We start from the raw sequence: 115,343 nt of genomic DNA, 5'->3' as shown, positions 1-115,343 counted from the left end.
GCCTACAAGGAACGGTTGCCTCCTTGGTGACATTTGGTAGTAAGCGTCGCATCGAGGTCAAGTCGGTTAAGAAGTGGCTCAGTGTCGATCTTATTTGGAATAAGGTCGCACCGATAATCGCTTGGCGCAGTGGCTACCTGCCTGCCGATAAATTGAAAATAGGCATGGATAATGAGTCACGGGCATCATTACGCCAGAGTATCGATTGGGTACGAGGTAAGTGGATCGACAGTGATGACGGCTTCGATTATCAACAGGCGGCAAGTCGTGCCAATTGGCCTAAATCTTGGTTCATCGCGGCGAAAGGCGATACTGTGTTAGGTAATCCAAGTGATGTAAAGCGGATGATTGCTGAGTGTCAAATTAAGCAGGTTGATTATACCTTGTTGTCAAAAAAGCAGGGCTTTAAGCACGACTATGATCATGGCGGGATGCTCACCCACAAAGATGCGGTGAACGACCATTTCCCCCGAGTTAGAGACTGGTACCACAACTTTAATGGCTAGCCATTACCTTCGATAAACCTATTCAGACTTATGAGTGAGTAGTGGGGCAAGTTTGACGAGTTCAGCTAAGTTATTCACTCCTAGTTTCGTCATTAGTTTTGAGCGGTGAACTTCGATGGTTCTAATTGCCACGCACAGCTCATTTGCCATCTGTTTATTGGTGTTGCCTGCAATCACTAGCTGGAAAATCTGAGCTTCCCGTTCAGACAGGGTATCAATTAAGTCTTGGTTAGTGCGTTTTTGGTGTTGCTCAGTACTGTAAGCTAGCCCTTTGGCGATTGATTGCGATAGTAAGCTACCCTGAACCGGTTTTTGGAAGAAGTCAAAGGCGCCATTTTTAAAGGCATCCACAGCCATAGGCACATCGCCATGCCCGGTCAAGAAGATTACGGCCAGTGGGCTCTTAGCATCACTGAGTAGTTGCTGTACCTGAGGCCCGGTTAGCCCGGGCATACGCGCATCTAAAATCACGCATCCAGCCTGGCTTAAGTCGACCTCGGCCAAAAAGCGATCGCCACAGTTAAAGCTACTGAGCTTATAGCCATAGCCTTCCATCAGAAAGCCGATCGAGTCGATAATCGCCTCATCGTCATCAACGAGATAGACTGGCCCATTGAGCTGCTGTTGCACGAAGACCCCTTATGTTTATTGGTGTTTAGATGATAGATATCCCAGTTCGCCGCTTTAATCCAACAATAATCTATAAAGCATGAATTGCATCACGCTCTTAAATTCCAAGGCTAGCGTAAGCTATTGCTAAATAACATGACTCCACTTTTACCTGAGTGAGCGCTTAAAACTGATGTGTGATGGCTTTATTGGTAAATAACGAGTGGCGTTGATTTTTAAGGAACTTTAATTGTCTCGACTGTTGCTTTGTATATGTGTGCTTTTATTCTCATCGGTGGCTTGGTCTAAGCCACAGCAGTTCTACGTGGGCGTGTTAGCAAACTGGGGGCATCAGCAGGCCGTGGAGCGTTGGACGCCCATGATGGAGTATCTTAATGAGCAGGTGCCCAATGCCGAGTTTCATGTGTATCCGGGAAACTTTAAGGCGCTAAACCTAGCGATGGAGTTAGGGCAAATTCAGTTTATCATTACTAACCCAGGACAATATCTATACCTCTCTAATCAATATCCTCTGTCTTGGTTAGCGACGATGCGCTCTAAGCGCCATAACGGTACCACCTCGGCTATTGGCTCGGCGATAATTGTTAAGGCTGATAGTAACTATCGCACCCTGTATGACTTAAAAGGCAAGGTGGTAGCGGCGAGTGATCCTCATGCGCTGGGGGGCTATCAAGCAACCGTAGGCTTGATGCATGGTTTAGGTATGGATCCTGATACCTTTTTTGGTGAGACTAAGTTTTTAGGCTTCCCACTCGACCCTTTGCTCTATCAAGTGCGCGACGGCAATGTGGACGCGGCCATCACCCCCTTGTGTACCTTAGAGGATATGGTGGCGCGTGGGGTGCTTAAAAGTAGCGATTTTCGAGTGTTGAACCCGAGTCGCCCCGATGGGGTTGAGTGCCAATGCAGTACCACCCTGTATCCGAACTGGTCATTTGCTGCGACAGAGAGCGTTAGCACTGAACTGAGCAAGGAGATCACCCAAGCTTTACTCGATCTGCATTCGGATTCACCAGCGGCGATCGAGGCGCAACTTAAGGGCTGGACCTCTCCTATTAGTCAGCTTGCCGTGATCAAGTTATTTAAGGAGTTGCATGTTAAGTCTCCCGACAGTAGTCGCTGGGAGGCGGTGAAGAAATGGCTAGAGGAGAATCGTCACTGGGGGATCCTGTCTGTTTTAGTATTTATTGTCGCCACGCTTTATCACCTATGGATCGAGTATCGCTTCCACCAAAAGAGTAGCTCATTAATCGAGTCTGAGCGCCAACTGAAACAGCAAGCCGTGGCGCTTGAGCGTTTACAGAGTGCCTCTATTGTGGGAGAGATTGGTGCAGGCTTGGCCCATGAGATCAATCAGCCAATTGCAGCGATTACCAGTTATAGCGAAGGCGGTATCATGCGCTTGCAAGGAAAGCAGCAAGCCGATGTGGAGTCTTGCATCGAACTCTTAGAAAAAATCCATAAGCAATCGACTCGTGCAGGTGAGGTGGTACATCGTATTCGAGGCCTACTTAAGCGTCGTGAGGCGGTGATGGTCGATGTGAATATTCTTACCTTAGTCGAGGAGAGTATTTCACTATTAAGGCTTGAGTTAGCCAGACGAGAGATTCAGATTAATACCCAGATAAAAGGCGAGCCCTTCTTTATCACCGCTGACCGTGTTGGCCTACTGCAGGTACTAATAAACCTTATCAAGAATAGTTTAGATGCGATTGCCGACAGCGAGAATTCCCGCTCGGGGAAAATCCACATTGAGCTGGACTTTAAAGAGTCTCAGGTCAATGTGCGTATTAGCGATAATGGCCAAGGTTTAGCGATGGACTCCGATACGCTTATGGCGACCTTCTATACCACAAAGGTGGACGGTTTAGGTCTAGGACTCGCTATTTGTAAAGAGGTGATTAACGACCATGGTGGTCACTTCATGCTAAGCAACCGTGACGATGGCGTATCGGGCAGCGTAGCAATGCTGAGCTTGAAAAAGCGCGGCAGCGAGGCGCCAATCGAGGTGTAATTTAAGCATGATTACACTGTTTTTCTGACGAGGATGTGCGGCTATTTCGGCGCACATTTTGTATCGAAAACATGCTGCAGCCAGCAAAATGTTAACCTTTTTGTCTTTATGTGGTTTACCACAATTTACACCTTCACTTCGCTGTGTTGGTGCAAATTTGAACTGTGAATTGCTTCACAAACGCCGCGTTCTCACATCCGGTATGTGGTTTACCACAATATCCAATATCACTCTCCTCAATAACAATGATGAAAACCTTAGGAAATAAGTTGATTGTGTTCAGCAGTTAACTCAGGGCTTCATCTATAGCTCTCCTAAGGACAACTGTCATTGGGAGATTTATCATGAAACTAGATCGGCGAACCTTTATCAAAGGGGCCGGAGCCGGCACAGCGACTTGCGCATTAGCAACGCTGCCAGGCTCTTTAGCAGCCTTTGGGGATTCACAACTGCAAGGTAGCGCAGAGTCTGTCGCAAGTATTTGTGAGATGTGTTCGACTCGCTGCCCGATATCGGCACGTGTCGTCAACGGCAAGAACGTATCGATTCTCGGTAACAAAAATGCTAAGTCATTTGGTGGCGCCGTTTGTGCTCGTGGTGGTGCGGGTCATAGCCAGCTATATGATAAACAGCGAATCGTTAAGCCATTGAAGCGTGTTGGTGAGCGCGGTGAAGGCAACTGGCAAGAGATTGAGTGGGATGAAGCCTATGAGCTGATTGCGCAGAATCTTAATAAGATTAAAGCTGAGCATGGCGCAGAGACTGTCGCTTTCTCATCTAAATCAGGCTCACTATCGGGGCACCTTTTCCATTTAGCCAAGGCCTTTGGCAGTCCAAACACCTTTACTCACGCGTCGACCTGCCCAGGCAGTTATGTTATCGCTGCGAAAGCGATGTTTGGTGGCAAGATTAAGCGTGACTTAAGCAACTCTAAGTACATCATCAACTTCGGTCATAACCTCTATGAAGGCATTAATATGTCGGAAACCAGAGGCATGATGAATGCACAGATGGAGAAGGGCGCAAAGCTGGTGGTGTTCGAACCACGCTTCTCGATTGTGGCGGATAAGGCCGATGAGTGGTACGCGATTAAGCCGGGTACCGATGTTGCTGTCGCATTGGCGATATGTCATGTTTTGATTGAAGACGATTTATACGATAAAGCGTTCGTTGCCCAGTATGTTTCGGGATTCGAAGAGTTCGCTAAAGAAGTTAAAGTCTACACACCTGAGTGGGCCGAGTCTATCAGTGACGTGCCTGCCGAAGATATTCGCCGCATTACCCATGAATACGCTGCGGCGGCGCCACATGCCATGGTGGATTTTGGTCACCGTTCATCGTTTACCACCGAAGAGTTTGAGATGCGCCGTGCGCTATACGCTGCCAACGTATTGATTGGTAACATCGAGCGTAAAGGCGGCTTGTACTTTGGTAAGAAAGCCTCGAGCTATAACAAGTTTGCCGGTGAGCCAGTTGCGCCGACCCTCGCTAAGCCGGGTGTCGATGGCATGCCAAAAATTGATGCTAAGCGTATCGATATGGTGGATGAGCAGTATGCGTTAACTTGGTCTTCGGGGGGCATTTACCAGACGATTCTTGACTCTACACTGGACGCGACTCCTTATCAGCTACGTGCGTGGGTGATGAGCCGTACTAACCCTATGCAAACCATGACAGATAGAGCGCGTATCGTTAAAACCATGCAAAAGCTTGATTTTGTGGTGGCGTGTGACATCTATATCAGTGAGAGCGCGGCCTATGCCGACGTCTTCCTCCCTGAGTCTACCTACCTTGAGCGCGATGAAGAGATTGCCGATAAGTCGGGTAAGAATCCTGCCTACTATGTGCGTCAACGTGTGGTTGAAACCATTGGTGACACTAAGCCGAGCTGGTTAATTTGGAAAGAGCTTGCTGACAGACTCGGTCAAGGCCAGTACTTCCCTTGGGAGAACATGGAAACCTTGCAACTGTTCCAAGTACAGCGTGACTTTGACTTATTGAGAAAAATAAAAGAAGACGGCTATGTGAGCTTTGGTAAGCCGCTAATGCTGCGTGAGCGCGGCATGGTGAGAGACTTTGTGAATACTTACCCCAATGCTAAGGCTGTCGATGAAGATGGTACTTACGCCAGCCAGCTCAGCTTCAAAACCCCGACAGGCAAGATTGAGTTGAGTTCTGCCAAGGTCGAGAAAATGGCGCCGGGTCGTGGGGTCATTCGCTACCGCGAAGTGACGATGAAAAAGGCCGATGAGCTGTTTTTCATTCAGGGTAAGGTCGCCGTTCATACCAATGCTGGCACCCAGAACGTACCTATGTTGGCAAACCTGATGTCAGATAATGCGGTTTGGATCCACCCCATCACGGCGGGGCTATTGAAGATCGCCAATGGTGACAAGATCCGTGTCTATAACGATACCGGCAGTGAAGAAGGTCATGCCTTAGTGACCCCAGGTATTCGACCCGACACAGTATTTGCCTATATGGGCTGTGGTTCAAAGAACAAGGAACTCGCTCGTGCAACCGGTAAAGGTGTGCATTGCGGTAACTTACTTCCACATGTGACCTCTCCGGTAACGGGTATGAACTTGCATACCACCGGTGTCAAGATTGCCAAGATTTAATCGGAGTTAATTATGACTAAGCGTTATGTTCTCGTGCACGATGAAAATAAGTGCATTGGCTGCCAAGCGTGTAATGTGGCTTGCCGCAGTGAAAACAATGTGCCTGAGTCGGTGACTCGCATTCAGGTTAGAATCGAGGGGCCTTATGGCAACTTTCCGCACCTACATTTTAAGTATAACCGTGTCTCTTGTGAGCAGTGTGAGAACGCTCCTTGTGTCAAGGTTTGCCCTACGGGGGCGGCTTACGTTAATGATGATGGCATCGTCTCTATTAACGAGAAGAAGTGTGTAGGCTGCCTCTACTGTGTTGCGGCTTGCCCTTACAAGGTTCGATTCATTAACCCAGAAACACGGGTGCCAGATAAGTGTGACTTCTGTAAAGAAACGCGCCTAGCGCGCGGCGAAGAGCCTGCTTGTGTGACGGTTTGCCCAACTCAAGCACTGGTGTTTGGTGATGCCAATGATATGAGCTCCGAAGTGCGCAGAGTGTTAGATACAAAACCTAACTACCAACAGAAGGTAAACCTTGGCACCGAGCCTCGTGTCTACCGTATTCCTAGCCGTAAAGGAGGGATCAAAGCATGAATAATATCTGGGGCTCGATGGAGCAATACGATCCGGTAGTGTGGAACTGGATCATCGCGGTGTACTTGTTTATGGCGGGTCTGTCAGCAGGCTCTATGCTGGTGGCCATAGGCCTTAAATGGTACAAGCAGAGTCGTGGTCAGCCGACAGAAGGTTTGCCTGTCATTAAAGCTGCTGCGGTGATAGGCCCTGTGGCTATCTGTTTGGGGATGGCGCTGCTGGTGCTGGACTTGACGAAGCCATTTGAGTTTTATCATATCCTGCTCAACTACAACCTAACGTCAGTGATGGCATGGGGGGTAATTGCACTGCTGGTTTATATTCCGCTAGTGTTTGTGTTTGCGGCGTTGGTATTTGAAAAACAGGTTCTGCAATATGCCCCTTGGCTTGCGGGAACGCTGAAAGTCTGTCGTCAGCTAGAGAATAGCCTGAATAAGCTGATTTTTGGCTTAGGTCTGGGGGTTGGCGTATATACAGGTTTTCTGTTGTCGGCGATGATCAGTTACCCAATCCTGAACACTGCGGTATTACCAGCGCTGTTCTTGGCCTCTGCCTTGTCTGTGGGCTCTGCGGGTAACATCTTGGTGGCAACGCTGTTCTTCAGTAAGAAAGAGTCAGATTGTATCGAGCAGGTGCACCGTATCGAATATCCAGTGGCCTTTAACGAAGCACTCTGTCTCGTTCTGTTATTTGTCGGTCTTAATTTCTCGGGCCCTGCAGCTCAGGCGGCAACCGCTGCAATCACGACCGGCACTTGGGCCAGTGTATTTTGGCTTGGCGTGGTGGGCTTAGGCCTTGTGGTGCCAGTCCTTGCCAGTACATTAGCACCTAAAGCTTGGCGTCACACAAAGGGCTTTTTAATCACGGTTTCTTGTAGCACGATTCTCGGCGTACTCGCACTGAGGCACTTCGTGGTTTACGCAGGCCAGAGCTATATCAGTTAAGAGCTAAATACCTCGAGACTCTATTAAAGCCCGAACTTAAGTTTGGGCTTTTTTTTGCTCGCGATTCATGACTGATACTCAGTCGTTCAATCCTCAGTCATCTCTCTATTGTCATGTTCATTCGAGCTTGACTGAAATTGAAGCGGAAATTACAGAGATAGGATTATAGGATTATTGAGGTAGGGGGGATTGAGATAGGACTCATTGATAAAAGGGGAGAGCTTCGAGACGATGTTCTAGAGCCATGGTCAGCTTATTCACTCCACCAGCTGCCAGGCTCCCGTTTTACTACCGTAGGAAATGTCATCTAAAGTCGTTCTGTGTAGCGGTTGTGGGGGATTTGTCAGGTTAAACCTAAGGCATTAGAGCCTATGGACTAAGCTCAGGCCTGTGAAGCGGCTATCCAAGTCATCGTATTAAATTAGTCATCAATGCAAGATGCGTTGATGACTGAGTGGATTATTCAGGAGTTAAAGTCACGTTGGCGTATTTACCTAACCTGCCTGAGCGAAGCATAAGGATCGGTTTCGCTTTCCGGCAAAACAAAAGCCACCTTTATGAGGTGGCTTTTGGATGATAGAAATTTAACTAGGGTAGCGAGACTATTTTATGGTTTTCTTCATTATAGGTTGCGCCTTGGGCAGCACCGCCTCTTGAATGATCTCACTGACAATCGGTTTTCTTGCGCGTCTCTTCTTAATGATGAAGCTACTTAACAGACTAACAATGGCAATCGCCAGTGTTAAGAATGGTGCGATAATGAGTACCATGGTGACGACACGAGCAATGCTCTCTGGCAGGTAGGATAGGGCGTAACCAAAGCCAAGTAATAATGCGCACCAACTTACAGCACTTAACCAAGCAAAGTAGTGGAAGTTTGAGACTTTCTTGATATGTAGCCCCATCATTAATGGCAATAGAGGGCGTACAACAGGAATGAAGCGCGCGGTAAATAGAGCCAGCAGTCCATGTTTATTAAGTAGAGTATCAACCGTCTTCATACGGTTTTCGGGTACCGCATCGATCCAGCGCTGGATTTTAGGTAGCCTATGTAGCCATCGACCTTGAATGAATGCCACCCAGCTGCCAGTCGCGCCGGCAATGACTAAAGCGGCAAATACTGTTGGGAAGCTGATTATTCCTGCTGCGGCTAGGCTGCCTGAGAGGATAACAACGCTATCACAGGGCATGGGGGCCGCGGGAAGAAATGCACTTTCTAGCCAAATTAAGGTGAAAACGCAGACGTATATCATGGTTGCGCTACCAGGGCTCTGCAATGAAGCGAAGTCTTGTTGCCATAGGGCTGTAATGACTGAGACGAATGAATCTAGCATTGTTGGTGTTCCTAAAGGGGCATAGTTATCAAGGCGATGACTTAGTCCTGCTAAGCGTTGAAATCGTTGCTAGTCGTAGTGTTTATCCTACCTAGAGCATCTCCGATTTACGGACATAAATCGCCTTAGTTAGCACTATACCTCAGGAGTTATCGGCGCTAATTAACTATTCGCCTTCATTAATAAAAATACATCTTCAGTTCATCGTTAATTAATGAGTGGTTAAATATAAGCCAGCGGTCAAGGGGTTTGGCCGCACAAATGTGTCAAAACTCACTCCACCATTAAAGCTAGTTAATACCGCACTTATATATTGTAAAATGGCGTAAAATAGGCAAATAGCGCTATTTGCAATCATTGATAGCTATAGAGTCTCTCTTTAGCCTTAAAGGATCCCATGTCATCAGTTAAGAAAGGCTTAAAAGCCATAGCACTTCTTGAGGCCACTAAAGGCCTAATATCGGTATTAGTTGTTTTTGGGCTGCACAAACTAGCTGGGCAAGATATTCAGTTGGTGGTGGAAGAGTTACTGCGGCACTCTCATTTAAACCCTGCAAATCACTTAGTACAAGAGGTGATTACCGAGGCTGGGAAGGTGACGAAGGAAAATATTATGTTTGTGATAGCTGGAGCCTTGTTGTATGCCGCTATACGTTTTATCGAAGCCTATGGTCTGTGGCATAGCCTAGTGTGGACCGAATGGTTTGCATTACTCAGTGGCGGCATTTACCTCCCTTTTGAAGCCTATGAATTATTGACTAAGCCTAATCTGCTCACGGCTGCAGTGCTACTGATTAACCTAGCGGTTGTCGGCTATATGTATCGAGTGATAAAGCATCCGCCAGCGCCTCAGGTCTAGCTATATCAGGTTAAGCTACTCGACTTTAACTATCTCAGCTTTAGCCTGCTCAAGTGCAGGCTTCTTAAGCCTCGGGTGCGGGTGGTGCCCAAGTCACCGTTATTATCAGGGTACAGCAACTTTTCTGAGAGCGAGCGCTGCGTTAATCGTTAAGCTCAGGAAAGCGTAATAGCACCTCATGAGTGACATCCAGTAGCTCGCCAACGCCAATTATATTCCAAAGCTGTTCCTCTAGCTTCTTGGCTTTATGGGAGGAGTGGATCTGGATGTAGTCTCGTTCTTTGCGAATATAGTTTAAGTCGGGTTTGCCAGTCGCGCCGCGATAGACTCTCAGCGCCATGAATTCACCAAGGTTCTGGCTACGCTGGATAAAGCTCAATTGCTGCGAGCGTTCAGGTAGATCTTGCTCACCGATACAGCGTACTTTTATCTGTCCTTGGGACATACGTGAGATCTGCACATAGACTTCAAAATGGGATAAACCATGTTGTGGTTTCATTGTGCGAATTGGCGTGATGAAGTCACGCTTTAGTCTATCGTTATTTAACAGCGGCGCGAGATCATACTCAGTAGTGCTATCACGCTGAGATGCAAAAATATTGGCGATATGGTTTTGCTCGGTGCCTATGCCTAGGGTTGAGATATAGGCTGATTTTTCCGTGCGCTCTAGATAGTAAGGTAAAGAGGCGAGCTTACGCATAACGATGTTTTTCATGCCATCGGCTAGTTCTTTAACGTCTTGATTATTTTCGCTGAGTTTTTCTAGTTTTTCGCGGTTATGTTCAATTAACTGATTTAAGAACTCGACTCCCACATGAGGCGTATGACCTATTTGCGCCGCAAAGTGCAAGGTCACGCCATCTTTACGGGTGCGGATCAAGCGATAGGGCAGGGACTGCAGCGTACGCTTGCCTGCGATAGCTTGCAGCTTAGGGAAGCTAGTTAAAATTGGCTCAGCTTGATTGAACTTGACGGGACTTGAGAGGGTGAGCTTCATGCCGCGGCTGGAGATATCGTCTGTACTCGCTATGGTATGGATCTCGCCCTGGCTTAGCATCACGGCAGTTTTAAAGGCGAAGCGTGATTCGTTGCGTCGTTCGCTAAATTGCAGTGAAATCGGTTTTATGGCGTGTTGAGTTATTTTCTGTTGACCAAAAATTTTTAGTTCATTCACTCCAGCTTGAGACTCGCTAGCTAAATGAACCGCGCTCCAACTCTTATACTGCTCTGCAGCTTTCTCAGGGGTGATATCACTAAGCTGCAGCACATGACTAAATGCGCCAAGTTGTGCTTCAGTGAGCGCTGAGTAGCGCGCTTCATCCCCGGGTAGGATACTGGCCTTGTAGGATTGCTGATGGTCGATCACTTGCTTGGTGACTTTAAAAATGCGAAAGCTAGCCTTGCTAGAGGCAAAGTTGAGCAAAAGTGCCAGCAGGTTACGAGCCTTGAGCTCGGCTAAGCTAGCCGAGTAAAAGTAGAGCGCCCCTTGAGCTCTAAAAGTAAAGCTGAAGAACTGAGTGTGGGGACTATTGTCCTCAGAGTCGATGATGCACTTGATTCTAGCAGGAGTAAGAAAGGCACCTAGCTGACTAATATTATCTTCATCTTTAAAGTATTCACTGACACTTTGGTTATCACGACTCAGTAGCATATGACTCAGTGATAGTCTTACCTCGTCGGTATCACTCTCGCGGCCTGCGCCACTAACAAACAGTGGTAGGTGTGGCAAGTGCGGCAGGTAATGGCGCTCAAACCCCAGCCCTTTTGTCGTCACTAAGACATCATTGACATCGACCTTGTAGCGAAACTTATAACCGCGGATCAGTTTTTCTAGCATTTGAGCTAATGCTTCGCTGCCGGAAACTCGCTTTAACCTTAACCAACAGTATTCATGATTCTCTTCAGCATCGACAATTTGATAGTCGATACCCTGTTGCAGATCCTCATGGTAGTACCCCTCTCCAAGTTCCAATAGCTTGATACGAACGGGTATATGAGCCTGTAACCCCTGCTTTGTTGGAATACGGATCCTAGCGCCGCCAACGGAGAGATCGACCGTGATCCCCTTTAAGCTAAGATGCCCCTGAATCACACTGATCCGCATGCTGTAGTTCATACGCTCTTCGCTACGGGCAAAGTAACTGCCTAATACTACGGCCTTAGCAACAAACGGTGAGGCGTCAACGGCGACTTCATTCTGGCTAGATTGCCGTTGTTTTAGAATTCGACGTTTGTGAGCCTCAATTACCTGCTCGTATACACCTAAGGTATATTCATCGCGATAGAGGGCGAGAGCCTCTAAAAACCTTTCTTTAGCAGGAGCGTCTAGATAATGTTGCTGGCCTGCAAAAGTAAACTCCTCACAGTCGAGTTCGGTTTTATTGCGTAGATCGATCAGTCTTGTGCAGGCCGAAGCCAGTCTATTGAGCTCCATCTTGAGTAAAAAACGAGTTGAATTGGTTTCATCGGCAGTAAGTTGTTCGAATAGCTCCGAAAACTCAGGCTCCATTAATAGGGGTTTTAACTGTTCAATAAGAGCTTTATGCAATTCTAAAGTCATTAATCACTTCTTTTTGGGTGCTAAATAGAGCGACGGCTGATAGGATTTTATACCAATCAGTATAAAGATCTGAACGCTCAGCGAGAGTTTAGCGGTTCTGAGGCAAGGTCATTAAATGCTCCTGCTTGAATGACATTCACCACATCCATGTGGTTTGCAACGAGTGAAGAGCATAGTTATTCTACGGTTAAGCTCGTTAACACTGCATCAGAGGCGCTAAAACTCGCCATTTTGGAGCGTTTTTGGCTGCCTACTTCTGCGTTGAACAGCTTCACAAGGGAGTAACCATTCTTTCAGCTATTCGCTTTGAATTAGTTTGCCAAAAAGCGCTCTGAATAGATCAGCTTCTTATATTGATTGGTATTAGACATTTTTTAAGGGAGTATTCGCTTATTATCCCTACTTTAATTAGTATCGGCCAATATTGGCATTACTTTACCGATTTTATGTGATTTAGAAAGGGCTATGGCAAAGAACAAAACAGCTTACGTATGTAATGAATGCGGTCAGGATTTTCCTCGCTGGCAGGGGCAATGTAGTGCCTGTCAGGAGTGGAACACCATTAGTGAACTGAAGATCTCGACGGTTAAACCCGCTCGTGCTTCGGTTTCTGGTTACGCGGGCTCTGTGGGCGGCGGCTCAAAAAAACTAAACGAGATTGAAGAGTTTGAAGCTCAAAAGATGCTCACGGGGATTGGCGAGCTTGACCGCGTCCTGTGTGGCGGATTGACCACGGGATCGGTGAATATTATTTCAGGGGATCCAGGGGCGGGTAAAACCACGATTCTATCTGATCTCGTCTCTCGCATGTCGCAGTTGATGCCATCACTTTATTGTACTGCCGAAGAGTCGCTGTCTCAGTTTAAAAACCGAGTCAATCGCCTTAAGTTAGATTGTAATGAAGACAACCTCTACTTGATGGCTGAAACCAGTGTTGAAGCCATTATCGCCGAGCTAGAAGAGAAGAAGATTAAGTTTGCGGTAATCGATTCGATTCAGGCGGTAGTGACCGATTTAGCTAACGGTAGCCCAGGCTCGCCATCACAGGTTAAAGGCAGTGCTCAGGCATTAACTCAGTATTGTAAGCAAAACAATGTGACCATGTTTTTAGTGGCTCACGTTAATAAGAATAATGAAACTGCCGGGCCACAAACGCTTATTCATATTGTCGACTGTTTAACCCACATTGAGTGTAACGATGGTCAGGTGCGTACCCTTAGGGCGAATAAGAACCGTTTTGGCGATGTCGATACCGTGGGTATATTTAAGATGACAGAGCGCGGCATGATAAGTGTCGATAATCCGAGTGAAATCTTTCTGTCGGGCTCAACTACCGAGTCACCGGGAGCCGCAATCACCTGTATCCGTAAGGGCAATCGTAATCTACTGCTTGAGATCCAGTGTTTAACCACTGAAACCGAAGCGGAGTTTCCTCAGCGTGTTTGTGTGGGCTTAAATATGAACCGGATCAAGATGCTGACCGGTATCTTGCGTAAGCACACTAAGACCAAAATCTTCCACGATACCTACTTTAACTTGGTGGGTGGCCTTAAGATTGATGAGTCTGAAACTTGTATCGATCTAGCCTTGGTGACGGCGCTGCTCAGTAGCTTGAATGACTTTGTGGTACCGAGAACCACCTGCATCATGGGCGAGCTGAGTTTAAACGGTGACGTTCGCCCAATCGACAGTGGCGTGCCGCGAGTCAGGGAGGCGATTCAGCATGGCTTCACCGAGATTTTTATTCCCTATCGAAATTATCATAAGTCGATGGAAGGCTCAGGCGCGAAGATTATTCCGGTGAAGACGATTCATGAGTTGTTAGAGTTAATCAACTAGCGATTCATCAGCAACAAAAGCGCCGCAAAAATTGCGGCGCTTTTATCTGACGCTACCCGTTATCGCAGTAGAGTTGTCTGCTATTGGGAGTTGGAATTTAAGTTAGAGTCTGAGCTAGCGCAGCTATCGGGCTTGAATAACCGCTCTAACTCTCTATCGAGTAGGGTGGCATCGCCTAAGTTAAGTTCCAGTAGTCTGCGAAGGTGACTAATACTCTCAACATCGATGTGCTGGCAAGCTAGGCCCAGCTGTTGATTTTCCCTGTGTACTAACTTTGTTAGCATCGAGACCTTAAATTCAGGCTCCTGAAGGCTGAACTCTAGTGTCAGTTCGCTGCCACAAAAGCTAAAGTCTTGAGGGAGTTCGACTAAGGCGCCATTAAGGCTAATATCCAATAGCTTGGTTGCCCAGCAGCTATCGTGGCTGATTAACTGGGCATCCGTTGCAAATATTATCCGCGAAAATAATCGTCTGTCATCCATATCTAACCGTGATCCCTACAGCGTGTGACTGCTATGCTTGTATCATTATCTTATGGCAATCATAGCTAAGTGACTATGTTTGTACAAATTTCCAGCGGATAAATTGGCCTTAGATAGTAAGTTGGAACAGTTAAGCGGTCTGCTCATCAAAGCGCTGAGCCCGTTTATGAGGTATTAGGCTGCGGGTTAATATCAGCAGTGTGACAACTTGATATACGATCCCTGACCAAGAGCTTAGGTAGACGGAAAGCGTTAAGTTAAGTAGGTTGCTTATCATTATCGCCGAGCGCAACTTCGCACCACTTGAGTAGAAGAGGGCAAAGCTCATCAGCACGGCGCTTGCCACAGCGCACCATTCGCTCCAATGCTCGGCAAATATCCATCCCTGTAGAAGGGCAATACTCGAAAATAGAGCAGGCAAGCCCCTTTGATGGCTGCGGGTTCGACATGTCGCGAAACGTAAAAGATTAAGCAGCTGATTAAACATGCCTAAGCTGCTGCCAAGCAGACCTAAGTGAACGGCAGTCAGGCTTGAAGCAATCAGGTTACCAGAGAGTAATTGTCGATCATTCTTCTGAGAGTTGGCCCACCAACCGACAGCCATCGAGATAAAGCCTAAGGCTTGCGCCCATAATAACGCGTGATGTGATAATTCAAACACTAAACTGCAAAACCTAAAAACAGGAAAAAACGGCTTGGTATTGTCGTTTTTTTGAACGGGAAAGCTGTGATCGTAAGCGTTTTACCCGGTTTTAATTATTCACATTTTGCTGGAGTTGTGAGCCAGCTCTCGCTATATCAGGGTTGTCTAAATTAATTTGCTTAGTGAGAGGCGAGTCGACAGTCACAGCCATCCCTTTAAAACCCGCTGCCAACATTGATATACAAAGCGGTGTCTTCTGGACCGCGAGCAACATCGACTCCCATATGTAAGCCGTAACGCCGTGCTATGGTGTACCTAAAGCCCGCACCATAAGCATTTTGCATCTCGCTGTCCCACATATCGCTGCTACTCTTGCCTGTGACTCCAGTTCCTGCAAAAGAGAGTAACATCCAGCGAGGGGTTAGCTTCCACATGATTTGAACTTCGCCTGAGCCGACGTTTTGACCCTGATAGCGATTTTTGGGGATGCCACGTAGATGGATAAAAGGATAGGTGAAAATCGGCAGGCGGCCGTTGCTGTCTATGGTTTGATAATGCAGCTTCAAGCCTAGTGTAAGGCTGTTTGATAGTGGCCAATAGTTCAGCCCCTTAACATTAAGTGTTTGGTAGTTGTAATCACTGCCGAGATCTTTACTAAACCAATCGTATTCGAGCAGGTAATTGTAGCCGCTGGTGGGCATGAAGAAGTTGTTTAAGCTATCGTATTCGGCAATGGCGCCAATCGAGGAGATCTTAGGGGTTCTGTTGATAATATCTGCGAGCCTATCTGCAAGTTCAGGTGGGATATTTTCAAATTCACGGCGACTGCTTAAGTCTAGGCTGACATATTTTTGTGATACCCCAAGAAACAGAGGGCTTTCATCGATACGAAATTGCAGCTTCTGAATAACACCCAAGCCCTGCATATTCATGTCTAACGACAAGTCTTGGGCAAAGTCTCTCTGGCTGTAAAAGCTCATGTTGATATCGCCATAACCGCCACCGACAAGGTAGCGAATGCTGTCTTCTGCCCAGGTTTGCCTGTGACCTGCAAATGCCATCTTAGTGCCGTTATCTGTTGCGCCAAGGCCAACGACTGAGATCCCCGGCGTTAATAGCTGTGCGCCGCCATCGATTGAGTGAGTGGCAAGCTCTTTACGTGCCTGTTGCTGCTGGGCACTTTCATGTAAAAACATTCCCATAACGGCAATGCCGTTACCCACCGCAGGTTCGGTGATAATCGTTGGGACGGGTAAAAAACCATAGGCGTTTTCTGCAAGGTATTGCCCAGCATCAAAGTAGCCATCGATAGGATCRAAAAATTCAACCGCCGCGAAAGCATCAAATGCTAGAGAGCCTATGATAGCGGCAAGGCTAATGTTGGCTATTTTGTTGATGAGCATATTGTTTTTCTTATTATCGATGTTTTGCGTATAGTATAAGTTAAAGTATAAAAAGAACAATAAAGCAACAAGTCGATAACCAAATCATCAGTGCAGATGGCGATACCCTATGAAATGCGTTTGCCACCTTTGCGGATGAGCCTGAATAACGGTTTCAATTTGTAGACGATTCGGCCATCATAGCCACATATCAAGGTGTACCAAGCGTTGGTGGTAGGAATATCAGATGGTTAGCAGAAGTAAGCCTCTTAAGCTATTTTCAGCAATAGTGTTCACTATAGCGAGCTGGCAATTATTAGCTAAGGATGCCACAGCACAAGGTCGCGAAGCGACACCCATCTTGGGGAGTACGGGAGTTGTTAAAGGGCCCCTAGGGCAAACAGTATCGAGTTCTGATTTACCTATATCGCCCCAAGTGGTGAAGTATTACCAGCAGGACTCCCGCTTCAACTACCGTATTGCACTGCTTAACTTAGTGTTAGAGAAAACCGCTGCGAAGTATGGCCTCGCCAAACTGGAGCCTCTAGAGCAGGTGGTCAGCCAGAGTCGCGGTTTGGTGATGTTGCAAGATAACCAGATAGATGTGGTTTTTCTCGCGACAACCAAGCAGCGGGAGCAAAGCTTCTTACCAGTAAAAATTCCAATTATGCGTGGGATCTTAGGCTTACGAATACTGCTTATCCATAGAGATAACATTGAGCGTTTCGCCGCTGTGGCGAACTCTGCAACAGATAGTTTCGGGCAATTTAAGCAGCTTGAGGCTGGCTTTGTATTTCATTGGGCGGATTTGGCTATCTTAGAAAGTAATCATATTCCAGTGCAGAAGCAGCCTAACTATGAAAACTTATTTGCTATGCTCAATGCCAAACGCTTTGATTACTTTCCCCGTGGTGTTAATGAAGCCTGGCGGGAACTTGCCGAACATTCAAAAGCCTTTCCAGATCTGGTTATCGATAAACATATCGCGCTGCAATATGAATACCCTGTGTATTTTTTCGTGAATAACAACAACGGCGCACTGGCAAAGCGTATTGAGGAGGGGCTACATATGGCACTAGCAGATGGCTCTTTTAAGCGGTTATTCTTAAAGCACCATAAAGCGCAGATAAAGCAAGCACAATTGCCCCAACGCAAACTCTTCTACTTAGATAACCCAACGCTGCCGGCAGGTACTCCAGCGATAGATAAAAGCTGGTGGCTGCAGTAGATGTTTGCTCATTTGAGTCGTTAACTTCATGGGGATGTTTAAATGTTAGCGCTTATTCACCTTGAGTTCTGTTAAACTCTACGGCTGTTTAGATTGTGATTTATGTATCAAGTTAAGGAATGCCAGCGTGTCATTTTCATCACTCCCCTTAGGTGACAAACTTCAACGCGTGATTGCACAAAAGGGCTACCAGCAGCCGACAGCGATTCAAGCTGAGGCTATCCCGGCTATTTTAGCTGGCCAAGATATTATGGCTAGCGCACAAACCGGAACCGGTAAAACCGCGGCGTTTACCTTGCCATTATTGCAACGCTTGCTCGATAAGGCGGTTGATACCTCTTTACCCAATAAGCAGCCCTCGGCACTGATCTTAGCCCCAACGCGAGAATTGGCTGTACAGGTTAATGCCAACGTCGGTCAATATGCGGCGAATAGCGATATTTCGAGTGTGGTGATCTATGGTGGCGTGAGTATCGATGCCCAGGCGACAAAGCTTAAGGCTGGTTGTGACATAGTGGTGGCGACACCGGGTCGCTTATTGGATCACCTTCGTCGCGGCTCATTGAACCTATCGAGCATCGACTACTTAGTCTTCGATGAAGCAGACCGCATGCTAGACATGGGCTTTATGGATGAAATTAGTGCGATCTTAAAACAGCTGCCAGCTAAGCGGCAGACTTTGCTGTTCTCGGCGACTTTTAGCTCAGCGATTTACGATTTAAGTAAGAAACTTCTGCATAAGCCTGCACGCATAGAAGTCGATAAGGCCAATAGTGCGGCAGAGAGTGTCGAACAGATAGTCTATGCGGTTGATAGCGATCGTAAGACCGAGCTACTCTGTCATTTAATTAACAAGCATGACTGGCATCAAGTGCTTATCTTTAGCCGCAAAAAACAGACCGCAGACAGTATCGCGCAGAAGATGTTAGCAGCAGGGATTGAGACTAAGGCGTTTCATGGTGACTTAGGCCAAGGTGCCCGCGAGCAGGTACTAAACGACTTTAAGCTGGGCAAGATCAAAGCGCTGGTGGCGACCGATGTCGCGGCCAGAGGGCTGGATATTGTTGAGCTTAAATATGTGGTCAACTACGAGATCCCTTTTGTTGCCGAAGACTACATTCATCGTATCGGCCGTACGGGAAGAGCAGGCAGTGTCGGTAAGGCGGTAACCCTCTATAGTGAAGATGATGCCTTGCTGCTGGAAGAAGTTGAGACGGTACTGGATAAGCGCTTAGCGCCGCAGTGGCTTGCAGGCTTTGAACCCGATCTGACTAAAATGGAGCCCGTTAGCCGCAAAAATAGCAAATCAGCTCAGCGTCAAAGAGCAAAGAAACGCGCCTTGGGGGGCGGTAAACGTCGCCGTTAAGTAATAGGTATTAGTAAATAAAGCAGTGCTTAGGCACTGCTTTTTGCGTTTTATAGCGACCAAGGAGAGTTATTGCCAAGTTAATGGACATTTTTATTGATACTAATCAAAAATATTCTTGGTTAACTATTTCCGCCGTCTCGATTGCTGTAAACTCCGCGCCAACAAAGGCTGTGTTGGTAAGAGTAAATTTTACCAGGCATATTGCTCGCAGGTCACCTGTGTCGTTTTTTGGCATAAGTGGATCTCTCACCCGATATTTTAGTCGGGGCTCTACCTGCCATAGCCTAGTCGCCAACTGAACCCAGTTGGTTTGCCTAATATTTAAGAGATCAAAAGGTTAAAACTATGAAGTCTGAACAGACTCTGCCAAACTCTGCAACTCCTAGCGATTCTATTCTGGATCGTTACTTCAATATTTCAGCCCGTGGAAGTACCTTAAGACGTGAAGTTATTGCGGGCTTTACGACGTTCCTAGCCATGGTGTATTCGGTGATTGTTGTGCCAAATATGTTGGGCGCTGCCGGATTTGATACTGGCGCAGTATTTATTGCGACCTGTTTAATCGCGGCCTTTGGTTCGCTACTGATGGGCTTGTGGGCTAACTTGCCAATGGCAATAGGCTGCGCGATTTCACTTACGGCATTCACCGCATTTAGTATGGTGCTTGGGCAGGGGATCTCTATTCCGGTGACCTTGGGCGCTATTTTCTTAATGGGCGTAGTGTTCACGCTTGTGAGCGTTACTGGCGTTCGTCAGTGGGTACTAACCAACTTACCAAAGGGTATTGCTCACGGTACAGGTATTGGTATCGGTCTATTCCTATTACTGATCGCGACTAACAGCGTGCAGTTAATTGTGGCCAATGACACCGGCCTGCCTGTGGCCCTCGGTGATATTCATAGCCTACCTGTGATTGCGACTATCATTGGCCTTGCGGCGACTATCGGACTTGAACGTCGCGGCATGCCTGGTGGCATCTTATTGGTCATCATCGCGCTATCTGTATTCGGGTTAGTATTCGACCCTGCGGTTAAGTTCCAAGGCTTTTTTGCTCTGCCTGATCTAATGTCTGATAAGTCACTTATCGGTCAGCTCGATATCATGGGCGCATTGAACCCTGTGGTACTGCCTATCGTATTGGCATTGGTGATGACGGCTATCTTCGATGCAACCGGCACGATCCGCGCGGTAGCGGGCCAAGCCGACCTGCTTGATAAGAATGACAACATTATCGACGGTGGTAAGGCTTTAACCTCAGACTCTGTGAGTAGCATCTTTGCTGGCGCGGTAGGTGGTGCTCCGGCCGCCGTTTATATCGAGTCTGCGGCAGGTACGGCAGCGGGTGGTAAGACGGGTCTAACGGCAACGATAGTCGGTGTGTTATTCCTGCTAATGATGTTCTTAGCGCCACTTAGCTACCTAGTTCCAGCTTACGCAACTGCGCCTGCATTGATGTATGTGGGTCTACTGATGCTAAGCAATGTCACTAAGCTTGATTTTGACGATAAAGTCGATGCGATGGCGGGCTTGACCTGTGCGGTATTTATCATTCTAAGCTGTAATATCGTGACGGGTATTATGTTGGGCTTTGTGACCTTAGTGATTGGTCGTCTATGCAGCGGCGAATGGCGTAAGCTTAAGCCTGGTGTGCTGGCCATTACCATAGGTTTAGTGGTGTTCTACATGGGCGGCTGGGCAATTTAATCACCATCGCCTTAGCGTTAGCCATACGATATAAAAGCCAGTCCTCAGTGACTGGCTTTTTTGTCTGCGTTTATTAACCATTAGTCTTGAGTCGATTTGTGAGGTATTCACCGGTTGCACGCTTATCACTGAGGCTTGGATTGCGGTGCTTTAGTTACTCTTTTGGTGAAGCGAGTTAGGGCGGTCTGTTGGTTTCGACTGCTAGAACAATACGGCCTAGGGATAACGCGTACTAGGGGATTAAACGTCGAGTTTGTAGGGCGCCGTGAAAGAAGCTATGAAACTGGAAATAGAGAAGGGATGTGCACTGTCACGCTAGCCTAGACGCAAAGCGGCTAGACTCAAGCTGACTAAACTCAAAGCTGGCTTGGCAATGTTGCTGAGCATGAGTCGAGAGTAGCCTGAACGAGGCATAGGTGAAAAGGTTAATGCGATGGATTTAAAAGATAAAAAAAGCCAGTCACAATAGCGACTGGCTTAGTTAAAACCGTGACCCGATTTGAGGCGGTTTAGAAGATTAGATGCGCAACACCTGCGATAACTGGAAGCGTTACGAGTGTTCTTAGGATGAAGATAACGAACAGCTCAAGGAAGTTAACCGGGATCTTACTACCAATCAGTAGTGCGCCCACTTCGCTCATATAGATAAGCTGAGTCACAGACAAGGTCGCGATGATAAAGCGAGTCATATCTGATTCGATAGAGCTTGCTAGGATTGCCGGAATAAACATATCCGCATAGCCAACCATAATTGTCTTAGAGGCCGCAGCAGCTTCCGGAACTTGTAATAGCTCTAGTAGCGGGATAAAAGGCATGCCTAAGTATTCAAAGATTGGAGTGAACTCGGCAATCATTAGCGCGATAGTACCGATACCCATTACTACAGGGATCACGCCAAAAATCATATCGACCACGTTCTTCATGCCATCAACGAGGGTGTGCTTAACACCGCCTGCTTGCGAAGCCTTGGCTAGCGCCTGATGTAGACCCCATGAGAATACACCGTGACCCGCTGGAATGGTTTCATCGTCAGCGTGGCGAGGCGTTTCATCGACATAAAGATCTTTCTTCCAAGACAGAGGTGGCAGTTTAGGAACGACGATCGCCGCAACTAAACCGGCAAGGCACACGGTCAAGTAGAAAGGCACGAAAAGATGCTCTAGTTGAACCTGAGAAATCACCACTAGCGAGAAGGTAATCGATACCGCAGAGAAGGTGGTACCGATAACGGCTGCTTCTCTTTGAGTGTAGAAGCGAGCCTCGTACTGCTTGCTGGTCATCAAAATACCGACACTACCGTCACCTAACCATGAGGCCATACAGTCGATTGCGCTACGACCCGGTAGGTTAAAGATAGGGCGCATCACTTTAGTCAGCATGGTACCTAGCAGTTCAAGTAGACCGAAGTTCAGCAGTAGCGGCAGTAACATACCCGCGAATAAAAAGACTGAAAATAGTACAGGTAGTAGATCGTTGAGTACTAATGCGCCTGTGCTACCTGAACGGATAGCTTCAGGGCCAACATCGAAGAATGTCAAAGCGATAAAAATTGCACCCAATATACGCACGACTAGCCAGATAGGGCTTACGTTAAAGAGGGAGTTAAAAAAACGATTCTCAACAATCAATTTTGGCTGTAATAGCTTTGTCACTAGCGAAGCGAAAGCGGTGAAGATAACAATCGCTGTTACGATACCGACGAGTACGCCGCTTAAAAGGTTTTGTAAGCCTTTGGAGATGATTGCGATAGGGATCGTCAGTGCATCTTGATAGCTGATTGGCATCATAAACAGCAGCAGACCAATCAAAGATGGCACGATGAACGTGAGTATTGTTTTTATATTATGGGTTTGTTTTTCTGACACTTTCTCTACACCCTAAATAGCGAGTTTTTGCTTAATGTGACGATAAATAGACGTCTATGCATCAACAGAAATATTATTGAATATCCATTCAACTGTTAGTCGGCGAGGTCGTCGCCTTAAAACATCGAAACAAAACGATTCAGCAATTCAATAGTGATATTCACTACTGCCGAATAGTTATTAGCTCAATATGATTATTTATATTGTATCGGAAGTTTGCAAAAAAGCACAAAACTTTTTTCGGTTAAATCTTTTTTAAAACAGATGTTTATTAATGTTGCGTGTGAGTTGTTTAACTGTGTGGTTTTTTAGCCGTCAACTTTATATCGTGACGGCTAAATGGGGTTTTAAAGAGGAATTAACTAAATGTTTTTCTCAAAGATTTTGCTTTTTCAGCATTACGCTTTAACTCTTTCACCGAGTCCTCTACCAAGTTTACTGCGCATAGATTTTCACTTGAGGCTTGGCTAATTTTGTTGATATTTTGATTAATTTCGGTCACCACTAAGGTTTGTTGCTCTGCCGCAACCGCGTTTTGAATAGCTAATTCTTGAATGTTTTTCATCGATTGGTAGATGGTATCTACTTTTTTAACGGAGATTTCGGCATCTTCACTGCATAATAATGCTTGAGACTTACTCTGCTCCATCTGCTTTGACCATAGGGTCAGCATAGAGAACATTTTATCGACACTCTTAGATATGCTGGTGGTCGATTGTTGTGTGCGACTCGACAGGGCACGGACTTCATCGGCGACTACGGCAAACCCCCGCCCTTGTTCACCTGCTCGGGCGGCTTCGATGGCGGCATTAAGCGCAAGTAAGTTGGTTTGCTCGGCAATAGAGTCTATTTCAGACATTGCACTTGCGACCCGTTCAGCCTCTTTATTGAGCAGCTGCGCATTAGCTGCCGCCTGAGTAACAGAATCAGATAGTTGGTGGATGTCGATGGCATTTTGTTGCATCTTTTCGCGGCTGTCGTGGCAAAACTGATAGTTGTCTTGAATGCTGTCAGAGGTGGATTGAGTGTTCTTCGCGACTTCGCAGATGGTGCTCCCCATCTCTTCGGTAGCACTCGCTATCTGTTCTATCTGTTGTTTCTCTATCTCTAAGCCCACATGAGTTTGCTCTGTCGCCGCAATTAACTGGCTGGCAATATCTTCGATATGTTGGGCATTATCTTGAGAGCGTCCGAGTACCCCTTGAAGTTTGGCGTCCTTCATCATCAATTGAAAATCCAACAGTGATGAGGTGTCGCGACCACAATAGATAAAGCGGCTAATAGAGTCATATTCTAACTTCATCTTCATCAGTTTTGCTGGTACACGAAAGGCTTCATCGTAGAAGATGGCAAGGTTGGCTCCCATTAGAATGATACCCGCAATAATAATCCCCCAGCCCCAGATTGTCCCAGCGATCAACAATCCAGTGCTAGCACAGACTGCCGAGAGCAGTCGCTTATTGGTTAGACTTATGGGGTCGTTAATCGACTTTCCTTGGCTGAGTCGCTGATAGATTTGGGCTGCTTTGCTGGTCAGTCGCTCACTGGCTGCGACTCGAACCGATTGATAACCGATGAGTTCGCCTTTCTCAAACAGTGGCGACACAAAGGCATCGACCCAATAGTATTTGCCATCTTTACGGCGGTTTTTCACCACGCCACGCCAAGAAAGCCCCTGCTGCAATTTGCCCCACATCTCTTCGAAGACCGCCTTAGGCATGTCGGGATGGCGCACAAGGTTGTGGTTATGGCCGATCAGCTCTGCCTGTTCAAAGCCAGAGATCTCAATAAACCTTTGGTTAACGTAGGTGATTACCCCGCGTTTGTCTGTGGTGGATATGAGTTGGTCGTTAGGGTTTAACTTAACTTCTTGGTTAATCACGTTTGTTATTTTGTTTGTCATAATTATTCCATGTGACCGCAAAAGCATAGCGCAAGTATCGCAATGTATTAACACGGCGGTATAGGATATAACATTAATACGAGTGTTTAAATTGTGAAGGAGGATTTTTAATGTCTGTTTATCATGAGGAATTTTGTTGACTGAATTTAGTTAAGGTTTTGGGTTTATTCTCTTTTTCTTCTATGTTTTTTAGATTGTTTTTAGCAAAAAACTTGAATTTCTATGGCGCAGATTATAAAAATAACAGTTAGATTACATACTCCTGTTGTAACTGTTTGTTAAAACTCTGAGCTATGCCTCTTTACCATTAGCCGATTCGATATACATTAATATACGTTAATAAAGTGATTTAATAGGGAACTATGCTCGTCAAGAAATACAGTAAAGTTTCAAGGTTAGCATTCAGATTTGGCATGCTTGGTATTTTTGGACAAGTACTGGGGCTGGTGTTATCGGTGCTAATGTTTGAACAGTTTGATGGTAAAAACTTTAGTTTTTTGAGCAATACGCTGAGCGAGTTGGGAAGCTATGGTCACTCCTATTTTGCGGTGATCGTTAATGGTGGGCTGTTTTTCGGTGGGCTTTGTGTGGTGCTGTTTTGCTTACTTAGTCTCCAGCTTAATGCCTCTCCTTGGAGCTATGCTTTTTATGTGAGCCTAGGATTAACCTATCTTGCTTTTGCCGCAACGGGACTGTTTCCTATTAATGTGTATCACCTGCATATTATCGCGATTAAATACTTCTTTATTTTTGGTTGCGTCAGTTTACTACTTTATGGCTTGCAGCAGCTGACTGTCACTGAGGCGCGAGGGACAACCTTGACCTATATTTTTGCCTTGTTTGCCTTCGTTTTTATGACCTCTTTTCTATTACTGCCTTTACTTGAATTGGGCTTTACTGTGGGGGACAGCGCTTTTTACGATGAGATGTTAGCGCAGCCGTCTAGAGCGGAGATCTGGTGGCCAGCCATCATTCAATGGGCTAGCCTAGTCACGTTTCTATTTTGGACGGCTTTAGTGATAAAAACTAAAGCCGTTGACCTTAGTTAGTGAAAAGGTAAGAAATATACAAACGCTCTTAAACACAATAAGCGCCAGAGCGCTTATTGTGTTATCGATTATCTACTTATCAAAGTGAAGCACGGTGCGGATACTCTTACCCGCGTGCAAGAGATCGAATGCGTCGTTAACTTGATCGAGTCCCATAGTGTGGGTGATAAAGTCATTTAATTTGAACTCACCCGCCATGTAACGTTCAACGTATTGCGGTAATTCAGAGCGGCCCTTGACGCCACCGAATGCACTACCTTTCCATACTCGACCCGTTACCAGCTGGAATGGACGAGTTGAGATCTCTTGTCCTGCTCCTGCAACGCCTATGATGACCGACTCCCCCCAACCTTTATGACAGCACTCAAGTGCGCTACGCATGACGTGTACGTTACCGATACACTCGAACGAGTAATCCACGCCACCATCTGTGAGTTCAACAATGACTTCTTGAATGGGCTTATCGTAGTCTTTTGGGTTGATACAATCAGTCGCACCTAACTTACGAGCTAGTTCAAACTTGCTTTCATTGATATCGATAGCAATGATGCGTGAGGCTTTAGCCATCACTGCACCAATAATGGCGGATAAACCTATGCCGCCCATACCGAATATCGCAACAGTTGAGCCTTCCTCAACTTTAGCGGTATTCATTACAGCCCCCATACCGGTTGTTACACCGCAGCCTAATAAACAGACTTCTTCAAGCGGGGCTGCAGGGTTCACTTTCGCTAATGAGATCTCTGGTAGTACGGTGTACTCAGAGAAAGTCGAGGTGCCCATGTAATGGAAGATAGGTTGACCATCTTTAGAGAAGCGTGTAGTGCCGTCAGGCATTAAACCTTTACCTTGAGTTTCACGGATTTTCTGACAAAGGTTAGTCTTACCAGACTTGCAGTACTTACATTCACCGCACTCAGGTGTATAAAGTGGGATCACATGATCACCCACTTTAACGCTAGTTACCCCTTCACCGATAGATTCAACTATCCCGCCGCCTTCGTGGCCAAGAATACAAGGGAAAATACCTTCTGGATCATCACCTGAAAGGGTGAAGGCATCGGTGTGGCAAACACCTGTCGCTATCATTTTTATACGTACTTCGCCCTTTTGAGGCGGCATAACATCTACGATCTCCATAGAGAGTGGTTCGCCAACAGCCCAAGCAACTGCGGCTTTTGATTTGATAGTTTTTGCTGTCATCTTATATTCCTACTTTAAATGAATTTAGCAGTACGGCTTACCACCGTATTTAGTGTGAAAGATTATAACTAATTCCTCAGTGTCGATAATCTCCGTGAAATGCAAATAACTTTTACCTCACGGTAATAATGAGGCGTTTATTTGAGCTGAGGACAAGTCGACGGCTAAAGCCTCTACTATGCATAGTCCACAATAAGCAGAGTGGCTAATATTTGTTCTTTTTGAGCAGTGGTTCTTGGCTCTTATCTCTTCGCTTTTATCAAAGATGGTCAGCTCGCTAAGTGACTAAAGCCATATGTCTAAAGCTGCCAATAACAGCGCTTAAACGGGCTTAATATAGTGCCCATTTTGGCGTACAGCTTAAGCGTTTGATCGACAGTCAATATGAAAGGGGCGTTAAAATCCTTTAAATTCAGTTTGATAACGCTTTTTCACCCGCATGACTATTACTGTCTAGTAAAGGTGATTTGCTTTTTAGCCTAATTGTTCCTGACGTGATGATAACTATAATGAGCGCCATCTAAAGCCTGGCACTGGATCATACCGAACGTATTTCCCTTGAGTCCTAAGGCGATTGTTAAATTATGTCTGCATCTATCGATGCGCAGAGGAAGTTATTATGTCTCGTATTGTTATTGTTGGTGGCGGCGCTGCAGGGCTTGAAATCGCAAGTCTTCTAGGTCGTAGTGTGAACAGCCAAGATGAAGTGATTTTAGTTGAGGGGGAAACCCACCACTATTGGAAGCCTCGTTTCCATGAGATCGCGGCGGGAACCTTTGACAGTGATCTCGATAGCCTGTGCTATTTCACTCACGGCGCAAAAAATGGCTATATGCATTATCAGGCATGGATGATGGATATCAACCGCGCAACCAAGAAGCTTTCGGTCCGTAAACCAAACGGTGACATGGATACACTGGAATACGACTACTTAATTATTGCCATCGGTGCCATTAGCAACGACTTTGCTACCCAAGGTGCAAAGGAGCACTGCTTGTTCCTAGACACCCCAGAGCAAGCTCGGGATAGCTGGCATCAAATCAGTAGCCTGTTACGCTCAGGCCTGAGCCGTACTATCAATATCGTCGGCGCAGGCGCGACGGGTCTAGAGCTTGCGGCAGAGCTTGCCAAAGTTAGCGAGGAGTTAAGCCGCAACCCTTATGCCGCAAAACTTAATATCAACCTGATTGAAGCGGCCGATAGAGTATTACCAAACGGTCCGGTGAAGATGTCAGAGCAAGCATTACTCAGGCTGGAAAAGTATCAGGTTAATGTAATGCTCAACACCCGCATTGCAAGTGTTGAAGCTGATCGCATGACAACCAGTGACGGCCAAGTGTTAAATGCCGATGTGCAGTTTTGGGCGGCAGGGATCAAAGCGCCGGATTGGCTGAGAGAGATTGGCGGGCTACAGAGTAATTCACTTAACCAACTGGTTGTGGAACAAACGCTGGTTACTACGTTCGATTCATCGATTTTTGCACTGGGGGATTGCGCTGCGATTCCACAAGCTGACGGTAGTCAGGTGCCGCCTAAAGCTCAGGCTGCTAACCGAGCGGCGGTACATTTAGCTAAGAGTCTGGTGGCCCATCTAAATGGTAAAGAGTTGAAGCCTTTCGTCTACAACGATGGTGGCATGGTGGTCGCTATTGGACATAACTTTGCCATTAGTACCATGATGAACGACAGATTGATCTTGAAGGGGCGACTCGTGCGTCGTCTCTACGATACGATTTTTCGTCTGCATCAAAAAACCGTGAGCGGTTATCTAGCCATGTCGCGTTTGATTATTTTTAAGCGATTAAAATGTTTATTTAAACCAGCTTAATCATCGAGTAACACCCAACAAAAAAGCCCGCTTACCTATTGATAAGCGAGCTTTTCTTATAAAGCGGGTTATTGGGTAAGCTGGCTAAGGAGTGCTACATAGTTTAATGGCACGGGATGTTTAGCTACAAGCTACTTGGTTAAATCCGGCTGTCTGGTGCCAATAACCGTTACAAGATTGGGTTTTATCGCTGCTTGGTTGCTGAAGAATGTGTTCAGCAATCTCTATACTCTGCAGGCTATTTGGTGACACTCTAAAGTAGTCGACTCCCATCAGCTTCATCTGCTCAACTTCATTGGAGAGATCAATTAAGCTTGCCGATTGGGTTTGAATACCGTTTAGTCTGAGCAGAGGTTGATCATCCATGGTTTGGGCGAGCAATCCTTTAGAATGGGATAAGCACACGATCTGGCAATCGTCTTTTTGCAGTCCCTGTTGCCTAGCGGTAAAGCAGCGTGCAGAGTGAGCCAGTGGCAAGTAGCCATGACCAAAGACTTCCACTTCAAAAGGGATAGGCTGTTCTGTTTCAATAACGCTGGTTAACCACTCTTTAGAAAGCTCGACTGGCATAACGAAGCGCTGCATACCCCATTGGTGCAGTTTCTTTAGTGTGGCGAAGTTATAGTTATTCACAGTTGGGCCGCAGACAAAGGGTAGGTTACGCTCTTTTGCCGCTTGCACCGCGCCCATGTCATTGGCTTCAATCATAAACTCGCCATTATCGACATGCTTTTTCAACTCATTATATTCAGATGGCGCTTCTAGCAGCGCAAGAGTGGAAAGCACGACATTTTTTCCAGACTCTCTTAGCATCTGGGCGAGGGCAAAATAATCTGAAAACTTAAGCTGGCGTCGACGACTACATACGGTTTCGCCTAAGTAAATCAAAGGAATATTGCTCTGGGCAGCCTGCTTATAAAAAGCGTTAACTTTTTCTTTTTCCCAGCAATACTGCAGTGGTCCGAGTGACGTTTTCATTATTATTCCTTATTGCCAGTTACGCTCATAAGCGCCAAGAGTCGTAGTTTGTCCCTCTGAGACCTTTGCTAGTGCCTGATCCCAAGCCTGCTGCGTTTGATATTTTTCTGGTGCAGACATGTAGCTGTCGATAGCAGCGCGCCACACTTTAGTGACCTGCTCAACATAAGCAGGGCTTCGTTGGCGCCCCTCAATTTTAAGCGATACCACATTGGCCTTGGCAAGCTCGGGTAGCAAGCTCAAGGTATTGAGGCTGGTTGGTGATTCGAGAATATGACTTGGACTCGTGTTCTCATCTGTGGTGTAACGACCCTTACATACCACTGGGTAGCCCATCTGCTCATCTAAGCCAGATTTATCGATCAACACATCGTTTAGCAGCGTTAGACGGTCACTGCCGACCTCTTGCCAACGTACGTGTTTAGCTGGCGAGCATGACCCCCCCGTGTTAGGCGATTGTCCGGTGACATAAGAAGAGAGATGGCAACGGCCTTCGGCCATAATACATAGGCTACCAAAGGCGAAAACTTCCAAATCGACAGGGGTGACCTTGGCAAGATCGCGCACTTGCTTCATCGATAGCACACGCGGTAGTACTGCGCGCTCAATATTAAACTCCTCCTTATACAGCGTCAGCGCACCTAAGTTAGTGGCACTGGCCTGTACCGATAGGTGTAAGGGGAGGTGAGGATAACGACTGTGAGCGTAATCAAGTAATGACAGGTCGGCCATGATTAACGCATCGACACCGGTATCGGCTGCAAGATCGATCGCCTGATACCAGCGACTCTCTTCGCCTGGTTTGGGGAAGGTATTGATGGTTAGAAAGACTTTTTTGCCGCATTTTTTTGTGTATTCAGCAGCTTGTTGTAACTTTTTAGGGGTAAAGTTTAACCCTGCAAATGAGCGCGCATTGGTATCGTCTTTTAGACCCAAGTAGACCGCATCGGCTCCTGCATTGAGAGCGGTTTTCAAAGAAGCGAGATTTCCCGCGGGGCACAGCAGTTCCATATGGATGCTCCAAAAAGAATGAAACAGGAGTTTAAAAGGGAATGAAGATCAAATTTTTGATGTAAAACAGGTTTGTGATCATAAAATCTAGGTAATATTCCTTTCTTTGCCACATTTTGGACACATTTCTACATGCAAGGTTTTCCTCCTCATAAGTTAGCGCAACAAATACTCGAAATAGGACCTAAAGTCCTTGCTCGCCCATTAGCCATTGTGCCTTTCGCGATGAAGGCGGAGCTGCTAAAGCGCATCTTAGGCTTGTTACTTGCGGAGCAAGCAGAAGACGATGAGTTGAGTTTTTTAGAAGGCCGCTGGGTTGCGATTAACATTGAAGACTTAGGGTTAACCTTCGAAGTTACTTTTGATGAGTGCTGGCATGTACGACCGCTGCATGGTGCAGAGGTGACCTTTACCGCTCAGTCTAAAGAGTTGTTATTAATCGCAGCGGCGAAAGAAGATCCGGATACACTGTTTTTCCAGCGTAAGCTTTGCATCGAAGGCGACACTGAGCTTGGGCTTGAGGTCAAAAACTTGCTGTTAAGTGTCGAGTTTGATGCCATGCCTGCTGCCATTAGAGTGACAATTGAAAAGTTGGCAGAGACGCTACAAACCTTGCAAGCGAAAGCTCAGCCGAGTTTTGCGTAACTCATTGTCTAAGCATAGCAATTAGGAAGACGGTTTAACCATTTAGGTTAAACCGTATCTCCCAAGTTAAAGGCTAAGGCTCTAGGTTAAAGTCGGCATCGACCTCAAAGGTTAAACGTTCATTGGTCACAGGGTGATTGAGTACCAACCTTTGAGCATGAAGGTGTAATCGATTGGCCTTACTTCCATAGAGATCATCGCCAATAATCGGTAGATGTAAGCCATCATGATGAGCACAATGCACTCGCAGTTGATGGGTTCTTCCTGTGTGGGGATAGAGATACAGCATGGTGTGTTTCTCGCTGCGAGATTTTACCTGCCACACAGTATGGGCATGCTTACCATGCTCATAACACACTAACTGCCGCGGCCTGTCGTCTAAGTCGACTCTAAGCGGTAAGCTAATTTCCCCTTGTTCTCCTTGTACCACACCTGCAACTTGCGCCAGATAACGCTTTTCCACTGTCCGCGCGATAAACTGCTGTGCCAGTGACTTATTGGCATCGCGAGTTAGCGCAATCACCATTAAGCCCGAGGTCGACATATCCAATCTGTGAACGATGAGTGGGCCGGTCGCCTGAGGAAACATCGATTTCATTCGAGCATAAACTGAATCTGTCACACTCTTACCCGGTACAGAGAGAAACTCGGCAGGTTTATTGATCACCGCCATCACCTCATCTTGATATAAAATCTCGATAGATTTGCCTTCGGCGGGATTGCTCAGCAATGGGTTCGGATCCATCTCAACACCTTCGAGCATGTGGCTCAAAATAGGTTGGCATTTACCCTGACATGAACCGTAGAAGTTCTTATGTTGCTTGATTTCAGACTTAGGCGACGCGCCCCACCAAAACTCAGCCATTGCCAAGGGGGTAAAGCCTTGGCTAAATGCAAATTGCAGCAGTTTAGGCGCAGCGCACTCTCCAGCCCCCGCAGGCGGCTGTTGGTTTGGGGCAGAGTTAAAGATCTCGTTGAGATCTTTAAACTCACCAGCAGGGTTTAAGAATCGATACTGGGCAAACAATTTTTTTTGCAATTGATTAGAGAGTTGAGCTCGCTTAGCCTTAATTTCTGCAATTTCACTGAGTAGGTGTTCTAGCTGTAGCGACACCTCGGCACATCGATTATCCCACTCTTGCTTTGCCGCTTTTAGCTGAAATTTCTCAGCCACACTCTCTTTACCTAGTGCAATATTCAGCTCGCTAAGCAATGCAGGGTTTTGTTCTGCTTCTGCAAGAGCTCGGCGCGATTTGCGAGCCTTACGGTTTTCAATAATTTGCGCACGAATCGCCTCTAGTTCGCTATCGGCTTGACTGCGTAACTCGGTGAGCATTACTGTTAAGGCCTCAATTTCAGGCCGTTGTTCCAAGGCTTGGAGTTGCTCTGTCAATTGATTGAGCGTTAACGTCCCCGCTTGAAAGAAACTTCCCTGAGTGAGCATATCGAATACCGGCGGCACAAAACCATTGATTAGGTTTTGCTCGGCGAGTTTGCCGGAAAACGCCGCCAAATAGCCAAGTTCACCGTTTGAACTTCGAACCAGCAATACCCCAAACATCTTGCCAATGGCACCGCTTTTATTGTCGACAGTATTGTCTAAACCAAAGTTATGCTGCCAGTCATTCTGGGTGCTCAAATAGCTTTGCAGCTCTTTGGCGGCCAACAAACATAGCGGGTGTGGCTCGTAATAAAAGGGAAAGGTAAAGCGCTTTGGCAGCTCATAACTATCGATAGCAGACTTGAAACGGGTAAAGCAGTGCTGAGCAGAGTACATGGGCATCTAACATCTATTTGGGAAGGATAAACGAGCGCTAAACAAAACTGGATTAACGGAAATCAACCTAATTAAATTAAGTTCGCACGGCGATAATGCGCGCAATTTTACGTTGTCACGTCGACGAAGTCATTAGTCGGAGAGCGTAAAATAGCGCTATCGTTTTATGGCTTGGCACAAAACAAAAATGGAGCCATCTGGCTCCATTTTTATCATCTAGGCGCCGATTAAACTGGTTTACCTGTGATGATATGATATTTAACTAACAGCTCGTCTTCAGACTCTTTGTGGTCAGGGTCAACTGCGATGCAATCGATAGGGCATACTGAGATACAGGTAGGCTTGTCATAATGACCAACGCATTCTGTGCATAGTACTGGATCGATCTCATAGATCTCTTCCCCCATAGTAATGGCCTGATTAGGGCACTCGGGTTCACACATGTCGCAGTTGATACAGCTGTCGTCGATTAATAATGCCATTGAATTAGCGTGCCTATTAAATGTACTAGAACCCCGTTTCACGGAGTCATCAGAAAGTGATACAGGCTAATTATACCATACAAAGGGCTGCAGACTAGGCTAGTGGCCAGATGAAGCCAGACTATTATCATGCAGCGAGTATGCTTTTAGTCGCGGTTTGGAGCTTAGCAGGATGAAGCGCGGCTTAGCTGATGATATAGACAGGCATTCTATATTGATTTATAACTAAAAAATAATCATTAAGGGGAAGCTATGTCGCCTGATTCTCGCTCGGATCCTAATCATGAAGCAATACCGCTTATTCAGCGACAAGATGTGGTATTTTTTGCGAGTTTGCTCAGAGGGTTAGACGGCAGTATTTATCCTATGTTGCAGCAGGCAAAAGTCCCCGTTGATCTCTATTCTAATGAGAGTGGCTATGACTATCTTCCTGAGAATACGGTTAAAAATCTTATTCAAACTCTGGGCGAAAAGCTCGAACCTCAAGAATTTATTCAACTGATCCAAAGTGCATGTAAAAATATCTATATTCCCCAATTTATTAGGCGATTGACTCAAAAGGACTCATTGAAAGCGGCTTTAGATGAGTTTACTGAGCAATTAAAGATTAATATGACCCACACTCAGGTCTATACCCAATTCACTGGTGGTAGGTGGTGGTTGGTGCGGGAAAAAGAGGGGGTGGATAAAGCTTGGTTCTCCCATGCAGAGTTATTCTCTGCGATATTTATTTGTGAGTTGTTATCAGCGCTAACAAACAATAAGTGGCGACCTGAGCAAGTGGGGGTTCAATCCGCCAATGACGCAGTGTTTTCTCGATTACCCCAGCTGAGTCGAGCGCAGTTTTTCAGCAATAGGCCAGTAACGGCTTTTTCTATTGCAGAAAGTCTAATGAAGGCGCCCGTTACTCATCCCTATATTTCAACAGCAGATCAGGTCGCAGCAGAGCCGAGACAGAGTTGCTTTCTCGGTACTTTTAAGTTGGCTATCCAACCTTACTTGTCGATGGGCAAATTGCCGATTAAGACCGCTGCGCAAATTTTAAATTTAAATGTGAGAACCTTGCAGCGTCGCTTAGCAAAAGAGCAAGTTCAATATGGCGCTGTGATAGAAGAAATGGTGCTTGAGCAAACCTTAGACTTATTAAAGTGCCCCTCACTAAAGATCACCTCAATCGCGATTAGAATGGGTTACTCGGACGCGGCTCATTTTACCCGGGCTTTCAAACGGCAAATGAACATGACCCCCAGTCAGTTTCGGCAGCAGTTCAACTAGCATTAATCACTGTGCAACAACTTAGCTACCCTATATTCACCCGATGTCATCAAGTGGCTATAATATCAACTTGAATTGGGTCACAATTTCATCTAGATTACGCAGTGTTAGCGGTAAGTTGTTGATATGTAATATCTGTAACTGCTAATGCTGTAACGCTTTTCAAAGTATGGAATGTTACGCGAGGTGAAAACTCACCAAGCATGGATAACTTGAGGTGCCCGAATGAAATACCGAACGTTGAAGATGTCTGTTGTTGCTGTTTCTTGCTCACTAGCTTTTTCTGTTAGCGCAGAGTCGACTCTGTTTACCAATGTAAACGTGTTTGACGGTAAAAAAGATGAGCTACTAAAAAACTATCAAGTATTAGTGGTAGATAACAAGATCAGTAAAGTATCTAGCGAAGCGATTTCTGTGCAAGATGCAACAGTGATTGATGGCAAAGGTATGACATTAATGCCTGGGTTGATTGAAGGCCATGGTCACTTACAAATGAATGGCACCTCTTTACCGGATATTGAAAATAACCGTAACTGGGAAGAGTTGGCCGCACGTTCTGCGGCGCGGGCAAAGTCGGCATTGATGTCAGGCTTTACCACTTGGCGTGATGCGGGTGGTATGGGCGCAGGCCTTAAGAAAACCATAGATAGCGGCGAGCTAGTGGGTCCGCGAATTTATCCGTCTGGCGCATTTATTGGCCCAACGGGCTCCCATGCGGATTTTCGCAATTTTACGACGCCTAATGAGACTTTTTATGGCCACAACTCTTCTGGCGGCCGCCTTGGTATGAGCTGCACTGCAGACAGTATTGGCGATATTAAAGCCTGTGCTCGTCAAAACTACATGCAAGGTGCAACACAGATTAAGTTAATGTCCAGTGGTGGCGTGGCGTCATCATTTGACCCTTGGCAGCTCAATGCCTATTCGCTTGAGGAGCTGCAAGCTGCGGTCGAAGTGGCCAATGCCTACGGCTCTTATGCCATGTCACATGCTTACAGTAAGGTCTCGCTGCTGCGCAACTTAGAGGCAGGTGTGAAAACTCTTGAGCACGCCTTTATGTTCGATAAAGACGTTTATAGAGCAATGAAGAAAAATGATGCCTATATGACCACCAATATGACCGCGTTTTCGCCTTACTTAGGTGAAATCGAAGCGATTAACTCCAACCCCGCTTCTGCGCGAAAAGCTAAAACAGCGCAAGCTGCTTTTGGTGACTACATAGACAATGTCAATAAGTATCAGCCTAAGCTAGGCTTCCACGTAGATTGTGTCGGCGGCGTTGCCGCTTGTGAGCAGCAAGCTGACCACTCTATTTACCTCAGTGGCAAGTTCTTCGGTAACCACTACACCTTGATTTCGATGACATCGGTCAATGGTGAAATCGTTAAGTTGGCAGGCGAAGTGTTAGACCCTTACTTTGAGGGTAAGCTTGGGGTTGTCGAAGAGGGCGCATATGCGGATCTGTTGCTTGTTGATGGTAACCCACTAGAAGATCTCACGGTAATTGGTGCTAACGAGAAATGGTTTGATGCCCCTAAGCGTGATGGAATAGAGCCGATGAAGATCATCATGAAAGACGGTGTGATTTATAAAAATACTTTGTAAGTTGACGGGGTTGTCTTAAGGATAAAGGCAAGCCATCTAGCTTGCCTTTTTATCAACAGCCTTTTACTTACAAGCTATTACCTACGGCTGTTATCACTATGCGGGCTCTACAAGCGGGTTTGAACAACCTGTGTGAAGGGCTAATGCTAAAGCCGCTATCACTCTTATCTGTAAAAGCTTATGTGAGAAATCAATTGTTTTAGAGGGCGCGATGAAGAAAGTATTATTAATGTTGTTGAGCTTATCTTTTGCGGTTCATGCTGACTCTGAAATGGCTAATGGACAGCCGTTAGATAGACAAGCACTCGATCTGCAAACAATAGAGGTGCAAGCATTAGATTGGCAGGTGCTGGCGCCAACTATTAATGAGCAAGATGTTAGCTTGCCTGAAGTGACGGAAAGTCAAAAAAGATTACTTGCTACTGTTATTCAACTGCAAGATAGCGCAAAAGCAGTTGATATAGAAAACGCCGTTAAAGCACGCCAACGTTTACTAGATGAAGGTGTCGATGTAGATGCTGCGCTCGATGCTAGAGCACGCTATATGTCGCTGGCTCAGCGAAGAGCCGAGAGCTTGAATAGCGAGGTTAATGGTAAGCATGTCAGCATGTCAGGCTTTGTGGTGCCGACAAAGTTTAACGGCGTCAAAGCGACAGAGTTTCTGTTACTGCCTTATGCGGGGGCTTGTATTCATATGCCGCCTCCAGCGGCAAACCAAATTGTGAAATTGAGCTATCCTCCGGGGTTTGAAGTTGAGAATGTGCAGTTTCCAGTGACAGTGCGCGGCACGATTAACGCAGGTAAGCAAACTGAGCTAGTGCAATTGGTTGACGGCAAAATGAATGTCACTATGGGTTACGCCATGGATGCACTAACGATTGAGAAATATTACACAGATACGATGGAAGCGACACAGCAGCGAGATCACAAAGAGCATCATAAAGGGCATGCTCACTAACTAATTGATACACATGGAATGAAGGCGTGTTAACAAGGAAATCTTTATGAATACAATGCGTTTAGCTGTTTTAATCGGAGCAAGTCTTGCTGGTGGTAGTTTGTTTAGCTTTACTAGTTATGCCAGTACTAGCTTTGGTAGCCCTAATACCGTTGATAACACCATCAAAGATAACACGCGTAAGAAAGAGTCTTGGCGTGAAAACCTAGCAAGTGAACATAACCTGACTTTGGGATTGGATTATCAAGCGCTTGGCTTGTCGGCAAGTTCTCCTACTGAAGGTGGGGATGATAACTCGGCTGCTGGAGTGGCTCGATTTTATGGTTCTTGGAACCTGACTGGATTAGAGAGTGGCAATGTGGGGGGATTAGTGTGGAAAGTTGAGCATAGACATGCTTATAGCGATACCGCGCCTAAAGCCTATTCATTTATTGAGCCTGGGCTTGGGTACATCGGCATGATTGGGCCTGCATATAGCGACCAAGGTGGGCGACTCACCAACCTTTATTGGAAGCAGCAATTTAATCAAGGTAAAACCGCGTTAATGGCGGGTTACTTAGATACCTCAGATTATGTCGATACTTACGCGTTAGCGAGTCCTTGGACAGGGTTTACCAATCTGGCTTTTAGCACTGGTGCGGGCGCAATAGGTTTACCCGACGACGGAGTTTTAGGTTTGGCTGTTGGCCATATGCTTGATGACAATTTTTATATTATTGCCGGGGCTGCCGACGCGAAAGGGCGCTCAGATAAACCAAGTGACGGCTTTGAGACCTTGTTTAACGATCATAAGCTGTTTACCACGTTTGAGTTTGGCTGGACGGCATCTCAAGAGCATATCTATACCGACAATATCCACCTTACCTTGTGGCATATGGACGGTGGTACTCAACATAATCTCACTCAGCCAAGTGAAAGTGGTCAAGGGGTTAACTTCTCCGCCAGCTTCTTTATTACGCCGCAAATGATGCCTTTTATTCGCGGAGGGTTTTCTGAAGGTGATGTGGCGCTATACGATAAATCGTTAACATTGGGTGTGGGTTACTTTGGTTTAGGTCGCGAGAAAAATAACTTAGGTTTTGCGATTAACTTCAGTGAGGTTAATGAGAACTTAGGCAAGGCCTATGGCGTTACTGACGACAAGCAATTTACCTCAGAGCTTTATTACAACATGAGTCTGGGTGAGTTTGTGCAGTTAACCCCTAATATTCAATATATTGATAACCCCGCTATCTCAACAGAAAAAAATACCTGGGTGCTTGGGTTAAGGGCGAGAGTGACTTTCTAACAAGCTTATAGTTAACCAGCTTAAACTGATTCAACCTAAACTAAAAAGGCCTCTAGAATAGAGGCCTTTGTTAATTTGTAACCTTTGTTTTTAGAACGTTTGAATCGCTCTAAAATACAATTTAACTCACTTAAGCTGTAGGCTGATGTGGATTACGGGTATCTTGGCCTTGTGGCAAGTTACGCAATAACACGGCTTTGTCTAGCTCAACACCTGCAGGGACGTCTAGGAATACAAAGTGTCCTGAACCTAGACCAGCCTCAACACTTTCACCTTTGCGGTTAATTAGGCTATCAACTTTGATTGTTAGGTTACCTTGAGGTGTCATCACCTCAACGCTGTCGCCAACAAGGAACTTGTTCTTCACATCAACTTCAGCAAAACCTGCTTCATTACGAACGCCAGTGAACTCGCCCACAAACTGTTGCGTATCGCTGATTGAGTAACCGTAATCGTAATTTTGGTATTCATCATGTACGTGACGACGTAGGAAGCCTTCGGTGTAGCCCCTGTGTGCTAGACCTTCTAGGTTATGCATCAAGGTACGGTCAAAGTCTTTACCCGCGACTGCATCTTCAATCGCTTGGCGATAAAGCTGCGCGGTACGTGCAACATAATAGAAAGACTTAGTACGACCTTCAATTTTAAGTGAGTCGACGCCCATCTTGGTTAAGCGCTCTACGTGTTGAATCGCACGTAGGTCTTTTGAGTTCATGATGTAAGTACCATGCTCATCTTCAAACGCTGGCATATATTCGCCTGGACGTCCCGCTTCTTGAAGCAGTACGATTTGGTCTGAAGGTTGACCCGCGCCTAATGTTGGTGTCTCAATCTGTACTTCAGGGTTAACGGCAACCACATCGCCGCTCTCTGTTTGCTTGGCTTCATGGACATCGTACTTCCAGCGGCAAGCATTGGTACAAGTACCTTGGTTAGGATCACGCTTGTTGATATAACCAGATAATAAGCAGCGACCAGAATAGGCCATACAAAGTGCCCCGTGAACAAATACTTCTAGCTCGATATCTGGGCAGCGCTGACGTATTTCTTCGATTTCATCAAGAGATAGCTCGCGAGAAAGAATGACGCGTTTGATACCTTGAGATTCCCAAAACTTAACCGACGCCCAGTTGATGGCGTTTGCTTGAACCGACAAGTGCACCACTTGATCGGGAAACGCTTCACGTACCATCATGATAAGACCAGGGTCTGACATGATTAACGCGTCAGGCTGCATAGCAACCACAGGCTCCATATCTTTGATATAGGTTTTCAGTTTCGCGTTGTGCGGTGCAATATTGCTGACCACATAGAGCTTTTTATTCAGGCTGTGGGCTTCTTTAATACCAGCAGCCAGATTCTCCATTTTAAAGTCGTTATTACGTACGCGAAGACTATATCTTGGCTGGCCGGCATAAACTGCATCGGCGCCATAGGCAAAGGCGTAACGCATATTTTTTAACGTACCGGCGGGGGATAATAGCTCTGGTTTAAACATAATAGCTTCTCTGTTAACGGATAAGGGCTCGACAATCGGCCGCGCATTTTACTGAATGCGGGTGTGCTAATGCAAGAAAGTCAGCCGTATATAATAAGTGGATTCAGGTCGATCTGAGTCGTTTATTATAAAGTCTTGTGATCTCGTTATCAATTTTTAAGCGATTTGACGCTAATCGTGGCACTTGGTTAAGTATTAGCCCTTTAATAACATTTTGAACACACGCTTAAAGCGTTCTGCTGATATACTCAATTCGCTGCAAATTAATACGAATAGTAAGGGAGTCGGGATGTCTACAGAGCATCAAGTATTAGTTGGTTTGTTGAAAAAGTTAAAATCAGACGCCTTAGTCTTACCTACCTTGCCAGAGGTAGCGATGCGGGTGCAGGAGGTGGTTGGCCGAGACGATGCCAGCCTCAAAGATGTGGCGATGATCATTGGTCAAGACGCGGCAATTTCAGCTCGGGTGATCCGCATCGCTAATAGTGCCCTATACAGCCGCGGGATCCCAGCCGATAACCTTAACGCTGCAATTAACCGTATCGGTTTGATGCAGATAAAGTCGATTGCGACCTCGATAGCGATGGAGCAACTCTTCATCTCGACCAATCAGATGGTGTGGCAGGTGATGGATGAGGTGTGGAACTCTTCAATCGATGTCACCTCGGCTGCATGTGCCATGTTACAGCTATATAATGAGACCCACCCGGGAAGTAACCTTAATTATGACACCATGACACTTGCTGGCCTTGTGCATAATATCGGGGCATTACCAGTGTTGACCGAGGCTGAGGCGCAGCCGGAATTATTCGATAGCATAGAGTTATTGCGTAGTTTGGTTAAAAAGTTGCAGGGGCCGCTAGGCCGTGCAGTATTGAGCAGCTGGGAGTTTTCGCCAGATGTGATGGAAGTGGTCGAACGCTGGGCCGATCTTACTTATAGTGCGGAGCGAGTTACATACTTGGATTTCATTCGAGCTGCGGCTTTTTATACGGGCGAGCTGAAAGCGGGTGCAGATTTAGAGCAAAGAATGGCGGTATTTATTGAGCGCGGCTTACCTGTATCGACCGAAGAGTTAACCAGCGAGAAATTTTTAGAGAACTATCAATCTATTAAGGCTAGTTACGAATAAGTGAGCCCACTAATATAGTGCTAGTGAGCAAAGGTAAACTATAGTGTGTGGTGGCGCTGATGCAGCTAGGCGCTATAGTTTATAACAGAATAAGTTGAGTTTTTAGAACGGATAAAGTACTCATATATGGACAGTTTTAGGATGATTTCCGCTGTGTGTTTATTACTGCTCATTTTGTTAGTATGGGTACTGTGGCAACACCATAGACTGCGTAATCAAGTTAATAAGCTGTTTGACAACCTCTCCCTTAAAGATATCAAACTCTCCTCTAGTCAGGCCTCTTTAGCCGCTAAATTGGCTGGTTTACATGAGTTAATCACAGGGCTCTATACCCAGAGTCGACAAACTGAACGCGATAAACTCACCGAGCTTGATAATCGTTTAAGTATGAAGCGTAAGATGGCAGCCATGATGCCGTTAGATAAAGGGAGTTTGGTGCTACTCGACATTTATCGTTTTCGCTACGTGAATGACCTATTTGGTTTTAACTTTGGTGATGAGTTGCTTAAGCAGATAGCCGCCAGAGTGAGAAGCCTTGCTCCCGAAAGTTCGCTGATTGCCAGGATGAATGAAGATGAGTTTCTTATCTATTTCACCAGTGCAATGACGGAGTCGCAACTAAAGTTGCTTATCGATAAATTACAGCTTCCCTATGACATTTTTGGGAGTATCATCACCACAAGAGTGCAGATGGGACACCTGGCGTTAGAGCCGTTTCATAGTGATATTAGTACCATGCTACGTAGGCTCGACTTAGCGCTAAAAAAAGCCAAGACCCACGACGTGGCACTGTCTGAATACTTGTTGGGTGATGATGCTGTGCAGTTAAGAGAAGTGTCGATTATCAATAGTCTTGCTAAGGCGCTACGTGACGGTGAGCTTTATATGGTGTATCAACCCAAACAAAGCCTTCCCAAAGGAGGCTGCCATCAAGTAGAGGCGCTAATGCGCTGGCAGCACCCATTACTGGGTAATATCTCTCCCGCGGAGTTTATTCCATTAGCCGAATATTCCGGCATGATAGATATCGTTAGCCAATGGGTTTTGGACGAGGTTTTTGCTCAGCAGGCTCTATGGCTGCAAAGGGGTATAAAGCTTCAGGTAGCGGTTAACCTATCGACTCAAGATCTGGGTAACGTCTCTTTGATCAGTGGCATAGAAGCAAGGCTAGAACAGTACCAGTTCAACGCGGATGTGATTTCGATAGAGATCACCGAAAGCAAGCTGATGCAAGATCTTAAGGGGGCGGTTGCCACCATTAAACGTTTACGTCAAATTGGCATCGATGTGGCTATCGATGACTTTGGTACTGGCCACTCCTCGTTGGCTTACCTTAAGTACTTACCTGTTGATGAAGTGAAGATAGATAAGGCATTTTTGGATGATTTAGAAGTTGACGAAAGAGCTCGTCATATTATGGATACCAGTATCCGCCTAGCCAAAGGCCTTGGCTTTAGGGTGACTGTCGAAGGGGTGGAAACCGAAGATGTATTACAGTTACTGCTCGGTATGGGCATCGATAAAGTTCAAGGTGATATTTTTTCGAAGCCTTTAACGGCGAAAGAGTTGGAGTCCCGCTGGTCAAAAATAAGTGAGGCGTAACACTTCCAAAATAAGCAGGTAAGTCGCAGGCTAAATTGCGGACTTACCTTTGTCGTTTGGGCTGTGTTTAAAAAATAACAGCTTCAGAGAAGGCTTCACCTAGGCGATCAATTAATTGTGCAGGCATTGGACTTAGCTGACGTTTCTTATTCATGCAGATCATCTCAATCTGGGCTGTGACGGCAGGCTTTTTGCCATTGGGGCGCCAGATCTCCTGTAACCAAACCGTACGGTATTTACTCTCAAAGTAGAACTTGGTTCTAATATCGATAATATCGGCAAACTCCACACCATCGTGGCAAAGCATATCACTACGGTATACGGCGAACCCTAAATCATGTTCATCCCATAACTTAGCTAACTCGTTTGCTCCTATAACATGCTCGCGGGCACGTTCAAAATACTTTAGAAAATTAGGGTGGTACACCACACCCGAAAAATCGGTATCTTCATAGTAGATTTGAACGGGGAAGTGGTAAGTCTTGCTGTACTGAACGGGTTTAGATTCAGAGGTATTTGACTGCAGAGATTGAGTTTGCGACATAGTGAATTAGCTTTAGTTTTGTCTGTGTAGGATGTTTAGGGGCAGTTTATCACAGTAAGTGACCTGTATATCGACTTACTGAAAAATTGGAGAAAGCGTGAACTGTGCTTGAGTTTTTGTCAGAATAACCATTAGAATAACCTCATTGAAATAAATCTAATGGAGTGATTTGAGATGGCGGAAAAATGCGTTGAAGTTAAAACACATATGGGCGAAGGCTGGAAGGTTACCGCGCAGGTAAGAGAGCACCAGTTAGTCATCGACCAACCAACAGCGGGTAATGAGGGGGCAAATCCATTAGAGACATTTATATTCTCTCTTGCTGGCTGTATCTCTACCATAGCTCGAATGGTCGCCAGAGAGCAAAAAGTCACACTTAACCATTTTGATGTCTCCATCAAGGCACAGCTAAATACCTTAGGTCTGCTGGGTAAGGCTACCGACGATCCGGTTGGATTTAAACATATCGATATCACAGTCGAGATGGATGCCGCAGTTAATAATGAGCCGTTAAACGAAGAGCAAAAGCAGACGTTTATCGATACTGTCTGTCATCGTTGCCCTGTTCATGACAACTTACTTAAGCCGACCTTAGTGACCCATCAAGCGGGTTAACAGTCAATATTTGGCAATATTTCATCATAACTCACCTGTGGTGAAATATTGCTCGATTGTTTAAGCGGCTTATACCTAAAGATTGACTCACTCCTCTATCATTTATTTCCAGACTCCCGATGTGGTTAGGCCCTACAAAGGAACCTTCTATCGCACTTAGTGGTTCTCTGCTCTACCATAATTTTTACCTCAGCTGATGATTAATTAGTATAATATTTCGTCTAAGTTCTTTGAAATTTAGCTATTTAGTGTTTATCTTTGTAAGAGGCTTATAAAGCAGTTGAGTCCAATATGGGACAATATTGGCAAACATTAGATTCTTTTTAAGTTTGCTAGGGGTTATTGGTTTAATCGCTCACAAGCAAGGCTGAATGGTCGCCTTCTAGAATAGGTTATGCACTATAAAAATAACTTTTAAAAGAATTTATCAAGGATGAATAGCTTCTTATGGAACAAGGCTTAATTCTCTCACTCATACAAAATGCCGCCTTATTACTTGCCATAGTACTCGTCTATGACGCCTTTCCGCGGACTCAAAAACGTTCATTAGCTATCTTATGGCGTATCGGCAGCGGCTTTCTCGTCGCCATTATCACCATCTCCATTATGTTAATGCCTTGGCAGTACAGTGATGGGGTTTTCTTAGATTCAAGAACCATAATTCTAAGTATTTGCGGCCTATTTTTTGGCGGTATACCCACTCTAGTCGCGGTGGTCCTAAGTTGCCTATACCGATTGAATGAAGGTGGGATCGCCGCATGGTCGGGCGTAGGTACCATAGTGACATCAGGCCTCATTGGTTACCTTTGGGGAAAGTATCGTAAAGGTGATATAGAGGATATTCGCATCAGTGAGTTATGGGCCTTTGGCTTCATGACTAATAGTGTGGCATTACTCTGGGGCCTGACTATGCCTATTGAAATGGCCATCGCTCTACTAAAACAGGTCACTATTCCTCTGTTGCTTATCTTTCCTATCACGACCGTTTTATTGGGGTTGCTATTATCTCGGCGCATCGAAATTGAAAGAGAGCAAAAACTCAAGTTACAGGATCACCTGTTGTTTAAGTCGCATTTTCATAGCGGAAATATGGCCATCGCAATAACCGATGTCGATCATGGCTGGATTAAAGTTAATCCTAACTTGTGTCAGATGCTTAAGTATACCGAGGAGGAACTGTTGGGTTTCTCATGGGAGGAGTTGGTATCTCCCGGTGATTTCCATTTGTATAAGCATCACTTTGCTCAGATGATCGAGGGGGAGGTCGATGAATTTGAGCTCGATGTTGCTCTTATCGCAAAAGATGAGTCGATGGTGTACACCCACATGACAGTGGCCTGTCAAAGAGTGCACTCAAAAGTCGAGTTAATCATTACAGGATTGTTGAATCGTACCTCTCAAAAGCAAGCTGAGAAAGACAAAGCCGCGAGCCAGGAGCAATTGGGGTTAGTGCTTGGCAGTAGTGCGCTGGGGTTTTGGGATTGGGATATTCGTAGTGATGTTATTGAACGTAATGAGCACAGCGCTGCCATATTGGGCTGTGATGTCGAAACCCTCAATCGGTCGCCTGAATTGTGGATTAATGCGATTCACCCCGAGGATAGAGTTGCAGTACTTAAGTCGATAGAGGCTCATCTAAACGGTGAAAGCGAACAGCATAAAATAGAGTACCGTATCCGCAATCAAGCCGCAGAAACATTGTGGATTTTAGATTCAGGCAAAGTGATGAGCCGCGATCGAAGCGGGTGCCCCATAAGGATGTGCGGTATCCATACAGATATCACCGAAAGAAAGCGGGTTGAGGAGTCATTAAAGCTGGCAGCCTCTGTGTATAACAATAGCTGTGAAGCCATGAGCGTGCAGGACGAGCAAGGGCTTATTATTAATATCAATGCGGCGTTTTCAGATATTACTGGCTACAGTGAAGCCGAAGTTAAGCATCAAAATATTAGGATATTGCAGTGTAGCCGTAACAATCGCAGCGCCTATGAACAGATGAATCTGGCTCTCGAAGAGGAAGGGCGTTGGCGGGGGGAAGTATGGCTAAGGCGCAAAAATGGTGAGGAGTTCGTGGTTTGGCTTACGCTAAATACGTTATTCGATGCCGAAGCCCAGAGTCAGCTGCGTGTGGCACTGTTTTCCGATATAACCGAAAAGAAGCAAGCCGAGCAGATTATATGGAAGCAGGCGAACTACGACCCGTTAACAGGTTTACCTAATAGACGCATGTTGCTTGACTACCTTAATGCGGAGATCTTGAAGTCAGATACTCGAGAGCTGCATTTTGCCCTGATGTTTTTAGACTTAGATTATTTTAAAGAGGTGAACGACACACTTGGTCATGACATGGGCGATATGTTGCTAACAGAAACCGCCAAACGTCTGAAAGGCTGTATTCGGGAAACGGATGTAGTCGCAAGGCTGGGAGGCGATGAGTTTACCATTGTCTTATCGGGGATCACCGATATCAAAGGTGTAGATAAGGTGGCGAAGCATATCTTAACTCGTATTGCGGAGCCCTATAACTTGGGCGAGGAAACGGCCTATATTAGTGGGAGCATAGGCATTACGCTTTATCCCGATGATGCCTCGACTATTGAAGGGCTATTAAAGCATGCCGATCAGGCGATGTATGCCGCCAAAGATGAAGGCCGAAATCGCTTTCATTATTTCACCCCCTCGATGCAGCGATACGCTAAGTATAGGATGCGATTGATTCAAGATTTACGTCAGGCCATTGCTAATCAAGAATTTGAACTCTATTACCAGCCTATCGTCTGTATGCAGGGGGAGCAGAGACTTAAGGCTGAGGCATTGATCCGCTGGCGCCACCCTAAACGTGGTCTGGTTTCGCCAATAGAGTTTATTGCGGTTGCAGAGGAAACTGGGCTGATCATTGAAATCGGTAACTGGGTTTTTCAGCAAGCGGCTCGGCAAAGTGCGCTATGGCGTGATCGTTTCGGAGTCGAAGTACAGATAAGCATTAACAAGTCTCCCGTTCAGTTTAGAGATGATGGTGAGAGCTTTGATTCTTGGATATCTTTGTTAAAGACACTGAACTTAACCAATAACAACATCTGTATCGAGATCACCGAGGGCTTATTGCTCGATGGCAATAGTGCTATCTCTTCTAGGTTGAAGCAATATCGTGACTCCGGCATACAGATCTCGCTGGATGATTTCGGTACGGGTTACTCCTCATTGGCCTACCTTAAGAAGTTTGAGATTGATTTTCTAAAGATTGATCAGTCTTTTACTCGAAACCTAGACAGTAATAGTGATGATTTTACCCTGTGTGAAGCGATTATCGTCATGGCCCATAAATTGGGCATGAAGGTGATAGCTGAAGGGGTCGAGACCGATTACCAACGTAAGGTATTAGCTGGTGCGGGCTGTGATTATGGCCAAGGTTATCTATTTTCAAGACCCGTCCCGGTTGAAAAGTTTGAGCAGGCTTACCTTGAGACCCCTCATATAGAAAGAGCTTAGTACAAAAGAATCGGCTTGATCTTGGCTATTATCTGGCGCGGTATTTTGCTAGACTCCGCGCTCACTTTTGTTCCTTATACTCTTATTAACTCTATTGAGCCGACCATGAACTTTGATGCATTCGATTTACATTCCAAAATATTAGATGCAGTTTCTGCGCGCGGATACCAGCAATTGACCCAAGTTCAATCGCAGGTTTTACCCGTTGCCATGGAAGGTAAAGACATTATGGCATGTGCGCAAACCGGTACTGGTAAAACAGCCGCATTTGCCCTGCCGCTGCTAAACAGGTTAGTTAAGGTATATAACTTCTCAGCACCAGATGAGGCGGAACTTGAGTATCAACCTAAGCTGAGGGTATTGGTGTTGACGCCAACCCGCGAGCTTGCCATTCAAGTTGCCGATAATATTACCGCCTACGCGCAGTTCTTACCCTTTAAGACCACGGCGGTCTATGGTGGCTCGAACATGAATCCACAGCGTAAAGCATTGCAAGCAGGGGTTGATATTCTGGTCGCTACCCCGGGTCGCTTGTTCGATCATATTGGTCAATTCGGTCTGGATCTTTCGAATGTGACTCATTTAGTCGTGGATGAAGCCGACCGCATGCTGGATATGGGGTTTGTTCGCGATATCGAAAAGGTTAAAAAGTTGGTCGCTGCTAGCCATCAAACGCTTTTCTTCTCAGCGACCTATAGTGAAGAGGTGAAAAAGCTAGCCGAGAAGATGTTGATTGCGCCTGAATGGATCAATGTCGCGACATCGACGACGGCAAGCCTTATCACTCAGGAAGTTTATCTAGTCGATACTCGCCGTAAGGCCGAGTTGCTGTCAGAACTGATTGGTCGTAATAATTGGCAGCAAGTATTAGTATTTGTTAGCACGCGAGAGAGTGCCGAGCATCTGCATACCGAGTTAAAACTTGATGGTGTGAAAAATGCCGTCTTTCATGGTGAAAAGACTCAAGGGGCAAGAAATCGTGCACTCGAAGAGTTTAAGTCTGGCAAATTAAGGGTCATGGTGGCGACCGATGTGGCTGCTCGTGGTCTAGATATCGAGGCACTGCCTTTGGTGATTAACCTTGAGCTGCCATTTGCCGCCGAGGACTATGTACATCGTGTTGGCCGCACAGGACGCGCAGGCCTTGCAGGCCACGCAATCTCGTTTGTATCACCGCAAGACAAGAGCATGTTGCAGGAGATTGAACTGTTAATCGGCCAGAGCTTACCGTGCATTACCATGTCAGGCTATGAAGAGGGCGCGCCTCTACCCGCACGTTATCGTGATGTGGTAGCTAAGCCTGTTAAAGAGAAGAGTCATAATAAACGAAAGTATCAGGATAAAAACCGCACCGCTAAAAATGCAGTGGGAAAGAGCAGCTTCCGTGGCGCAACATCGGGTAAGAGCACCTATGGTCGCTCGAAAGACAAAGCTAAAAAATAGCCCCCATATTCGTTAATTCAGCTTCAGAAAGTGAACACATCGATTAATCGTGTGTTCACTTTTTTTATGGGGTAAGGTAAGTCTTTTAAACTAAAAAATATAAAGGATAATCCCCGCGCTATTAATGAAGAAGCTTGGACCGAGTTTAGTGTGGCTTTCTAACCGAGATAGAAGCAGATTATTTAACGGGGATAAGAGGAGGCAATGATGAGTAAGTTAGTGAACTTAGGCGTGGTTGTAACTGTGGCAAGTTTGCTACTGGGCTGCGCCGTTAATGATGAACAAGCCAGTTCAGAACAATCGATAGTGCAGCAAACCGAAGTTAAGAGTGCATCGGCACCAGAGTCTAACCCAAATGGCTGTAATTTAGACTGGTTTAAGAAAGTCGAAAAACAAGTCTCCACAGGTGATGGTCAAGGGCATGGACCCGATCTTGGCTCAATGGAGTGGCGCAGTGTGGTTGAGTTTAAGCTAGGGATCCGAGGAGACGAGGCAAATCCAAAGTTAGACTCAGAACTGTGGTGTGATTATATCGATAAGCATTATATTGATTAAGTAGCATCATTAGCTGGCCTAAGCCCTTATCGCTACCCCTAGTTAAGGCTATGGGGTGACATCAAAGCCTCTTAGGGATTAGAATCACTGGCTATTCGATAGAATGAGCTAGCACTATGATCCAGAGCATTATCCCAACCAATGTGATTACCGGCTTTTTAGGCGTCGGTAAAACCTCTTTGATTAAAGCCCTATTGCAGCATAAGCCAGAGGCAGAGGTATGGGCCGTTTTGGTCAATGAGTTTGGTGAGATAGGCATAGATGCTGGGTTACTCAATAGCAACAAACAGCAGGTACAGATCAAGGAAGTCGCGGGTGGTTGCATGTGTTGCGCTGCAGGCTTACCTATGCAAGTGGCGATTAATCAGCTTATCGCCAAAGCTAAGCCTGACAGATTACTGATTGAGCCAACGGGCTTAGGTCATCCTGAAGAGGTGCTTAAGGTATTGACTCAACCTCACTATCGACAAGTATTAGCGATGAAAGCCTGTGTCACCTTAGTGGATGCGAGAAAGCTCGATGATAGTCGCTATACTGAGCATGAGATCTTTAATCAGCAGTTACGCGTTGCCGATCTGGTACTAGCGAGTAAGGCCGATAGCTACCAAGGAGCACTCATGACGCGATTAACTGATTACCTTGAATTAGTTAAAGGCGCCGATAGGCAAGTCATTACTGTCAAGCCATGGAGCCTTAAACAAGCGGACGAGCTCAGTTCATCAATTTTTGCCTTGTTAGACCTTCCCCATAAAGGCGTGACCTCTACTTTTGCGACTAGTGCAGCAGACTCTGTTTCTGGCGTTGAGCCTAAAATAATGGCAGCGAGTACAAGAAGTATTCAGCAGCCGCGTCTGATTGATCTAAATTATAGCCCGCTCTTTTCAGAGCAAGATACCGACTCCGCTGCGAGTCAATACATTCAATTTGATGAACGCGGGTTGCAGCGAAAGACCAATCAAGGTGATGGTTTTTATAGTTGTGGTTGGGTGTTTGAGCCAAGCTATGAGTTCGACTTTGAACAGTTAGTATCTTTAATCAAAGAGTTAGATGTTGTGAGGCTAAAAGCCGTAATGATCACCGAAGAGGGGATTGCAGGTTTTAACCGTGTTGACTCAGAGCTATCCATCGTAGAGATCGATGATGCCATGGACTCACGTATCGAGATGCTTTCGATGTCAAAAATCGATATCCAAGCTGTAGAGGCGGCTTTGCTAGCGCTATCTTCGCGACTTGGGGTCTAGCTATCCATTTTTAAGATCAATTTTACTTAATTGCATGTTAACTCATGAGTATTTTAAGTATCTTAGTCGCTCTGTAAGCTACAGAGCTGTATCTCTGCGAAAATAATAACAATAATTAGAGAATGACCATGACCCACCCTATGCCGCCAGCTGAAACCAATCGAGTCGCAGTCGACTCGCCGATGATCACAGAGCCAATAGGCAAGCTATTTTGGCGTTATAGCATACCGACAATTCTATCAATGCTGGTGACGGGGATTTACGTCACCATCGATGGCATGTTTATCGGCCATTATTTGGGTGAGGTTGGCCTTGCGGGTATGATCTTGGCCTATCCCATCGCGGCGATCCTCTATGCAATAGGTGCTACCTTAGGCATGGGCGGCGCGGCCCTAGTGTCAATTCACCAGGGACAAGGTGAGACGCATATTGCGCGGCGCATATTGGGCAACACCTTTAGTCTGTGTTTGCTCTCTGGTTTAATCACCACGCTATTTGGCTGTTATTTCTCAAGAGATATCTTGATACTGCTTGGTGCTGAAGGGGAGGTACTCAATAGCGCCGATGACTATCTATTTTGGTATTTTGCTTTAGGTACCTTTCCGATTGTATCGATGGCATTTACCGCGCTACTTAGGAACGATGGTCGCCCAGGATTTGTGACCTTTGTTTTAATCTTAGGTGGCGTACTCAATACTGTCCTCGACTGGCTGTTAATTGTGGTCTTTCCCTATGGATTGATGGGGGCGGCAATTGCGACCATGATCTCCCAAGCCGTCACGGGGGCACTGTGTTTACAGCATTTCTTTGGCAGTAAAACCGAAATCGGTATCAACCTTGAGCAGATGAAACTTAAATGGGATCACTGTGTCAATATTATCCGCGTCGGTATCCCCAGCTTCCTAATGAATATGTATCTAACCGTGGTGCTAACGCTGCACAATGTGGCGTTTCTTACCGTGGGTACGCCGCTGCATGTCGCTGCATATGGTGTCGTGAGTTACACAGAGGCCTTCTTCTATCTCTTATTTGAAGGTATTGCCTTCGGCGTACAGCCGATCTTAAGTTTTAACGCTGGAGCCAAGCGATTCGACAGGGTTAAGCAGGCGTTGAAAATGGCCTTCTCTGTGACCTTAGTTTGTGCGGGGCTTGGCTTAGTCTTTATCTATGCAGTGCCTGAGCTGTTTGTGTATATATTTGCGGGGGATAATACCTTGCTTACACCTATTGCCACAGAAGGCATGCGCTGGTATTTCTGGGGCTTGCCGATGGAAGGCCTGCTGTTAGTTGGGGCATCATTCTTCCAAGCGATTAACTATTCCAAAGAGGCCTCTATTTTAACAGGAGCTAAGTTGATCCTATTTAGCGCAATTCTGTGGGTGTTTGCTTGGGCGTTTGGCGTACCGGGCGTATGGATTTCACTGGCGACCTGCAGCACAATTTTAGTGATCTGGATGGGTTGGATTATGAAGCGTACCCATAACAAATTACTGGCTTAATGCTGGGTATTTATGGCGTTAAACCTAGAATTTATAACCGTGGAATAATGGTAAAGGTATTCCCAATAATGGGGCTGTGCTGTTGAATCGTTGAGGGGGTATTGATATGTTAATTGGGCTGTAGATGTAACACCTAATAAATAGCTGACTTAGTACATCAAATTGTATGTTTAGTGCTTTCGCTTTTTATAAGTCACATATCAAAAATACAATGAAATAAGGACTTTTCATGTTCCCCACCCCTAGTGATAATCATCGAAATATTGTACTAGCTGCTGTCTTTATGACAGTGGTTAGCTTTTCTTCATCTACTTTTGCCTCAGAGTTTAGCGAAGCCTATTCAGCCTATAAAACCGCGGTAAGTGCCGACAATCAATCTGACGCAGAGCTTTATGCTTTACAGTCTTATGAACTCGGTAAGTTAAAGTTTGGTGCCGATAATATTAATACTGCGATGTTGGCATTAAATGCAGCAAATGCATTAATTGCGAATATGCCTAAAAATACCTTTGAGCAAGAGGTAAAGGTTAAAGCGAAAATAATACAGCCAAAAGCGTATGAGCTATCTCAAGTGGCATTACAAATCTACAGTAAGCATTATGGTGAAGAAGCTGTCGAGCTTATTGACCCGCTTTTAGGTCTAAGCGATGCCAGCAGTAAAAAATATGCGCGCGAGTTTTTGGATGATGCCCTCGATATTGCTGAAGATTCCGATAATCCGATGTTAATAGCAGATACCAAAATGGCTTATTTTGAACGTTTAGTTAATTCTCGTTATTACACCCGTAAAGTGCGTAATTATGCTTTCGATGCACAAGAAGCTTACAGTGAATTACTGCCAGAAGATGCCATGAAGCGAGTGCTCACGAGCTTTAGGGTGGGCAATGTGCGCTTTGCAGAAAAAGATTATGATGAGGCCGAAGAGCTGTTTTTAGGTGTCATCACTCAATTTCAAAAGCTTGATTACAATCATCCCTATGAGCTGGCTGCTCATGCTAAATTAGTGCAGATTTATGAGTTAGAAGGTGAGAGTGACAAGTCCACCCAGCACTGTATTGCCATTGGCAATATGAAGCCATGGAAGGAAGATATAGAGCCTACACCATTGTTTCGTAAGCACCCTGATTACCCGATTTCTTATTTGAAATCAGGAAAAAGTGGCAGTACGCAGATGAGCTTTACCATAGATAAAATGGGCTTTGTTAAAGATGTTGTGGTGATAGAGTCTAACGGTGGCAGCAAGTTCGAAGCAGAATCACTGATAGCATTAAAGCAATGGCGTTATGCCCCCAAATTTATTGATGGCGAAGCGGTTGAGGCAAAAGGGCTTAAGGTTAATTTAGAATACTATGTCGAGAAAAGGTAAGTCTCATTTTATTCAGAGCGTATATTGCGTTCTGAAATAGGTGAAAAGCCCTAATATGAATTAGGGCTTTTTTGATCTTGTATAGCTGCTATTGGAAGGTTTAAACCAAATACACGTTTAAGCTACACGCGCCGTGGGCACCAACAACTAATGCTTGCTCGATATCGGCAGTCTTTGATGGACCTGCGATAAAGGTACCGAACTCACCCGAGTCTAAGGTTAGCTTACCTGCGGCTTGATGCATGTTAGCCACTATCGTGTTTGAATCTAATACTAAGAATAGATTTTCACAGATAAACGGCGTCACGCGGTGACCAAGGTTTTTGTTGTTGACCCAGATAGCGCCATTTTCGGCGACACCTAAGTCTCCAGGGATCACTGCGTAATCGATATCTCTTAGCAGGTGGGCGGTATCGGTCACCTCACGGTTGCCTTTAATACCTTCAACCATAGAGATTATCTGCATGCCCTGAGCAATAAGCTCATCAACTTGTGCCTGTAATTTAGTTAAGCCACCTTCACGGTGCAAGGTGCCTGCAACGGTATTGAGGCTGGTTTCAAACTGACCGACTAAATCATCAATGCGCGGTTCAACCTTGATAACTGGCATGGCTTGAGGCGCAATTGCGGCGCTCTTTAGCGCGTTAAGAATGTCGTGTTTACTAGACATGTTTCTACCCTCTATTTTTCTTAAACCAAGCTTCGAAGCTTGAGTTGGGGGCCACAGGTAATTCGCGATATTTCCCCCAAGCGCCTGAGAATGGTTTCAATAGGCTGCCTGGTAGGATCTTCAGTGCCGTACGGGCAATACTCATCGAGCAGTTTAGCGCCGTTTCACTGGCCATGAACTTGCCGACTAGCGGCATATAGCCTGACTTGCCGTAAGGCAGTTTCCCAGCTTCGGCTTTTAGGCGACGATGGTGATGGATGATCTTATCCAGAGGCACTTTCGTTGGGCATACATAAGAGCAGCTGCCACATAAGGTACAGGCCCAAGGAATAGAGTTAGTATCATCGGTTTTAGCCCCAACAGCGATGCCGATTGGACCGGGAATGGTGTAGTTATAGCTGTAGCCACCAGAGCGGCGATAAACAGGGCAGGTATTGAGACAGCCACCACAGCGAATACACTTAAGTGATTCGGCTAAGATTTTGTCTTTCAGCATATCAGTACGGCCGTTATCGACAATAATGACATGCATCTCACCACCCTCTTGTGGGCCGCGATAGAAAGAGCTGTAAGTGGTGATCGGCTGGCCAGTCGCATTTCTGGCGAGTGTACGTAGCAGTACCGCTGCACTGTCGATGTTAGGCACGATTTTGTCGATACCCATTGAGTGCAGTTGCAACTTAGGTAAGTTGGCGCCCATATCGGCGTTGCCTTCGTTGGTACACACTACCACCGCACCAGTGTCCGCAACCGCCATGTTAACCCCTGTCATCGCCGCATCGGCAGACAGGAACTGTTCACGCAGGTGAGCACGGGCGGCGCGGGTTAAGTAAAGCGGATCTGAGGCACCAGCATCTGTGCCGAGTTTGTCATGAAACAGATCGCCCACTTCCTCTTTTTTCAGGTGAATCGCTGGCACTACAATGTGTGATGGTGGCTGCCCTGCAAGCTGGATAATACGCTCACCTAAGTCGGTATCTATCACCTCGATGCCACGTTGCTGCAAAAATGGATTCATATGGCACTCTTCGGTGAGCATAGATTTAGACTTAACCAGCTTTTTGACCTGATGTTTGGCTAAGATTTCATGCACGATACGGTTATGCTCTGCGCCATCTTTAGCCCAGTGCACCTTGATATTGTTTTTGAGGCAGTTTTGCTCAAACTCTTCGAGATACTGCGCTAAATGGGTTAGCGTGTGCAGCTTCATCTCAGAGCCGATTTGGCGTAGCTGTTCCCATTCTGGCAAGCTGCCTGCCGCACGATCACGCTTTTCTCGAAGTACCCAAAGGGCTTTAGAGTGCCAATCGACGCGAGACTCATCTTTACAGAAGATCTCCGCTTTATGGGCATGTACCGCTGATTTAGAGCTAGACATATCTTCTCCTAAAGCGCTGCGTTGATGATTTGAGCGATATGGCGAGTCTCAATTGGCAGTTTCTGCCGTCTGACCATACCATCGATATGCAGTAAGCAAGAGGGATCGAAGCCAACGGCATAGACTGCGCCAGTTTCGGCGTGAGCCTGGGCTTTATCTTTGCCCATCTTGGCGGATACCGCGCCTTCATCTAGGGCGAAGGTGCCACCGAAGCCGCAGCACTCATCGCGGCGATCTGGATAGACAATTTCAATCTCAGGGATCGCAGCAAGTACAGCTTCGAACTTATTCATTCTTGGCCCCATCTGCTCACTCGGGGTGGCTAAGTCGAGCATGCGAATGCCATGGCAGCTCATCTGTAGGCTGATCTTGTGTGGGAAAGGCTTATTAAAGGCTGGAATAGGAGAGATGTCGTGAAGAAACTCGGTTAACTCATACAGTTTATCAATGACAGCCTGAGCTTCTGGGCTGCTATCGAACTCATGAAAGTTCTCTTTAGCGGCAACGAGGCAGGAAGCGGCAGGGCAGACGATAGCATCACATTCAACGCCCTTGAAGGCATTGAGCAGTTTCATGGTGGTCTTCTTGGCTTCGTTATAACAACCTGAGTTTGTCATGGGCTGGCCGCAGCATGTTTGGCCTTTTGGCAGTATGACTTGGTGTCCGAGTTTTTCTAATAATTCTAAGGTGGCTATTCCCACTTCTGGGACCATCTGATTCACTAGACACGGAATGAAAAGTGCGATCTTCATTGTGTTTTCTCTTCTATTTTGCAGACATTGTTAGCGACTTTCTAACTGTAAAAGTAGCCGCAAAAAGCCTGCTCAAAAAGCCGACTTTTTAGTAAGCGGACATTCGCCTATATTTATTCACACATTAAATATAGGCCGATAACCTTGTAAAAAGTAGTGCTAATTTAGCAAATAACAAGAGTCATTTTTGCAAAAATGAAAACAAGCTATCTGTTTGTTTAATATGTTAATTATTGAGTTTATACTCTAGGTGGGTAATCTGAATGACTAAAAATGGTTTGTTTGGTTGAGGCTGGAGTTATCTTGATGATAAATGAAAAGAATTAGGGGCAGTCGCTGCCCCTAATGAGAGGGTTATTGCTGAAATTTAGGCTTAACTTTGAAAGGCTTTAGCGAGTGCACTCCTCTAGTAGATAAGCCAGATGACGATAAGAGATCCCACTATGCTGAGTTAGACCTACTTCGCACATGCGGTTAGCGTAGTAGCCTTCACTCACATCGACAGGAATGAGCTTTTTAATATTACGCAGTGCACTGGCGTTGATTTCTGGTTTATACAAGCCTTTTTCACCGGCATAGCCACAGCAGTCGATTCCAGCTGGACGAACAACCTGTTTGCTGCAGGCCTCAACAATCGCTTCCATCTTTGGCTCAACTTTCATCTTGCGTGCGCTACAACCTAAGTGTAGTGCTACTGCAGGTTTCTGACGCGTAATAGTAAGCTTACCGAGCAGTTTGTCATGGATGAAGTCAACCATATCGACAATCTCGACTCTGTCGGTCAGTGACTTATCATCTGCAAGAGTGCGGTAAGTACACGAGAGCGCATCGATGATAACCGGTAGTTTGCCGCCTTGGGTCATGGCAGCAACAGTCTCAATTAGCTCTTTGCGTTTAGCATCGGCGTTTTTAAAGTCTCCCTTGGACTCCCACATCTGACCGCAACACAGTTCACGGGTCTTCTCCGGTGTGATGACGTTATAACCAGAACGCTCAAGCAAAGTCACGATGACCTCAGGCAAGGTTCGGTTATCGGGATCTTTGGGTGTAGGACCAAAGGTGCGGCCGCCACAAGCAGGGAAGTAAACTACGGTTTCCTGCCCCGGAATTGCTGCGGTCAGTTTCGGCAACTTGCCTCCCTTTGGAAAATCAGGGTTCCAATAGGGCACTTCTTTGCTGACTACGCGTCCGGCTTTCATTATCGCGCCAGTTATCGCACTGCCGGTTATCTTGTGGATGGTACCGAGCACATCGAAACCTGTGCTGATCACCTGGTTTACAGCGCCAAAGTGCTTAGCTTGGAAGTCGAGCACTTTCTGCTCTGTGCTAGTGATATAAGGGGTTCTGAGCTTACGTACTAGCTCACCCATGCTGTTATCAACCGGACAGGCTATAGTACAAAGTTGACAGGCGGCGCAGGTATCGACCACATCATACTTGGCGGCGGCGCGCATCTCTCTAGCGGCTTGCTTGTCACCAGATTGCTCTAGACGCTCGATCTCTCTTAAGGTCGCAATGCGTTGACGTGGCGACATATTTAGCGCTGACGTTGGGCAGGTTTTCTCGCAGAAGCCGCATTCGATACACTTATCGACTAAGTCATCGACCACAGGACATGGCTTGATATTTTTAACGTGAATTTGGTTATCATCGTTAAGAATAACTCCTGGGTTTAATAGGCCTTCAGGATCAAAAATTTGCTTAATGCGCTTCATCAAGGTGTAAGCGTCACTACCCCATTCCATTTCAACAAAAGGTGCAACCGCACGGCCTGTGCCGTGTTCGGCCTTCATCGAACCATCGTATTTGTTGATCACCATCTCGGCGACATCTTGCATAAAGGCGTGGAAGCGCTCAATATCGGCTTGAGAGTTAAAGGTTGGCGTTATGATAAAGTGGAAGTTACCCGCAAGCGCATGTCCATAGATAACACCTTCAGGGTAGTTATGCTTATGGAATAGCTCGGTCAAATCATTTGCTGCTGCGGCTAAATGTTCAAGTTCAAAGGCAACATCTTCGATGATTACAGAGGTGCCTTTAGGGCGCTCGCCACCAATAATTGGGAACAGACCCGAGCGCATTGCCCAATATTGACCAAATACCGCGGGGTCATCACTGAATGTGATCGGGCGTTCAGTCTCGATATGGGAAAGCTTGGCGATGACATCTTGGGTATAGCGATCTAAAGTTTGCTTATCATTCGCGCGTGATTCAATCAGTAGAATCGAGGCTCCCTCAGGCAGTTCTGATAGCCATAGTGGCATTCCTGCCTTACCTGTTACCGCCTTGATAGAGGCCCAGTCCAATAGTTCTGCTGCTGCAACACTGTCGCCAACCAGTGGCGGAATCGCGCGAGCGGCATCTTCCATATTGAAAAATACCGCCATGGCTGAGGCTTTAAAGCGTGCTTCATCGACCGTGTGATAGGTAACCTCTTCAACGAACGCCAGTGTACCCTCGGCACCTACAATCAGGTGATTAATGAGTTCAAATGGATCGACAAAGTCTACCAGTGCATTCAGGCTATAGCCCGTGGTATTTTTGATGGAGAACTTTTTACGAATGCGTTGAGCGAGCACAGTGTTGTTAACAGTTAGCTCTGCCAGATCAGTAAGTTCTTTTAAAAGTTGTGGATGAGACTGAGTGAAGGCATCTTTTGACGCTTGACAACCTGTGTCGAGCTCAGCGCCATCGGCAAATAGTAGTTTGGCCGAAGCAATCGTTTGGTAGCTATTTTGCGCTGTACCACAGCACATACCCGAGGCGTTGTTGGAGACGATGCCACCAATCTTGGCTGAAGCAAGTGTGGCGGGATCGGGGCCAATTTTCTTATTTAGAGGCTTGAGTACTGCGTTCGCATCGCCACCGATAACGGCTGTGCCTAAGGTGATCTTCGATGCATCTTCATTCACGCTGAGGGTTCTAAAGCCGTCATGGCCGAGGATAAGCAAAATGCCTTCGCCAATGGCTTGGCCTGAAAGGCTAGTACCTGCAGCTCTAAATGTGACTGGCGCGCCATAGGTGCGAGCAATGGCGAGTGTGCGTTTGGCTTGCTCTAAGGTATCGGCATGAACCACAATCTCAGGTACGATGCGGAAATAACTAGCATCGGTAGACCAAGCAAAACGGCGGACCGGATCGTTGGTGGCGGCGTGTTCACCCACCTGTCTACGTAAATCTCTTAATACTGCTTCATAATTAATCGACATGAACTTTATCTCACACACATATTTTGAGTGAATAAAGCCGCTGTTTGTGCGGCTTTCTCGATATTATTATTTCTGTTTATCGTCTTGCCAGAGTGGGAAGGGCTAGAAGCCACCCCAAACCGCTGCGATAGTACCTGCGACTAAAGCATAGCCTAGTGCTACAGGCATTGTTTTACGGATGATCTCGGACTCGCGTCCTGCCATGCCAACAACCGTAGCCGCCGCGACCACGTTCATCACACACATCATATTACCGGCGTTAGCACCAATGCCTTGCATCGCCAAAATCAGTGCGTGGTTAGCGCCAATATTATCGGCAACACTGTATTGCAGGCCGGAGAACATCATGTTTGAGAAGGTGGCTGAGCCAGATAGGAAGGCACCGAAAATACCCACAATCGGTGACACCCAAGCCCAAACTGCGCCCATGGTGTTAGCTAGAGTATCTGCAAGCGCAACTGGCATAGAGGCAAGGCCGGATGCATTTTCACCAGAGTTAAGGAAGATCTTCACCATAGGAACAGATGCACCTAGAGAGATAATGGTGGGAACCATAGACTTACAAGAGACAGAGATAGACTCTTTTATCGCAGGTGATTTCATTTTAAAGAGGAAGAAACCAAGGATGCAGACTAAGACAAAGAAAGCGCCAGGGGCATACAGTGTCGCAAATCCTGCTTTTAATTCCGTACCTAATAATCCAGTCCAGCTGATGTTAAAGCTAGATAACCAAGCTTTTAGTGGGGCTACAGTACGTGACAGTACTAACAACGCAGCCATGATAAGGTAGGGTGACCACGCCGCAATTTGTGAGAACTTAACCTCAGTATCTAACTCTTTACGTTCTTGTCCGTCATTTTCAGCAAAATCATTCCATTGCTCTTTTGGCAGTAGATAGCCTTTCTTAGCGACTGGAATGACAAGCGCCATACCGACAAGTGCACCGATAACCGATGGGAACTCAGGGCCTGCAAAATAGTTGATTAACCATGCAGGAACCGTGAAGGCAAGGCCTGCAAACAGGGCAAACTTCCAAATGGCTAAGCCTTCTTTGAACGACTTATTACGGCCGAAGAAGCCAGTCAGAATCGCAACCATAGTTAATGGGATCAGTGTGCCCGTCACTAGGTCGATAGTGATCATGTGCATCGCAATAAACTGTGCGTAATCGGCGAAGCTGCCACCATGCTGGGCAATCTGCTCAGCAGCCATATTGCTACCGCCCTGTGTCAGTCCTTGCTCCATACCAAACAGAACGGGAAGACCGATAGCACCGAACGAAACTGAAGTTGAGTCGGCAATCAGCGCCACTACCGCAGCTGCGATGGGGGGAATGCCAAGTAACACCAGCAGTGGCGCACCAATTGCGGCAGGGGTACCGAAGCCTGCAGAGCCCTCAATAAATGAGCCAAACAGCCAACAGATGATAATCACCTGTACGCGAGCATCACCACTAATATTGGTGAAACCCGCGCGAATGGTATCCATTGCGCCAGAATACTTAAGCGTATTAAGCAGAAACACAGCACCAAAAATAATGGTCAATGGCGTTAATGCTGAAAGTAAGCCCTCAACCACTGAAGCGGCAAGGAAGGTGGTGTCCATTTGCCAGATAAATACGGCTGCAAGCCCCGTGAATACCATCGAAATTGGCATGGCTCTCGATGCTGGCATCCGGAGCAGGACTAAAAACAGCATTACGCTGATAATCGGCGTTAAGCTTGCGAGTAGTTGAATAAAGGTCATGCTTGCCTCGTTTGATTTATATTGCTGTAACTAGCTTCAATTTCTAATTCAAATGACTAGATTTGAATGGCTAAATTTGAGCGACTCACTTCAATTGTTGCTACCCGAGTCTCTGTTTATCTTTAGTTGTGACGGGTAGGGTGTGTACTAAACGTGAATTAGCAATTAACAAAGATGATCTAGATCATGCTCTGCCCTAATTGTGGTTGATAATACTGTTAGTGAGATCGCTCACAGTTTTTGAGTTTTACATAAGGTGATCGCGATCACGCTAAATATGGTCGTTGATGATAGATTGTCATGCGGAGTGTAATTTTTGCAACATTTTTAGCGGTAAAGGTATCGATATGTAACTTTTGGCGATAAATTTATGCTGAATTTGATCGTTAAATTTCTTATTTGGTGCTTACTAAGAGCTTTGATTTACACTCTGGTCGTGACCATCGTCACACTTTGCGTATTGTTCTTTTACGCTTAATTATCATTATTAATCTAAGTTAATGTTTTTGGCTGGCTTAGTTATTTAACTAACATAGCGTTAGTTTCTACCGCCTAAAATACGGTGCAATAAATACTGTAGCTTACTAACGGTGGAAGTTATGAAATTTACGAGTTTACAGGAAGGGCAAGGGCAGACGTGATGCCGATAGCCTAAGTCGGCATATCGGCAGTATTGAATCATTAGAACAGTTTGCTACCCCAGCCTAGTTTGCTACGCAGCACGTGGAAGTAGTTATGTCCTTTCGGATGAATAAGCCTTAGGGTTTCCTCGCTGCGCTTGATAATTATCTCATCACCAGGCAGAACGGACAGATGAACGTGACCATCACAGCTAACCTCTAAATTATCACCGTTGTGTGGGGATACGACTAGCTTGATGATACTGGCTGCATCGACGACGATTGGCCTGCAGGAAAGCGTATGTGGAAACATGGGCACCAAGATCATCGCCGCGAGATTTGGCGTTAAAATAGCGCCACCTGCCGACAGAGAGTAGGCCGTTGAGCCAGTAGGGGTTGAGACAATCATGCCATCGGCTCGTTGGCTATACATGAATTTGTCGTCAATATAGACTTCAAATTCGATCATATGAGCAATCTTACCTGGATGCAGTACCGCTTCGTTGACTGCGGTATTACTCGATTTTAACTCGCCGTGACGATGTACCTCGGCTTCGAGTAGGAATCGCTGCTCAATTTCAAACTCGCCCTCGAGTACTTTAGATAAGGCTTCTTCGAAGGAGTCGGGGGGCAGATCGGTTAAGAAGCCTAAGTTACCTCGGTTAACGCCGATGACGCCGATATTAAATCTTGCAAGCACACGAGCCGCACCTAGCATATTGCCATCACCACCGACAACGATGGCTAAATCACATTGCTTGCCAATTTCTAACAGGTCGACAGATTGGATTTGAGGCCCAAGTTCACCAGCGACTCGCTCTTCGACCAACACTTTGTAGCCTTGCATGCTAAGCCAATGATGCAACCTTTTTAAGGTCTGTGTGGTTCCTTTATGGTTAGGTTTACCGATTAGACCAATTGTGTGAAACGTATTGCTCATAATTTATGTTAGATCCAGCTTTAGGCCTTGAAACCTTAAATTTGATCCCCATAATATGCCCAGAGCATGCAGAAACAAAGCATTTTTAGCTGGAGCAAAAATGAGCAACCAAACAAATAAAGCACAAGATAACCAAGTTGAAGAGATCGTAGAGGGTGAATTGCTAAATGAAAATGGCACAGAAACCACAGACGAAGCCTCTTTGATGGATGAGCTTACTCAGGCTAACTTCCGTGTTGAAGAGTTAGAAAAAGCTTTGCAAGAAGCAGAAGCAAAAGTTGAAGCGCAAAAAGACTCAGTGATCCGCGCCGCAGCAGAAGTGGACAATATTCGTCGCCGCGCGGCCATCGATGTCGAGAAGGCACATAAGTTCGCTTTAGAAAAGTTTATTAATGAGTTGCTGCCTGTATTGGATAATATGGAACGTGCTCTTCAGGGCACAGACGCTGAAGCTGAAGCGACTAAGGCCATTTACGAAGGCGTAGAGTTAACTGCTAAGAGCTTCGTGAGCACAGTTGAGAAATTTGGTTTAGTCCAGGTTGACCCACAAGGCGATGCGTTTAACCCAGAACTTCACCAAGCTATTGGCATGCAGCCAAGTGCAGACTTCCCTGCAAACACCGTTATGATGGTGATGCAGAAGGGTTACACCTTGAACGAGCGTCTACTTCGCCCTGCGATGGTGATGGTTTCTCAAGGTTAATGAGCCATTGATGCTAAGCCATGGCTTAGCATCAAGATATAAAAAAGGACTGCCATGGCAGTCCTTTTTATTTAGCTGGTTTTAATCAAAGCCTCTACCTAGATAAGATTAAGCAAGAAACTCTTCGATCTGTCTCTGAATTCCCGCAGCATCTAATCCTAGCTCGCTGATGATCTCTTCAGGTGCGCCGTGCTTAATAAACTCATCAGGTAAGCCGATGAGTAATACTGGTTTAGGCATCTTCAGTGTCTGTAATAGTTCGAGTACACCTGAGCCCGCGCCGCCCATAATGGCGTTCTCTTCAACTGTCACGAGCACATCATGGTTTGCAGCTAGTTCTTTAACTAGCTCAACATCAAGCGGCTTCACGAAGCGCATATCGGCAACGGTAGCATCAAGTGCCTCTGCAGCGACTAAGCTGCTGGCTAATGTCGTACCAAAGTTAAGGATGGCGACCTTTTTACCTTGGCGCTTAATCAAGCCTTTACCAATTGGCAGAGCCGTCATGGTTTCTACTTGTTTAGCCCCTGTCGCACTGCCACGTGGGTAGCGCACAGCCGTTGGGCCGTCGTTATAGCAATAACCGGTATACAGCATCTGACGACATTCGTTTTCATCAGACGGTGCCATGATCACCATGTTGGGGACGGTGCGCATAAAGCTTAAATCGAATGCCCCTTGGTGAGTTGGGCCATCGGCACCAACGATACCGCCGCGGTCGATAGCGAACAGTACAGGCAGTCTCTGCAGTGCTACATCGTGGATCATTTGATCGTAACCACGTTGTAGGAAGGTTGAATAAATCGCCACCACAGGCTTGTAGCCTTCGCAGGCGAAACCCGCACCTAAGGTCACGGCATGTTGCTCGGCGATTGCGGCGTCGAAGTACTGCTTAGGGAAACGCTGAGAAAACTCAACCATACCAGAGCCTTCGCGCATCGCAGGGGTGATCCCCAAGACCTTTTCGTCTTTTTCAGCAATGTCACATAACCACTTACCAAACACTTCAGAGAAGGTTGGGTCTGATGGCATAGTGGCAGGCTTCTCAAAGGTTGACGGATCAAACTTAGGCACGGCGTGCCAGCCGATCGGATCTTTCTCTGCCGGTTCATAACCACGACCCTTCTTGGTCATGATATGTAGAATCTGTGGGCCGCTTAGATTGCGCATATTGCGCATGGTTTCGACGAGGGCGTCCACATCGTGGCCATCGATTGGTCCGATGTAGTTGAAGCCTAGCTCCTCGAACATGGTGCCCGGCACGACCATACCTTTAAGGTGTTCTTCGGTGCGCTTAGCCATCTCTTTGATAACTGGCATACCTTGAAGCACTTTCTTGCTACTTTCACGAATCGTGGTGTAGAAACGACCTGACATCAGCTGGGCAAGATGATTGTTTAGCGCGCCAACGTTTTCAGAGATAGACATCTCGTTATCGTTTAGTACCACTAGCATGTCGTTGTGCAAGTCACCTGCGTGGTTCATCGCCTCAAATACCATGCCGCCAGTCATCGCGCCATCGCCGATAACCGCAACAACCTTACGGCCAGCTTGCTCTTTTTCGGCGGCAACAGCCATAGCTAATGCTGCACTGATTGAGGTGCCAGAGTGACCGACGCTAAAGGTGTCGTATTCACTTTCTTCACGCCACGGGAATGGATGCACGCCACCTTTCTGACGAATGGTGTGCATTTTTTCGCGACGACCTGTCAGGATTTTATGTGGATAGGCTTGATGGCCTACGTCCCAAACAAGTCTATCGAATGGCGTGTTGTACACGTAATGAAGTGCTACGGTGAGTTCCACCGTACCAAGGCCCGAAGCGAAATGACCGCTTGATTTACCAACAGACTTCAATAGGAAACCTCTAAGCTCATCTGCCAATTGTGGCAGTACGGCTTGAGGGAGCTGTCTTAGCTCATCTGGGGTATTAGCCTGTGCAAGCACAGGGAATTGAGAAATATCAAAACTCATATCGAGATTCTTTGTCTCTTTATTATACTCTTCGCTCAACGATGTAACGGGCGAATTCTGCAATTAGCTGGCTATTGTATGGTAATTTGGCCAGCGCTGATAGTGCGTCCTCAATCAAACTGCTCGCAGTTTTTTGGGCGCCCTCTAATCCAAGCAACTTTGGATAGGTGCTTTTGTTTGAATCTGTATCTGAACCTTGCGGTTTTCCAAGCTCTTCGGTGCTAGCGATAATATCGAGGACATCGTCTTGTACTTGGAAGGCGAGGCCGATAGCGTCGGCAAAGTCGAGTAGGGCTTGACGCTCTTGTCCCTCTACTTTAGCGGCAATAATGGCAAACTCTACCGCACAGCGAATAAGCGCACCGGTTTTTAATTTGTGTAGCTGTATTAAGGTGGCGAGTTCGATCTGCTTATTGGTGGCACTTAAGTCCATCGCCTGACCACCACACATACCACTATACCCAGAGGCGCTAGCTAAGGCTTTAACCATAGCTAAATTCTGTGATGGAGTAATGTTTTCAATCGGATCGCTGATAATTTCGAAGGCAAGTGCCTGCAGTGCGTCACCGGCTAATATTGCGGTTGCTTCGTTAAAAGCGATATGCACAGTTGGTTGGCCGCGGCGCAGCGCATCATCATCCATGGCGGGTAGATCATCATGAATAAGCGAGTAAGCATGAACACATTCAACGGCTGCTGCACAAGCGTCTAAGGTCGCAAGCTTAACACCTAACATGTCGCCGACAGCATAAACCAGAAAGGGTCTAATTCGTTTTCCGCCAATTAAGGCACCATGCTTCATGGCCGCTTTAAGCTGCGGATCGATATCGGCTAGCGAGTCGATGCGAAATTCAAGCTGTTGATTGATACGCTCTTGGTACTGTTTCAGTGACGCTACTAACAATTACTCACCCTCGACATCATAAGGTTTAAGGGTGTCGACACCCTTTTCTTGCATTAGCACCGCGACTTTTTGTTGGGCATTTTCTAACTTGCTCTGGCTGTTGCGCACAAGTTTAATTCCGCGCTCGAATTGCTTTAATGCATCATCGAGAGCGATGTCGCCATGCTCTAAATCGGTTACGATTTTTTCTAGCTCGGAAAGTGAATCTTCAAATGAGAGATTTTCTGGTTTTTTTGCCACGATGATCATTCCTAGAAATAAGCGGTACACAAAGTATATCAGCAGGGCACATGGGTCAAATTGAGCCGTTGACTATTTGCGCAAAAGCACGCTTTCAATTGCAAACATGCTTTTAAAGTAAGTAAAACATCCGTGAGTTAACAGCGCTACCCTACGGCCAAACGGTTAGGGGATTGGCGATTTCCTGCAAGCGAAGGCGTATTTTAGCGGAAAATGAACACGAATTGCTGGAAATATCACTCAAGAGATTATCATTTTGGTCGTTATATAAGTTGGAATACCAAAAAAGTAGCGGCTAATGGCATGTTTAGCCTCTTGGTACTTGCCGTAGCATCTAAGGCGTAATATTGTCGCTACTTATTTTATTCTCAGCATTTTATGTAGCACTTGGTATTCGAGACAGTCGAAAAACAGTGTATTGATTGGTATTTGAGGAGCGGTTTTGGACTTAGCAACCCTAATTGGACTTATTGGCGCATTTGTCTTCATTATCATGGCAATGGTCAGTAGTGGTGGCATTGGCATTTTTATCAACGTGCCCTCGATTCTCATCGTTCTAATCGGCTCATTATTTGTGGTTATGATGAAATATAACCTCAAGCAGTTTTTAGGTTCCGCTAAGATTGCAGCTAAAGCTTTTATTTTTAAGCTAGATAAACCAGAAGAGCTTATCGAACAGTCAATCTCTATGGCAGATGCCGCACGCAAGGGTGGTTTCTTGGCGTTGGAAGAGGCTGAGATCAGTAACAGCTTTATGCAAAAAGCAGTCGACATGTTGGTGGATGGCCACGATGGGGATGTGGTGCGCGATGCATTAGAAAAAGATATCGCCCTGACTGAGGAGCGTCATAAAACGGGGATCGGTATTTTTAAGTCTATTGGTGATGTGGCGCCAGCGATGGGCATGATTGGTACCCTAATCGGTCTTGTTGGCATGCTATCAAATATGGATGATCCTAAGTCTATTGGCCCCGCGATGGCGGTTGCACTGCTAACTACCTTATATGGGGCAGTGGTTGCCAATATGGTCGCACTACCAATTGCCGATAAGCTATCCCTTCGAATGAGTGAAGAGATGTTAAACCGTAATCTTATTATGGATGCGGTGTTGGCGATTCAAGATGGCCAGAACCCAAGAGTCATTGAGGGTTTTTTGAAGAATTACCTATCCGAAAAATCAAGAAAAATAGACACATTGGACGGGGCGTAAACAGATGGCTAAAAAAGCCAAATGTGATTGTCCGCCACCCGGTGCGCCGCTCTGGTTGGCAACTTTCGCCGACTTGATGTCGTTGCTGATGTGTTTCTTCGTACTGCTGCTCGCGTTTTCAGAAATGGATGTGATGAAGTTTAAGCAGATTGCAGGTTCGATGAAGTACGCCTTCGGTGTGCAGAATAAAGTCGAAGTCAAAGATATTCCTAAAGGCACCTCGGTGATTGCCCTTGAATTTAGGCCGGGGCGTCCCGAGCCTACGCCGATTGAGATCATCAACCAGCAAACTAACGAGATGACAGAGCCAATGCTTGAGTTTCAAGAGGGCGAAGATGATAGTGCTGGCGGCATTCAGCAGCAGCGCGGCGAACAGCGCGGTGGTCAAGCATCGGCAACGGCGCAGGAGCAGAGTGAGGCCGAAGCCAAGGCTGAAAATGCCGCTCAATCGGATACGCAATCGACGAAAACTCAAGCATCGGCTCAAGATAAGATTAATGAGCAGGTGAAGAAGATGGCCCAGGAGCTCAATAAAGAGATTGTCGATGGTGCCATCGAGATCGAGTCACTTGGGCAACAGATCATTATTCGCATTCGAGAAAAAGGATCCTTCGCCTCAGGCTCGGGCTTCTTGCAACCTAGGTTTAAACCTGTGATCCGCCGTGTGGGTGAATTGCTTAAGGATGTGCCTGGCATCGTTACCGTATCGGGGCATACCGATGACTGGAATATCTCTAACGAACTCTATAGCTCTAATTGGGATCTGTCGAGTAAACGTGCCGTAGCCGTGGGGCATGAGCTGATTAAGGTTAAGGGGTTTGATCCGAAGCGGATGAAGGTGGTGGGAATGGCGTCATCGGATCCGCTAGTAGAGAACAACTCTAGCGCTAATCGCGCACGAAATCGCCGAGTCGAGATTGCGATAGAGCAGGGCAAAGCCAAAGAGTCTCAAGAGATCCAAGTGAGTCAGTAGCTGTCATTAGTCAGCGATAGAGGCGCGCAACCTAGGAGACTGGGTTGCGCGCCTTTTTCATTTTAGCGATTCCAGGTTATTGATAGGGGAATAATTGATTTTTGTGGTGACAAACTGACATTGGATATACGCAATTGCCCCGCGTTCTTGTTATAATCGGAAAATTGCTGTTTAAACTACCCCCTCGCGGAAGACCAATGAAATTTATCGTAAAACTGTTTCCTGAAATCATGATGAAGAGCAAGCCGGTAAGAATGCGTTTTACCAAGATGCTCGAGACCAATATTCGTAATGTACTTAGAAAGGTGGATGAGTCCGCTAAAGTACAGCGTCAGTGGGACAAGATCATGGTGATGGTACCAGATGATAGGCCAGATCTGGTTGAAGCCTTTGGTGAGCGTTTAGCCTGTATTCCTGGTATCGCTCATGTACTGCAAGTAAACGTGAGTACCTTCACTTCAGTCGACGATATCTACCAGCAGACGTTAGCTGTTTATAAAGAGCAGCTTGTTGGCAAGACCTTCTGTGTACGCGTTAAGCGCGCGGGTAAGCATGACTTCAACTCTATTGAAGTTGAGCGCTATGTGGGTGGTGGATTGAATCAATTTACCGAAGCAGCGGGTGTTCGCTTAAAAGATCCTGATATGACAGTGCATCTAGAGATTGATAATGAACACCTATATCTCATCGATAAGCGTATTGAAGGCCTTGGCGGCTTCCCGATGGCGACTCAGGAAGATGTGTTGTCACTGATCTCTGGTGGTTTCGACTCAGGCGTATCGAGTTACCAGTTCATTAAGCGTGGTTCTCGTACTCACTATTGTTTCTTTAACTTAGGTGGCGACCAGCACGAAATCGGTGTTAAGCAGGTGGCTTACCACTTGTGGCAGAAGTATGGCGAATCACATAAGGTTAAGTTTATCTCTGTGCCGTTTGACCCTGTGGTACAAGAAATTCTAGAGCGCGTCGATAACGGCCAGATGGGCGTGGTGTTAAAGCGTATGATGATGCGTGCTGCAGCAAAAGTGGCGCATAAGATGGGCATTCAAGCCTTGGTTACGGGTGAGGCGATGGGGCAGGTTTCTAGCCAAACCTTGACTAACTTAAATGTCATCGACCGCTGTACAGAGCAATTGATTTTGCGTCCTCTTATTGCAATGGATAAGCAAGACATCATCAATATTAGCCGTGAAATCGGTACCGAAGACTTTGCTAAATCAATTCCTGAGTATTGTGGCGTTATTTCTCAAAAGCCAACGGTAAAAGCGGTGTTGTCAAAAGTTGAAGCTGAAGAAGCTAAGTTTTCTGAAGATCTGCTCGAGCGCGTGATTGCAGATGCAGAAGTTATCGATATTAGGGAGATTGCAACTCAGATGGATACCAAAATTACCGCAACAGAAACTGTCGATGCGATTAGTGCTGGTGAGATCATTATCGACGTCCGTGCACCAGAAGAGGAGGAGAAGGCTCCCCTTGAAGTCGCTGGTGTCGAAGTGAAGGCGATTCCTTTCTATAAGCTAGCGACGCTGTTTGGTGATCTCGATAAAGAGAAGAATTACCTGTTATATTGCGACCGTGGCGTGATGAGCAAGCTACAGGCGCTTTATCTGCAAGAGCAAGGTTACACCAATGTTAAGGTTTACCGTCCTTAAACGGCGTTTGTGAGCGCTAGAGTGAGCTTAAACGAAAAGGCAACCAATATTGGTTGCCTTTTTTGTAGCTATTAACCGCTAGCTAGCGGTTAATAGATACAAAAAAACCACCTCTATTAGGTGGTTTTAAAGTTGAAGTACTAGCGCTTTATTAGTCGGCTAATAATACTTGAGCCGTAGCTTCTTCGTTCTTCTTTAGTTCATCAGTTGCTAACATGGTATCTAGCTCAGCAGTCAGTTGAGCCTGCATTAACTCCATGCTTTCTGTTAAGTTAGCTGTTAATGTCGCTTCGATATCTTTGGTGTTGATAGAGATTTCGTCGGCACTAACACTGGCTGAGGCGCCGAGGATAGCGATAACAAATACTGATTTTAGGTTTAACATACGCGGTAGCCTCCGGGCTAGTATTTGGGTTGTTAGACACTCCCCAATTACGTCGTAGAGGCTGTCCAACTAGTATCATTTCGTTGGGGCAAATTCTGAACGAAAGTACTGGCCTTAACAAACGATAAAATGTAACAATAGACATTAGAAAAACTAATTAAAAACCGGGATCTGGATCACTATGGCAAGACGATTACCTCCCCTGAATGCGGTGAAGGCATTTGAGGCAGCAGCTAGGCATTTGAGCTTCACTCGAGCGGCAGAAGAGTTGTTTGTTACCCAGGCTGCCGTGAGTCATCAAATCAAGGCATTAGAAGAGTATCTTGGATTAAAATTATTTAGACGTAAGAACCGTTCATTACTGCTAACAGAGGAGGGGCAAAGCTACTTTCTCGACATCAAAGATATTTTCACCCAACTTGCCGATGCCACCGATAGATTATTAGCCCGAAGTGCTATCGGTTCCCTTACTGTAGCCACTTCGCCGAGCTTTGCGATTCAATGGTTAGTGCCACGATTGGCCAAGTTTAGTGAGAAAAATCCAGAGATCGATGTGCGAATTAAGGCTGTGGATGATGAAGATGGCTCGCTGACCGATGACGTTGATGTGGCCATCTATTATGGTATGGGGAACTGGTCTGGAATGCGAGCCGATAAGCTCAGGAATGAGGTGTTAATTCCGGTCTGTTCACCGCTATTATTAAGCGGTCCCAAGCCATTAGAAAAACCTAGCGATTTGAAAAATCATACCCTATTGCACGACTCTAGTCGCCAAGATTGGCAGGCTTGGTTTAGACAATGTGGAATTACTGATATTAATGTGAACCAAGGTCCAATATTTAGTCATTCTTCATTGGTGCTACAAGCTGCCGCTCACGGCCAGGGTGTGGCGCTAGGCTACAGTGTACTTGCAAGGCCCGATATTAAAGCGGGTCGTCTTATCTGTCCTTTTCCTGAAGTTTTAGTCAGTAAAAATGCATATTACTTAGTGTGCCAACAAAGCCATGCCGATATTGGTAAGGTCGCAGCTTTTAGAGAGTGGATGCTCGATATGTTCGAAGAGGAGACGCGCAGTGAGCTGCTTACAGGATAAGTTAAAACAAGCCTACCTTGAGGGTGAGTTAGCCGCGGCCGTTGCTGAATTAACTCCCGAGGAGCTAGCTTTCGATGCGCAGCACTATCTCGTAGACTGTGCCGAAAAAGATAGCGCCGAAAAAGACTGCGACAGCTTGATTATCTTGGCCCATGGTGCAGGCGCGAATATGCACCATGAATTTATGACTCAGATGGCCAAGGGGCTGAGCGTAGGCGCAACAGTCGTGCGTTTTAACTTTCCCTATATGCGTGCCAATGCCATCGATGGTAAGCGTCGTCCGCCAGACAGGGCGCCGAAGTTGATTGCCGACTACGCGCTGCAGCTTAGTATTCTTAAACAACAGTTTAAGCCTAAGAAAGTCTACTTAGTGGGCAAGTCTATGGGGGGGCGGATGTCGACAATTTTAGCCGAGAGCCTAAAGGTTGATGGTGTTGCCTGTCTTGGCTATCCCTTTATTCCACTCAGTGGTGGCGAGCCGCGTTTAGAACCGATCGAGGGGGGGTTAGCGCCACTGATGGTGATCCAAGGTGAGCGAGATAAGTTTGGTCATAAGGGATTAGTTGACACTTGGCCAGAAATGAAAAAAGTACAACTGCATTGGTTAACCGATGGCGATCATAGTTTTAAGCCAAGGAAGTCGTCAGGAACTACGTTAGAGGCTAACCTAGCTCAGGCGGTATCGCTAATAAAAGGCTTTATCTCGCAGTTATCATAACGAGTGATAATACAGTTATTTGGAATGCAAATTTTCTATCTGTCGGCAGCGGAGTCGATGGCTAGCTGGAGGTTTAATGCGTAATGGATTTTTGCTGCTAGCAGCATTGAGTGGTTTTATTGCCGTAGCATTGGGCGCATTTGGTGCCCATGGATTGAAGAATGTGGCGCCGCCAGATCTCATTGCCATCTTTAATTTAGGCGTTGAGTATCAGTTCTACCATACGTTCGCGCTGATTGCGGTGGCGTTCTCTGGTCATTGGCTAAAGTCGCGATTATTGGACTGGGCCGGCTACCTCTTTATCGCGGGTATGGTGCTGTTTTCGGGATCTTTGTACCTCTATGCGTTAATCGGCGCTAAATGGACTGGTCCTGTTACCCCAATGGGTGGTGTCTGCTTCCTGTTAGGTTGGCTATTTATCGCCGTCGCAGTTTGGCGTAATCGCGTTAAAGAGCTGGATTAAGCTTTTAGTGGTGACTTAGTCTATCTATAGGTTAAGGCTGCGCGGTGAATATTAAATTTTAGACAGTACACAGCAAAGCTTGAACAGTGTAAAATAGCGGGCAACAACTTTGTTGGCCGCTTTTTTATATCAATACTTCAATAACGCAGACCGTTTTTAGCGTTATGCTTTGAAGCCTAGGTAACGCTTTTACTAAGTGCTATTTTGATTGATATTATTTTTATCTTCAGGAAATTCAATGATAAACCTATTTTTATTTTGCCGTGCTGGCTATGAGAAAGATTGTGCAGCAGAGATCCAAGTGCGCGCAGCTGAGCTCGATATTGGTGGATTTGTAAAAACCAACACCAACGATGCTTATGTGATTTTTCAGTGCTTCCAAGCCGGTGATGCTGAAGTTTTAGCTAAAAATATCAGTCTAGACTCGCTTATTTTTACCAGACAGATGTTTGCGGCCAAGGAGTTGCTTAAAGGCTTACCGGAGCAAGATAGAATTAGCCCGATAGTTGAAGCGCTGACTCAAGTGCATAAAGCGGGTGAATTACGTGTTGAAACGCCAGATACTAACGAAGCAAAAGAGCTATCTAATTTCTGTCGCAAGTTTACAGTGCCCCTAAGACAGGCACTGAAGAAGTCAGGTACCTTACTCGAAAAAGAAAACAGCAAGCGTCCGATTATTCACGTTTGTTTTGTCGCTTCGGGTCAAGCTTATGTGGGTTACTCGTTAAGTAACAATAGCTCGCCATATTTCATGGGGATCCCAAGACTTAAGATCGCAGCGGACGCACCGAGTCGCTCGACATTAAAACTTGATGAAGCCTTTATTCACTTTATCCCTAAAGAAGAGCAAGAGACTCGCCTCAGTAGTGGTATGAAGGCTGTGGATCTTGGCGCATGCCCAGGTGGCTGGACCTATCAGCTTGTGAGACGCGGTATGTTTGTTGCCGCTGTCGATAATGGGCCGATGGATCAAGGTCTAATGGATACCGGACAGGTTAAACATTATCAGGCTGACGGCTTTAGATTCGAGCCACCTAGAAAGAATATCACCTGGCTTGTGTGTGACATGATTGAAAAGCCATCTCGCGTGGCCGAGCTGATTGAGGCATGGGCGATTAACGGTTGGTTTAAAGAAGCGATTTTTAACTTAAAGCTACCGATGAAGGCACGCTATAAAGAGGTGTCGACCATTTTGGCGACCATGGAAGAGATCTTAAAAGAGAACGGCGTAGATGATTTTACTATCGCAGCTAAGCATCTTTACCATGACCGTGATGAAGTGACCGTTCACCTTTGCTTGAGACCTACTCAGCCTTGGTAAATATTGACTAAAGTGCCGACTCAACTCGGGTCGGGACAAAGCATTAAAAAAGGCCCCATGTGAAAACATGGGGCCTTTTTATTGAATCATAACTTGATTATTAAGATAAACGCTCAATCACGGCCTGAGTGAAGTCGGTTGTACCGTGAGTACCACCTAGGTCACGTGTGGTGCGGTCGCCTTCTTCAATCACAGCGGTAATCGCGTTGCGAATAAGCTCGGCTTTATCTGACATACCTAAATACTCAAGCATCTGAATCGATGCCAGTACAACAGAAGTTGGGTTTGCTAGGTTTTTGCCAGCGATATCTGGCGCACTACCGTGCACCGCTTCAAAAATTGCCGCATCGCTACCAATGTTAGCACCAGGTGCCATACCTAGGCCGCCAACAAGGCCAGCACAAAGATCTGATAAGATGTCACCGAATAGGTTTGTGGTGACAATCACATCGAAGTTTTCAGGATTCATCACCAGCTTCATACAGGTTGCGTCAACAATCATCTCTTCGGTCGTGATATCTGGGTAACGCTGGCTCACTTCACGAGCGACTTTCAAGAATAGTCCAGAGGTAGACTTCATGATGTTAGCTTTATGGACGATAGTGACTTTTTTACGGCCTTCCTTACGGGCAAGCTCATAAGCAAATGTGGTGATCTGCTCTGCACCTTGGCGAGTAATGATACTGGTTGCTTCAGCGGTTGCACCGTCATCAGAGACGGTTTGCCCTAGGCCTGAATACATGCCTTCGGTATTTTCACGTACTGTGATGATATCGATATTGTCATAACGGGCCTGTGTGCCTTTAAAAGACAGTACTGGACGTACGTTTGCGTAAAGGCTGAATTGCTTACGTAGGCTCACGTTAATAGAGGTAAAGCCTTCGCCAACAGGTGTTGTTAGTGGGCCTTTTAGTGTAATGCGATTTTTTTCAATAAGCTCTAATGTGCGCTGAGGTAATAGTTCACCGTGCTTTTCTAGCGCAGCGAGACCGGCATCTGCAAACTCATATTCAAAGTCACAACCAGCTTTATCAAGAATTTTAAGTGCTGAGTCAATAATGCTTGGGCCAATCCCATCACCAGGGATAACGGTTATCGTTCTTTTTGTCATGGATAGTCCTACCACGGTTAGGCGTTACTGCAATTGTCTGACCATGTCTTGGGACACGGCAAGTGAGTTGGAATTATTTTCTTTTTGCTCGATGTATTTTAAACACTTTTACACAACTTTCACAGGAAATAGTGAGCAATCTCACGTTTTTTTCTGTAGGGTAACTTGCATAAATAACTGCTTATGACGATGATTGATCGTTAGAAGGTTAAAAAGTCTACTTTAGTCTAATAATAAATAATGAGGAAGACCTTGAAGTCATTACCTATTACATCTCTATTGCTATTCTCGACGAGTTTGCTGTCAGCAAACTTGATAGCGGCCAACAATAGCATCACTCCCGACGATATTATGCGATTCGAATCGCTTAAAAAGCCTGTTATTTCAGATACTGGCAATATGCTGGCCGTTGAGGTGACTCCGGATCGTGGCGATAGTCACGGCCTTGTAAGGAACCTCGTAGCTAATAAGCAGTTTAGTGTAAAAGGCGCGAGTAAGCCAAAAGTTAGCCATGACGGCCGTTTTGTGGCGTTTGTCGATGAAGTATCGCTTTTGGAATCAGAAACAGCCAGCAAGAAAGCCAAGAAGAAACTCAAGCCCGGCTTGGTTTTGTTAGATACCTCAACGGGTGAAGAGATCCGCTATGAGCGTGTAAAATCCTTTGAGTTCAATGATAAGGGAACTCATCTAGCTATCTGGTTTGAAGCCGAAGAGTCAAAAAAAGATGAAAAATCGGCTGATAATGGGCAAAGCGCTAAAAGTGATATAGAAGTCGATAAAGAGGATAAGGGCACGACAGTCGAGCTGCTTTCTCTTAACGATTTGAAATCAATAACCTTTAAAGACGTTACGGCGCTTAGTTTTGATCAGTCAGGGTTAAATTTTGCATTGGCGATAAATAATATCGAAACCAATAAGCATGAGTTAAACCTGGTTAAGCTGGCCGATAATAGCACTTCGACTGTCCATAGTTTAAAACAGCAGCAATTTGGTGCTATCGCTTTATCAAATGATGGTAAGTATTTAGCTTTTACCCATGGTGATGCCAAGGTTGCACCTTTTGGTCGCGAATATGAATTGGCACTTTTGAGCCTTGAAAATAACCAGCTTGTTAAAACGCCTAAGTCAGCAGATTGGACGCTTAATCGTTACGCTGAGCTACGCTTTTCCGATGACAGTCAACGCTTGTTCTTTGGCCGTGTGCCTCAGGTGGCTCAGCAATTAGAGTTGGCTAAATATGAGCAGCAGTCCGATCTATTTGATAAAGATATTATTACCTCAAATCGTGCGCTTAGAGTATGGCATGGTGAGGATCCTCGTATTAAGCCTCATGAAGTTCAGCAATATAAGAAGGAGGTTAAGCGAACCTATTTAGCTGTACTGCATGTCAAGGGCAATAACTTAGTGCAGCTTGCTGATCTCGATGTGCCAGATATAGAGGTGCAGCAACAGCAGCGCTATGTACTGGCCAGTTCTGATCTGCCATACCGTAAGATGATCACTTGGGCTGGATTTTATCGTGATTTTTATCTGGTTGATCTCAATACAGGACGGAAGATCCCGCTGCTTACTCAACAGAGCAGTTCAGAAGAGCCGAATTTGTCCCCGGGTGAAAAGTTTGTGTCCTATTACTTGCACGGGAACGTGTTCCTGTATGAGATAGCTCAAGATAGACGCATCAACATTACCAAAGATTTAGGTGTTTCTTTTGCCAATGAAGATCATGACTACCCATCAAACGCGCCAAGTTATGGTTTTGGTCCTTGGATTGGTGATGATGCAGGTTTGTTGATTTACGACAAGTTTGATATTTGGCAGGTCAATACGCTATCGAATGATACATTTAAACTGACAGCAGGTCAGGGACGTGAGCAACAGATCCAATATCGAGTAACTGGCTTGGTTCAAGATAAAGAGTATCCAAGTGTGTTAGCTAATGGTGATAAAGTTTTGCTTCATGGCTATAACGATATCACCAAGGGCGATGGTTTTTACCGTGCGCAGATAGGAGTCGCAGGGGTGAAGCCTTTAATGGATGGCGACTATAAGCTTAAGTTGCTGGCGCGCAGTAAAGATGCACAGACAATCGTGTACTCTAAAGAGCAGTACGATCAGTTTCCCGATCTTTACACCGCCTCTGTCGATGCACCGCAAAATGCGGTACGTCAAACTAACTTAGATAAGCAGCGTGATGCCTTTAACTGGGGACAGTCAGAGTTAGTTCAGTGGACCAATGGCGACGGCAAACCGCTCGATGGCGTTTTGATCAAACCAACCAATTATGTTGAAGGTCAGCGTTATCCTGTACTTGTCTACTTTTACCGATTTATGAGCGACAGGTTGCACGCCTTCCCACAGATGAAGATTAATCATAGGCCGAACTTTGCATGGTATGCCGATAATGGCTACGCCATTTTCTTGCCCGATATTCGTTTCGAGGTGGGTTACCCAGGAGAAACCTCTGTACAGGCATTAACCTCTGGCGTACAGCACCTGATCGACATCGGGGTTGCCGATCCACAAGCGGTGGGTATTCAGGGCCATTCATGGGGCGGGTATCAAACGGCTTTTGCGGTAACAAAAACCAATATCTTTAAAGCTGCAGTGACCGGCGCCCCTGTGTCTAATATGACCAGCGCCTATAGTGGCATTCGTCATGGAAGTGGTCTTGCGAGACAGTTCCAATATGAAACAGGCCAGAGCCGCATTGGTGAAAGCCTGTTTAAATCACCACAGAAATATATTGAAAATTCACCGGTATTTTACGCTGAGCGTATTAAGACACCTATGATGATCATGTTTGGTGATAAAGATGATGCGGTGCCTTGGGAGCAAGGGGTTGAGCTGTACCTTGCCATGCGCCGTGCGGGTAAGGATGTGGTGTTCTTGCAATATCAGGATGAGCCACATCATCTTAAGAAGTATCCTAATAAGCTCGATTACAGTATTCGTATGATGGAATACTTCGATCACTACCTCAAAGGCATGCCTGCGCCTAAATGGTTGAGTGAGGGCGAAGCCTATACTGAGTATAAAAAAGCCGATTAAATAAGATTGTTTACTTTTAAAATGCCGAGGTCCTTCACCTCGGCATTTTTTTGTCTAAGAAAGTAGCGCGCAGCAAATAAACAGGGGGTAATTGCATCAAATTGTTGCATAATGAGCAGCATAAATTGAGTGTATAAGGTGTAGAGTAAATGGATGGGATTTGGATGCACGTAGGGGCTGTGTTTATGGGCTTTTTTGCCATAATGAATCCGATAGCTAATGTCCCCATCTTTCTTGGGCTTACAGCCGATGACGATGAGAAGACAACCCGATTAATCGCTTTTAGAGCCTTAATTATCGCATTTGTCATTGTGAGCTTATTCGCCGTATCGGGTCAGTTTATCTTTCACTTATTTGGGATCTCACTGCCCGCCTTCCGCATCACGGGAGGCTTGTTGGTATTTTTGATAGGTTTTCATATGCTGCAGGGCAATCAGTCTGCGGTGCACCATGATAAGGACAAGCCCGTTGAGGAGTCGCTAGAGTCTAAACTCAGTATTGCGATATCCCCCTTAGCACTGCCTATCTTGGCAGGCCCCGGCACGATTACTACTGCAATGAACTTTACCGCCGGTGGCGGAATCGCAGAGCTTATTAGCACCATTGCTTCGTTTGGTGTTTTATGTGTTATAACCTACGTGTTCTTTATTTTTGGGGGGCGCTTAGTCAGTTATTTAGGCTCTGCTGCATTAGGGGCTATCACCCGAATGATGGGGCTTATTTTGGCCGTTATCGGTACTCAGATGGCGGTAGAGGGATTACAGGGCGCCTTTAAGGTGCTTGCCTAAGTAAGGGGGCGCCTTGATAGCACATTCGATGCAACGGATGTCGAATATTAGGCATAAGGGATAAGAGTGTTCTAATATTAAGCGGCTATGGTAATTGGCGTGTCTCGAGATAGGCCGACAGGTGCCGCTTTATGTCGTCTGACGGCCCTACTACAGAGAGCTCAATTGATAATATAGCGCATTCGTTTTTGATTCATACACAAGGAAGGTAAATGAATAAATTCAAGATGATAACCTTAGTTAGTGTGATGCTGCTAGGCTTACCCGCAACTGCCATTGCAAAAGCTCCGCTTGAAGGTGAGCCTGATTGGGAAGCGAGAAAAAGAGGGGGGGATAAAGGCGAGGTGCAACAAACTGAGGAGCAGCGTTTGTTAGCCGAGCTAGCTAAGCGAGAGCAGGCCGAAAAAGAGCTTCAAAAGCAGCTACAGGATAACTAATTGAGCTAAAATAAAAAGCTCAAAGAGCGAAAGTTATCCATTCTTAATTGCAAAAGCAGCACCGAGGTGCTGCTTTTTGTTTTCTACTACATCAGGCTTGCTTGGGTTGTTGCTAAATCTTGATGCTAACTTAGCTATCGATCTGGCTGGCTAGATACTGATTATACGTATCTTCCCCCCAAGCGATGAGTACTCCTTGCTTAAACAGTAGTGGAGTGCACTCCTCCTTAGAGGTTTCACCATCTGAAGTGACATGGTGGGTTCGGTAGAAGAGTACTTGTAAGTGTTGTTCGTTTGAGATTTTTGCTTCTGTAAAATCGGCTTTGCCAAAAAGGGATTTTATCTCGGCGATGCTTTGGCCTATGCTGATTTCGGCCATCATAGCTTTGTTATAGGCTTGCCTATCTTCCCATCTCATCTCATCGGGGCTGGGATCGTAAGTGAGCATAATCACGGCGACAAAAGCAACGTAAGTGACGAAAATACTGATGATAATGACGGGAAGTTTAGATTTCATCCTAGCAACGAATCCTTCATGCGGCTCTTTCAATAAGCCTAAGATACTATGTGATCGCATTAGGGTAAACGCTAGGATGACAACTTTATGTTAACAAATGTAAGTTTAAGCGGGATCCGGCTTTTCAATTCTAAATTGTTTCAGGTTTACGCTTAAAGGCATATCGGTTCTGAGTTGCACCAATTTATAACTGAGGCGCGCCATCTGTTTCCCCTCTTGAAGTTTTTTGGCTTGTTTAGAGCCTACCTTGTCGATGGAGTTATAGATGTTTGCTAGTGAGCGATAAATTCTGAGTAACTCTACTGCAGATTTAGGGCCGATACCGGGGACTCCTGGGATTTTATTACCGCTATCACCTGCTAATGCTAAGTAGTCAATTAACTGAGAATGTTCAACCCCTAGTTTTTGTTCCATATCTTCAACAGTTAGATAGGTCTGATTAAAGTGATCCCATTGCTTTATATGCGGATGATTTAATTGGCTAAATCCTTTGTCTGTAGAGACGATAATCGCTTCGCCATCTGTGTTGGCAAGTTTAGTGGCTAAGGTCGCTATCACATCGTCGGCTTCAGATTCTGCATCGATAGAGTGAATTTGGTGCTCTGCTAAATAAGTTTTGATGTCATTAAGGCCATCGGCTAATGCTTGAGGCATAGGCTTACGGCCTTTTTTGTAATCTTCATAGAGGGCTTTACGCCACGAGATTGCATCGCCGTCCCAGACGATAGTTACATGTGTCGGTGCATGGAACTTAAGCAACTTGCGGCAGGCGCCATTAACACGCTCTTTCAGCCCTGAGACATCAGACTCGTTGGGTTGTGCGGCGTGGATCCGCCGCACCAAGTTCATACCATCGATAATAAGCAGTTTATTCAACTTTTTCTCTCTGTACTTTATGACTTTGTAGCTGGGAATACATTCACTTATCTGTAACTTCAGATTAGTTTTACTGTGCGGCGTGGATCCGCCGCACTAAGTTCATAGCATAGATAATAAGCAGTTTATTCAACTTTCTCTCTGTATTCTCTGTACGCTATGACTTTCTATTTTATGACTTTGTAGCAGGGAATGTATTCACTTCCCGGCAATTTCATTCGCTGTTGGGAAACAAATGCACCTAATAGGTCGTCCATCAGCGTCATAAGCTCGGGATCGCCTTTAAGCTCAAACGGTCCATTGAGCTCAATTGCTTTAATGGTATCCATCTTGACATTACCAGCGACGATACCTGAAAACGCTTTACGCAAGTTTGCCGCGAGCTCAGCCTTATTAGCTTGAGAGTATAGGTCTAAGTTACTCATCACCTCGTGAGTAGGCTCAAAAGGGAGCTGGAACTCAGGCTCAATTTTTAACGACCACTGGTATTGGTAAGAGTCGCCATTCTCCCTGCGGAAGGTTTTGATCTCCTCCATAGCCTGTTTCTGTATTCGAGCGACCTTCACTGGATCGTCGATCACGATTTGATACTTGCTCTGTGCTTCCTCACCAAGAGTTGCGCCAATAAATTCATCGATGCGCAAGAAATACTCTTCACTCTCTTTCGGCCCCGTAAGTATTAATGGGAAAGGGATATTGCGGTTATCTTTATTGAGTAGAATGCCCAGTAGATAAAGTAGCTCTTCGGCGGTGCCCGCACCGCCTGGGAAGATAACAATGCCGTGCCCTAATCTTACAAAGGCCTCCAAGCGCTTTTCAATATCGGGCAGAATAACCAACTCGTTGACAATTTGATTCGGTGGCTCAGCGGCAATAATACTTGGTTCAGTTAGACCTATGTAGCGGGCGTGATTCACCCGTTGCTTTGCGTGACCAATGGCGGCACCTTTCATCGGCCCTTCCATCGCACCGGGTCCACAACCTGTACAGATATCGAGTGCGCGTAGCCCTAATTCGTAACCCACTTCACGGGTATATTGGTACTCTACGGGGTTGATACTGTGTCCGCCCCAGCAAACGACGATATTGGGATCGAGCATTGGCATTGAGCGCGCGTTGCGTAAGATATCGAATACGACGTTAGTGATGTGACTCGCATTCGTGAGGTTGATATGCTTAAGGTTGTCGTACTTATCGTTGATGTAGACGATATCCCTTAATACCGCAAAGAGGTGCTCTTGGATCCCGGCGATGATTTCACCGTCGACGAAAGCTTCTTCTGGTGGGTTGGTCAACTCGATTTTAATGCCGCGCTCACGGCGTAAGACATTGACATTAAAGTCACTAAACTGAGTGAAAAGCCCCTCTGCATTATCGCTTTTAAGGCCAGATGCGAGTACGGCAAGTGAGCAGTTGCGGTAGAGCTGGTAAAGCTCACTTTTGGCATTCTGTTTTAATCTATCAACTTCCAGTTGTGAAAGTTGATCTAGGCTTCCTCTAGGACTTATTTTTACTATCATAGCAACTCCTTAAGCAGTGATGAGTAAGCTATCCCAAAAAAGAGAGGTGTAACGGGTGTTAACACAAGGGGAGAAGCTTAGAAGTCTATGATGACTCTATCTCTGCTTTCGTTTTTGGCTTTATATAGTGCAGCGTCGGCTCGATCGAAAGTTTCTGTGATGAGCTCATTTTCAATTATTTGCGCAGCACCTATAGACACTGTAACTGTAATTCGCTGATCTTTAAACTTAAAAGGTATACTTTTTACCTTTTCTCTCACACGGTTAAGCAGAGGAAGGATATCGCTCTCGGCAATATCTGGTAGCAATAGAACGAACTCTTCGCCGCCGTAACGGGCGACAAACTCCGATTCGCGTAATGAATTTTTTAGAGCCATAGCAATGACTTGCAGTGTTTTGTCACCGGTGCTGTGACCGAAGCTATCATTAATAGTTTTGAAGTGATCGATATCGGCAACGGCGACCCATAATGGCTGCTTAGTACGCTTGTGGTTACGATACTCAATATCCATTCGCTCTTCTAATGCACTGCGATTTGGCAGTTGAGTGAGTGAGTCGAGTAGATTGAGCTTTTGCTGCTCAAATAGGCGCTCCTTGTAGGACTCTGTTTCTTTTGCAAGCTCTTTAAGCTCTCGACGCAGAGTCTCTACAGACTTCTTTAGCTGAGTCTGTTCTCTATTTTCTAGTAGCTCTTTACGACTAAGAGATTTACGTAATGAGGCTAGGTGTGTCGTGATCTGGTTTTTTAGCTCGTTGATATCATCAACTTCTATCACGGTTTCTCCGACGTTATCGACTTGGTAGTTGATATCGCGGTTTAGTTGTTTAGCAACCTGATAGTTTTTGATTGAGTGGCTATATGAATCTGCTACGACCTCTTGTACGTTACTCAAGGCATTATTGAGTACGTATAAAAACTCTTGCGATGCCGTTTTCTCTCGGGCGATATTATCTAGCAGTAAACTTAGTACGACCTGATAGGCGTTGAGTAGAGTGTTAAGTTCAAACTCTTGGGTGAGTTGCTGTTTGATTTCGGAAACCTGAGCTCGCTGCTCCTTTCTAAATTCAATCTCAGACAGTAACTGTGCTAATTCATGAGCCGCCTGACGGTGGCGAGGCAATACCTCAAACTGATCACCTAAATTCAGTTTTTCTTGTAAGATAGCATCATAGAAGTGGATGATCTTCTCTACTTTAGGGATGTAATCCCAGTAGCTATGAAACGGCTTAAGCAGGTCTTTTTTGAAGTAAGAGATCTCAAGTTTTAACTTGCTAGGTAGAGACTCAACCCTTTGAATCTGACCGACTATATTCGACAGTGATTTGCGGCAATCTTCAAGTTGTAACATGACATGGGCATATTGCTGCTTTAATGTCACTTCGGCTTCATAGAGGGTCGGCAATGCTTCTTCAACTTGGCTAAAATTTGCTAATTTATGGCGTAACTTTGCCAGTTTATTATCAAGCTCTAGATTTTGTCCTTTACAGGCAAGACTTAATTGGGCAATAAATTGCATTAGGATGCGCAGCTTTGCATTTTGCTCTTCGTTCATCTCTTCTAAAGCCTGCTTTGCAGAGTAAAGCTTTTGCTGCAGTACATTGACTTGAGACGTACCTATGGCGGCATCCTTCATATTTATTATTTTTCCTATCAATTACCTAGTATCGAGAGCGGGATTCTTTTCAGAGCTTATCTTACCAGTTGTCCTAAAAAAGAGATATTAACATCGTTATCCTCTTATCTTCAAAGAGTTATATGGCTAATTTATCTTCATTAATGTCTATATTTTGATGGTTCTTCCATCTCGGCCAGATAATATCTTCCTTATTGCCATTAGTGTCGACTTTAATGATCCCACGTACGATACTTTTCTCGATATTAAGGTAGAGAGGATCGTTAAATATACCGGCCGATGCAAAATTAAGCATCTTCATGGTTGCAAAGTAATCTTTATCGCTGCCGAGCGTTCTGGCGGCATGGAGCATCATCTGTAGGCTACCAAAGTGCTGTGCCGCAGTGAGTTTTATGGCTGGGTCTGCCAGTAATGGTAGCTGCAATATCCCCATATGAAGGCTTGTTTGCCCATCGTGGTTCGAGATGATATCTCTCAGGAGACTGAGCAAGTGATTAGGTTCTATCGACTCGTTGAAGCAGAGTAAAAACACTCCTGGACGAATAACATAGGTGTGACAGTTTAAGCTGTTTTTAATGGCTAATACCTGTCGCTTATTCATCTTGGCATTACACTCATAACCTTGAGAAAGATCGGCGTCGAGTTGATCAGACAGGGAGATAAGCGCCATGGTTTTTATTGGGTGACTGTTTGAGTTTATATAGTCTCGTTTAAAAGCTAAGTAACCATGAAGTCGAGTAAAAGGTTCCAATAGTTGAGTCTGTTGTAGTGTTTTAGTTTCGCAGCTGAGCTTGTTTTTAAGTCGCCATAATTTGAGTAATATTAGCAAGGTTAGGCAAAGCACAAATACACAAAGTATGGTTACTAATCGAGTGTTATTAAGCTGTTCGGTCTTAGCTAGTAACTGGTTTTGAGCTTGGCTTAGGCTAAGCTCGAGCTTTTGTGCGGCAATAATTGACTTTTGCTCATCAAATCCAGATGGTTGTGGTTGAGTCAATTCGTTTAGGGTGTTTAACTTTCTAACGCTGTTAAAGGCTTCTTCATATAAGCCAAGCGCTTCTAAGGCGTCAGTTTGTCTCGATAAGGCTTCTTTTAACTCTGTGTTCAGTTGTTTAGACTCGGCAATGGCTATCGCCTTAGAGGCATAATCTAGTGACATCTTCCAATTAGCGTCATTGGCTGCGACCTCAGAGATAAGTAGGTCGTTATATACGAGGTAGTGATTACTCTTCTTCGAGGTGAAGATCTCGTTTGCTCGCTTAAGGTTTTCAAGTGAGGTTCGGGTATCGCCTATTTTATAATAGGCTTCACCTAGGTTATGCAGATTGAGTCCTAGGCCGATGTAGTTCCCGAGTTTCGACTCGATATGTTGAGCATTGAGGTGGTAATCAATTGCCTGATACCACTGCCCTTGATTGGCATAAATCATGGCGATAACCGTCATCGATGAAGAGACGTAGTTTTCGTTACCGAGTAGGCTAAATGCTTCTGCCGCATTATTAGCGGCGCTAAGAGCTTCATCCCAAGATTCTAAATCACGATAGATCCTCGCTAGTTGCAGCTCGATATGAGCATTTTGAGACGAATTATTACCATCTTGGGAGTATTTGGTGGCTTCGGTGTAATGAGCCAAAGATTTTCCAAGCTGGTTCTGCTTATAAAAATACTTACCTAATACGGATTCTGCGTGCGCAATCAGGTAGTTATTCTCAAGCTGCTTAGATAACCGAGATAGCTCTTTTAGGTGTAATAGTGCCGTCGACTCTTCGCGCAGAATCATATGCATCACCCCAAGGTGTTCTTGTAAGGTGTAACGCAGGACTAAACTGGTCTCATCTGTAGAGTGCTCCATGAGCGCGACAGCTTGTTGATACAAAGAGATTGCGGTTGTGTAATCTTGTTGGCTCCTTCCGGCGAACCGTCCTTTTAGCATTAATACATAGCTGCTATCGAAGGTGCTATTGCTCAGTAGTTCAAGTTGCTCGGTGAGCCTTTTGGCGATCGCATAGCGGTCTTTGTCTTTGTTATAAAGCTCCATCTTCAAACGAGTGAATAGCTGAATGTCACGCTTTAACTCTGCCTTTGAGAGACGATGGTCATCGGCAAAGCGGCTAAACTCTGCTGCTGAGGTAAAGTTTGGTAGGGTCGGCAGTGTTTTTGATAGAGATTGTTCGAGTGTTTTGGGAGCTTCTCGTATTTGGAGTTCTGTAAGCAGTTCGTCTCTTACACTGGAATAAGCTTGAGCGCTGAAAAACGATAACAGTAAGATTGAGAGTAGGGGGATGAAAGTACGCATTAAAATGCCATTCCTTATGCTTAATCGTTAAATTAAGTGCCTATTTTTTGTAATTCTATTGGCTTAACTAAGTCTAATGTTATATTTTTCTGACTCAGCAAAAAACAATAATAACAGAAGGACGCAAGAGTGAAACCTGTAGTTCCCCTTATCTTAACTTTTAGTAGCTTAGCCTGTGCTAACGCCGTTGCCGATGTCGATTACAAGATCGATTTAACCAGTCCCGAACATCATTTAGCAAAAGTTGAGGTTAATTTTCCCGTAACGGACTCAAACTCTCTGGTGGTGAACCTACCTGTATGGCGTACAGGTAAGTATCAAGTCTTGCCCTTAGCCGATGCGGTGAGAAAATTTACGGCGACCGATAACAACGGAGCGCTATTACCTTGGACACGGACAGCGAGTGGAGAATGGACTGTCACCTTGTCGGAGCCTACAAGCGTCACCGTGAACTATCAGTTATATGCCAATAAGTTGGGGCAAAGAGTTAACCATATCGATGCCTCCCATGCGTTTTTAGATGCTAGTGGCACTTTTGTGTATAGCCCAGATTTTAGAGATGAACCTGTCAGGGTGTCTCTCAAGGTGCCTAATAGCTGGAACAGCTACTCGGGCATGGATAGAGGGGAAAACGCCCACTCATTTACCGCTGACAATTACGATATCTTAGTCGATTCACCGATTGAAACGGGGATCAGCGAACATCGTGAATTTAGCGCCGATGGTAGACAATATGAGTTAGTGGTTTGGGGAGAGGGTAACTACGATATCGACAAGATGGTCACCGACCTGACTAAGCTCAGCGGTCAAGCCGACGTGATTTGGGACGATTATCCATTTGAGCGTTATGTCTATATGGTTCATGCCACGAGTGGTGCGCGAGGCGCAACAGAGCACCTGAACTCTACTATTATTCAGCGTCCACGTTTTAGTTATAGAGAGCGTAAAGATTACCTAGGCTTTATTAAAACCGCCTCTCATGAGTTCATCCATACCTGGAACGTTAAGGCCTATCGACCCGATGGTTTAGTGCCTTACAACTATCAAGATGAAGAGATAACCGAACTACTTTGGATTGCTGAAGGCTCTACCAGTTATTTCCAAAGCCAGTTGCTGTTACGTGCAGGGGTGATGACACCAAAGGAGTTTTTGGAAGACTTGGCAAAGCGAGTGGCGCAAAGTGAACAGACTCCGGGTAGAGAAGTGCAGTCCATTGCCGAGGCAAGTGCCAACCAGTGGGCTAGCAGTGGCGGAGATTATGCGGTCAATCACAGCACTAATATCTATTCAGAAGGCTATCTAACCTCTTTGGCATTAGATTTTTCACTGCTTGAAGAGACTAAGCTTAAGCGTTCATATCGTGATGTGCACCGTAAACTCTATAACGACTATCGTATTCCAATGGGCTACACCATTGCCGATGTGAAAGGGATCTTAGATGAGGTCTCAGGAACGAGTTACGAGGCCTGGTGGCAGCAATATGTTAACTCGCCCGTTAGCCTAGATTTTAACACGCTTTTAGCACAAGCAGGCCTGAAAACCACCTATGGTAAAGACGCCAAGATAGAGCCATTCACTGGTGTCACTTTAAAATCCGGTTCATTAGTGTTGTCGCAGGTACTGCGCAATGGACCGGCTTGGAATGCTGGAATTGTCAATGGTGATGAAATCGTTGCGATTAATGGCCTTAAGGTCACGGCGAGTGGCTTTACGTCACGCATTAAAGACTTTAAGGCGGGTGACACCATTAAAGTGACGCTGTTTAGTAACGATAGATTGAAAGAGCTGACGCTTAAGCTGGGAGAGAAGCAAAGTGGCAAGTTGGCAATCACTAGTGTCGACAAGCCAAGCCGTGCACAAAAGGCCTTTTTTAAGGCGTGGCTAGGTGTTGACTGGCCATTCGATAAGCAGGGCAATTTTAAGTCGGCTCAATAGCCAGGCTGACTTTGTTATCAATAGCTTTGTTATAAAAAAGGCGCCATTAGGCGCCTTTTGTGTATCAATCGTAATTGAATTAGATGCTGTCTTCTAGGCCGCCAAGAGCCTCGACGACGGCATTGATAAGTGCGATAAGTTCGCTGCTCATCAAGGCAAAGTCGGCATCGAGCTTAGCCATTGGGTCATCATTGCCTAAGTCATCGTTACCGGCTCTAAATTCTTCAGAGAACTTAAGGCGCTTAATCGCGGCATCTGATTGCAGCAAGAATGCAATCGACTGACCGAAATGCAGCGCAAGCTTATGAACCTGTTTACCCACTTCGATATGCGCTAATACTTCATCTTCACTCAAGTCTTGCTGCTTAAAGCGGACTATGCCACCTTCATCAGAATCACTTTTGAGTTCGGCCTCATCTTGCATCTCAAACGCCGCTGGTGTTTTCCCCTCTTTTAACCACTCAGTCAGCTGAGTTTCGATTGGGGTTTTAAAGCTCATCGGAATGATAGGTAGGGTGCCAATCGCTTTACGCAGCAGTGCCATTAGCTCTTCAGATTTTGCCGCACTAGAGCTGTCGACAAGTACCATCTGGATCTCAGGCAAGATCAATGCACGGATTTGGCTGCGACGAGAGAAAGCACGTGGCAATAAGGTCGTGGTGATCTCATCCTTCAGTGCGTCTTTTTCTTTCTTGGCAAGCTTACGGTTTTCTTCAGCCTCAATTTGGCTGACTTTCTCTTCAAGTGCTTCTTTGATCACCTGAGACGGTAAAATCTTTTCTTCTTTAGTCGCGCAGATAAGGTGTCTGTCACCGGCTGTATGGATCAGGGTTTCGCCATGCTTGCCCATTGCCTTAGAGAATCCAAATTTGCTGATGTCTTGGCTTGAGCAAGGAGAGAAGGTGAAGTCTTCCAGTGATTTTTCTAGTGAATCAGGGTCAACAGAGAAAGGCTTGTTAAAGCGGTATACAGTTAGATTTTTAAACCACATAGATAAGTGCTCAATCAAAATTAAAGCCGCAGTGTAAGCCATTGTCCGGTTCGGGTAAACCGCCTCATTGTCATCTTGAATCATCGCTATGTGACATTTCATTAAAGTGTCACATTTCTTACACTTTCGCTAAAAGCCAGGCTAGCTCTGGGCTAGCGAATATCTGTTACCCAATATTGAATTTATTTACCGTTATTCACCTTTTACTGAAATAAAAGTGCAACAAATCATCTTCATTATGGCGCTCGTCCAAACCAATAACCAAGACGAATAACGTCAAAAGGATTAAATGATGAACGTTTTTTGTAAAACTATACTGGCTTCTGCTCTTGCGACTGCAACCCTGTCTTCTGCTTACGCGGCTGACCCATTAACGGTTTACGGCAAGTTAAATGTAACGGCTCAGTCAAATGATGTGAACGATGAGTCAACCACAACGATTCAATCTAATGCTTCTCGTTTTGGTGTTAAAGGTGCTTTCGAATTAAGCAACTCACTCGAAGCGTTTTACACGGTTGAATATGAAGTGGATACTGGTGATAGTGACAAGGAAAACTTTAAAGCACGTAACCAGTTCGTGGGTTTAAAAGGTAGCTTTGGTGCCTTTTCAGTTGGTCGTAATGACACCATGCTTAAAATCTCTCAAGGTAAAGTCGATCAGTTCAACGACCTATCTGGTGACTTGAAGAACTTGTTCAAGGGTGAAAACCGTATCGAACAAACCGCCACTTATGTTACTCCATCTTTCAGTGGCTTTAAGGTTGGTGTGACCTATGCGGCCGAAGGCGCGAGTTCACAGTACACACAAGATGGCTTCAGCGTTGCTGCTATGTATGGCGATGCAAAACTTAAAAAATCACCAATCTATGCATCGGTCGCCTATGATTCAGATGTGAAAGGCTACGAAGTGGTTCGTGCAACCGTACAGGGTAAAATTGCTGGTCTTAAGTTAGGCGGCATGTATCAACAGCAGGAAGAGACCTATAAGAAAGACGGTTCGCCAACTGTTGGCGCTGAAAGTAAGACGGGTTACCTACTGAGCGCGGCATATCAAATTGATGCAGTTGTATTAAAAGCCCAGTTCCAAGATATGGAAGACAAGGGGGATTCATGGTCTGTTGGTGGCGATTACAAACTGGGTAAGCCAACTAAGCTGTTCGCTTTCTATACTAATCGCTCATTCGAAAATATCGACAATGATGATAGCTACTTCGGTGTGGGTTTAGAACATAAGTTCTAACCTCAGCACTTTTAATTAAAAGGGGCTCTGGCCCCTTTTTTTGTGGCTACTTGCATGATGTAAATATTGCCAGCTTAACCGTTTTTTAATGACTAAGGTCGATAAGCGAAAGAGAATATTTATGACAAAAATGTACCCGAATATGGCAAAATATCTTGGTGTTTAATATTAATGTCATAAAAGTGACCAATAATAGCCAACGTAGACATTCACTGATAGAAGATCGATTATGACTGCAAGGATTTTGATAGTTGAAGACGAGTTAGCCATCCGCGAGATGTTAACTTTTGTTTTAGAACAACACGGCTACACCACTGCTGCAGCAGAGGATTATGACTCAGCATTAGAAATGTTAACGGAGCCATACCCAGATCTCGTGTTACTCGATTGGATGTTTCCTGGCGGCAGTGGCATTCAGTTAGCCAAGCGTTTACGCCAAGATGAGTTTACTCGTCATATTCCTATCATAATGTTGACCGCACGCGGTGAAGAGGAAGATAAAGTCAGAGGGCTAGAGGTTGGCGCAGATGACTTTATTACTAAACCGTTTTCCCCTAAAGAGTTGGTCGCTCGGATTAAGGCGGTTATGCGCCGTAGCGCACCGACATGCTTAGAAGAGATCATCGATGTGCAGGGATTACAACTCGACCCTGTGAGCCACCGCGTGTCTGTTGGGGAGCAGGTACTCGATATGGGGCCAACAGAGTTTCGACTATTGCATTTTTTCATGACACACCAAGAGCGTGTTTATAGCCGAGAGCAGCTTCTCGATAATGTTTGGGGAACCAACGTCTATGTCGAAGACCGCACTGTCGATGTGCACATTCGACGCTTACGTAAGGCGGTGACCCCATCGGGTCATGATCGTCTGATCCAAACCGTCCGCGGTGCAGGCTATCGTTTCTCAACCAGACTTTAGCTTAACACTCTTTAGGCACTGGGACGCTTTTAGGGTATCTTGTGCTTAGTTCTCCCTTATGGTCGTTATATGTTTGATTCATATTCAGGGTACCGCTTAGTTTCACGATTGGTGATCTATCTAACCTTATGTTTGATAGTTGGATTGCTATTTGGTGAAGTGCTTTTGTTCCTATTGTTGGGTTCGCTTTGCCTATTGGTTTGGCATTATCGCCAGCTTTCCCGTTTAAATTTTTGGCTATGGCATGATCGTAGCCTGACTCCACCTAACGGTCGTGGTAGTTGGGAGGCTGTGTTTAACGGCATCTATCGCTTGCAGGGCAAGAATCGTAAGCGAGTGTCTCAGTTAGCATTTTTACTGGGGCGCTTTAGGCAGGGAGCCGAAGCGCTTCCCGATGCCGCAGTAGTGCTCGATTCAGATAATAATATTCTATGGTGTAATAAGCTGGCGCAGTTGCTGCTTGGATTTGTATGGCCGCAAGATAACGGTCAGCGAATAGATAACCTCATTCGCCATCCAGATTTTTCGGCTTACTTGAAAAACAAAGACTACCAAGAGCCCCTAGAGTTAGCCTCGCCGCAATCGGATCGGCATATTCTTGAGATCCGTATCATGGCTTATGGCTCTGGTCAGCAATTGCTCATAGCTAGAGACATTACTCGCGTGCGTCAACTAGAGGGGATGCGAAAAGAGTTTGTCGCAAACGTGTCACATGAACTCAAGACGCCATTGACGGTATTACAGGGCTATCTTGAGATGATGCAGTCGATGGCAGAGCCTGACTCCCCTAATGTTCGAGCCATGGAGCAGATGCTGCAACAAACTACGCGCATGCGCTCTATGGTTGAGCAGCTACTAGCGCTTTCAAGAATTGAAGATGCCAGCGATGTGGATCTTGAAGTTAAAGTCAGCATGTCACAGATGATGGATATCTTGCGTGATGAAGCCTTGGCGTTAGCACAAGATCAATATGAATTAAGTTTTTACTGTGAGCCTGGACTGGATCTATATGGTAATGAGTTACTGCTACGCAGTGCCTGCTCAAACCTTATCTCAAATGCGATCCGTTACACCGAGCCCGGCGGTAAGATAGAGATCAGCTGGCGAAAAATTGCCTCTGGCGGCCTATTTAGTGTCAAAGATAACGGTGAGGGGGTTGCCCCGCAGCATATCGGCCGCTTAACGGAGCGTTTCTATCGTGTCGATAGTGCTCGTTCGAGGCAAAGTGGCGGCACAGGTCTAGGGCTGGCGATTGCTAAGCATGCACTGAGTCACCATCAGAGCGAGCTTAATATTATGAGTCAGTTAGGTAAGGGCAGTACTTTTAGCTTTGTCATTCCGGCCAATTTAGTCGAGTTTACCAAGCAAGAGTTGGCTTAAGGTATTACACACATTTCAACTTTTTTGCATAGGGTTGTCATAAAGAACAGGCTTTAGGCCTGTTTTTTTAGTCATAAATAGAGATTCAATGGGTTTGTCATCTAAGTGTCACTTATGAGTAATAGACTTGTCATCAATGGAGTCAATACTGACAGCGTTTTAAATACTAAGATAGATAAACACTGGAGCAAAGAATGAAACTGAAACAACTTGTTGGCGCGGTAAGTTTTACTGCAGCGACTGTATTTTCTGCAGCATCAATGGCTGAAATCGACCAGTCTTTACCCACTTACGAAAAGACAAGCGGCGTGTCAGGCAACTTATCTTCAGTTGGCTCAGATACGCTGGCTAACATGATGACACTATGGGCTGAAGACTTTAAGCAGCTCTATCCAAACGTCAATATACAGATCCAAGCGGCGGGTTCTTCTACTGCGCCACCTGCATTAACTGAAGGGACTTCTCAATTCGGCCCCATGAGCCGTAAGATGAAGCCAAATGAAGTTGAGGCATTTGAAAAGCATTATGGTTATCAGCCAACACCTATCCGAGTTGCAATCGATGCGCTAGCGGTATTTGTGCATAAAGATAACCCGATTGAAGGCATGAGCATCGAGCAGATCGACGGTATCTTCTCTTCTACAGATAAGTGCGGTGGCGGCGATGTGACACGCTGGGGCCAAGTCGGGCTTGATGGTGGCTGGGCGGCGAGAGATATACAGCTTTACGGCCGTAACTCGGTATCGGGCACATACGGTTACTTTAAGAAGAAAGCACTTTGTAAGGGTGACTTCAAAGCAAATGTAAACGAGCAGCCTGGTTCGGCATCTGTCGTGCAGTCAGTTTCTCAATCACTGAATGCGATTGGCTACTCTGGCATCGGTTATAAGACTGCCGGCGTGAAGGCGGTTGCGATTGCTAAGAAAGGCAATAATTATGTCGCGGCTACCGCTGAAAATGCGGCAACGGGCAAGTACCCACTATCTCGCTACCTCTACGTATATGTGAATAAACATCCAAATAAAGAGCTTGCTCCAATGGATCGCGAGTTCATCCGCTATGTACTTTCTAAGCAAGGTCAGCAAATCGTAGAAAAAGACGGTTATGTTGCATTACCACGCAGTGTTATTGCTAAAGATTTAGCTAAAGCGGGCATTCGTCTTTAATCACGAATGATAACAATGACCAACGCACATTGATGAAAAGGCCTCTATTGAGGCCTTTTTTGTGGCCGCGATTGAGCCGGGGAACAACGATAGAGAGTGATAAACAGGAAGCGGCAAAAAGAGCATAAAAAAAGCGACCTAAATGAGGTCGCTAAGGTTCCAATTCGGAATCCTGGGACAGTGGCGCTAGACACTATCTAAAGGGAATGATGATGAACGGTGAAAATAGATCGACCCATTTCGTAAAACACATCGATTGTCATTCTGTTCATATAGTCAGAGTCGTCACATCGCCTAAAGTTCAAAATTAAATTCAAAATAATGAATAAATGCTGGTGGCTTTCACTAACCGTTTCCCTTTATCAGATCCGTGACTTTTAACATCATCGGATTACAAGGTCTTAAGCCAGCTTTGAAATTCATCATCCATGCTAGTGTCCCATTGCTTAATCAAAGCTTGGTATCTTGGATAATCACCTTTACGGGTGAAGCCAAGCATTTCATCGACCTTGTCTTTATGGTTTTCCATCATAAAGCGCACCGCGAGGTAGCCCCAACGATAAACACGATCGGTTCCGCCATTTTGCTCATAGCTAGTATTGAAGATCTCGCTTAGTGCAAGGTTATTCTCGCCAATTAAGGCAAGCGCTTTAGGGTTGTTATCACCCACAGAGATATATTCAGCTACACCTTCGCTCCACCAAACCGTATGTGGGTACAGTGGCGCAGGTTTAGGGCAGTACTCAGGGCCGCTGTGAGAGTCATGCAGCGACAGACAAAAGTCACCATAGAGGTTGAATCTGCCATCGAGATAATGCACGTATTCATGTGCTAGGTTCCACACTTGGCCCTTTTTTTCATAGGCCACAAACTCGGCTTGGTTGCCGCTCTTCCAAGGCAAGCCTTCTAAATACATGCCGCCGTTATCACTGGGGACATCAAAGTGGTTAGTCACGTGGGCTACGTAGTCTTCTCTTGAGTGATAGACATTGGCGCGCATGCTGTGATTATTATCATCGGCAACGGGCTTGTTCAGTGTGCCAAAGAGTTTGTGGAAATTGGCTTCCTGTCTAACCAATAACTCGCAAGCGGATGCTATCTGCGCTTCGGTTAAGGCCTGAGAGCGAATGACAATGGTATCGCTACAGGCATGATTTTGACTGAGAACTTCTTCAATGCTTGCGTCTTGCTGAGCTTGAGCTGTGACAGGCAACAGCGAAGCTAGGGTTAGTGAGAGTAGGGGGTATTTATTTTTCATCGAGGGTTTCTCTGATTTGTTGTTTTGCATACAATATTCACAAGTGTTTCATTTCGCTCTGTTGAAGTCAAATGGAGCTTTTATTCATGGCTAATAGCGTTAGAATACAATTGATTAACCAGCCACATAAAAAGGATATGCCGTGTCAAAGCAATGGGATAATAATCACGATTACCACTCGTTTGCCAATACCGATGAGGTGAGGGTTAAGCATCTTTCGCTATCCCTCGATGTTGATTTTGAGGCAAAGCAGTTAGCAGGGCAGGTAGAGTTACAGCTGGAGTTTATCGATAAGCAGAGTCGAGAACTCTGGTTAGATTGTCGAGACTTAACGATTGAAACGGTTGAGTCTAATGCTCAGCAGCCACTAGCCTTTAGCCTAGATAAGCAAGATGAGATCTTGGGTCAGCGTTTAAATATTCAATTAGATCCCAGTGTTTCGAGTGTACTCATTCGTTATCGCACATCGCCTCTGGCGCAGGGGCTACAGTGGCTGACGCCTCAGCAAACCAGTGGTAAGAAACAGCCGTTTCTATTTAGCCAATCTCAACCCATTAATGCCCGTAGCTGGATCCCGCTACAAGACACGCCAAAAGCACGGATCACCTTTGATGCTGTGGTGAATGTCCCGCAAGGGATGCGCGCTGTGATGAGTGCGATGAATGATGCTAAGGCACCCTTAATGGGGCAGTTTAGTTTTACCATGGAAAAAGCGATGCCGACTCACCTATTGGCGATCGCCGTTGGTGACTTGGCCTTTGGCGAACTTGGCGAGCGAACGGGAGTCTATGCCGAGCCAGAGGTGATTGATGCGGCGGTGGCCGAATTTGAAGACACTGAGAACATGGTTGAGGTGGCCGAGTCTTTATTGGGGCCCTACCCTTGGGGGCGGTATGACATGATAGTCTTGCCGCCGAGTTTCCCATTTGGCGGCATGGAGAACCCGCGTCTTGCCTTTATGACTCCCACCCTGATTGCAGGCGATAAGAGTCTGGTATCGACGGTCGCTCACGAGCTCGCGCACTCTTGGACGGGCAACTTGGTGAGTAATGCCACCTGGCGTGATCTCTGGCTTAATGAGGGCTTTACCACCTACTTTACCAACCGCATCGTGGAAGAGGTCTACGGCAAGGAGTTAGCTGAACTTGAGTTAGTGCTCGAAAATGGTCGTTTGCAGGAGGCGATTTCAACAACGGAACTCAATGCCCAGACACTGCCTGCCAACATGCAGCAGCAAGATCCCAATGAAGCGTTTAACCGTTTTACCTATGATAAGGCTTCGATGTTTGTTCATGACTTAGAGAGGCGGCTCGGACGTGAGACGTTTGATAAGTTTTTGTATGAGTATGTGCAAGCTTTTGCGTTCGAAGCTATCACCACTGAAACCTTCGTTGATTATGCTAGGCAAACATTGCTGAAGCAGCACTCACAACAGCTTTCAGAAGCTGAAATGCTTGAGTGGATTTATGGTGAGGGGATGCCGAGTTGGTTTAATGAGCCTAAGTCTAAAAGTTTGGATAAGGTGATTATAGCGTTGCGGGCATTCGATGATGGTGCCTCGGCCAAGAGTTTGTTAACCGATGGCTGGCGCGTTCACCACTGGCAATACTTCTTAACGAACTTACCTCAAGCGCTTTCCCATGAGCAACTCGCTGACTTAGATACAACATTTAAGTTTACTCAATCGACGAATGCAGAAATTGCCTGCGACTGGTTTAGGGTGGCGATTCGTAACCGTTATGAGACAGTATTATCGGCAGTGAGTGACTACTTGGTAAAAATTGGTCGAGGAAAGTTTGTTAAACCTCTTTATAGTGAGCTACTTAAGGCTGGATTTAAGCAGGAGGTTAAGCAGATCTACTCTCTGGCTCGTGATGGTTATCATCCATCGATTGTGGTGATGTTAGATCAGCAGTTGCTGTAGCCGAAGCTAGAGTAGGTGAAGTTTTGGTAAAAAAAATGGCAACCTAATCAGGTTGCCATAAAAGTATCAGTTTGAAAGTTAAGTCTTTAATGCGCTAGCGAAAGACTTAACTCTATGACAAACCTAATAGGAATGCCTAAGGGAATGATGATGAACAATGAAACTAAGGTTAAGCCAATATATTAAGTCGTTAATCCTTAATATATTCACTTAAAGAGAATCGGTTCATATAGTCAGAGTCGGCAAATTTCAAATAGTTCCCACTAGCTGCAAAAAATTTGATTTTATTTTTTAATATCTCTAAAGGGATAGCTGGGGAGGTGGCTTTGGTGGAGCTAGTATTTGATATAACCCGCTGATATGTTTCTTGTTACCTTGTTTATCTTGTCGTGTTAGCCCCGCAGTAAATCTCAGGCAAAAAAAAGGCAACCTAATAGGTTGCCGTAATAATCTATTTCGAAATAACTGTTCATGCGCTAGCTAAACATTTATTTGATGGCAAACCCAAGAGGGGAGATGCCAAAGAGAATGATGATGAACAATGAAACTAAGATTAAGCCAATATATTAAGTCGTTAATCCTTAATATATTCACTTAAAGAGAATCGGTTCATATAGTCAGAGTCGGCAAATTCCAAATAGTTCCCACTTGCTGCAAAAATTTGATGTTATTTTTTTTAATATCTCTAAAGGGGTAGTTGGGGAGGTGACTTTGGGGGAGCTAGTATTTGATATAATCCGCTGATATGTTTCTTGTTACCTTGTCGTGTTAGCCCTGCAGTAAACCTCAGGCAAAAAAAGGCAACCTAATAGGTTGCCGTAATAATCTATTTCGAAATAACTGTTCATGCGCTAGCTAAACATTTATTTGATGGCAAACCCAAGAGGGGAGATGCCAAAGAGAATGATGATGAACAATGAAACTAAGATTAAGCCAATATATTAAGTCGTTAATCCTTAATATATTCACTTAAAGAGAATCGGTTCATATAGTCAGAGTCGATAAATTTGAATTAGTTCCCATTAGTTTCAAATTTTTCTGATTTTATTTTTTATAACCCTAAGTGGTTAGTTCGTCATTGCTGTTTGGTTTGTTCTAGATGTGAGCTCGGCTCTTGCTTGGCAGTGTTATTGGGAAGGGCTGGCGCTTGCAAGGGCGGTATAGGCTAGAGGGGCAATGTTTGCAATACCTGCCTGAAATGCCTATTTGAATTGATAGTTTACAATCGTGATTTGAAGCTGTTGTTTGAAGTATCGTTTTAGCTTGAGAGTGGCAAAAAAAATGGCAACCTAATCAGGTTGCCATAAAAGTATCAGTTTGAAAGTTAAGTCTTTAATGCGCTAGCTAAAATCCTTAACTCTATGGCAAACCTAATAGGAACGCCTAAGGGAATGATGATGAACAATGAAACTAAGATTAAGCCAGTATATTAAGTCGTTAATCCTTAATATATTCACTTAAAGAGAATCGGTTCATATAGTCAGACTGGTCAATTTAGGTTTAGTTCAATCCATATTTAAAATTTTTATAAAAAAGTGCCAAAAACTGAAAAATGGATAAAAAAAGGGCAACCCAAGGGGTTGCCTGATTGATCTACATGGAGATCAAGGGGGCTGCGCTAGAAGCCCCAGGGAGAATGATGAACATAAAAATCAATGCTCTAAAGGTTAGAGGTAAGTATTTAGATAAAGTTCAAAAAATAACCTAGATTATTTGAACTTTTTTTAAGAGAATTTTAAGTCGCTAATTTTATGGATTAAAGTAGCTTTAAGATCTCTGATTCAATCGCCATAGGTTTGGTGGTTGGCGCAAAACGTTGAGTGACTTTACCCTGTTTATTGACTAGAAACTTAGTAAAGTTCCATTTGATCCTCTCTGAACCGAGCAAGCCCTTAGCGGAATGTTTTAAGTAGGCATAAAGTGGTGCGGTGTTGGTACCATTGACCTCTATTTTTTCGAATAGGGGGAAGGTCACGCCAAAGTTCAATTCACAAAAAGCGCTAATGGCTTGGCTATCACCTTTTTCTTGCTCGCCAAACTGATTGCAGGGGAACCCTAGTACCACAAGCCCTTGAGCTTGATGTTTTTGATACAGGGCTTCAAGTTCTCTATATTGAGGGGTAAAGCCACATTCGCTAGCAGTATTGACGATCAAAATGACCTTGTCTTTAAAGTCCGCCAGTGAAACCGTTTGCCCCTGAATGTTGTTAACTGAAAAGTTATAAATGGAAGTTGTCATCATGTTCCCCTCGTTGCTTTAGGGATACTCTAGCGCGATTTTGTCGGCTTGTGCACTGAATTTAGTAGAGGAGTGGGCTGAAGGGACTACAAGTAAAAATAAAGGGGCGATGTGCGCCCCTTTATAACGATTGCAGTTGTAATTTAAGTTAAGGCGCTACAGGATCAAATGACTCTGGAAAATGACGTGTTGTCGTTTCACCAAGGATCACAGTCACATCTTGCTCGTCTGAGTCGATGAAGAAGGGGGCGCTGCCATCTTCTGGTTCACGCACGTTAGACGCTTCAGGATCATCATTTTGAGCTAAGCAGGTATAGCCAAGGCTATAGGTGTCAGCGACGACAAAACCAAATTCGTATTCATAACCCGTGATTTTTTCACTGTCGTCAAGGATTGGGTTAACTCTCGCCGATGTAATTGGCGCTACCTGGGTTAAGACGTTTGGCCCTGTTCTAAAGTCTGCCATCTGATCGAGTGCCGTCTCGCTTGGGTAAAGGTAAACCGCAGGGCTAAACTCTGAACCTCCAGCAGCAGTTTCACAGCTAACCATGGTTTCTTGGCTAATTTGGCCTTTAATTGCACCGACTTCAGATGCGTTAACAAGCTGCACAGAGGTCGGTTTTAGTGTCCAGTAATCCTTGTTTCCGTGGGGTGCTTGTAAGCCTTTTGCGAGGTTAAATTCGGCAACAAAGCTGTTATTACCCGCAGCGATAGTAAAAGATTTATTAAAGAACAGACGGCCGGTATTTTCTTCATCGGCACCCACACCACCACAAGAGCCGTTACTGTTGGTAACTAGGCCTTCAATGTCACCGCCTACGAACTCACCATTTTCATCTTCAGTGGCGCCACTTAATACATAAGAGCTTTCATCGCTAGAGATGGTGTTGTTCTCCATGTAAATACACATCTGGTATTCACCCACTGGCACAGATTGGCCACTGACCAATGTTTCCACATTTTGCCCTTGAAAGCTTAAAAGGTCGACATGTTGTAAACCGTCATCACCGGTGGCAACATCGAATGAGAAGGCGCCTTCACTGTTCTTTAGAACAACTTGCTTAAAAGCCACGTTGACTATGTTAGCGTCAGCCGGGTTGTCTGAAACGCCAAGGCTAAATAGAGCCTGTTCTGGCTCATTAGAGTCACTGTCTGAACCGCAACCGGATAGCATTAAGCCTGTGGCGATAGCGATTGTGAGTGAAGTTAGTTTTAACTGTTTCATCTGTGCTCCAAAGCAGTTTTCTTTTGATAATTGAGTATAGTCGCTGCCCACAATTTTTGCGGAGTTTGAATTGAATAAAAACTCGCTTCAACCCTAGATAAGGCAAGGCTTTGAGGACTTATACTTGATAAAGGCAGGGTTAAATTACCACATAGAAAATAAGATATTTATGTTTTTTTTAGCCTTTAGGCTCGAGTAGCGTTAAAGCTAGCGCTAACGTAAAGATTTAACAGGTAAAATTAATACTCCTTCTTTATGTTGCAAGTGGATACATCTGCAAGTATGTGGTTGTTTTTGTTGTGCCGAGGTTTTTCGGTTGTCGCTATTTATTTAAATGCACTGTGTGAGTTCAGGTTTCTATAAAAAAGCGCTAGGGCTTTGTGTATGCTTGCCGAAAGCTTATAAGTTTCGGAATTATCAATGACAGTTAAAACTATAATGGCAACGCTGGTACTGAGTGCCTTGTCTATCAATGCTCATGCGACAGATTTTACATTTGGTCTCAATGACGACACCCTGTCGACTGAACTACAGTTCGATCTCAATAAAGATGTTAACGGCTCTGTTGAGTATATCTATGCCGATAAGGGGGGCCAGATGTTGTCTGGTGCGCTGCATATTGCTCATGATGCGGGGATCCATCACTTTGAGCTAGGGGCTAAGTTTTCTCAGGTATGGTCAAAGAAGAGTCAAAACGGTAACTTCGTTGGAATTGGTGGTCGTTATGCGATGCACTTAGGTTCAAATCTTTCTATCCATGGTTCAGGCTACTATTCTCCATCTGTGTTGTCGTTTGGTGACATTGACGGATCTTGGCAGTTAGATGGCCGAGTACAGTATAACTTGAACCCTGCGTTAGCGCTGTTTGTGGGCTACCGTGATATCCGTTTGCAGTATGACAATGCGTCAAACACTAGCTTAGATTCAGGCTTCTACCTAGGTGCCAAAGCCTCATTCTAAGTCGCACTCAGCCTGTGTATGCTCGATATTTTAATACGGTCGAAAGAGCAGATAAGTATATAGATGGGCGATAAGCTATTGCCAAAAAAACGCCATACAGTGTATGGCGTTTTTTTATTGTTAATCTATCGCAACTAGTGTTTTTTCATTTTGGCGACGAACATACCATCGCTATCGGCCTCGTGAGGCCAGATGGTGAGCATCTGAGTCTGCTTGCCAGTAAACGGGTGTGTCACTGTTTGTAGTTCAAACTCTGGGTTTGCCGCTAAGAAGGCGTTCACTACCTGTTCATTTTCGATAGGTGAGAGTGAGCAGGTGGCATAAACCAGCTGACCTTGGGGCTTAACCGCTTTGGCGCTGCGAGTCAGGATATCTAGCTGCAGGGCATGTTTATCGGTCACGACACTCGCATCATCGAGCCAGCGCATATCGGGATTACGTCGCCAGGTGCCGGTGCAGCTACAGGGCGCATCGACTAACACTCCATCAAAAGCGTTAGCGTTAACGGGTAAGTCATCGCTTTTCCATGGCGCAGTCGTGATCCCATTAAAGCCTGCACGCTTAGCCCGTTTAGTGAGCTCCTCTAACGGCTTACGGCGAATATCTGAGGATACTATCGAGCCTTGTGCCGATGAGTCTTGTCTTAGCATTAAAGAGCGTAGCTGCAGTGTTTTACCGCCAGCGCCGCTGCAGGTATCCCACCACTTTTCATCCGCTTTGGGCGCACAAATTTGGCCAATAACCTGTGAGCCTAGATCTTGGATCTCCAGCTCACCCGCTTGATAGGCCGCAATAGCGTTGAGGTTGACGCTCTTATGTCCAAGGCTCACTGCATCATCAAAGTACTCACTGGCAACGGCGGTGATCTCATCGTTAGCGAGCGAGTCAATCAGTTGTTGCTGGGTGAGGGTTTGTGCTCGGCCCCAGATTGGCGGGCGTGAACACATGGCGTCGATGACCGCTTGCTTATCTGCTTCATTGACTTGGGATACAATCCAAAACCACGCAGGTAATAACTCAGTATCGCAGAAGCTTATATTGGCAAACTGCAGGTTTAAAAACGCACAGCGGTTACTCACACTGACCAAGGCTTGCGTGGCAGGGCTTAGGTTAAACTCTGGTGACTGGTTGGCAAACTCTCGCCACGCGGCGCTAAATTGGCTCCATTTATGTCCTTCAAGTTCGGCAACTAGGCTCAAGCATGCGAACCAACTCTCATCTTGTTGCTCACTGATATGGATCTTTTTGAGCCAGCCCCACCAACGAAATAGTGCAAACAGACTCTCGCGAATGACGCGTCTATCTTTAGAACCGTGCTTTTTATGGGTTCTGAAGTACTCCCCGACAATGCGGTCTGCTGGTAGCTTTTCACTCATCACACTGACAAACAGCTGATGTATGGTGTTGCTATAGCTTAATGCTCGTTTTTGCGCAGGGGTATCTGCTTGAAAAGCGTCTTGTGGAGATGATGAAGGTTCTACCATTAAAGTGTGCCTGAACTTGCCTAAATTGGCTGGAAATAAAAACTGGCGCAATTGTAGCAGAGATTGTAGTGGAGTGTAGAGGCGCTTGCGAGAAACGCCTCAATCGGCACGGCAGATTAGGGTGTTTGTCGTAGACCGTTGCTCGGTATGAAAAAGGGAGAAAACCTAGACGAATTTCCTCCCCTAATGATCACTCTTTTAACCTTAGAAATCTTAGAAATCTTAGAAATCTAAGTCGAGTGCAAAGCAGAGATAGCGCATCAGTTGCTGGCAGGCGGCAAACTCTCGGGCGCAAGTATCGACAAACTCAGGTGCACACACCTGCTCGATGCTTAACGGCTTAATCGCAATAAAGTCTTTGCGCTTAAGCTCCTCTAGCATGGGATGGTCTTTGTCATAGCCTTTTGGTGGGCGAATAAGCTTGCTGCCTTGCATTTCGAATCCCTGACTCGTCAACTCACGCAGTGCTTTTTTGTAGCCATTAGGGTTTTCATCGATACAGCTGCGAATAGCATTGAGGGCCGTTGACTCTGGATGCCAAATGCCCGCGCCAACAAAGCAACCATCGTTGGCTAGGTGAAGATACAGGCCTGGCGCATGCACATCTTTGCCCTGAAAATGTCTAAATTGTATGCCGACATTGGTCTTATAGGGGGTCTTATCCTTACTAAAACGGCTGTCTCGCTGGGGGCGCATCATGCTACCGCCAACTTTTTTAGGGACCGCAGTCAAGCGGGGGGATAGCGCTAGGAGTTGTGGCTGCATCGCCTCGATGAATTTAAGTGCAGGAGTGCGCACCTTGTCTTCATATGTTTGTTGGTTCGCCTTAAACCACTCTCTGTCGTTATTGACCGAAAGCTGGTTTAAAAAGTCAAAACATGCAGGAGAAAACAGACTCATAGGAGTAACGCCCTAACTTTAAAGAGAGAATTAGAATAGAGCATATCTTAGTGGTGGAGCTTGATCTACTTTCGCTGCGTACCTTGCTAAGATTAATACAAAATTGCTGTTATAATCTGTGCTCGTTTTTATGGCGCGAATCAGACTGCGCAGAGAGGAGCATAAATGAAGGTTTGGGTTGACGCCGATGCATGTCCGGGTGTGATTAAAGAGATTTTATTTAGAGTGGCAGACAGAGCCAAAATCGAAGTGACGCTGGTGGCTAACCACTGGATGCGTATACCGCCATCGCCTTATATCAATCTAGTGAGCGTCTCTTCGGGGTTTGATGTTGCCGATGATGAGATTGTTAAACGCTTAACGGCCGGAGATCTCGTTATCACCGCCGATATTCCGCTGGCTTCAGAGGTGATAGATAAAGGCGCAGTGGCGTTAAATCCTCGTGGTGAACTCTATACCGAGCAGAACATCAAATCGATCCTCAATATGCGCGACTTTATGGACACCATGCGTGCCAGTGGCGTACAAACCGGTGGCCCTTCGGCGATTGGTGCCAGCGAGAAGCAAGCCTTTGGTAATCAGTTAGACCGGTTTATTACCAAGCATCATAAGCCCAGTTAATGCTGTTTTAACCATAGCGATTGTTCGGCTTGTCGGATCTTCAAACTTGTCGAACTCTAAAATATGTTTAGTCCCAAAATAGCGTGAATAGAAAAGGAGAGCATATGCTCTCCTTTTTTGTATGGCATCAAGTCAGCGATAACGAATTAGTCGTTATTGGCTGTACCCGTCCATTTTTAGACGAAATGTGGGCTCGCCTGATAAATGAAGAGTTCAACTATAATATTAGCTGTACTGTCGTGTTATAACGCGATAGACAAACACCATTTGGTCAATCGATATAGGTAGGTGGGGATTATGGCGGAGCTCAAAATACAGGTAATTGATGACGGCTTAGGTTTTGCTTTACCGCAGGAGGTTGTCGAGCAGTTACATATTCAGGCCGGAGATAGTATTCGTCTAGATAAACTGCCGAATGGAGGCTACCGTTTAGCTAACTTAGATGACAAACTCTCTGAACAGATGGAGTTGATAGAGGGCTATATGCATGAAGAAGACGCATAAGCCCTAAGGTGATGATGATTTTTTGAACGCCCTCAAAAATAAGACTGCTAAGTGTTCCATGGCCACGATTTACTATTCTGCTATTAACGTAAGGGCAGTGGCGCAGAGTTAAGCACGTTCTAGCTAAAGCGATACTAACTCAACCAGTGTTCACTTAACCGATTAGCGTCATCTCATTGAGAGTAAAGCTCTCAACCATTCCTTCGGTCGCCGCAACATAGTCCTGTAGATGCGGTGCATTCATATGAGCTTGCCAAAGCACTTTTGAAGTCCAGTTCTCATAAAAGGTGAAGTGGGCGGGATTGTCATTATTCTGGTGCAGGTCATACTGCAAGCAGCCTTCTTCCTTTCGAGTTATTGCAATCAGCTTTATTAGCTCGGCTTTTACTTTTTCAACCTTGTCTTCGCGAGCCGTGATATTTGCCACTATTGTTAATTGAGTGGTTGCTGGGGATGTCGATTGCGTCATGTTGTTTCCTTTATCAATATTCTTCTCGGTGTTTCTGCGGGAACATTAAGAGTAATAGATTTAGTTGTTAGTAATAACAGGGTAATGATTGATTCATTGTCAAAATAATATTTAGGGTGAGCTGCTTAATGCATTATAGGCATTCATTAATGAACCTATACTGAGTTACCAGATGGGCTTCAAGGTTATCTTAAGGTGTTGTTAATGGGTTAAAATGTTGCCCTTGGTTCTCGTATTGTTATTTTTAACTGACATTCTCGTTTGTTTGTGTTTTTTACATTAATTCTGGATTAATTGTGCAGTTTATCCTTCGGCTGGATGTTGCGGTTGTAGGTGCTATCTTCTATGTTGGTTATGTCAGCTGACCATCGCCAGCTAGTAGGAAATTTTATTTAATTCATTGGAGTAAAATATAATGCCTCTTCACTCAAAAGATACTGTGCGAGACGACCTCTTAGATGATATCTACTCATCGACAGATTTAGCTTTATCCATGCCTAAATATAAGATGCCTGAGCAGGAAAATAATCCACGTCATGCATATCAAATCGTACACGACGAGCTGATGATGGACGGAAATTCCCGTCAAAACCTAGCGACATTTTGTCAAACTTGGGTTGAGGATGAAGTCCATCAATTGATGGACGAATGTATCGATAAGAATATGATCGATAAAGATGAATATCCTCAAACCGCAGAACTCGAAGCCCGCTGCGTGCATATGCTTGCCGATCTATGGAACTCTCCTGACGCTGAAAACACCTTAGGTTGCTCGACTACAGGTTCGAGCGAAGCTGCGATGCTCGGTGGTATGGCATTGAAATGGGCTTGGCGTAAGAAGATGAAAGCTTTAGGTAAACCAGCGGATAAACCCAATATGGTTTGCGGTCCGGTACAGGTCTGCTGGCATAAATTCGCGCGTTACTGGGACATAGAGTTACGTGAAATTCCGATGGAAGGCGATCGTTTAATCATGAATGCTGAAGAGGTGATTAAACGTTGCGATGAGAACACTATTGGGGTGGTACCAACCCTAGGGGTGACGTTCACCTGTCAATACGAACCAGTAAAGGCGGTGCATGATGCACTCGATCAGTTGCAAAAAGATACCGGACTGGATATCCCAATACATGTTGACGCCGCCAGTGGGGGATTTTTAGCGCCATTTTGCCAGCCAGAGCTAGAATGGGATTTTAAATTACCACGGGTCAAATCGATTAATGCATCGGGTCATAAATTTGGTTTGAGTCCTCTTGGTGTGGGCTGGGTTATTTGGCGAGATGCATCAGCGTTAGATGAAGACCTTATTTTTAATGTGAACTACCTCGGCGGTAACATGCCCACCTTCGCACTGAACTTCTCCCGCCCAGGCGGACAGATAGTCGCGCAATACTATAATTTCTTACGTTTAGGTAAAGAGGGGTATCGCAAGATCCATCAGGCTTGTTACGACACGGCGCAATACCTGTCGAGCGAGATTGAAAAGCTGGGTATGTTCGAGATTATCTATGATGGTCATGGTGGGATCCCTGCGATGAGTTGGTCCTTAAAAGAAGGCATAGATCCAGGGTTTAATCTGTTTGACCTCTCAGATCGTATCCGTTCTCGAGGTTGGCAGATTGCAGCTTATGCGATGCCGCCTAAGAGAGAGGACTTAGTCATTATGCGTATATTGGTTCGTCATGGCTTTAGCCGAGATCAGGCCGACTTATTAGTGGCTGACTTGAAGCATTGTGTCGAGTTTTTTGCCGAACATCCTATTTCACACGGCAGTGACGCCAAAGAGTCTGCAGGCTTTAATCATGGTTAACTAGTCGAAAGGCCGTCTACATAGACGGCCTTTTTCTATATAACTTAGTGAGAAATGATTATGAATATTTCTGAGTTATTCAGTTTTGTGTTTAGTTATATCGCTCATAACCCCTTTGTGTTTCTATTTTTAGCCATCGCTATCGGTTACCCACTTGGCAAGCTCTCTATCAAGGGAATAGCCCTAGGCTCAACGGCCGGAACCTTAGTCGTAGGTGTGGCTATCGCACTGACGGCTTTTTCAGTTTATGGGTTGAAAATCGAAGAGCCCGGATTAGTGTCAGACATTTTCTTGATGATGTTTATGTATGCGATAGGCATGAAGGTGGGGCCGCAGTTTTTCTCCGGACTTGCTAGAGGCGGCCTCGATTTTGTCGTGATAGGCCTGATAGTGGTCTTTAGTAACTTTCTTATCGTGTTTTTCGGCGCCAAATTACTCGGTTTAGCCCCAGGTTATGCTGCAGGGATAATCTCGGGCAGTTATACCGTCACGGCGGTGATGGGTGTTGCGCAATCGGCTATCTCCTCTGGAGCGTTTAAGGCACCAGCGGGTATGACGTTAGATCAAGTGAGCGCGAATATCGCTGCGGGTTATGCTATTAGTTATGTCTTATCCAGTGTTTTCATTATTTTACTTATTAAGTATTTACCCGCGATGTTTGGGATCGATCCTGTAAAGGCGGGTAAAGATGCCGAAGCAGAATTCGGGGTCGGTGATGATGTTGAGGCGCTACCCAGCACGAATGGTTTTTCAAATCTCGGTGTGTTGCCGTTAGACATTCGTGCCTATCGTGTTGAGCACCAAGAGTTAGTTGGTCAAAGCGTTGAGTCGCTGTTTAAGAAATTTCCCCATGCTGCGATTTTAAAAGTGGTTCGAGGCGAGCAAGTATTTGATGCAGCTGATAATCCAAAACTCGCCTTAGGTGATGTGATCGGTATTCGAGGCGACTACCATGTGTTGATAGACGATGGCGCTTTTGTCGGTGTTGAGGTCGATGAACCCAGAGCAAGAAATGTCGACATTGAAGTGGCCGATATCCATCTAGGTAAGTCAGATTATACTGGTAAAACCATTGCTCAAATTAGTGATGAGGTGGGCTTTGGTGTTTACATTAAAGCGCTGTTTCGACAAGGACATCAGCTACCCGTAACCCAACAAGCCGTTGTCGAAATTGGCGATGTATTGCGAGTTGCAGGCTCAGATTGGTGTGTGCAGCAGGTTGCCAAGAAACTCAATAGTACGCCTATTGTTGAGAGCACGCTAACAGAGACATTTTACCTCGCTCTGTCGCTACTCATTGGTTATGTTTGTGGTCACTTTAGCGTTACTTTAGGTGGGATCCCCTTTGCATTAGGGACATCGGCAGGCTGCATGCTAACTGGGATTATTTTCTCCTTCTTAAGGACCCGTAATCCCAACTTTGGTGGGCCGATGAGCGAAGGGGCGAGAAGTTTCTTACAAGACATCGGTTTGAGTCTGTTTGTTGCTGTGCTCGCCGCGACGGTCGGCCCTAAAATTTTGGCATCATTTCAAGGTGTCGTGGTCATTAAGATTGCCGCACTGGGCCTTACTGCCGCATTAGTTCCTCCCTTACTTGCTTGGCTCTATGGTTTATATGTTCGTAAAATGAATCCGGCGATATTGGCAGGGGCTTGTGCTGGCGGACGTAATAGCACTCCGGCAATGAAGGGGGCTCAGGATGCTTGTCAAAGCGATATGCCTGCCGTAGGCTACCCTGTACCTTATGCGCTTACTTCTATGATAGTGCTAGTTTTAGGGTACTTAACTATGGTGATTTAGCTTTTAGAATAAGTGCTTAGCGTTAGGGTTAAGTGCTTGTTCAGAGTGAGAAGATAGATAATAGGTTTACGATACTCGCAGCTCTTTGTGAGGTACTCCGTCCTGTGTGAGACAGCTCCTCTGGAGTGTGAGTGTCGGCCTTTTATTGTATTCATCTATATTAACTTTGTCTTCCGCTGCCATATCTAGTTGTATCCATTACTCGTATCTCTCAATTAAATCAAAGCGCCTTATCTTCAGCTACCTTCACATTAAATAGCAGAGCCGTTGTACTCCCTTAGAGCCTGAATTGACTGTGTTCGCGCCGCTTAAATTGCGAGCACACTCTTATTTGTCTGCAGATAACAGGTTGTTAATTTGTAACTAATTTAGCGTTACTCAAGCTAATATCCTTTCAGCATCTCGATCACAATTTCCTCCAATCAAGCATTGTCGCTCTTGATTAATCAATTAATTAAGCATATCCTCAGTATAAGTTTAAACAAAAGTTTGGTATCCAAACAAATGTTTGTTTGGCCGTGTCGACTGGATAATAACAATGACAGAACGCGAACTCGAGATACTAGCACTACTTAAACAAGACCCATTGATCCCGCAGCAAAATATCGCAGATCAACTGGGGATCAGTCGCTCCGCGGTGGCGGGGCATATCATGAATTTAACCCATAAGGGCGTGATAAAAGGTAAAGGTTATATTCTTGCCGAATCACGTTATGCCATCGTTATTGGTGGTGCCAACATGGATATTCTTGGCCGTCCTCTGCACTCCCTACAAGTCGGTGACTCTAATCCAGGTAGCGTGAGCTGCTCACCGGGAGGCGTGGGCCGCAATATCGCAGAAAACTTAGCAAGACTCGGCTCTGATACCCATCTGATTAGCGCACTAGGTAAAGATACCTATGGCCAGATGATCATGACTCAGTGTCAACAGGCTGGCATTGATATGAAGGGCTGCATTCAACTCGATGAGTTTGCGACCTCAACCTATCTATCTGTACTTGATGGGGACAGCGATATGCATGTCGCCATTAATGATATGGCTATTTTGGACAGACTCAGTGTGGCCGTGTTGAAAACCCACGAGGAAGTGCTGCGCCGAGCTGAGCTGATTATTGTTGATGCCAACTTATCGGCAGAGTCTCTGGAATATCTGTTAAGTAACTTCTCAGATAGACCCATTTTTGTCGATACAGTCTCTTGCGCTAAAGCAAAGAAAATTAAGCCTTTCTTAAGCTCTGTCCACACCTTAAAACCTAACCTTAAAGAAGCTGAGCAGCTGTCTGGGATCACTATTGATAGCCATGAGCAACTGCCTGAACTAGCAAACTGGTTCCACAGCCAAGGCGTGAAGCGCATCTTCTTAAGTCTAGGTGGCGATGGCGTGTTTTATAGCGATGAGGGCGAGCAAGCGTTAGTCCCCGCTATGACTGTGTCTATGGTCAATGCTAATGGCGCGGGTGATGCGTTTTTAGCAGGCCTAGCTCACGGCTGGATCCAGCAGTGGACCACCAAAGAGTCTACTCAATTTGCTATGGGAGCCGCAGTCGTTGCGTTGTCTCACCTAGCCACAATAAACCCTAATATGTCTGAAATTACCGTTAAGCGCGTTATCAAGGAGTCGTTATGTTAGAGCAGTACCTAGATATTAATCCAGAAGTTGCAGCAGCATTAGCAGCAGGTAAGCCTGTGGTTGCATTGGAGTCGACCATTATTTCTCACGGTATGCCTTATCCGCAAAACGTAGAGACGGCGCTTAAAGTTGAGCAGATCATTCGTGACAACGGTGCGGTACCTGCAACAATTGCGATTCTAAAAGGCCGCCTAAAAGTGGGTATGACCCATGAAGAGATTGAATACCTAGGTAAAGCGGGACTAGATGTGATTAAGACTAGCCGCCGTGATATTCCATTTATTGTTGCTAAAGGTGTAGACGGTGCAACGACTGTAGCCTCGACCATGATTCTAGCGCAAATGGCGGGCATTAAAGTGTTCGCAACCGGCGGTATTGGTGGCGTTCACCGTGGCGCGCAGCAGACTTTCGATATCTCTGCCGATCTTCAAGAGCTGGCTAATACCGATGTTGCTGTAGTTTGTGCTGGCGCAAAATCAATCTTAGATATCGGCTTAACCCTAGAGTACCTAGAAACTCAAGGTGTACCAGTTGTGGGTTACCAAACTAAGACGCTACCTGCATTCTATACCCGTGAAAGTGAGTTTGGTGTTGATTATCAGCTAGATACTCCAGCGCAGATTGCTGCGGCAATGAAGGCTAAGTGGGATATGGATCTTAAGGGCGGTTTAGTGATTGCTAACCCAATTCCAGAGGCGCACCAGCTAGACAGAGCTATGATCGATCAAGTGATTGTTGACGCTGTAGCAGAGATGGACAGCAAAGGAATTTCGGGCAAAGCATCGACGCCATTCCTATTGGCTAAAGTGGCTGAAACCACCAAAGGTGTAAGCTTGGCTGCCAATATTGAGCTTGTGTTTAATAACGCCAAACTAGCGGCAAACATTGCAGTTGAATACGCTAAGTAAACGAAAGTGATAGTGAGCAAAAAGGCACCCGAGGGTGCCTTTTTTACTTTGAGCGCTTAGTGACTCTATACGCAGCTATGTACGCGGCTCGGCATTCAGCTCCAGCGATGATGGCGCAGCTAAGTCGTGCTTCTCACTGTGGTCGACAATACTGACAACAGCGGAGTCACCAACCACATTGGTGCTGGTACAGAACATATCGATGATACGATCGAGCGCTGCAACTAATGCGATGGCCTCGACAGGTAAGCCCATCTGATGAATAAGCACGCCGATCATCACAATGCCGCCCCCTGGTACGCCGCCGGCACCAATAGACAGCAGGAACACGCTAAAGGCCAGTGCTGGAATTTGATCCGTTGTGATGGGGTAGCCAAAGGCGTTGCCGACAAAGAAAGCGGCGACAGTGATGTATATAGCCACACCACTCATGTTCATGGTGGCGCCCATAGGCACACCAAAGCCTGCAACGCTGGGTTTAACGCCCAGTTTATCGGTTAAGGTGCGCATGGTAACAGGAATCGTTGCGTTTGAACTGGCTGTTGAGAGGGCAAACAGGAACTGCTCGCGGGTTTTACGGCGAAACTCGCCAGCGGAAATATTAGTTGTCATACCCACAACGACTGGGTAAACCACAAGCGCCCATACAGCGAGTAAGCTTAAAATCACCGCCATATAGCTCAATACGCTGACAAATGCAGATGGCTCGAAGGTGGCACCCAGCTTAACCATGAGGGCAAATACACCAATTGGCGCAACTTGCATCACAACTGTAATCGCCTTGAGCATGATTTTGTTGCCGTACTTGAAGAAAGTCACGATAGGTTTTACATCATCGCCTAACGCCTTAATGATGCCGCCAGTTAGCAGTGCCATAAAGATAATCTGTAGCATATTACCGTCTGCAAACGCCTGAAATGGGTTACTTGGAATAATATTTACAATCATATCGATAAAGCTAGGTAGGCTGGTGGAAGAGAGGGCTGCCCCTTCTTCTCCAGTTAGTTGCATGCCTTGACCGGGGACAATAAGTAACGCAAGGCCAATGGCCGCTGCAATCGCGATAATGGTGTTAACGAGATATAAAGCAAACGTCTTACTACCGAGTCGGCTAAATGACTTTAGGTCTTTCAGCTCGATAATACCGCTAACGATGCTGAAAAAGACCAGTGGCACAACCAGCATCATAATGAGCTGGACAAACATGCTACCAGCGCCGGATGCGATATCCACAAGGGTGGTGTTGGCAAAGCTGGTTTCGCTAAAGCCGTATTGGAACAGTGTCCCTAATATTAGGCCGGCAAATAAGCCGACGAATATACGGGATGATAATGATTTAAACATAAGTCTGCTGCCTTCAATGATGTTGGTTACTTCCTTCCTTAGATAAACGCTCCTTGATTGGTATAAAAAGTATTCAACTAAAGAGACGGGGTTCACAAGTCCGACCAAGCTATTTGATGCAGTTTGCCTGAATTAGAATCAACTACAAAACTTGTTGTTATCAAACTGTTAACATTTTTATGTTGTTTAACGTATATGTTCCGATGTTTCTTTGCAAGTTTGGCGCTTTGTTACGCACAGGTGTAATCGCTTATTCTGGATAATGTGCGGAGCAATTCGGCTGAATGTTGTTGTGGCAGCAGGTGGCTATGAGATGGGGGGAACAAGATGAAGGGTTAAATTATTGTAAAATAACGGGGTGATTAATTAGCCTAATGCTTCTATGATGATATCTAGGCTGCGTGATACCGATACGCTATCTCTTAAGTCAAGTATAAGGGCTATCAATGGGGATTCGGCAACAAGAGGGAGAACCTCTCTTTTCAGGTATTTGCTATTAACCTTCTACAGGGATTAATCGATTGTCATGGAAACACAGTTAATTGAAATTAAAGATTTCGTCTCTTTTACCTTGGCGATAATCGCGTTATTTATCGGTAAATACATTATCTCTCGCTATGAGCTACTCAGAAAATACAGTATTCCAGAGCCAGTAGTGGGCGGCTTCGCTTGTGCGGCAATTGTGGGTGTTCTTTACTATGCCTTCGATATTCAGATTGAATTTAATCTCGAAATTCGTGATGTATTACTGTTGTATTTTTTCGCAGGTATTGGTTTGAAAGCCGATTTTGCGACCTTGCTTAAAGGCGGCAAGCCGCTACTTATCTTAATTACACTGGCGAGTGTGTTCATCTTCCTGCAAAACTTTACCGGTGTGACTATAGCCTCGCTGTTTGGTTTAGACCCCAAGGCTGGCTTGATGTCGGGGTCGATTGCATTGATTGGTGGAGTCGGCACGGCGATGGCTTGGACGCCAACCTTTGTTGAGGAGTTAGGCATTGCCAATGCGAGCGAGCTAGGTATAGCCTCTAATACACTGGGGTTGATCTCTGCCTGTGTGATAGGCGGCCCAATTGCAGCGTATTTGATGAAACGTCATAAGGTCCAGGCTAACCATGACTCTGATCTTGATATTGGTACCAGTCATCAGGCTGGCTCATCACATATTAAGGTGGACTACTTTGGCGTGTTGAGAGCTTGGCTATGGCTAAACGTCACCTTGATTATTGGGTATTTTATCGATCTTGCTCTGCAAGAGGCTGGGGTTAAGCTACCTATGTTCGTCGCTTGTTTATTGGCTGGTATTATCATCGGTAATATCGGCAGAGCCATCCTTAGCCGCAGAGAGGTCAAAGACAGAGCCTATTTAGATGATGCATCACAAGGCTTGTCGCTTATTCAAGATATCTGTTTGGGTATGTTCCTGACCATGGCGTTGATGAGCCTTAAGGTGTGGGAGCTAGAAGGTAGCTTGCTCTATATCTCGGTGGTGATGGCAGTACAGGTATTATTATCGATAATCTTTACCATCTTTGTGGTATTTAGAATGATGGGTAAAGACTATGAGGCGGCTGTGATCTGCTCGGGCTTTGGTGGTGTGACTTTGGGCTCTACCGCAACGGCGATTGTCAACATGACGGCGGTGACTCAGCAATATGGTGCGGCGCATAGGGCCTTTATTATTGTGCCTCTGGTGTGTGGTTTCTTTATCGATATTATTAACGCGATGATTATTAATTTATTCGTTTATTTTTAATCTTGTTTTATTGCGTATAGTGCAAGGGGATTACGACTGCTCGGCAATCTCTGGGCGAGCAGTCACCAAAGGTAGGAGCTTTGCGCCAAAGTGTAAGCGGCGACGTTGTTTGTTATATCACCTTTACAAAACAGACCGAACACTAGCAATG

Annotated in this window: 91 protein-coding genes (1 of these 91 running past the window's edge); 52 read left to right on the top strand and 39 right to left on the bottom strand. The window is 45.6% G+C overall.

Annotation, left to right across the window (positions count from 1 at the left end; all coding sequences use genetic code 11):
- A protein-coding gene (locus L1D44_RS02880; RefSeq protein ID WP_239888757.1) for an alpha/beta fold hydrolase crosses the window boundary here: on the top strand, positions 1 to 506 show its 3' portion. It extends 403 nt beyond the left edge of the window; only the last 506 of its 909 coding nucleotides appear in the window; the start codon falls outside the window, past its left edge; its stop codon occupies positions 504 to 506.
- A gap of 18 nt (positions 507 to 524) precedes the next feature.
- Here the strand turns inward: L1D44_RS02880 and L1D44_RS02875 are convergent, their stop codons facing one another.
- Positions 525 to 1,136: a response regulator gene (locus L1D44_RS02875; protein ID WP_239888756.1), complete on the bottom strand. Its 612-nt coding sequence runs from the start codon at positions 1,134 to 1,136 to the stop codon at positions 525 to 527.
- A gap of 229 nt (positions 1,137 to 1,365) precedes the next feature.
- On the opposite strand from L1D44_RS02875, the gene L1D44_RS02870 reads away from it, so the two are divergent.
- The 4 genes from L1D44_RS02870 (at position 1,366) to nrfD (ending at position 7,300) form a co-directional block, all read left to right on the top strand.
- Positions 1,366 to 3,150 (top strand): sensor histidine kinase, encoded by a 1,785-nt coding sequence (locus tag L1D44_RS02870; protein WP_239888755.1) that lies wholly within the window; start codon positions 1,366 to 1,368, stop codon positions 3,148 to 3,150.
- Between the two features lie 344 nt (positions 3,151 to 3,494).
- The gene (phsA, locus tag L1D44_RS02865; protein ID WP_239888754.1) at positions 3,495 to 5,771 is read left to right on the top strand and encodes a thiosulfate reductase PhsA; all 2,277 of its coding nucleotides are present in this window, start codon (positions 3,495 to 3,497) and stop codon (positions 5,769 to 5,771) included.
- 12 nt (positions 5,772 to 5,783) lie between these two features.
- Positions 5,784 to 6,356, top strand: coding sequence for a 4Fe-4S dicluster domain-containing protein (locus L1D44_RS02860; protein WP_220770148.1), 573 nt, complete (start codon positions 5,784 to 5,786; stop codon positions 6,354 to 6,356).
- A complete protein-coding gene (gene nrfD / locus L1D44_RS02855) occupies positions 6,353 to 7,300 on the top strand; it encodes an NrfD/PsrC family molybdoenzyme membrane anchor subunit (RefSeq protein ID WP_220770149.1) in 948 nt (315 codons plus the stop codon). Before L1D44_RS02860 ends, nrfD begins: the two co-directional genes overlap by 4 nt.
- Positions 7,301 to 7,902: 602 nt before the next feature.
- On the opposite strand, the gene L1D44_RS02850 is transcribed toward nrfD, so the two are convergent.
- Complete coding sequence (locus tag L1D44_RS02850; protein WP_239888753.1) at positions 7,903 to 8,634, bottom strand: DedA family protein; 732 nt, start codon at positions 8,632 to 8,634, stop codon at positions 7,903 to 7,905.
- Positions 8,635 to 9,031: 397 nt separating this feature from the next.
- On the opposite strand from L1D44_RS02850, the gene L1D44_RS02845 reads away from it, so the two are divergent.
- On the top strand, positions 9,032 to 9,493 hold the full coding sequence (locus L1D44_RS02845; RefSeq protein ID WP_239888752.1) for a DUF2127 domain-containing protein: 462 nt from the start codon (positions 9,032 to 9,034) through the stop codon (positions 9,491 to 9,493).
- A 142-nt stretch (positions 9,494 to 9,635) separates the two neighbouring features.
- On the opposite strand, the gene L1D44_RS02840 is transcribed toward L1D44_RS02845, so the two are convergent.
- Entirely contained in the window at positions 9,636 to 12,053 is a 2,418-nt protein-coding gene (locus tag L1D44_RS02840; RefSeq protein ID WP_239888751.1) for a PilZ domain-containing protein, read from the bottom strand.
- A gap of 465 nt (positions 12,054 to 12,518) precedes the next feature.
- Here L1D44_RS02840 and radA point away from each other — a divergent pair, with 465 nt between their 5' ends.
- Positions 12,519 to 13,892: a DNA repair protein RadA gene (gene radA, locus L1D44_RS02835; RefSeq protein ID WP_239888750.1), complete on the top strand. Its 1,374-nt coding sequence runs from the start codon at positions 12,519 to 12,521 to the stop codon at positions 13,890 to 13,892.
- 80 nt (positions 13,893 to 13,972) lie between these two features.
- Here radA and L1D44_RS02830 read toward each other — a convergent pair whose 3' ends face one another.
- From L1D44_RS02830 to L1D44_RS02820, 3 genes are all read right to left on the bottom strand, one after another.
- Positions 13,973 to 14,374, bottom strand: a complete 402-nt coding sequence (locus L1D44_RS02830) for a PilZ domain-containing protein (protein ID WP_239888749.1) — start codon at positions 14,372 to 14,374, stop codon at positions 13,973 to 13,975.
- Between the two features lie 130 nt (positions 14,375 to 14,504).
- Positions 14,505 to 15,035, bottom strand: a complete 531-nt coding sequence (locus tag L1D44_RS02825; RefSeq protein ID WP_239888748.1) for a YgjV family protein — start codon at positions 15,033 to 15,035, stop codon at positions 14,505 to 14,507.
- Positions 15,036 to 15,232: 197 nt separating this feature from the next.
- Positions 15,233 to 16,420 (bottom strand): BamA/TamA family outer membrane protein, encoded by a 1,188-nt coding sequence (locus L1D44_RS02820; RefSeq protein ID WP_239888747.1) that lies wholly within the window; start codon positions 16,418 to 16,420, stop codon positions 15,233 to 15,235.
- A 226-nt stretch (positions 16,421 to 16,646) separates the two neighbouring features.
- Between L1D44_RS02820 and L1D44_RS02815 the strand changes: the two genes are divergently transcribed.
- The 3 genes from L1D44_RS02815 to L1D44_RS02805 all read left to right on the top strand — a co-directional run bounded on the left by L1D44_RS02815 (position 16,647) and on the right by L1D44_RS02805 (position 20,700).
- Positions 16,647 to 17,627: a hypothetical protein gene (locus L1D44_RS02815; protein WP_239888746.1), complete on the top strand. Its 981-nt coding sequence runs from the start codon at positions 16,647 to 16,649 to the stop codon at positions 17,625 to 17,627.
- A 127-nt stretch (positions 17,628 to 17,754) separates the two neighbouring features.
- On the top strand, positions 17,755 to 18,993 hold the full coding sequence (locus tag L1D44_RS02810) for a DEAD/DEAH box helicase (protein WP_239888745.1): 1,239 nt from the start codon (positions 17,755 to 17,757) through the stop codon (positions 18,991 to 18,993).
- Between the two features lie 348 nt (positions 18,994 to 19,341).
- Positions 19,342 to 20,700: an NCS2 family permease gene (locus L1D44_RS02805; protein WP_239888744.1), complete on the top strand. Its 1,359-nt coding sequence runs from the start codon at positions 19,342 to 19,344 to the stop codon at positions 20,698 to 20,700.
- A 509-nt stretch (positions 20,701 to 21,209) separates the two neighbouring features.
- Here the strand turns inward: L1D44_RS02805 and L1D44_RS02800 are convergent.
- A complete protein-coding gene (locus L1D44_RS02800) occupies positions 21,210 to 22,565 on the bottom strand; it encodes a YjiH family protein (RefSeq protein ID WP_239888743.1) in 1,356 nt (451 codons plus the stop codon).
- Positions 22,566 to 22,923: 358 nt separating this feature from the next.
- Complete coding sequence (locus L1D44_RS02795) at positions 22,924 to 24,468, bottom strand: methyl-accepting chemotaxis protein (protein WP_239888742.1); 1,545 nt, start codon at positions 24,466 to 24,468, stop codon at positions 22,924 to 22,926.
- Between the two features lie 413 nt (positions 24,469 to 24,881).
- On the opposite strand from L1D44_RS02795, the gene L1D44_RS02790 reads away from it, so the two are divergent.
- The gene (locus tag L1D44_RS02790; RefSeq protein WP_239888741.1) at positions 24,882 to 25,517 is read left to right on the top strand and encodes a DUF998 domain-containing protein; all 636 of its coding nucleotides are present in this window, start codon (positions 24,882 to 24,884) and stop codon (positions 25,515 to 25,517) included.
- Between the two features lie 72 nt (positions 25,518 to 25,589).
- Here L1D44_RS02790 and L1D44_RS02785 read toward each other — a convergent pair whose 3' ends face one another.
- A complete protein-coding gene (locus L1D44_RS02785; RefSeq protein WP_275660381.1) occupies positions 25,590 to 26,720 on the bottom strand; it encodes an S-(hydroxymethyl)glutathione dehydrogenase/class III alcohol dehydrogenase in 1,131 nt (376 codons plus the stop codon).
- A gap of 619 nt (positions 26,721 to 27,339) precedes the next feature.
- Here L1D44_RS02785 and L1D44_RS02780 point away from each other — a divergent pair.
- Positions 27,340 to 28,548, top strand: coding sequence for an NAD(P)/FAD-dependent oxidoreductase (locus L1D44_RS02780; protein WP_239888740.1), 1,209 nt, complete (start codon positions 27,340 to 27,342; stop codon positions 28,546 to 28,548).
- A gap of 120 nt (positions 28,549 to 28,668) precedes the next feature.
- Here the strand turns inward: L1D44_RS02780 and L1D44_RS02775 are convergent, their stop codons facing one another.
- A complete protein-coding gene (locus L1D44_RS02775) occupies positions 28,669 to 29,526 on the bottom strand; it encodes a U32 family peptidase (RefSeq protein WP_239888739.1) in 858 nt (285 codons plus the stop codon).
- Positions 29,527 to 29,535: 9 nt separating this feature from the next.
- A complete protein-coding gene (locus tag L1D44_RS02770; RefSeq protein WP_239888738.1) occupies positions 29,536 to 30,537 on the bottom strand; it encodes a peptidase U32 family protein in 1,002 nt (333 codons plus the stop codon).
- A 132-nt stretch (positions 30,538 to 30,669) separates the two neighbouring features.
- On the opposite strand from L1D44_RS02770, the gene L1D44_RS02765 reads away from it, so the two are divergent.
- Entirely contained in the window at positions 30,670 to 31,182 is a 513-nt protein-coding gene (locus L1D44_RS02765) for an SCP2 sterol-binding domain-containing protein (protein WP_239888737.1), read from the top strand.
- Positions 31,183 to 31,255: 73 nt separating this feature from the next.
- On the opposite strand, the gene L1D44_RS02760 is transcribed toward L1D44_RS02765, so the two are convergent.
- Positions 31,256 to 32,959, bottom strand: coding sequence for an RluA family pseudouridine synthase (locus L1D44_RS02760; RefSeq protein ID WP_239888841.1), 1,704 nt, complete (start codon positions 32,957 to 32,959; stop codon positions 31,256 to 31,258).
- Positions 32,960 to 33,186: 227 nt separating this feature from the next.
- A complete protein-coding gene (locus L1D44_RS02755) occupies positions 33,187 to 33,441 on the bottom strand; it encodes a YfhL family 4Fe-4S dicluster ferredoxin (protein ID WP_220768467.1) in 255 nt (84 codons plus the stop codon).
- Between the two features lie 252 nt (positions 33,442 to 33,693).
- On the opposite strand from L1D44_RS02755, the gene L1D44_RS02750 reads away from it, so the two are divergent.
- From L1D44_RS02750 to L1D44_RS02735, 4 genes are all read left to right on the top strand, one after another.
- On the top strand, positions 33,694 to 34,716 hold the full coding sequence (locus L1D44_RS02750; protein ID WP_239888736.1) for a helix-turn-helix domain-containing protein: 1,023 nt from the start codon (positions 33,694 to 33,696) through the stop codon (positions 34,714 to 34,716).
- A 225-nt stretch (positions 34,717 to 34,941) separates the two neighbouring features.
- Entirely contained in the window at positions 34,942 to 36,321 is a 1,380-nt protein-coding gene (locus L1D44_RS02745) for an amidohydrolase family protein (protein ID WP_239888735.1), read from the top strand.
- Between the two features lie 211 nt (positions 36,322 to 36,532).
- Positions 36,533 to 37,279, top strand: a complete 747-nt coding sequence (locus L1D44_RS02740; RefSeq protein ID WP_239888734.1) for a DUF3299 domain-containing protein — start codon at positions 36,533 to 36,535, stop codon at positions 37,277 to 37,279.
- A 46-nt stretch (positions 37,280 to 37,325) separates the two neighbouring features.
- On the top strand, positions 37,326 to 38,567 hold the full coding sequence (locus L1D44_RS02735; RefSeq protein WP_239888733.1) for a carbohydrate porin: 1,242 nt from the start codon (positions 37,326 to 37,328) through the stop codon (positions 38,565 to 38,567).
- A 130-nt stretch (positions 38,568 to 38,697) separates the two neighbouring features.
- On the opposite strand, the gene yegQ is transcribed toward L1D44_RS02735, so the two are convergent.
- Positions 38,698 to 40,065 (bottom strand): tRNA 5-hydroxyuridine modification protein YegQ, encoded by a 1,368-nt coding sequence (gene yegQ / locus L1D44_RS02730; RefSeq protein WP_239888732.1) that lies wholly within the window; start codon positions 40,063 to 40,065, stop codon positions 38,698 to 38,700.
- 289 nt (positions 40,066 to 40,354) lie between these two features.
- Between yegQ and L1D44_RS02725 the strand changes: the two genes are divergently transcribed.
- Entirely contained in the window at positions 40,355 to 41,197 is an 843-nt protein-coding gene (locus L1D44_RS02725; protein ID WP_239888731.1) for an HDOD domain-containing protein, read from the top strand.
- A gap of 126 nt (positions 41,198 to 41,323) precedes the next feature.
- A complete protein-coding gene (locus tag L1D44_RS02720) occupies positions 41,324 to 42,799 on the top strand; it encodes a bifunctional diguanylate cyclase/phosphodiesterase (protein ID WP_239888730.1) in 1,476 nt (491 codons plus the stop codon).
- Positions 42,800 to 42,866: 67 nt separating this feature from the next.
- On the opposite strand, the gene L1D44_RS02715 is transcribed toward L1D44_RS02720, so the two are convergent.
- On the bottom strand, positions 42,867 to 43,343 hold the full coding sequence (locus tag L1D44_RS02715) for a thioesterase family protein (RefSeq protein WP_239888729.1): 477 nt from the start codon (positions 43,341 to 43,343) through the stop codon (positions 42,867 to 42,869).
- A gap of 174 nt (positions 43,344 to 43,517) precedes the next feature.
- On the opposite strand from L1D44_RS02715, the gene L1D44_RS02710 reads away from it, so the two are divergent.
- From L1D44_RS02710 to L1D44_RS02680, 7 genes are all read left to right on the top strand, one after another.
- Complete coding sequence (locus L1D44_RS02710; protein ID WP_239888728.1) at positions 43,518 to 43,958, top strand: OsmC family protein; 441 nt, start codon at positions 43,518 to 43,520, stop codon at positions 43,956 to 43,958.
- Between the two features lie 447 nt (positions 43,959 to 44,405).
- Positions 44,406 to 47,447, top strand: a complete 3,042-nt coding sequence (locus L1D44_RS02705; RefSeq protein WP_239888727.1) for an EAL domain-containing protein — start codon at positions 44,406 to 44,408, stop codon at positions 47,445 to 47,447.
- A gap of 105 nt (positions 47,448 to 47,552) precedes the next feature.
- Positions 47,553 to 48,890, top strand: a complete 1,338-nt coding sequence (locus tag L1D44_RS02700) for a DEAD/DEAH box helicase (protein ID WP_239888726.1) — start codon at positions 47,553 to 47,555, stop codon at positions 48,888 to 48,890.
- 204 nt (positions 48,891 to 49,094) lie between these two features.
- Complete coding sequence (locus L1D44_RS02695) at positions 49,095 to 49,445, top strand: hypothetical protein (RefSeq protein WP_239888725.1); 351 nt, start codon at positions 49,095 to 49,097, stop codon at positions 49,443 to 49,445.
- Between the two features lie 116 nt (positions 49,446 to 49,561).
- On the top strand, positions 49,562 to 50,686 hold the full coding sequence (locus L1D44_RS02690; RefSeq protein WP_239888724.1) for a CobW family GTP-binding protein: 1,125 nt from the start codon (positions 49,562 to 49,564) through the stop codon (positions 50,684 to 50,686).
- 122 nt (positions 50,687 to 50,808) lie between these two features.
- Positions 50,809 to 52,185 carry an MATE family efflux transporter gene (locus tag L1D44_RS02685; protein ID WP_239888723.1) on the top strand — a complete coding sequence of 459 codons (1,377 nt, stop codon included), beginning with the start codon at positions 50,809 to 50,811 and terminating at the stop codon, positions 52,183 to 52,185.
- A gap of 229 nt (positions 52,186 to 52,414) precedes the next feature.
- On the top strand, positions 52,415 to 53,551 hold the full coding sequence (locus L1D44_RS02680) for a TonB family protein (RefSeq protein ID WP_239888722.1): 1,137 nt from the start codon (positions 52,415 to 52,417) through the stop codon (positions 53,549 to 53,551).
- A gap of 100 nt (positions 53,552 to 53,651) precedes the next feature.
- On the opposite strand, the gene L1D44_RS02675 is transcribed toward L1D44_RS02680, so the two are convergent.
- The 6 genes from L1D44_RS02675 to nadK form a co-directional block, all read right to left on the bottom strand.
- On the bottom strand, positions 53,652 to 54,221 hold the full coding sequence (locus L1D44_RS02675; protein WP_239888721.1) for an LUD domain-containing protein: 570 nt from the start codon (positions 54,219 to 54,221) through the stop codon (positions 53,652 to 53,654).
- Positions 54,222 to 54,225: 4 nt separating this feature from the next.
- On the bottom strand, positions 54,226 to 55,599 hold the full coding sequence (locus L1D44_RS02670) for a lactate utilization protein B (protein WP_239888720.1): 1,374 nt from the start codon (positions 55,597 to 55,599) through the stop codon (positions 54,226 to 54,228).
- Between the two features lie 8 nt (positions 55,600 to 55,607).
- A complete protein-coding gene (locus tag L1D44_RS02665; protein WP_239888719.1) occupies positions 55,608 to 56,351 on the bottom strand; it encodes a (Fe-S)-binding protein in 744 nt (247 codons plus the stop codon).
- Between the two features lie 389 nt (positions 56,352 to 56,740).
- Complete coding sequence (locus L1D44_RS02660) at positions 56,741 to 59,560, bottom strand: FAD-binding and (Fe-S)-binding domain-containing protein (RefSeq protein WP_239888718.1); 2,820 nt, start codon at positions 59,558 to 59,560, stop codon at positions 56,741 to 56,743.
- A gap of 102 nt (positions 59,561 to 59,662) precedes the next feature.
- Entirely contained in the window at positions 59,663 to 61,306 is a 1,644-nt protein-coding gene (locus L1D44_RS02655) for an L-lactate permease (RefSeq protein WP_239888717.1), read from the bottom strand.
- A gap of 681 nt (positions 61,307 to 61,987) precedes the next feature.
- Complete coding sequence (gene nadK, locus L1D44_RS02650; RefSeq protein ID WP_239888716.1) at positions 61,988 to 62,866, bottom strand: NAD(+) kinase; 879 nt, start codon at positions 62,864 to 62,866, stop codon at positions 61,988 to 61,990.
- Between the two features lie 100 nt (positions 62,867 to 62,966).
- Here nadK and grpE point away from each other — a divergent pair, with 100 nt between their 5' ends.
- Positions 62,967 to 63,569 carry a nucleotide exchange factor GrpE gene (gene grpE, locus L1D44_RS02645; RefSeq protein ID WP_239888715.1) on the top strand — a complete coding sequence of 201 codons (603 nt, stop codon included), beginning with the start codon at positions 62,967 to 62,969 and terminating at the stop codon, positions 63,567 to 63,569.
- 108 nt (positions 63,570 to 63,677) lie between these two features.
- Here grpE and dxs read toward each other — a convergent pair whose 3' ends face one another.
- From dxs to xseB, 3 genes are read right to left on the bottom strand one after another with little or no spacing between them, the layout of a single operon-like run.
- Complete coding sequence (gene dxs, locus L1D44_RS02640; RefSeq protein WP_239888714.1) at positions 63,678 to 65,543, bottom strand: 1-deoxy-D-xylulose-5-phosphate synthase; 1,866 nt, start codon at positions 65,541 to 65,543, stop codon at positions 63,678 to 63,680.
- Between the two features lie 22 nt (positions 65,544 to 65,565).
- The gene (gene ispA / locus L1D44_RS02635) at positions 65,566 to 66,447 is read right to left on the bottom strand and encodes a (2E,6E)-farnesyl diphosphate synthase (RefSeq protein ID WP_239888713.1); all 882 of its coding nucleotides are present in this window, start codon (positions 66,445 to 66,447) and stop codon (positions 65,566 to 65,568) included.
- The gene (gene xseB / locus L1D44_RS02630; RefSeq protein ID WP_239888712.1) at positions 66,448 to 66,687 is read right to left on the bottom strand and encodes an exodeoxyribonuclease VII small subunit; all 240 of its coding nucleotides are present in this window, start codon (positions 66,685 to 66,687) and stop codon (positions 66,448 to 66,450) included.
- A 442-nt stretch (positions 66,688 to 67,129) separates the two neighbouring features.
- On the opposite strand from xseB, the gene pomA reads away from it, so the two are divergent.
- The 3 genes from pomA (at position 67,130) to thiI (ending at position 70,522) form a co-directional block, all read left to right on the top strand.
- Positions 67,130 to 67,897, top strand: coding sequence for a flagellar motor protein PomA (gene pomA, locus L1D44_RS02625; RefSeq protein ID WP_239888711.1), 768 nt, complete (start codon positions 67,130 to 67,132; stop codon positions 67,895 to 67,897).
- Between the two features lie 4 nt (positions 67,898 to 67,901).
- Positions 67,902 to 68,870 (top strand): flagellar motor protein MotB, encoded by a 969-nt coding sequence (locus L1D44_RS02620; protein WP_239888710.1) that lies wholly within the window; start codon positions 67,902 to 67,904, stop codon positions 68,868 to 68,870.
- A 197-nt stretch (positions 68,871 to 69,067) separates the two neighbouring features.
- Positions 69,068 to 70,522, top strand: a complete 1,455-nt coding sequence (gene thiI / locus L1D44_RS02615) for a tRNA uracil 4-sulfurtransferase ThiI (RefSeq protein WP_239888709.1) — start codon at positions 69,068 to 69,070, stop codon at positions 70,520 to 70,522.
- A 151-nt stretch (positions 70,523 to 70,673) separates the two neighbouring features.
- Here the strand turns inward: thiI and L1D44_RS02610 are convergent, their stop codons facing one another.
- Complete coding sequence (locus tag L1D44_RS02610) at positions 70,674 to 70,907, bottom strand: hypothetical protein (RefSeq protein ID WP_239888708.1); 234 nt, start codon at positions 70,905 to 70,907, stop codon at positions 70,674 to 70,676.
- A 181-nt stretch (positions 70,908 to 71,088) separates the two neighbouring features.
- Between L1D44_RS02610 and L1D44_RS02605 the strand changes: the two genes are divergently transcribed.
- The 4 genes from L1D44_RS02605 to rlmM all read left to right on the top strand — a co-directional run bounded on the left by L1D44_RS02605 (position 71,089) and on the right by rlmM (position 74,502).
- Entirely contained in the window at positions 71,089 to 72,000 is a 912-nt protein-coding gene (locus tag L1D44_RS02605; protein WP_202721792.1) for a transcriptional regulator GcvA, read from the top strand.
- A gap of 136 nt (positions 72,001 to 72,136) precedes the next feature.
- Positions 72,137 to 72,718, top strand: coding sequence for an alpha/beta fold hydrolase (locus L1D44_RS02600; RefSeq protein ID WP_239888840.1), 582 nt, complete (start codon positions 72,137 to 72,139; stop codon positions 72,716 to 72,718).
- 76 nt (positions 72,719 to 72,794) lie between these two features.
- Positions 72,795 to 73,181: a DUF423 domain-containing protein gene (locus L1D44_RS02595; RefSeq protein WP_220768496.1), complete on the top strand. Its 387-nt coding sequence runs from the start codon at positions 72,795 to 72,797 to the stop codon at positions 73,179 to 73,181.
- A gap of 238 nt (positions 73,182 to 73,419) precedes the next feature.
- Complete coding sequence (rlmM, locus tag L1D44_RS02590; RefSeq protein WP_220768497.1) at positions 73,420 to 74,502, top strand: 23S rRNA (cytidine(2498)-2'-O)-methyltransferase RlmM; 1,083 nt, start codon at positions 73,420 to 73,422, stop codon at positions 74,500 to 74,502.
- 100 nt (positions 74,503 to 74,602) lie between these two features.
- On the opposite strand, the gene L1D44_RS02585 is transcribed toward rlmM, so the two are convergent.
- A complete protein-coding gene (locus L1D44_RS02585) occupies positions 74,603 to 75,613 on the bottom strand; it encodes an isocitrate dehydrogenase (protein ID WP_220768498.1) in 1,011 nt (336 codons plus the stop codon).
- Between the two features lie 252 nt (positions 75,614 to 75,865).
- Between L1D44_RS02585 and L1D44_RS02580 the strand changes: the two genes are divergently transcribed.
- The 3 genes from L1D44_RS02580 to L1D44_RS02570 all read left to right on the top strand — a co-directional run bounded on the left by L1D44_RS02580 (position 75,866) and on the right by L1D44_RS02570 (position 79,886).
- On the top strand, positions 75,866 to 78,661 hold the full coding sequence (locus L1D44_RS02580; protein WP_239888707.1) for a prolyl oligopeptidase family serine peptidase: 2,796 nt from the start codon (positions 75,866 to 75,868) through the stop codon (positions 78,659 to 78,661).
- A gap of 149 nt (positions 78,662 to 78,810) precedes the next feature.
- Complete coding sequence (locus L1D44_RS02575; protein WP_220768500.1) at positions 78,811 to 79,449, top strand: MarC family protein; 639 nt, start codon at positions 78,811 to 78,813, stop codon at positions 79,447 to 79,449.
- A gap of 212 nt (positions 79,450 to 79,661) precedes the next feature.
- The gene (locus L1D44_RS02570) at positions 79,662 to 79,886 is read left to right on the top strand and encodes a hypothetical protein (protein WP_239888706.1); all 225 of its coding nucleotides are present in this window, start codon (positions 79,662 to 79,664) and stop codon (positions 79,884 to 79,886) included.
- 130 nt (positions 79,887 to 80,016) lie between these two features.
- Here L1D44_RS02570 and L1D44_RS02565 read toward each other — a convergent pair whose 3' ends face one another.
- From L1D44_RS02565 to L1D44_RS02545, 5 genes are all read right to left on the bottom strand, one after another.
- Positions 80,017 to 80,403 carry a DUF3192 domain-containing protein gene (locus tag L1D44_RS02565; RefSeq protein ID WP_239888705.1) on the bottom strand — a complete coding sequence of 129 codons (387 nt, stop codon included), beginning with the start codon at positions 80,401 to 80,403 and terminating at the stop codon, positions 80,017 to 80,019.
- 105 nt (positions 80,404 to 80,508) lie between these two features.
- Positions 80,509 to 81,279 (bottom strand): flap endonuclease Xni, encoded by a 771-nt coding sequence (xni, locus tag L1D44_RS02560; RefSeq protein ID WP_239888704.1) that lies wholly within the window; start codon positions 81,277 to 81,279, stop codon positions 80,509 to 80,511.
- 167 nt (positions 81,280 to 81,446) lie between these two features.
- On the bottom strand, positions 81,447 to 82,799 hold the full coding sequence (gene ppnN / locus L1D44_RS02555) for a nucleotide 5'-monophosphate nucleosidase PpnN (protein ID WP_239888703.1): 1,353 nt from the start codon (positions 82,797 to 82,799) through the stop codon (positions 81,447 to 81,449).
- Between the two features lie 77 nt (positions 82,800 to 82,876).
- Positions 82,877 to 84,433, bottom strand: a complete 1,557-nt coding sequence (locus tag L1D44_RS02550) for a diguanylate cyclase (RefSeq protein ID WP_239888702.1) — start codon at positions 84,431 to 84,433, stop codon at positions 82,877 to 82,879.
- Between the two features lie 118 nt (positions 84,434 to 84,551).
- Complete coding sequence (locus L1D44_RS02545; RefSeq protein ID WP_239888701.1) at positions 84,552 to 86,729, bottom strand: tetratricopeptide repeat protein; 2,178 nt, start codon at positions 86,727 to 86,729, stop codon at positions 84,552 to 84,554.
- A gap of 129 nt (positions 86,730 to 86,858) precedes the next feature.
- On the opposite strand from L1D44_RS02545, the gene L1D44_RS02540 reads away from it, so the two are divergent.
- Complete coding sequence (locus tag L1D44_RS02540; RefSeq protein WP_239888700.1) at positions 86,859 to 88,664, top strand: PDZ domain-containing protein; 1,806 nt, start codon at positions 86,859 to 86,861, stop codon at positions 88,662 to 88,664.
- A 79-nt stretch (positions 88,665 to 88,743) separates the two neighbouring features.
- On the opposite strand, the gene rdgC is transcribed toward L1D44_RS02540, so the two are convergent.
- Complete coding sequence (rdgC, locus tag L1D44_RS02535; RefSeq protein ID WP_220768532.1) at positions 88,744 to 89,655, bottom strand: recombination-associated protein RdgC; 912 nt, start codon at positions 89,653 to 89,655, stop codon at positions 88,744 to 88,746.
- A gap of 289 nt (positions 89,656 to 89,944) precedes the next feature.
- Between rdgC and L1D44_RS02530 the strand changes: the two genes are divergently transcribed.
- The 4 genes from L1D44_RS02530 (at position 89,945) to L1D44_RS02515 (ending at position 94,360) form a co-directional block, all read left to right on the top strand.
- A complete protein-coding gene (locus L1D44_RS02530; protein WP_239888699.1) occupies positions 89,945 to 90,895 on the top strand; it encodes a porin in 951 nt (316 codons plus the stop codon).
- A 229-nt stretch (positions 90,896 to 91,124) separates the two neighbouring features.
- Positions 91,125 to 91,814, top strand: a complete 690-nt coding sequence (gene phoB, locus L1D44_RS02525) for a phosphate regulon transcriptional regulator PhoB (RefSeq protein ID WP_239888698.1) — start codon at positions 91,125 to 91,127, stop codon at positions 91,812 to 91,814.
- 69 nt (positions 91,815 to 91,883) lie between these two features.
- Positions 91,884 to 93,194, top strand: coding sequence for a phosphate regulon sensor histidine kinase PhoR (gene phoR / locus L1D44_RS02520; RefSeq protein WP_239888697.1), 1,311 nt, complete (start codon positions 91,884 to 91,886; stop codon positions 93,192 to 93,194).
- 194 nt (positions 93,195 to 93,388) lie between these two features.
- A complete protein-coding gene (locus L1D44_RS02515; RefSeq protein ID WP_239888696.1) occupies positions 93,389 to 94,360 on the top strand; it encodes a phosphate ABC transporter substrate-binding protein PstS family protein in 972 nt (323 codons plus the stop codon).
- Positions 94,361 to 94,751: 391 nt separating this feature from the next.
- Here the strand turns inward: L1D44_RS02515 and L1D44_RS02510 are convergent, their stop codons facing one another.
- Entirely contained in the window at positions 94,752 to 95,618 is an 867-nt protein-coding gene (locus tag L1D44_RS02510; RefSeq protein ID WP_239888695.1) for a collagenase, read from the bottom strand.
- Between the two features lie 142 nt (positions 95,619 to 95,760).
- On the opposite strand from L1D44_RS02510, the gene L1D44_RS02505 reads away from it, so the two are divergent.
- Positions 95,761 to 97,542, top strand: coding sequence for a M1 family metallopeptidase (locus tag L1D44_RS02505; RefSeq protein WP_239888694.1), 1,782 nt, complete (start codon positions 95,761 to 95,763; stop codon positions 97,540 to 97,542).
- Positions 97,543 to 99,298: 1,756 nt separating this feature from the next.
- On the opposite strand, the gene L1D44_RS02500 is transcribed toward L1D44_RS02505, so the two are convergent.
- Both L1D44_RS02500 and L1D44_RS02495 read right to left on the bottom strand, forming a co-directional pair.
- Positions 99,299 to 99,781 (bottom strand): glutathione peroxidase, encoded by a 483-nt coding sequence (locus L1D44_RS02500; RefSeq protein WP_239888839.1) that lies wholly within the window; start codon positions 99,779 to 99,781, stop codon positions 99,299 to 99,301.
- 148 nt (positions 99,782 to 99,929) lie between these two features.
- Entirely contained in the window at positions 99,930 to 101,006 is a 1,077-nt protein-coding gene (locus L1D44_RS02495) for a DUF4382 domain-containing protein (RefSeq protein WP_239888693.1), read from the bottom strand.
- A 420-nt stretch (positions 101,007 to 101,426) separates the two neighbouring features.
- On the opposite strand from L1D44_RS02495, the gene L1D44_RS02490 reads away from it, so the two are divergent.
- Complete coding sequence (locus L1D44_RS02490; RefSeq protein WP_239888692.1) at positions 101,427 to 101,966, top strand: YfaZ family outer membrane protein; 540 nt, start codon at positions 101,427 to 101,429, stop codon at positions 101,964 to 101,966.
- Between the two features lie 134 nt (positions 101,967 to 102,100).
- On the opposite strand, the gene L1D44_RS02485 is transcribed toward L1D44_RS02490, so the two are convergent.
- Positions 102,101 to 103,450 (bottom strand): RsmB/NOP family class I SAM-dependent RNA methyltransferase, encoded by a 1,350-nt coding sequence (locus L1D44_RS02485; RefSeq protein ID WP_239888691.1) that lies wholly within the window; start codon positions 103,448 to 103,450, stop codon positions 102,101 to 102,103.
- 222 nt (positions 103,451 to 103,672) lie between these two features.
- Complete coding sequence (locus tag L1D44_RS02480; protein ID WP_239888690.1) at positions 103,673 to 104,350, bottom strand: DUF2461 domain-containing protein; 678 nt, start codon at positions 104,348 to 104,350, stop codon at positions 103,673 to 103,675.
- 165 nt (positions 104,351 to 104,515) lie between these two features.
- Here L1D44_RS02480 and L1D44_RS02475 point away from each other — a divergent pair, with 165 nt between their 5' ends.
- The 3 genes from L1D44_RS02475 to L1D44_RS02465 all read left to right on the top strand — a co-directional run bounded on the left by L1D44_RS02475 (position 104,516) and on the right by L1D44_RS02465 (position 105,475).
- Positions 104,516 to 104,971 carry a YaiI/YqxD family protein gene (locus L1D44_RS02475; RefSeq protein WP_239888689.1) on the top strand — a complete coding sequence of 152 codons (456 nt, stop codon included), beginning with the start codon at positions 104,516 to 104,518 and terminating at the stop codon, positions 104,969 to 104,971.
- A 104-nt stretch (positions 104,972 to 105,075) separates the two neighbouring features.
- On the top strand, positions 105,076 to 105,219 hold the full coding sequence (locus L1D44_RS02470; protein ID WP_239888688.1) for a hypothetical protein: 144 nt from the start codon (positions 105,076 to 105,078) through the stop codon (positions 105,217 to 105,219).
- A 49-nt stretch (positions 105,220 to 105,268) separates the two neighbouring features.
- Positions 105,269 to 105,475 (top strand): hypothetical protein, encoded by a 207-nt coding sequence (locus L1D44_RS02465; RefSeq protein ID WP_239888687.1) that lies wholly within the window; start codon positions 105,269 to 105,271, stop codon positions 105,473 to 105,475.
- Between the two features lie 154 nt (positions 105,476 to 105,629).
- Here the strand turns inward: L1D44_RS02465 and L1D44_RS02460 are convergent, their stop codons facing one another.
- A complete protein-coding gene (locus tag L1D44_RS02460) occupies positions 105,630 to 105,944 on the bottom strand; it encodes a putative quinol monooxygenase (protein ID WP_239888686.1) in 315 nt (104 codons plus the stop codon).
- Between the two features lie 415 nt (positions 105,945 to 106,359).
- Here L1D44_RS02460 and L1D44_RS02455 point away from each other — a divergent pair, with 415 nt between their 5' ends.
- From L1D44_RS02455 to L1D44_RS02440, 4 genes are all read left to right on the top strand, one after another.
- On the top strand, positions 106,360 to 107,754 hold the full coding sequence (locus tag L1D44_RS02455) for a glutamate decarboxylase (RefSeq protein WP_220768523.1): 1,395 nt from the start codon (positions 106,360 to 106,362) through the stop codon (positions 107,752 to 107,754).
- A gap of 60 nt (positions 107,755 to 107,814) precedes the next feature.
- Positions 107,815 to 109,554 (top strand): transporter, encoded by a 1,740-nt coding sequence (locus L1D44_RS02450; RefSeq protein ID WP_239888685.1) that lies wholly within the window; start codon positions 107,815 to 107,817, stop codon positions 109,552 to 109,554.
- Positions 109,555 to 110,092: 538 nt separating this feature from the next.
- The gene (locus tag L1D44_RS02445; protein ID WP_239888684.1) at positions 110,093 to 111,184 is read left to right on the top strand and encodes a PfkB family carbohydrate kinase; all 1,092 of its coding nucleotides are present in this window, start codon (positions 110,093 to 110,095) and stop codon (positions 111,182 to 111,184) included.
- Positions 111,178 to 112,092, top strand: a complete 915-nt coding sequence (locus tag L1D44_RS02440) for a pseudouridine-5'-phosphate glycosidase (protein WP_239888683.1) — start codon at positions 111,178 to 111,180, stop codon at positions 112,090 to 112,092. The genes L1D44_RS02445 and L1D44_RS02440 overlap by 7 nt, the downstream gene beginning before the upstream one ends.
- A 75-nt stretch (positions 112,093 to 112,167) precedes the next feature.
- Here L1D44_RS02440 and L1D44_RS02435 read toward each other — a convergent pair whose 3' ends face one another.
- Positions 112,168 to 113,436: a dicarboxylate/amino acid:cation symporter gene (locus L1D44_RS02435; RefSeq protein WP_239888682.1), complete on the bottom strand. Its 1,269-nt coding sequence runs from the start codon at positions 113,434 to 113,436 to the stop codon at positions 112,168 to 112,170.
- A gap of 526 nt (positions 113,437 to 113,962) precedes the next feature.
- Here L1D44_RS02435 and gltS point away from each other — a divergent pair.
- Positions 113,963 to 115,192, top strand: a complete 1,230-nt coding sequence (gltS, locus tag L1D44_RS02430; protein WP_220768528.1) for a sodium/glutamate symporter — start codon at positions 113,963 to 113,965, stop codon at positions 115,190 to 115,192.
- The last annotated feature ends 151 nt before the right edge of the window (positions 115,193 to 115,343 follow it).

It is taken from the genome of Shewanella sp. Isolate13 (assembly GCF_022398325.1).
GTDB lineage: Bacteria > Pseudomonadota > Gammaproteobacteria > Enterobacterales > Shewanellaceae > Shewanella.
Note: the sequence above shows the minus strand (reverse complement) of the source record. Positions and strands in the feature narration are given on the sequence as shown.

Coding starts and splice junctions, on each gene's coding strand:
- phsA (WP_239888754.1), top strand. CDS start 3,495: ATGAAACTAGATCGGCGAACCTTTATCAAAGGGGCCGGAGCCGGCACA.
- L1D44_RS02860 (WP_220770148.1), top strand. CDS start 5,784: ATGACTAAGCGTTATGTTCTCGTGCACGATGAAAATAAGTGCATTGGC.
- nrfD (WP_220770149.1), top strand. CDS start 6,353: ATGAATAATATCTGGGGCTCGATGGAGCAATACGATCCGGTAGTGTGG.
- L1D44_RS02850 (WP_239888753.1), bottom strand. CDS start 8,634: ATGCTAGATTCATTCGTCTCAGTCATTACAGCCCTATGGCAACAAGAC.
- L1D44_RS02845 (WP_239888752.1), top strand. CDS start 9,032: ATGTCATCAGTTAAGAAAGGCTTAAAAGCCATAGCACTTCTTGAGGCC.
- L1D44_RS02840 (WP_239888751.1), bottom strand. CDS start 12,053: ATGACTTTAGAATTGCATAAAGCTCTTATTGAACAGTTAAAACCCCTA.
- radA (WP_239888750.1), top strand. CDS start 12,519: ATGGCAAAGAACAAAACAGCTTACGTATGTAATGAATGCGGTCAGGAT.
- L1D44_RS02830 (WP_239888749.1), bottom strand. CDS start 14,374: ATGGATGACAGACGATTATTTTCGCGGATAATATTTGCAACGGATGCC.
- L1D44_RS02815 (WP_239888746.1), top strand. CDS start 16,647: ATGGTTAGCAGAAGTAAGCCTCTTAAGCTATTTTCAGCAATAGTGTTC.
- L1D44_RS02805 (WP_239888744.1), top strand. CDS start 19,342: ATGAAGTCTGAACAGACTCTGCCAAACTCTGCAACTCCTAGCGATTCT.
- L1D44_RS02795 (WP_239888742.1), bottom strand. CDS start 24,468: ATGACAAACAAAATAACAAACGTGATTAACCAAGAAGTTAAGTTAAAC.
- L1D44_RS02790 (WP_239888741.1), top strand. CDS start 24,882: ATGCTTGGTATTTTTGGACAAGTACTGGGGCTGGTGTTATCGGTGCTA.
- L1D44_RS02785 (WP_275660381.1), bottom strand. CDS start 26,720: ATGACAGCAAAAACTATCAAATCAAAAGCCGCAGTTGCTTGGGCTGTT.
- L1D44_RS02780 (WP_239888740.1), top strand. CDS start 27,340: ATGTCTCGTATTGTTATTGTTGGTGGCGGCGCTGCAGGGCTTGAAATC.
- L1D44_RS02775 (WP_239888739.1), bottom strand. CDS start 29,526: ATGAAAACGTCACTCGGACCACTGCAGTATTGCTGGGAAAAAGAAAAA.
- L1D44_RS02770 (WP_239888738.1), bottom strand. CDS start 30,537: ATGGAACTGCTGTGCCCCGCGGGAAATCTCGCTTCTTTGAAAACCGCT.
- L1D44_RS02765 (WP_239888737.1), top strand. CDS start 30,670: ATGCAAGGTTTTCCTCCTCATAAGTTAGCGCAACAAATACTCGAAATA.
- L1D44_RS02760 (WP_239888841.1), bottom strand. CDS start 32,959: ATGTACTCTGCTCAGCACTGCTTTACCCGTTTCAAGTCTGCTATCGAT.
- L1D44_RS02755 (WP_220768467.1), bottom strand. CDS start 33,441: ATGGCATTATTAATCGACGACAGCTGTATCAACTGCGACATGTGTGAA.
- L1D44_RS02750 (WP_239888736.1), top strand. CDS start 33,694: ATGTCGCCTGATTCTCGCTCGGATCCTAATCATGAAGCAATACCGCTT.
- L1D44_RS02745 (WP_239888735.1), top strand. CDS start 34,942: ATGAAATACCGAACGTTGAAGATGTCTGTTGTTGCTGTTTCTTGCTCA.
- L1D44_RS02740 (WP_239888734.1), top strand. CDS start 36,533: ATGAAGAAAGTATTATTAATGTTGTTGAGCTTATCTTTTGCGGTTCAT.
- L1D44_RS02735 (WP_239888733.1), top strand. CDS start 37,326: ATGAATACAATGCGTTTAGCTGTTTTAATCGGAGCAAGTCTTGCTGGT.
- yegQ (WP_239888732.1), bottom strand. CDS start 40,065: ATGTTTAAACCAGAGCTATTATCCCCCGCCGGTACGTTAAAAAATATG.
- L1D44_RS02725 (WP_239888731.1), top strand. CDS start 40,355: ATGTCTACAGAGCATCAAGTATTAGTTGGTTTGTTGAAAAAGTTAAAA.
- L1D44_RS02720 (WP_239888730.1), top strand. CDS start 41,324: ATGGACAGTTTTAGGATGATTTCCGCTGTGTGTTTATTACTGCTCATT.
- L1D44_RS02715 (WP_239888729.1), bottom strand. CDS start 43,343: ATGTCGCAAACTCAATCTCTGCAGTCAAATACCTCTGAATCTAAACCC.
- L1D44_RS02710 (WP_239888728.1), top strand. CDS start 43,518: ATGGCGGAAAAATGCGTTGAAGTTAAAACACATATGGGCGAAGGCTGG.
- L1D44_RS02705 (WP_239888727.1), top strand. CDS start 44,406: ATGGAACAAGGCTTAATTCTCTCACTCATACAAAATGCCGCCTTATTA.
- L1D44_RS02700 (WP_239888726.1), top strand. CDS start 47,553: ATGAACTTTGATGCATTCGATTTACATTCCAAAATATTAGATGCAGTT.
- L1D44_RS02695 (WP_239888725.1), top strand. CDS start 49,095: ATGATGAGTAAGTTAGTGAACTTAGGCGTGGTTGTAACTGTGGCAAGT.
- L1D44_RS02690 (WP_239888724.1), top strand. CDS start 49,562: ATGATCCAGAGCATTATCCCAACCAATGTGATTACCGGCTTTTTAGGC.
- L1D44_RS02685 (WP_239888723.1), top strand. CDS start 50,809: ATGACCATGACCCACCCTATGCCGCCAGCTGAAACCAATCGAGTCGCA.
- L1D44_RS02680 (WP_239888722.1), top strand. CDS start 52,415: ATGTTCCCCACCCCTAGTGATAATCATCGAAATATTGTACTAGCTGCT.
- L1D44_RS02675 (WP_239888721.1), bottom strand. CDS start 54,221: ATGTCTAGTAAACACGACATTCTTAACGCGCTAAAGAGCGCCGCAATT.
- L1D44_RS02670 (WP_239888720.1), bottom strand. CDS start 55,599: ATGTCTAGCTCTAAATCAGCGGTACATGCCCATAAAGCGGAGATCTTC.
- L1D44_RS02665 (WP_239888719.1), bottom strand. CDS start 56,351: ATGAAGATCGCACTTTTCATTCCGTGTCTAGTGAATCAGATGGTCCCA.
- L1D44_RS02660 (WP_239888718.1), bottom strand. CDS start 59,560: ATGTCGATTAATTATGAAGCAGTATTAAGAGATTTACGTAGACAGGTG.
- L1D44_RS02655 (WP_239888717.1), bottom strand. CDS start 61,306: ATGACCTTTATTCAACTACTCGCAAGCTTAACGCCGATTATCAGCGTA.
- nadK (WP_239888716.1), bottom strand. CDS start 62,866: ATGAGCAATACGTTTCACACAATTGGTCTAATCGGTAAACCTAACCAT.
- grpE (WP_239888715.1), top strand. CDS start 62,967: ATGAGCAACCAAACAAATAAAGCACAAGATAACCAAGTTGAAGAGATC.
- dxs (WP_239888714.1), bottom strand. CDS start 65,543: ATGAGTTTTGATATTTCTCAATTCCCTGTGCTTGCACAGGCTAATACC.
- L1D44_RS02620 (WP_239888710.1), top strand. CDS start 67,902: ATGGCTAAAAAAGCCAAATGTGATTGTCCGCCACCCGGTGCGCCGCTC.
- thiI (WP_239888709.1), top strand. CDS start 69,068: ATGAAATTTATCGTAAAACTGTTTCCTGAAATCATGATGAAGAGCAAG.
- L1D44_RS02610 (WP_239888708.1), bottom strand. CDS start 70,907: ATGTTAAACCTAAAATCAGTATTTGTTATCGCTATCCTCGGCGCCTCA.
- L1D44_RS02605 (WP_202721792.1), top strand. CDS start 71,089: ATGGCAAGACGATTACCTCCCCTGAATGCGGTGAAGGCATTTGAGGCA.
- L1D44_RS02595 (WP_220768496.1), top strand. CDS start 72,795: ATGCGTAATGGATTTTTGCTGCTAGCAGCATTGAGTGGTTTTATTGCC.
- rlmM (WP_220768497.1), top strand. CDS start 73,420: ATGATAAACCTATTTTTATTTTGCCGTGCTGGCTATGAGAAAGATTGT.
- L1D44_RS02585 (WP_220768498.1), bottom strand. CDS start 75,613: ATGACAAAAAGAACGATAACCGTTATCCCTGGTGATGGGATTGGCCCA.
- L1D44_RS02575 (WP_220768500.1), top strand. CDS start 78,811: ATGGATGGGATTTGGATGCACGTAGGGGCTGTGTTTATGGGCTTTTTT.
- L1D44_RS02570 (WP_239888706.1), top strand. CDS start 79,662: ATGAATAAATTCAAGATGATAACCTTAGTTAGTGTGATGCTGCTAGGC.
- L1D44_RS02565 (WP_239888705.1), bottom strand. CDS start 80,403: ATGAAATCTAAACTTCCCGTCATTATCATCAGTATTTTCGTCACTTAC.
- ppnN (WP_239888703.1), bottom strand. CDS start 82,799: ATGATAGTAAAAATAAGTCCTAGAGGAAGCCTAGATCAACTTTCACAA.
- L1D44_RS02550 (WP_239888702.1), bottom strand. CDS start 84,433: ATGAAGGATGCCGCCATAGGTACGTCTCAAGTCAATGTACTGCAGCAA.
- L1D44_RS02545 (WP_239888701.1), bottom strand. CDS start 86,729: ATGCGTACTTTCATCCCCCTACTCTCAATCTTACTGTTATCGTTTTTC.
- rdgC (WP_220768532.1), bottom strand. CDS start 89,655: ATGTGGTTTAAAAATCTAACTGTATACCGCTTTAACAAGCCTTTCTCT.
- L1D44_RS02530 (WP_239888699.1), top strand. CDS start 89,945: ATGATGAACGTTTTTTGTAAAACTATACTGGCTTCTGCTCTTGCGACT.
- phoB (WP_239888698.1), top strand. CDS start 91,125: ATGACTGCAAGGATTTTGATAGTTGAAGACGAGTTAGCCATCCGCGAG.
- phoR (WP_239888697.1), top strand. CDS start 91,884: ATGTTTGATTCATATTCAGGGTACCGCTTAGTTTCACGATTGGTGATC.
- L1D44_RS02515 (WP_239888696.1), top strand. CDS start 93,389: ATGAAACTGAAACAACTTGTTGGCGCGGTAAGTTTTACTGCAGCGACT.
- L1D44_RS02510 (WP_239888695.1), bottom strand. CDS start 95,618: ATGAAAAATAAATACCCCCTACTCTCACTAACCCTAGCTTCGCTGTTG.
- L1D44_RS02500 (WP_239888839.1), bottom strand. CDS start 99,781: ATGACAACTTCCATTTATAACTTTTCAGTTAACAACATTCAGGGGCAA.
- L1D44_RS02495 (WP_239888693.1), bottom strand. CDS start 101,006: ATGAAACAGTTAAAACTAACTTCACTCACAATCGCTATCGCCACAGGC.
- L1D44_RS02490 (WP_239888692.1), top strand. CDS start 101,427: ATGACAGTTAAAACTATAATGGCAACGCTGGTACTGAGTGCCTTGTCT.
- L1D44_RS02485 (WP_239888691.1), bottom strand. CDS start 103,450: ATGGTAGAACCTTCATCATCTCCACAAGACGCTTTTCAAGCAGATACC.
- L1D44_RS02480 (WP_239888690.1), bottom strand. CDS start 104,350: ATGAGTCTGTTTTCTCCTGCATGTTTTGACTTTTTAAACCAGCTTTCG.
- L1D44_RS02475 (WP_239888689.1), top strand. CDS start 104,516: ATGAAGGTTTGGGTTGACGCCGATGCATGTCCGGGTGTGATTAAAGAG.
- L1D44_RS02470 (WP_239888688.1), top strand. CDS start 105,076: ATGCTCTCCTTTTTTGTATGGCATCAAGTCAGCGATAACGAATTAGTC.
- L1D44_RS02465 (WP_239888687.1), top strand. CDS start 105,269: ATGGCGGAGCTCAAAATACAGGTAATTGATGACGGCTTAGGTTTTGCT.
- L1D44_RS02460 (WP_239888686.1), bottom strand. CDS start 105,944: ATGACGCAATCGACATCCCCAGCAACCACTCAATTAACAATAGTGGCA.
- L1D44_RS02455 (WP_220768523.1), top strand. CDS start 106,360: ATGCCTCTTCACTCAAAAGATACTGTGCGAGACGACCTCTTAGATGAT.
- L1D44_RS02450 (WP_239888685.1), top strand. CDS start 107,815: ATGAATATTTCTGAGTTATTCAGTTTTGTGTTTAGTTATATCGCTCAT.
- L1D44_RS02445 (WP_239888684.1), top strand. CDS start 110,093: ATGACAGAACGCGAACTCGAGATACTAGCACTACTTAAACAAGACCCA.
- L1D44_RS02440 (WP_239888683.1), top strand. CDS start 111,178: ATGTTAGAGCAGTACCTAGATATTAATCCAGAAGTTGCAGCAGCATTA.
- L1D44_RS02435 (WP_239888682.1), bottom strand. CDS start 113,436: ATGTTTAAATCATTATCATCCCGTATATTCGTCGGCTTATTTGCCGGC.
- gltS (WP_220768528.1), top strand. CDS start 113,963: ATGGAAACACAGTTAATTGAAATTAAAGATTTCGTCTCTTTTACCTTG.